Below are 96,521 nucleotides of genomic sequence, written 5' to 3' on the forward strand. Positions count from 1 at the left end.
GCAGCGCTTCGCGACCGACTGGATGTGGACTTACAATCACGACCGCCCGAACATGGCCCTGGGCGGATTTACGCCGAAGCAGCGGCTGGCCATGGCCGCTTAGTTTCTACTTCTGAACCCCGTGGAAAACGGGGGGATTACCGTTCTACCACATCATACCCGGCGTATTGAGGGAGCAACGAGCGGCACCATCGCGCGGTGGGATCGAAGGGGCCACGCCGTGTGCGGCAATGGTGGCATGACGCGGTTTAGTGCCGTAGACCCCGTCGCTTCGAGTTCGACGCGTATGGTCGGCGGATCTGGAAGCTCAATGGCAGTTATCCCCGGTCCGGACGTTGTGGGAATCTATACTGACGGTAGCGCCGCTGTAGTGCCACCGGCACAAGAACAGGGATTATGGAATGCCAAATGAGATTTTGAATAGTATCGATTCGGAGATATCCAAGCCGGGATTTTTCGATTTTTTTATTGGCCTGGATTTCGATGACCTACTTGACAAAAGGAACGCCGCATCATTCGACGATCTCTGGATGCAGGCGTTTAACGAGGTCGATGGACTCGACCTCGTAGCCGAAGACAAGAAATTCTTGGATTTTATTAGAGAGAAGGCATTCAAGCTCTCGTTTCGAGCCTCGGGAAATTCCGACATCGCGGGAAGAGTTTCAGACGACGTCGAACTGATCGCAAAGAGCATGTTGGCCGGGAAACCGGATAGTTGGCCAGTTAAGGCTTTGTGGAGCGGCTATAAAAAAGGGGGATTCCCTGCTGAATGAGGGCGATGGATAGGCCCACGCTCAGCACAAGTGGGATCCACAAGCGCGCGCTCAAAAGCCTTGCATTGGCTACACAAGTATCGAGCCCAGCGCATATCGTCGGGTCCGAACTCGTGGAAGTGTTTCAAATCGTCACGTTCGGATTAATCGTGTTCCGAATAGATGGCGCAGGCGTCGACTTGCTCGCCATTACCGTCAACACGCGCAATAACCAGAAAGGTGACCAAGCCGCATACCTATACCCAATGGCTAACGTACGCTCAAATGCGTGCCAATGATGGTTTAATGAGCAATGTCCAACTGATGATGATCGTGTTGCCTGCAGTGCGCGCGAACGGAAGTGCCACACGCGCTGATCCTCTACCGAAGCATCGTTTCCACCGATTCACCAACAAAGGAGGAATCCGAACTATAAAAACGCCGCGGTAAACGAGCGCGGGCCGCAAGTGCTACCAACACTCACGACCCGCTAACCACAGTCAACTAAGAGAGAGTTGCCCATGGCTAAGCCGAATCATAAAGCACGACCACCGAAGACGGAACGTTTCGTCACGATCCAGGAAATGTGGGGTACCCCGAAGACCATGGATCCGAGGCCGGAGACGTTTTATCCGTACATGAAGATCGGTGGAATGTGGCTGATCAACGATGCGTGTTTTGTTCCGGGCCGCAAGGCGCGGATCGATATTGAGCCGGGCAGGCTGATCATCACGCAGCTGTAAGCGCAACGCCGCGGGATGCGGCCGCGCTGTGCGACGTCGCGCAGCGCGCCGGACAGGGTAGAGCAGCCGCAAGCGGCAGCCGCCCAAAACCACGCATCACCAAGCGATATCGCAAGACGACCGCGACGTCCCCGCACCGCCGGTAGCCGTGCATTTCGTCCCCGATCCGTTGTCGTAGAACGTCCGCGTCTCCGGCTGCGGCACCGACGGATCGAACGGATTCGGCGCCCCGTGCGGACCACGTGGCGCATCGTACGGCCGCTGCGGCGCATACGAGCCGACACTACCAGCCGGCCGAGAGCCATTCGCGCGCAGGTATTCATTCCAGTTCTGCTCGCGCTGCTCATATCCAGGCACTGCGCGGCCAAAACTATCGCTCCCGCCCGCGCCAAGCGCGACGCGGTTCGGAGCCGAGACAAAATCGGGTTCGTGTTTAAAAGAAGGCGGCGATGCCACGAGCGCATCGCTTGTCACCCGCACCGGCCGCGTATCAGGCGTATCGAACGGGCTCCGTTCGTCAGGCGCAGCGAACTGCACCCGTCGACGGCCCACACGTGCCGCATGTCCATCATCCCGAGCAGCCGCACGCCGTTCCGAGCGAAACACATTGGCACCGGCCGACCGATCGGTCAGCGCATCGCGTCCTGAAGCATGGGAAGCAGAAACAGAAAGCGCGCAAGCGATCGCGGCGGCGGCGGAAGACAAGCGAACAGGGCAATTCATGGGCGATCCGAAGCAGGTGATGTGCATTGAACAAAACGGCAGATCACTGGCTGGCGGCTGGGCGACGAGGGGGCGTCGAAGCGGCCCTGAAGCGACTGCAAGGCGCGGCGGGGGCGACTTGCAGGGGAGGCTGGCTGGATTGCAGAAGCGAGCCCGTATTATTTCATGGAAATCTCAAAAACCTTTCAATCGCACTAGCTTGGTTTGCAAACAGAAAGATTTTCCGTCTCATCGAGCGCCCCGTCCTGGTGCGCGTTCGCACAATCGTCAGTTGATTGATTTTCCCCAAGCAGCCCCTCGGTAGCCCGAAAAATACGAAACCGAGAACCGCCCCTCGCCAAACACCAAGCCCAGCAAGGAACACACCCGATCCCCCCACCGAATAGCAACCCGATTGCACCCAAAACAACCGCCCCAGCCTCCCGGAAGTTGCACCCTCATCGCCACCCACCCATCTCAAAAACCTACGTGTTTTCCCTCAATCGACAGGCATTTTTGACAGACGATTGAAAAACGCCCATATAATTTCGGCTGCCTTGCCAATGGCTGTCGGACCATCCCTCCGAACGAGCGATTTGGCAAGCGGGGCAGGCGAAACGCTTGCGCAATGCAAGACGCATCACGATGTCTTTCCGAACCAGACGTCCCCTTCGGGGACTGCAAGAGCCGGGCCCCGCTACGCAACATTCCGCTGGAGTTCCGTCTTCTATGTGTCTCGGGCGTGTCCTCTGTCCTCGCCCCGGGTGCTGTTCGATTGCGCAAGTCATGCCGCCTTTGCCCGTATGACTAAACAACATCGAGGAGCTCCCAGATGACGCTGTCCCGTCTTACGTCCATTTCCGTCGCCGCCGTGCTGTTCGCCGCCGGCGCCGCCGCCGCGCAAGCGGAAACCGTGAAGATCGCCATCGCCGGTCCGATGAGCGGCTCGGTCGCCCAATACGGCGACATGGTGAAGGCCGGCGCGCTGACCGCGATCGAACAGATCAATGCAGCCGGCGGTGCGGGCGGCAACAAGTTCGAAGTCGTGCTGATGGACGACGCGTGCGAACCGAAGCAAGCCGTCGCCGTCGCCAACAAGATCGTCAGCCAGAAGATCAAGTACGTGATCGGCCACGTGTGCTCGGGTTCGACGATTCCCGCGTCGGACATCTACGAGAACGAAGGCATCGTGATGGTCACGCCGTCGGCCACCGCGCCGCAGCTGACGGAAGGCAAGAAGCGTCACTTCATCTTCCGCACGATCGGCCGTGACGACCAGCAAGGCCCGGCTGCCGCGCACTACATCATCAACAACGTGAAGCCGAAGAAGGTCGCGGTCCTGCACGACAAGCAGTCGTACGGCCAGGGCATCGCGTCGTCGGTGAAGAAGGACCTCGAAGCCGCGAAGATCCCGGTTGTGCTGTTCGAAGGCGTCAACGCCGGCGATTCGGACTACTCGGCGATCATCACGAAGCTGAAGTCGCAAGGCGTCGATTTCGTCTACTTCGGCGGCTACCACCCGGAAATGGGCCTGCTGATGCGCCAGGCGCGCGAGCAGGGCGTGAAGGCGACGTTCATGGGGCCTGAAGGCGTGGGCAACAAGGACGTGACGGCGATCGCCGGCCCGGCTTCGGAAGGCATGCTCGTGACGCTGCCGGCCGACTTCTCGGCCGATCCGGCCAACGCGGCGCTCGTGAAGGCATTCGCGGACAAGAAGCGCGACGCGAACGGCCCGTTCCAGATGCCGGCGTACGCAGCGGTGAAGATCATCGCCGACTCGATCGCGGGCGCGAAGACGACCGACCCGACGAAGGTCGCCGCGTACATGCACAAGACGACGTTCGACACGCCGATCGGCAAGGTCGCGTATGACGCACAGGGCGACCTGAAGGCGTTCAAGTTCGTCGTCTACACGTGGCACAAGGACGCGACGAAGACCGCCGCCAAGTAATACGGAGTACCCGCCCGCGCACCCGCCCTGTCCGAAACCCGGACGGGGCGGGTGCGTATTGGTCGCGCCTCTGACCCGTGCGCGCCAAAGGGCGGCCCGAGACGACACCGTGCGTTGCGCGCGGCCGACCGCCGTGATCCGGCGGCGGCACGCGACGCAATGCCAACGGGAGCTTCCCGCACATGACTGACTTCCTTCCTCAATTCGCCCAGCAGCTGGTCAACGGCCTGACGCTGGGTGCGATCTATGCGTTGATCGCCATCGGCTATTCGATGGTCTACGGCATCATCGGCATGATCAACTTCGCCCACGGCGAGATCTACATGATCGGCGCGTACGTGGGCCTCGTGACCCTCACGGCGATCGGCATCTCCGCCGGCTATCCGCTGCCGCTCGTGCTCGGCGCCGCGCTGATCGTGTCGGTGATCGTCACCGGCCTGTACGGCTTCGCGGTCGAGCGCGTCGCGTATCGTCCGCTGCGCGGCGGCCCGCGCCTCGTGCCGCTGATCTCCGCGATCGGCATGTCGATCTTCCTGCAGAACTACGTGCAGATCGGCCAGGGCGCGCGCGACGTGTCCGTGCCCGTGCTGATCTCCGGCGCGTTCGAGATCCATCTCGGCGGCGACTTCGACGTGACGATTCCGTATGCGCGCCTGTTGATCGTCTGCGTGACGCTGGTGCTGATGATCGCGCTCACGCTGTTCATCTCGCATTCCCGGATGGGCCGGGCGTGCCGCGCGTGCGCCGAGGACATGAAGATGGCGAACCTGCTCGGCATCGACACGAACCGCGTGATCTCGTTCACGTTCGTGCTCGGCGCGATGCTGGCGGCCGTCGGCGGCGTGCTGATCGGGCTGACGATCGGCAAGCTGAATCCGTATATCGGCTTCGTCGCGGGCATCAAGGCGTTCACCGCCGCGGTGCTCGGCGGGATCGGCAGCATCCCGGGCGCGATGCTCGGCGGCGTGCTGCTGGGTCTGGCCGAAACCTTCGCCGCAGGCTACATGCCGGCCGAGTACAAGGACGTGGTCGCGTTCGGCCTGCTCGTGCTGATCCTGCTCTTCCGCCCGACCGGCCTGCTCGGTAAGTCGGACATCGAAAAGGTCTAAGGGAGACGCAGATGAGTCAAGTCATTTCCGTTCGCCGCCCGGCCGCCGACGCATCGGTCGGCCAGGCGCTGAAGAATGCGGTGGCCGCCGCGATCCTGACGGCGATCCTCACGATTCCGGTGCTCGGGCTGCAGTTGAAGCTCGAAGGCTATCAGGTCGTGCTGACGCCGCACTGGCGCCCGGTATGGATCGCGGTCGCGGCCGTGTTCCTGTTCCAGTTGTTCAAGCCGTGGCTCGTGCGCGCGAAATCGGCGGTGAAGCTGCCGGCGATGCCCGCGATGGGCGCGCAGCAGCAGCGCGCGATCATCTGGGTGCTGCTCGCCGTTGGCCTCGTGTGGCCGTTCTTCGGTTCGCGCGGCGCGGTGGACGTCGCGACGCTCGCGCTGATCTACGTGATCCTCGGCCTCGGGCTGAACATCGTGGTCGGTTTCGCGGGGCTGCTGGATCTCGGCTATGTCGGGTTCTACGCGGTCGGCGGCTATACGTATGCGATGCTGAACCAGTATTTCGGATTGTCGTTCTGGGAATGCCTGCCGATCGCGGCGATCGCCGCGGCGACGTTCGGCTTCCTGCTCGGCTTCCCGGTGCTGCGTCTGCGCGGCGACTATCTGGCGATCGTCACGCTCGGCTTCGGCGAAATCATCCGCCTGCTCGCGAACAACCTGACGAGCCTCACCGGCGGCCCGGACGGCATCTCGAGCATTCCGAAGCCGACGGTGTTCGGCTTCGAGATGGCGCGCAGCGCGAGCGTCGAAGGCGCGAAGACCTTCCATGAACTGATCGGGCTGGAATACAGCGGCGAGCACATGGTGATCTTCCTGTACCTGATCGCGCTGGTGCTGGTCGGCTTCACGCTGTTCGTGACGAGCCGCCTGATCCGCATGCCGATGGGCCGCGCGTGGGAAGCGCTGCGCGACGACGAGATCGCATGCCGGTCGCTGGGCCTGAACCCGACGCGGATCAAGCTGTCGGCGTTCACGCTCGGCGCGGCGTTCGCGGGGATCGGCGGCGCGTTCTTCGCGGCGCGTCAGGGCCTCGTGAATCCCGAATCGTTCACCTTCATCGAATCGGCGCTGATCCTCGCGATCGTCGTGCTCGGCGGGATGGGCTCGCAGCTCGGCGTGATTCTCGCGGCGATCCTGCTGACCGTGCTGCCGGAAGTCGCGCGCGGGTTCGCCGAATACCGGATGCTGATCTTCGGTCTCGTGATGGTGTTGATGATGATGTGGCGTCCGCAGGGCCTCTTGCCCGCGAGCCGTCCCCACGTGGAGCTGCCGCAATGAGCGCGAATACGGAACTGTTGAAGGTCGCCGGGCTGCAGATGCGCTTCGGCGGGTTGCTCGCGGTGGACGGCATCGATTTCGACGTGCGCCGCGACGAGGTGTTCGCGATCATCGGGCCGAACGGCGCGGGCAAGACCACTGTGTTCAACTGCGTCGGCGGCTTCTACAAGCCGACCGGCGGCGACGTCGTGCTCGACGGTCACGCGATCGCGGGCCTGCCGAGCCATCAGATCGCGTTGAAGGGCCTGGTGCGCACGTTCCAGAACATCCGCCTGTTCAAGTCGCTGACCGTCGTCGAGAACCTGCTCGTCGCGCAGCATCGCAAGGTGAAGGCCGGGTTGCTGCACGGCCTGTTCGCGACGCCTGCGTATCGTCATGCCGAGAAGGAAGCGCTCGAACGCGCGGCCGTGTGGCTCGACCGGATGGGGCTGACGGCGGTCGCCAACCGGCCGGCCGGCACGCTGTCGTACGGGCATCAGCGGCGTCTGGAGATCGCGCGCTGCATGATCACCGAGCCGCGCCTGCTGATGCTCGATGAGCCGGCGGCCGGCCTCAACCCGCAGGAAAAGATCGAGCTGCAGCACCTGATCGACACGCTTCGCCGCGAATTCGGCGTATCGGTGCTGCTGATCGAACACGACATGAGCCTCGTGATGGGCGTGTCCGACCGCATCCTCGTGATGGAGCACGGCCGGCCGATCGTGATCGGCACGCCGGAAGCGGTCCGCAACGACCCGCGCGTGATCAAGGCGTATCTGGGGGAAGAGTGATGCTGAAGCTGGAACAGGTCCATACGCACTACGGCGCGGTCGAGGCGCTCGCGGGCGTGTCGATCGAGGTGAACAAGGGCGAGATCGTCACGCTGATCGGCAGCAACGGCGCGGGCAAGACGACGCTGATGATGACGGTATGCGGCACGCCGCGCGCGTCGTCGGGCCGCGTGCTGTTCGAGGGCAACGACATCACCGCGATGTCGACGCACCAGATCATGCGGCAGGGGATGGCGATCTCGCCGGAAGGGCGGCGCGTGTTCCCGAGCCTGACGGTGCTCGAGAACCTGAAGATGGGCGGCTTCTTCGCGAGCCGTCACGAGATCGACGACGGCATCGAGCACGTGTTCAAGCTGTTTCCGCGCCTGAAGGAGCGCGCGGCGCAGCGGGCCGGCACGATGTCGGGCGGCGAGCAGCAGATGCTGGCGATCGGCCGCGCGCTGATGAGCAAGCCGCGGTTGCTGCTGCTCGACGAACCCACGCTCGGCCTCGCGCCGCTCGTGATCGCGCAGATCTTCGACATCATCCGGACGATCCGCGACGAAGGCGTCACGGTGTTCCTCGTCGAACAGAACGCGAACAAGGCGCTCGGCGTGGCCGATCGCGGCTACGTGCTCGAAACGGGGCGCGTGGTGCTGGCCGACACGGGCGCGAACCTGCTCGCGAACGACCGGATCAAGCAGGCGTATCTCGGCGGTTGATCGACGGGACGCCGCCGGCCTGCAACGGGCCGGCGGCGCAGCCGTCGTCTTGCAGGGAACATGTGGCCGGATTGGCTTCGTTCGCTGCAAATTCGGCTACATGGGCCCAAACGCGGATCGAACGAAAGCGGCGAGGTTGCCCGACCCGCTTACGCATGCAACGCCAGCCCTTTCACCGCCTTGTCGACGGCCTTCTTCGGCCCGTGCAACGCCAGGCCGACCAGATCGGGATTGTCCGCATCCTCGGCGCGAAACGCTTCGCGGTTGGCCGTATCGTGCCCGGTCGAGAACATCGCGCGCACGTAGGGCACGATCATTAGCTCGCGCGACAGCGCCTGCCGGTGCGCGGCCTGCAACCCGTTCAGGTCCGCCGCGAACACCATCATCGGCTGGCCGAGCATCCGGCCATAGCGGCGCCCGGCGGCATCCTCGTAAGGCTCGCCGAGTGCGTCCGGCGCACCGGCCGCGACACCCGTCGCGAGAAACGCGACCACGTTGAGTTTCTGCCACGCGGCGAGATCGTCGCGCACGATCAGCGCTACTTTGGTATCGAACATGCTTGCTCCTGGTTGGAGCGCTCATGATCGGACGTCGTGCGCGATCAGTCTGGAACGTTTGTGCAGAGTTGCCGGTATGCGGCCGGCGTGATCCGGTACGCGCGGCGGAACCAGCGGCCGAGGTGGCTCTGGTCCGCGAAACCGACGTCGGCGGCCGCCTGCGCGGGCGTGCGGCCGGCGGCCAGCAGCCTGCGCGCGGCGCGCAGCCGCAAGCGCACGAGGTACGCGTGCGGCGACGTGCCGAACGCGCGCTGGAACATCCGCGTGAGCCGGAACCGGTCGATGCCGGCGACGCTCGCGAGTTCGTCGAGGCCGATGTTGTCGTCCATGTGTTCGTGCAGCAGGTCGCGCACGCGGACGATCGCGGGCGGCACGACGCCGCTTTCCAGCGCGGGCGGGCGGCCTAGCTGGCTGCCGAGCCGCATCAGCAGGCGGTCGAGCGTCTGGTCGCGCGCGAGCCGGCCTTCGTTGTCGTGGAGCGCGAAGAACGCATTCCGGATCGCGTCGACGAGGCCGCGATCGTCGACGAGCGTATGGCCGAACGTGGCTTCGACGCTGCCCAGGCCCGGCAGGTCGAGCCGGCGCGCGGCGCGCTCGACCCACGTTTGCGGCAGGTACAGCATCCCGTACGTGAAGCCGCCGGCTTCGGGCGCGTGGCCGTCGTGCATCGCGCCCGGCTCGATCAGGATCGCGCGGCCCGGCACGCTCGTATGCAGCGAACGATGGCACTGGAAGCGCTGCACGCCCTGTTCGGTGAAGCCGACGAGCATGTCGTCGTGATCGTGCGCATCGTACGCATGGCCGTTGAAATGCGCGTGCAGGCTTTCGATGCCGGTCTCCGCGTCGCGACGCGCGACGAGCCAGTGGTCGGTCGTGCCGGCGGCCTTGGCGTCTGTCGTCATCGGGGGCCTCGACCGTCGTCGCGGCGTGACGCAACGGGGTTGCAGGTGGCGGAACAGAGAGGGCGGGTGCGGTTCATGATTCGCTCACCGTCGCCTGTTCGTCGCGCGCATATTGCGCGGGCGGCCGGCCGACGTGCCGCGCGAACGCGACGCTGAAGGTGCTTGCCGAGCTGTAGCCGACGCGCGCCGCGATTTCGGCGATGCGGCCTTCGTTGCGGCGGAGCAGATCCTTCGCGAGCGCCATGCGCCACGTCAGCAGGTATTCCATCGGCGCGACGCCGACCGCGCGGCTGAAGCGTTCGAAGAACGTCGAGCGCGACAGCGCGGCTTCCTTCGCGAGTTCGACGATCGTCCACGGGTGCGCGGGGCGTTCGTGCATCCGCCGGAGCGCGGCGGCGAGGCGACTGTCGGCGAGCCCGCGCACGAGCCCGGGCGACGCGTGCGTGCCGGTCGTGAACCGCATCGCCTCGATCAGCAGCACTTCCAGCAGACGCGCCAGCACGATCTCGCGGGCCGGCCGTTGCGCGCGCGATTCGTCGCGCACCAGTTGCACGAGGGTAGTCAGCCGCGGCTCGCCGCGTACGTGCACGAAGCGCGGCAGCAGCGACACCAGCAGTGCCGCATCGGGCGAACCGAAGCTGCAGTTGCCGGCCATCATCCGCGTGTCGACCGGGTTCGCGGGGTCGCCGATCCGGTATTCGCCGGGCTCGATCATGACGGGCGGCGCGGTCTCGACACCCGGCGGCGGCGGTTCGAGGCTCGACATCGCGACGCCGTAGGCGGCCGGAATCAGCATGAAATCGCCGGCCAGCAACTCGATCGGCGCGTGCCCGTCGATCGCGATCCGGCAGCCGCCGTCGAGGACCGCGCAATAGAACGGCTCGCCGGCGACCGTGCGGTTGATCGCCCACGGGCTCGCGCCGCGCACGTACTTCGCGTACCGCGCGCCCGGTTGCAGCAGCGTCACGACTTCGGTCAGCGGGTCGATCATCGCCGGACTCTCGCAAAAGAAAAGCGGATTGTCGATTGTAGCGAATACGGCGCCGGCCCTCTATCGTACGAACACATGCTCAACACACCCGAGGAGTTCGCATGAAAACCGCATTGATTACCGGCTGTTCTTCCGGCTTCGGCCTCGAAATCGCCCGCCATTTTCTCGCGCGCGACTGGCAGGTCGTCGCGACGATGCGCACGCCGAGCGACGACGTGCTGCCGCCGGCGGAGCGCCTGCGCGTGCTGCCGCTCGACGTGACGAACGCGGACAGCATTCGCTCCGCGGTCGACGCTGCCGGCCCGATCGACGTGCTCGTCAACAACGCGGGCTTCGGCGCGGCCGCGCCGGCCGAACTCACGCCGCTCGACACGGTGCGCGCGCTGTTCGACACCAACACGATCGGCACGATCGCGGTGACGCAGGCCGTGCTGCCGCAGTTTCGCGCGCGCGGTGCCGGCGTGGTCGTGAACGTCACGTCGAGCGTGACGCTGAAGGCGCTGCCGCTGGTCAGCGCGTACCGGGCGAGCAAGGCGGCGGTCAACGCCTATACCGAATCGATGGCGGTCGAACTCGAGCCATTCGGCGTGCGCACGCATCTCGTGCTGCCGGGCCGCGCGCCCGATACGCGTTTCGCGGACAACGCACGGGGCAACATGCACGGCTTCGAGCACGAAGCGTATGCAGACTTCGTCGGCAAGGCCGTCGCGCGAATGCTCGATGCGTCGGGGCCGATCACCCATGCGCAGGACGTCGCCGAAGCCGTGTGGCGCGCGGCGACCGATCCGTCGAGCCCGATGCGCATTCCGGCTGGCGCCGACGCACAAGCGTGGGCGGCGGAAGCGGGTTGAACGATCGGAACCCGTCGCGCCGGCAGGTTGAGCCGGTGCGACGGACCGAGTGAGGCGGTGAAGAACGTTAAAGCGCGCGCGTGATCGCCTGCTCCAGCAGCGACAGGCCGAGGTCGATCTCGTCTTCGCTGACGGTCAGCGGCGGTGCGATCCGGAACACGCCGCCCATGCCGGGCAACTGCACGATGTTCATGCTGAGCCCGAGCTTCATGCACTCGCGCGTGATCTTCGCGCCGAGGCCGTCCGCCGGCTCCTTCGTGCGGCGATCCTTGACGATCTCGACGCCGAGCAGCAGCCCGCGCCCGCGCACGTCGCCGATGCAGTCGAAGCGCTCCATCAGGTCGAGCAGCCCGCGCCGCAGCCGCTCGCCCATCGTGTTCGCGCGCGCGACGAGGCCGTCGCGCTGCACGACGTCGAGCACGCGCAGGCCGACGGCGGCCGGCAGCGGGTCGGACACGTGCGTCGTGTAGAACAGGTAGCCGAGTTCGTGCGCGCGTTCCTCGATGGCCGCGGACGTGACCATCGCCGCGAGCGGCAGCCCGGCGCCGAGCGTCTTCGACAGCGTCAGGATGTCGGGTGTCACGCCGTCGCGCTGGCACGCGAACATCGTGCCGGTGCGGCCGACGCCCGTTTGTGCTTCGTCGAGGATCAGCAGCATCCCGCGTGCGTCGCACTTGCGCTTGAGCGCGGCCATATAGCCTTCCGGCAGCTCGATGATCCCGCCCGAACTGAGAATCGGCTCCGCGATGAACGCGGCGAGGTTGCCGCTCGACTGACGGTCGATCAGGTCGAACGCGTAGTCGAGTTCGGCGAGCGGGTCGTACGCGCCGTTGCGCTCGAAGCGCGGCCGGTACGCGAACGGTGCCGGAATCGCGAACGAGCCGACCGACGCCGGTCCGACGCCCTTGCGGCCGGCGCTGTACGTGGCCGACGCGGCGGCGCCCGTCATCCCGTGCCACGACTGCGCGAAGCCGACGATCTCGTACTTGCCGGTGACGAGCTTCGCCATCCGGATCGCCGCCTCGTTCGATTCCGCGCCGGTGCTGAGCAGCAGTGCGCGGTCGAGTCCGGCGGGCGTGATATCGGCGAGGCGCGTCGCGAGATCGACGACCGGCCGCGACAGCATCCCGCTGAACAGGTGATCGAGCTTGCCCGCGTATTCGCCGATCACGGACACGATCTCCGGATGGCTGTGGCCGAGTACCGCGCTCATCTGGCCCGACGTGAAATCGAGGATCGCGCGGCCGTCGGCGTCGTACACGAAGCTGCCTTTCGCGCGCTCGACGATCATCGGCTCGAACGTGCCGCCGTAGCGGACCAGATGCTGCCTGGCGTTGCGCCAGAAGGTTGCGTCGTCGTTCAGGGACATGGGCGTCTCCGGGCAAAAGGGCAGGGATCGCTTGCAGTCTAGGCGCGCGTCTGGTTTGATGGAAACGAATAGTTCTAATGCAAGCTAGAAAAGGGGCTAATACCTTGGCGCTTTCGCTCGAAATCGACCTGCTGCGCTCGTTCGTCGTGATCGCCGAGGTGCGCGCGTTGAGCCGCGCGGCCGCGCGCGTCGGCCGCACGCAATCCGCGCTCAGCCAGCAGATGAAGCGGCTCGAGGAAGTGGTCGACCAGCCGCTGTTCCAGCGCACCGGCCGTGGCGTGGTGCTCACGCATCCGGGCGAGCGGCTGCTCGTGCATGCGCAACGCATCCTGCGGCTGCACGACGAGGCGATGGCCGATCTGTGCGGCACGGGGCTGTCGGGGACGATCCGGTTCGGCTGCCCGGACGATTACGCGCAAGTGTGGCTGCCGTCGCTGCTGCGGCAGTTTTCGAGCCAGCATCCGCAGGCGATCGTCGAAGTGGTCTGCGGGCCGACGCCGCGGCTCGTCGAACAGCTGGAGAAGCGCGCGGTCGATCTGGCGATGATTTCCGTGCCGGACGACGGTGCGACCGGCGACATCATTCGCCGCGAGCAACTGGTCTGGATAGGCTATCCGGGGCTCGATCCCGCGCATTTCGATCCGCTGCCGCTGGCGCTGTCCGATCGCGATACGCTCGATCACGTTGCCGCGTGCGACGCGTTGAACCGCGCCGGCCGCGACTATCGCGTCGCGTATGCGAGCAGCAGCCTCGCCGGGCTGATCGCGCTGGTGCGTTCGGGGCAGGCGTTCGCGGTGATGACACAGACGGCCGTGCCGGCCGACGTCGCGATCGTCAACGGCGATCCGCATTTGCCGCCGTTGCCGGCGGTGGGCATTACGCTGCGGTTCGACCGGAAGCGACCGTCGCACCTGACCGCCGCATTCGCCGACCATATCCGGCAAACGCTGCCATTGCTTTGACGGTCGACGCGGATCAGTCGACCATCGACGAGGCCGACATCTGCGTGCGGCCACGCGTCTGCGCGGCCGCATCGCGCACGCGGATTGCCGCCTGCATGCCCGATAGCTTCAGTTCGGTTTCCTGATATTCGTTGCCCGGCTCGGACTCGGCGACGATGCCGCAGCCCGCGAACAGCGCCGAGCGCGATCGTCGTCGGGCGTCGCATCAAGCACGGCTCAACCGCCGCGCGGCCAGCAATGCGACGGCGAGCAGCACCGCGACATACGCGGCGACGCTCGTCCACGCGCCGCGTTGCCAGAATGCGCCGCCGACCGAGCCGAGCACGCTCGACCCGACATAGTAGGCGAGCAGATACAGCGACGCCGCATGCCCTTTCGCGGCGCCCGCGAGCGCGCCGACCCAGCCGCTCGCGACCGAGTGCGCGACGAAGAAGCCGATCGTCACGAGCACGATGCCGACGACGATCGCGACGAGCGAGTGCGACAGCGTCAGCGCGAGGCCCGCCGCGAACACGACGATGCCGCTGACGAGGACCGGCGCCCGCCCGAGACGATCGGCGAGCGCGCCGGCGCTCGACGACGACACCATCCCGAACAGATAGGCCCCGAAGATCAGCCCGCAGGCGGTCGGGCTCAGGTTGAACGGCGCCGCCATGAGCCGGAACCCGGCGTAGTTGTAGATCGTCACGAACGCGCCCATCACGAGGAAGCCGATCGCGAACACGAACGGCAGGCGTGCGTGACGCAATTGCGCGTGCCACAGCCGCAGGTGGTGACGCAGCGTCAGGTCGGTGCGCTTCACGAAGCGTCGCGACGCCGGCAGCAGCATCACGAACGCGAGCGCCGCGAGCAGATCGACGACGCCGATCGACAGCATCGCCGTGCGCCACGAGAAGTGCTCCTCGAGCGCGCTCATCCCGATCCGTCCGATCATGCCGCCGAACGCGGTTCCGCCGACATAGAGCCCCATCGAGAAGCCGAGCCCGTCCGCGGCGATTTCTTCCGCGAGATAGGCCATCGCCACCGCCGGCACGCCGCCCAGCGCGAAGCCTTCGAGCGCACGGCAGACGAGCAGCAGGTGCCAGTTCGGCGACAGCGCGGCGAGCAGATTGAACAGCGCGGCCAGCGTCATCGACACGAACATCAGCCCGCGCCGCCCGACCCGTTCGGATAGCGCGCCGGCGCACAGGATCGACACCGCGAGCATCCCGGTCGACAGCGATAGCGACAGCGAACTCGACGCCGCGCCGACGTTGAATTCGCGGGCGAACGCGGGAAGCAGCGGCTGCACGCAGTACAGCAGCGAGAAGGTAGAAAAGCCGGCGAGGAACAGCGCGAACGCGATGCGCTTGTACGCGGCCGAGCGCGGGGACACGCCGGCCGGCAGCGCATCGGGCGCGGACGGTTGCGTACCGGGCATGGAGCGGGAAATCGAAGCGGAGGACATGGGGCACTCGATGTGCGACGGAATACACGAATTCTTGCGCACGGTCATGTATATGTCCAATATATGAAATGAACCGCAGTACTATGTTTTAACACTGGCTCACGCGCCAACCCGACTCACACCGCGAGGTCACGTCACGCATGGAACTCCGGCATCTCCGCTACTTTCTGGCCGTCGCGGCCGCATCGAATTTCACGAAGGCCGCCGAAACGCTCGGCATCGGCCAGCCGCCATTGAGCCAGCAGATCAAGGCGCTGGAGAACGAGCTCGGCGTGGAGCTGTTCAAGCGGACCGCGCGCGGCGCCGAGTTGACGCTGGCGGGAGAGGTTTTCGCGGAAGAGGCGCGACGCGTGCTCGACGATGCCGAGCGCGCGGCACGGGCGGCGAGACGCGCCGCGCGCGGGGAAACCGGCCATTTGCGGGTTGGCTTCACCGGGACGGCCGCGTTCAATCCGAAGGTGTCGGATCTGATTCGCCGCTTTCGCGAGGCGTTTCCGGATGCGGAGCTGACGTTGCAGGAAGCGACGTCGGGTGTGCTGCTGGAGGCGCTGGAGGCCGGGCGCCTCGACGTCGCGATCGTGCGGCCCGAGCGCCGCGTGGCCGCGACGCTGCGGGTAGCCGACTGGGACGAGGAGCCGATGTTCGTCGCGCTGCCCGTCGCGCATCGGCTGGCGCAGCGCCGGCGCATCGAGCTGGCGGAGCTGGCCGACGAGTCGTTCGTGCAGGTGCCGCGCGCGGCCGGCGGCGCGCTGTTCGACGATATCGTCGCCGCGTGCAAGGCCGCCGGGTTCGAGCCGCGTATGGCGCAACCGGCGCCGCAGATCGCGTCCGCGGTGACGCTGGTGGCGGCGGGCCTCGGCGTGTCGGTCGTGCCGAAGGCAATTACGCAGGTGCAGGTTCCCGGGGTCGTATACCGGCCGTTCGCGGGCAACCGGTTTCGCGCGAGGCTGGCCATTGCGTCGCGCTGCGACGAGCCGTCCGCGGTGGTGCGGAATTTTCTGCTGCTCGCGTAGCGGGCAACAAAAAACCCGCGAAGCCATCTGCTGTCGCGGGTTTCTGAAATGCGGGAATGCGAGGAAAACGCATCTGGTGCCGACGGCGAGACTCGAACTCGCACAGCTTTCGCCACTACCCCCTCAAGATAGCGTGTCTACCAATTTCACCACGTCGGCACTGCAAGGGGCGCAATTCTAACGTCACATTTCGCATTTGTGAAGGGGGGGATGACAAGGTCGTGTAAGGGCACCTCGTCGATCCCGGTAGAATTCGTCCGATCGACCCGACGGGTCCCCGCAACCGCCCCCCGTTTTCTCCCCGTGACCCACACCCTCGAACAACTGCAGGCCGGCCAACTGTCGGGCGCGCGGCAACTGAAGCTCGCGTGCGGACTGACCGAATTCCCGCGCGAGATCTTCGAGCTGGCCGACACGCTCGAAGTGCTCGACCTGACCGGCAATGTGCTGTCCGCGTTGCCCGACGATCTGCCGCGGCTGCATCGCCTGCGCATCCTGTTCGCGTCGGGCAACCGCTTCACCGCGTTCCCCGACGTGCTCGGCGCGTGCGAACGACTCGACATGATCGGCTTCAAGGCGAACCGGATCCGCACGGTGCCGCGCGGCGCGCTGCCGCGTGCGCTGCGCTGGCTGATCCTGACCGACAACGCGATCGACGAACTGCCGGCCGACATCGGCGACTGCGCGCGGTTGCAGAAGCTCATGCTGGCCGGCAATCGGCTGCGGGCGCTGCCCGCGGAAATGGCCGCGTGCCGCGCGCTGGAGCTGGTGCGCCTGTCGGCGAACCGGCTGCCCACGTTGCCCGACTGGCTGCTGCGCCTGCCGCGTCTTGCGTGGCTCGCCGTGGCCGGCAACCCGTTCGGCGCGGCGCCGGAGGCCGCGGCGTCCGCCGGGCCGGACGTCGCGGAGATCGACTGGGCCGCGCTGTCATGTGAACGGAAACTGGGCGAGGGCGCGTCGGGTGTCATTTATCGCGCGCAATGGCGGGCGGACGGCCATCCGCCGCGGACGGTCGCGCTCAAGCTGTTCAAGGGCGCGGTGACGAGCGACGGCCTGCCCGATTGCGAAATGGCCGCATGCCTGCATGCCGGCCGCCACCCGTATCTGATCCCGGTGATCGGCAAGGTGCGCGGGCATCCGGACGGCACGCACGGCCTCGTGATGGAGCAGGTCGATCCCGCGCTGACGAACCTCGCCGGGCCACCGAGCTTCGCGTCCTGCACGCGCGACGTCTATGTCGCCGATACCAAATTCGATCCGGCGCACGCGTTGCGGATCGCGCACGGCATCGCGTCGGTCGCCGCCCATCTGCATGCGCGCGGCATCATGCATGGCGACCTGTATGCGCACAACGTCCTGCACGACGGCGCAGGCGGCGCGTTGCTCGGCGATTTCGGGGCGGCGTCGCTGTACGACGTGAACGAGCGCACGCGCGGCGCGAGGTTCGAGCGGCTCGAAGTGCGCGCGTTCGGCTATCTGCTCGGCGAATTGCTCGAGCGCTGCGAACCGCACGCCGGCGCGCTCGATGCGCTGGCGGCGGCGTGCATGAACGAGGACGTCGACGCGCGGCCGTCGTTCGACGAGATCACGGCCGCGCTGGCCGCTCGCATGGGCTGATGGGGGCGGCTTACGCCTGCCGCGCGGTCAGCAGCTTGATACCGAGCCCGACGAACAGCAACCCGCTCGCACGCTTGAGCGCGCGCACCGCGCGGCTCATGCCGACGCCGCGATGCAGGCAGCGCACGCCGGCCGAATAGACGCTGTGAACGACCACGACCGTGCACGCGATCGTCGCGTACATCACGACGAACTGCAGCGCGAGCGGGCGATCGTGCACGACGAACTGCGGCATGAACGCGGACAGGAAGATCATCGTCTTCGGATTGCTGCCCGACACGAACAGCGCTTCGCGGAACAGCTTCCGGCGATCGGGCACGGCGAGTTCCGCCGCGCCGCTCGATGCGACGCCGGCCTGGCGGTCGCCGCGCAACTGCCGGACCCCCAGAACCATCAGGTACGCTGCGCCGATCACCTTCATCGCGACGAACAGCGGCGGCATCGCCGCCAGCACCGCGCCGACGCCGAGCGCGACCAGCAGCACGACCACGCCCTGCGCGACGAGGTTGCCGGCGATCGTCGCGGCGGTGCCGTGCGCGCCGTAGCGCACCGTGTTGCGAATCACGAGCAGCACGTTGGGGCCCGGCGACAGCGTCGTGGCGAGATAGGCTGCGGCAAACAGCATCCAGGTCTGAACGGACATGCGGCGCTCCGAAAGGCGGTTCCGGCGGTCGGGATGAAGCGATGATCGCACGCCAATAATGGCGCGGGCCGCTACCGCCGGAACCGTGCGGTCGCCGCGCGTCAGCGCGCGTCGCGCATGCAGTACGCGGGAATCGACGGCGGCGTATCGATGGCGGCAGGCCGTGTCATCCACGCGATCCACGCGGCCCATAATCCGCAGGCGATCAGCACCGCGACGTTCAGCGGGGTCCGGTAGCGGACGATCAGGTCGGCCAGCGGCAGGCGGTTTTTCATGTGCCTCTCCTTCGGTCGTGAGGTCGGCGGCGTTACTGGCCGGCGTAGGTCGGCGCCTTCGCGTCGCAGGTCACGGACACGGTCGAGCCGTCCGCGAAGTGCAGCCGAAGCGGCACCTTCGCGCCGGGCGCGACGGCCTGGCGCGGTTCCTCCAGCATCACGTGATAGCTCTTCGGCTTGAACGTCAGCGTGCCGTGCGCCGGCACGACGACCGAGTCGACGTGCACCATCTTCGCGGTGCTGCCGCTCGTCTGCGTTTCATGCACCATCGCCATCCCGTAGGCGGGCGTGTCGATACCGGTCAGCGTCGCGGGCGCGTCGCCGCCGTTCTTCAGCGTGAAGTAGCCGGACGACGGCACCGTCGCCGGCATCGTGCGGATCCAGCACGCATCGGCCTGGATGGCGGGTGCGGCGAAGGTGGCGGACGCGTGCAGCGCCAGTGCCATGGGCAGGGCAGTCGGAAGAGGGCGTTTCATCATTTGTTCTCCTTATCGGGTGCGATGCCGACGGCATCGATGCGAATGCGGTCGGCATGGGGCGCCGATGCGCATCGCGTGCGTGACATGCGTTACTTCAACGTGAATACATAGCGGCCGTGCGTGCGATGGCCGTCGCTGGCCACCGCGATCCACGCGACGGTATAGGCGCCGGGCTTCAGGCTCGCCAGTGCGACGTGCATCCGCTTCCGGTTGCCGGCGTCGACGGCCGACTTCCCGTCGACGACCGATTGCCCTTGGCTGTCGGTCACGGCGATCGAGCTGAACGCGGGCTCGAGCGCTTCGCCGAAATCGATCGTGACTGCGTGCGGCGCGCTCGACAGCGTGGCGTTGGGCGCCGGGTCCTGCATTTTCGGGAGCGCGTGCGCATGCGCGGCGTGGAGGGCGACGAAGCCGAGTGCGGCGAGTGCGCCGCGAACGAAAGTAGCGGTTTTCATGGCTGGGTGTGCGAGTAACGAATCGGATGGAAAAAGACGGATTCGACGGACGGCTGCGCGAGCGGCATCGATGTCGGCGGCGCTTAGCGCGGACGTGCGAGGGCGCGCATTCGCATGCGGGCGAATGCAGGCACGGCAATCCGAACCGGTGGCGGCCAACCGCGCACCCGGCACGACGCCGCGCGCAGCAGGGTGAGACATGATCGTCCTTCGAAACGTGACATGTCGCGCACGCGGGCGGCGTGCGCGGGCGACGCGATGCACGACGGCATCACGCGCAATGGCGACGGATCAGGACGTGAACGGCGGCGCGCGCGGTTGCGCGGCCGTGAGCGGCAGCGCGCGGCGCAGGCTTTCGAAGCGGGTTGCCGCGCGATGCTCGATCGCGTGCACGCGGGCCGCGAACGTCAGTTCGGGAGCGGGCAGCGCGGGCGTATGGGCAAGCAGGCTGCAGTAGCCGCATGCCTGCAGATGGGCCTGCAGGCTTTTCGTCGACGCATCGGCGGAGCGGTCGCCGGCGGCCGGCGCGGCCGAACAGTAGCCGGCCAGCAGCGCGTCGATGCGCCCCTGCGTGGTCAGCGCCTGCGAGATTGTCGGCGCGAGCGCCGTCATCAGGATGGCGAACATCCCGATCAGACTGCCGATCTTCCGGAGGCGACGACTCAGCATGCGATGCACGGCGGCGGGTGGACTGACGATGCGGGCGATTATGCCACGCACGTCGGTTCGCCGGTCGGCACCCACCTGCGGCATCGCGGCGCGCTATGCGTGCAGCGCCAGATACTTCGCGATCAGTGTCATCTGCGCGGCCCAGCCCTGGTCGTTCATGTCGCGTGCCGTCGCGCGACGCGCTTCGATCAACTGGTCGAAACCCGTTTCGGTGACCGTGAGCAGCGTGCCGCCGGCTTGTGCCGCGAGCGTGAACGTGACGAGCGTCATCGGTTCCGACGCGTAATCGACATTCGGATCGATCGCGAACGGATGCCAGCGAAACGAGAACAGTTGCTTGGGTTCGATACGGTCGACGACGATTTCGAACACGGTGCCCGCATAGGGCTCCTGCGCCTTGGCGACGTCGTCGTCGACGCGGGTCGGCGTGATGCGACCGAACAGCGACTGGCCGGCCTCGAACGGGCCGTCGAACGACACGCCGAACCACTGGCCGAATTCGCCGGAGTTGCTGACGGCTGCCCACACGCGGTCGGGCGACGCGGCGAGCAGCGCCTGTTTTTCGATGCGATCGGTTTGCTGGACCATCATGTTCTCCATGCAGGATCGAGCGTTGCAGAACGACGCGCGCGGCCGCGCGCCGCGTCTAGTCGAGCATGGCTGCGTCGGGCACGTCGAGCACGAGGTCCGACGTCGCGACGGCCACGCACGGCAGCGTATAGCCGTCGGCTTTTTCGTCGCGGGAGAGCCCCGGCCATTCGATCGTGTAGCGTACGCTGCCGCTGACGATCCGGCAAAGGCAGCTTCGGCACGTGCCGTTGCGGCACGAGCGCGGCAGCGACACGCGTGCGAACGCGGCGGCTTCGAGCACGGTCAGCGTATCGGGTGCGTCGAAGCTTGCGCCGAGCGGCTCGATGCGCACGACGGGCGGATGTTCTGGATCGGTCATGAGTGAAGCGGGCGGCGGTTCGGCGGCAACGCGCCAAGCATACCCGAAGCCGCCGGCGGCCGACGGCCGCCAGCCGCGTGCGTCAGTGCCGCCGCAGATACCGGTACACGGTGTTGCGGGCGAGGCCGAGCTCGCGCGCGGCCGCCGATACGTTGCCGCCATGCCGCGCGAGCACCGCATCGATCATCGCGGCCTGGTGGCTGTGCAGCGTCGTGCCTTCGCGTTTGCCGACCGATGGGATCGATGCGACCGGTATGGCTGCCGCCGACGTAGTGGCCGCATCCTCGCAGTCGAGCCAGAAATCGTCGGGCAAATGCGCGAGCGTGATCTCGGCTTCGTCTTCGGCGAGCATGCCGGCCGTGCGTAGCACGTTGGTCATCTGCCGCAGGTTGCCGGGCCAGCGGTGGCGCGCGAACGCGTCGAGCACGTCGGCCGCGAGGCGGCGCGGCATCGGCTCGCTGCGCGCGAGCCGCGCGAGGATCCGCTCGACGAGCGCCGGCAGGTCGGTGCGTGCGGCGAGCGCCGGCAGCGTGACCGCGAGCCCGTTGATCCGGTAGAACAGATCCTCGCGGAACGTGCCGTCCGCGATCATCGCGCGCAGGTCGCGGTGGGTCGCGCATACCACGCGCACGTCGACCGGCACCGCGCGTGCGCCGCCGAGCGGCATCACCGCGCGTTCCTGCAGCACGCGCATCAGCCGAACCTGCTGCGCGAGCGGCATGTCGCCGATTTCGTCGAGAAACAGCGTGCCGCCGTCGGCCTGCGCGATCTTGCCGGGGCTGCCGCGCTTGCGCGCGCCGGTGAACGCGCCGTCCTCATAGCCGAACAGTTCGGCCTCGATCAGCGAATCGGGCAGCGCCGCGCAGTTGACCGCGACGAACGGGCCGTCCGCGCGCGGCGACGCCTGGTGCAGCGCGCGGGCGAGCCATTCCTTGCCGGTGCCGGTCTGGCCGAGGATCAGCAGCGGCAGGTCGCGCCCGCGGATCTTCGCGACGCGTTCGAGCACGGCGGCCATGCGCGCGTCGCCGGTGTCGAGCGTCGCGAACGTGATCGCATCGGGGTCCGGCGCCCGCACGCGTGCGGCCGGTGCCGACGGGGTGACGGCGACGGTCGTTTTCTGCGCTTCAGGGAATTCGCAGCGGGCGAGCACGCGCACGCCGGTCGACAGCGTGAGACGGAACGTGGCGCCCGGCGCGCGCGCGGCCTGCTGCGCGAGCTGGGCGAAGCGCATGCCGAACAACGCGTCGCTGGCCTGATGCTGCAGCGCGTCGAACGACGCGCCGAGCTGGAACTGGGCGCTGCGGTTCGCGGCGATCAGCCCGCCGTCGGGGCCGAACGCGACGAGCCCGGCGAACAGCGAATCGACGCAATCCTCGTGGGCGTGAAAGCGCAGCCGCAGCGCTTCGCCGCACTGGTTCGCGAACAGGTGGTTCTCGATCAGCTGCGCGGACATCCGCACGAGCGCGAGCGTATGCGGGCTGGAGCCGCGCGGGTCGCCGCTCACGTCCAGCGTGCCGAGCGTGCGGCCGAACGGATCGACGATCGGCGCGCACGCGCAGGTGAGGATGTGGTTCGCGCGCAGGAAGTGTTCGGCACCGTGCACGACGACGGCCTGGCCCGACGCGAGCGCGGTGCCGATCGCGTTGGTGCCGCGTGCGCCTTCGGCCCACGACACGCCGTTGCACAGCGCGACGCGGTTGGCTTTCTCGATGAAGTCGGCATCGCCGATGCTGTGCAGGATCACGCCGTCGGCGTCGGTCAGCAGCACGAGGCTTTGGGTCTCGGCGATCTGCGCATGGAGATCCTCCATCACCGGGCGGGCGTGCGAGAACAGCGTGTGGTTCGTGTCGAGCAGTTCGCGCAGCGCGACGCGCGACAGCGGCGCGAAATCGGGACGCTCGTGCGCGCGCAGGCCGACCGCGGTCGAACGCGCATGCGCCTGCGCGAGCAGGTCGGTACGCCCCGCGGTGGCGGGCAGCACGAAGGGTTGCGGCATGATGTGTCTCCTGTTCCCCGGAGCCGCCGGGGCCGACCGGATCGGAAGCGGCGGCGGAGTGCGTCTCCGCTCGCGGCGCACCATGGGGCGCGACAGCCGTTCGTCCGGGTACGCATCATCATACAAGCGCCACGTGCGATGCGCGACTGCCGATAAAATCCCCTTGCTTTCAAGCGCCCGCCTGCAATGATGGAAATGGAGCACGCACGCGCCGTGTTCCGCACTGCAACATGCATGCGACGCGACATGCATCCGTTCGGGAGACGCATCATGGTTCGGACGGAACTGAGAGTCGTGCTGGCGGCCATTGCCACCTTCATCATGCTGGGCGGCATTGCCGTGGCGATCCACGGATTGCTGTTCGATCTGACCGATGCGGTGAGATACGGGGCGGCCGCGATTGCGGTGGGCGTCACGACCGCCGCGATCGCGCTCAACATCTGGCCGACCGATCCGCACTGACGCCGTTTTCCGAAACGGTGCCGGATGCCGCGCAGATCAGACGAAATGCGCATCGGAACGACGCACACCGAAATTTTTGTGTCCCGCGCGAAACCGTCTAAAGTGGAATTCAACCGGCATGCAGCGACCGCGCCACACTCCGCGGTCGGGGCCTCCGCCGGCGAGCCCGCGTACATTTCGTCCGGCCGGTAGCGGACGACGGACGCGGTCATTCGTTTTCTACCGGTCGAGGCGGCTCCCATGCAGATCCATTTCACGAACGAGAAGCCGGAGTATTCGGGGCGTGACCTGATGCTGGGGTTCACGGCGCTGGTCAATGGCGAGCGGGTCCAATGCCAGATCACCGCCGAGGCGCTGGAAGACCACTTCGGCGCGGCATCGCCGCGCTTCGAGGACATGGTCGGCGCATTCGACCAGCACCGCGAGCGTATCGAGGCGGCCGCACGGCGCCTGCTGTCGGAAACGCGCGCGCAATGCGTGACGCTGCGCAGCGGCTACGTGCGTTTCTACGAGGCGAACTGGCGCTGACGGCACGACGCCCGTCTCGCGGCGCGCCCGGGCGCGGCGCACGCGAAGACGCCGCCTTTCACGCAATGCCGTTCGGTGGGGCCGGGCGGCATTTTCGTATGCGGGCGGCACCGGTCGACCGGGCGCACGCACGACGCAGCGCGGCGCGGCGCGGCGCGGCGCGGCGATTCTCGGGATCGCAGAAAAAATCGCGAGGAAACAGAAACGCCACCCGAGGTGGCGTTTTTTCATCATGCCGCGCTGCGATGCGCTTCGCTTACTCGCTGCCGAGATAGAAGAAGCGGAACAGGAACACGGCCGCGATGATCCACACGATCGGCTTGACCGTGCGCGCCTGGCCCGTCAGCAGCTTGAGGCCGCCGTATGCGATGAAGCCGAACGCGACGCCGTTCGCGATCGAGTACGTGAACGGCATCAGCAGCGCGGTCAGCGCGGCCGGCACGGCTTCCGTCGCATCGTCCCACGGTACTTCGACCATCTCGCGCAGCATCAGGCACGACACGTACAGCAGCGCCGGCGCCGTTGCGTAGGCCGGCACGACGCCGGCGAGCGGGGCGATGAACAGGCACGCGAGGAAGAGCACCGCGACGGTGATCGCCGTCACGCCCGTGCGGCCGCCGGCCTGCACGCCCGACGCGCTTTCGATATACGCGGTGGTCGACGACGTGCCGAGCACCGAGCCCGCGACGATTGCCGTGCTGTCGGCGAGCAGCGCCTTGTTCAGGCGGTTCATCTTGCCCTCGACGAGCAGGCCCGCGCGGTTCGCGACGCCCATCAGCGTACCCGTCGCATCGAACAGCTCGACGAGGAAGAACACGAGGATCACGTTGATGATGCCGGTCGACAGCGCGGCGCCGATGTCGAGCTTGAACAGCGTTGCATCGATCGACGGCGGCGCGGAGAACACGCCGTGGAACTGGTTGTCGCCGAAGAAGAACGACAGCACCGTGACGCCGATGATGCCGATCAGGATCGCGCCGCGCACGCGCAGGTGGTCGAGCGTGACGATCGTGAAGAAGCCGACGATCGCGAGGATCGTCGTGGGCTTGTGCAGATCGCCGAGCGTGACGAGCGTGGCCGGGTTGCCGACGATCACGCCCGACGTCTTCAGCGAGATGATGCCGAGGAACAGGCCGATACCGGCGGTGATCGAGATCCGCAGCGATTTCGGAATGCCGTTGACGATCGCCTCGCGCACGCGGAACAGCGTGACGAGCAGGAACAGGCAGCCGGAGATGAACACCGCGCCGAGCGCGGCCTGCCACGTGAAGCCCATCCCCTTGACGACCGTGTACGCGAAATACGCGTTCAGGCCCATGCCGGGCGCGCAGGCGATCGGGTAGTTCGCGTACAGCCCCATGATGATCGACGCCAGCGCCGCGACGAGGCAGGTCGCGACGAACACGGATTCCTTCGGCATGCCGGCATCGCCGAGGATCGCGGGGTTGACGAAGATGATGTAGGCCATCGTCAGGAACGTGGTGACGCCCGCGAGTATTTCGGTGCGGAAGTCGGTGCCGGCTTCAGCGAAGCCGAAATACCGCTTGATGGATTCCATGAAGGCGTTTCTCCGGTCGGATCGTGTTGATTGTTGTGCCGAATTGTTCTACAGGCAGCGCGCGGCGGGCTTAATGTAACCAGCCACTATTGCGCGGCTATCGGCGGATTGTAATAGCGCGGATAGCTCGGACGATATAGTTGGAGGGCACGATCGGTTGCCTGCGCGCGAACGGTCTGGCAGCCCGGCCGCGCGACGAAGGCGCGCATTTTACCGGTTCGCGCGGCGCGGACCGGCAGAAATGGCGGAAACGGGCGAAACGAAGGAAGCGGAAGCAGGAGGAATGCGGAAAACCGGCCGATGCGTGCGCAACGGCACGGCGGCCGCGTCGCGCATGGCGAGTGTGCGACGGCTTGCGACTGAAACCGCGCGCCCGCACGAGCGCGCGGCCGGTACGAATGCCCGGCAGCGGCGTGCAGCAGCCATTCGTCAGCCCAGGTGGCTGCAGATATCGGGCTATCCTGCGCCGAAGCCGTCCCGTCCGCAACTGTCATTTCGCGATGCGGGCGCGACTGTGGTTTCTGTGTAAAAGATTGCAAGACCCCATCGCATAAACCGGCAAGTCTTTCTAGGATAGATACACCGCGCATGCACACGCCGGCCGGTAATTGCCGACGCGGGGGAGTCGCAGTCCGTGCAGGCCAGGCGGTGAATGGCGGTCAAGGCCGTTGCGCGTTTGGGCAGGCACGGCCGGTCAGGCACGGCCGGTCAGGCGCGGCAGATTGCGATTGCCCGATGCGGGTTCGTCCGTAAATCACGGAGGTCAGCATGTTGAACTGGATCAGCCGTTGGGCGATGCGACACGCCCCCACGCCGGAAAAAACCGCTGCATCGATGCTCGTGACGGCGCGCATGGAACTGTTCGCAGCCGAACAGCGCGTCATCGATGCGAAATTACAAGCGGATTACTGGCGTACACGAGTGTCATTCCTCGAAGAGGTGCAGAAGCAGGGCATCGATCCGTGGGTGACCTCGCAGGCAGCGCAACGTCCCGACCTCGATTCCACTCCACGGAGCACGGGCCCGCGCCTCGCCGCCAGCACCTGATGCGCACACTGCATCCGGTCGTTGCGCACGGCGTGCGATCGCTCGCGGCACGCACTGGTGTGCCGCGGCATTCGATGCGCACCTGCGGCGTGCTGCGCCGCGGGTGCGTCCGTTTCCGGTCGCGGCCGTTCCGCGTCTCGCGTGCTTGACGGCACGTCGCTCATCCGCTGCTTCTCCCTATCCCGACGAGCAAACGTTGCACTTGCGCGAGCGCGCGCCTGAAGCGCTCGCCGCGGCGCACGTACGCGGTCGTGATCGTCGCTTCGGCCGATCGGTCGGCGTCGGTGCCGATCCAGATGCGCTCGCCGCGCGCGATGCGCAGCACGTCGCCGGGCCGCACCCAGTCGTCGTCGACGCTCGGCGGGCGCGTGACCCACAGCGCCGCGCCATGCGCGCGGAGCTCCGCATCCTGCGGCGCGCGCCAGGTCATCGTCGTGCGCGGCGCGATCGCGAAACGGATCACGACAGTCGGTAGTGCGATCGTGCCGGTGCGGCGCCGATCGGGACGATCAAACAGCTGGCTTGCCTGGTCCATCGTCTTCTCCATTCAGTGAGCCGGACGGATGACGCGCACCAGAACAAAAAGGCCTCATCCGTTTCCGGCGAGGCCTTGTGTGACATGCGGTACTGCTCGATTGCTAACGCACAAGCGCCTCCCGTGAATCATTCTTTCGAATGTTCATCGAGCAATGAATCGCGACGGCGATGAGCTTGAACGTAGGCATGCGATCGATTTTGTTGTCGGGCCGCAGTGTTGTCAACGACTATTTTCGGGAGAGGCGCGGGCGATACGTTGCCGCGCGCGTGCTGCGTTTCACGAGGTCGCTGCGCGCGCGGATCGAGCGCGCAGCGATGCACGATGCGTCGCTCGGGACATCATCGACATCGTTCGCCCAGCATGATGCGCAACTGCGCGAGCGCGCGCGCAAGCCACGCGTCGCGCTTCATCACGTACACGGTCGTGATCGAGGCTGCGGCGGGCCGCTCGGCGTCGGTGCTGATCCAGATGCGATCGCCGCGCTGCACGCGCAGCACGTCGCCGGTTCGAATCCAGTAATCGTCGACGCTGCCCAGCCGCGTGATCCACAGCGTCGCATCGTGCACACGGATCTCGGCGTCGTGCCGGGCACGCCACGCCAGCGTCCTGCGCGGCGCGACCGTGAAATGCAGCTCGACGCTCGGCAATGCGATTGCGTCGGTGCGGCACCGATCGCGACAAACAACCAGCCGGCTTGCTTGGTCGATCGTCATCTCCATCCGTTGAGCCGGGCGGGATGACGCGCACCAAAACAAAAGGCCTCATCCGTTTCCGGCGAGGCCTCGTGACATGCGCAACTGAATCTCGATGCTAACGCACAAGCGCCCCCGGTGATCGCCACGCATGGGCGTTCACTCGTGTTTTATGCGCGATGGCGTTGGGCTTGAGCATAGGCATGCGAACGAGTGTGTCGTGGCAGCGCGGCGCTGTCAACGGCAATTTCGAGATACGTGGCGGTTACGCGTCGCGTTGTGCAAGGCCGTTCACGAGCAGCTCGGACAGCAGGCCCGTCATCGATGCGAAATTACAGGCGGATTACTGGCGCACACGGGTGTCATTTCTCGAGGAGGTGCAAAAGCAAGGCATCGACCCGTGGGCGATTTCGCAGGCGGCGCAACGCCCCGACCTCGATTCCACTCCTCGGAGCACCGGCCCGCGTCTCGCCGCCAGCACCTGATGCGCGCATTTCTTCGAGCAGGTTCAGTCGTTCAGCAACGTTTCGATGGCGGGTGCGGAAACCGCACCGGACATCATGCGGCCGTTCGCGTTGAACAGCGTCGGCGTGCCGCGCAGGCCCAACGCAAGGCCGAGCGAGCGGATCTGCGCGAGCGGTGCGGCACACGTGCCGGCGGCAGGTTGCGCGTTGTCGATCATCCACGCTTTCCACGCCGCATTCCGGTCATTCGCGCACCAGACGCCACGCGCATGCACGGCGGCCTGCGGATGGAGTCCCTCGAGCGGATAGAGGAAGGTTTGAATGGTGACGTTGTCGATCCGTTCAAGCGTGCGCTCCAGTCTTTTGCAATGGGAACAATCCGGATCGGAGAAGACATAGAGCGTGCGCTTGCCGTTGCCGCGAACCGTCTTGATCGCGTGGTCGCGCGCCATCGACGCGAGAACCCGGCCGGTGTCGCGCTCCGCAATGCGGGTGCCGGAGGGCAGCGCGATCGCGCCGGAAGACGCCGCAGGCGCGCCGTGACTTGCCGGTGCGGGCGCCGCGTTCAGGATGGAGGGGAGGCTTGCGAGCAGGCTCGCAAGCACGGTCAACTGGAGCAGTGTTCGTTTGGTCATATTGATACGGTATGCGAATAATGTGGAAGGTCCGCACACCAGATGACAAACGAGTGCGAGCCCGGTTCAGTGCATGCCGTGAACGAGTCGGCGATGCCCGGGCGACCGGGCATCGTGCCGGCTTGCTCGGGCAACGCGCGCGGCGCTCAGCGGCTGGCTGTTTCCTCCGTGCTCGCCTGGTCGCTGGTCTGTTGCTGGGCAGCGGGCGCGTCGTGGTCAGGATCGTCGCAGGCCACGGCGTTGCCGCTGACGGCGAATGCTGCGGCGAGAGCAAGTATCACTCGGGATGCGTTCATCAGATAATCTCCGGTTTCGATGGGTGGGAACGCCTTTTGGGGTGACACAAGGCGTTCGGGATTCGTATTGTGTCCACGCGGCATCGATGCGACCAACTTCCTGAAAAGAATCTCAATACGCGAGTGCTTTCGGTCCCTTGTTCCCGCTGGCGCGCAAGCTCGAAAAAAAGGCCTCGGCCGTTTCCGGCGAGGCCTTGTGCGAGGGGCGGCGGTACTGATCGGCGCGCTCACGCACCAGCGCCACCGATGACGCGCCGATTCGTGCATGTGCCCGGCGATGGAGCGCGATGGCGATGAGCGCGAACACCGGCACGCGAGCGAGCGCGTCGCCGCGCAGCGGCGGCGTCAACGACAGTTTTCGATGCGGGCGCGGGTTACGCGTCGCGTTGCGCGAGGCCGTTCACGAGCAGCTCGGACAGCAGGCCCGTCATCCCTGCCGGGTGCGTGGCCGCGCGGGCCTTCAGTTGTTCGACCAGCTCGGCGTTGAGCTTGCACGCGAACGGCACGAGGCCCTGTTCCTGGTCGAGCTTGCGCTGCGCGCGACGGTCCAGCTTGGCCGCTTCGTCGGCGCCCTTGCCGAAACGCGCGGAGCTCGACTGTTTCATCGCATGCGTCAGCTTGAGCGCCTTGTTCTTTTCGAGATCGGTTTTCTTCATGGCCATCGCGGCACCTCCGGGAAATTGAAGCCGCGATTGTACGCATTTCGGCGGGCGCCGCCCCCGAACCGGCCGGAAGCCCGCTTATGCGCCTTTCGTCGTGCCCCAGTTGCCGCCGTGCGCGGCCGCCTGCGCGGCCGGCGAGCGCGCGAGGTACGCGAGCGCCTGCTCGGTCGAGCCTTCGCGGTGCGGCGTATAGCCCGGCTTGAAATAGCGCAGCGCCGCGCCGATCACCTTCCAGAACGACGGCAGGTGCCCGCGCCGCGAACCCTGCCACCACGCGAGCACGAAGCCCGGGTAGCGGCCGGCGTCCGGGTCGCGCCGGTACATGAATTTCGCCCCGGTCGTGATGTAGTAGAGCAGCAGCAGGATCACGAACGCCATGTGCACGCAGCGCTCCGGATAGGTGCCGCCGAGGTGCCGGTAGATGTCGAACGCGACGGTGCGGTGCTCGACTTCCTCGGCACCGTGCCAGCGCAGCAGGTCGACCATCGTCGGGTCCGCACGGCCTTCGTCGAGCCCGTGCGCGTTCAGCACCCAGTTGCCGAGATAGCCGAAGAAATGCTCGAGCGACGCGATCACCGCGAGTTGTTGCCGCAGCCAGAAGCGCGTATGGCCGATCTTCAGCCCGAGCGGGGCTTCGCCGAGCACGCGCGTGAACAGCCGGTTGAGCTTCTGCGTGAACGGCTTCGTGTCGATGCCGTGGCGGTCGTAGTAGTGCTTCAGTACGCCGCCGTGCGAGCGCGAATGCACGGCTTCCTGCCGCAGGAAGCCTTCGGCTTCGTCGCGCAGGCGTGCATCGGCGATCAGCGGCAGCGCCTTGTTGTACACGCGGCAGAACCACAGCTCGCCTTCCGGGAACAGCAGGTTCAGCGTGTTGATGATGTGCGTGCTGCCCGGATCGTTCGGCACCCAGGTGACCGGCGTGTCGCTGAAGTCGAACTTCACGTGCCGGGCCTTGATCTTGTGATAGTCGGCGGTATCGGTCATGTTGTCCCCCTGTCCTTGTGCGGCGTCGTGCGCCGTCAATGCGATGCCATGCTGATGCGCGCGATCATCCGGCCCAGCCACGGCATGAAGCGGCCGACGAAGCGCAGCGCGTGCGCTTCGCCGCCGACCGCGACGACGGGGCGGTTGCGCAGCACGCCGTCGACCATCGCCTGCGCGACAGTTTCGGGTTTCAGGCCGCGCATCTGGTACAGCCTGGTCGCGCGCTTGCGCAGCCGCGCTTCGTCCTGCGCGTCGGCGCCCGCGTAGTGCGTCGACGCCATGATTCCCGTCTCCGCGAAACCGGGGCACACGGCCGTCACGCCGATGCCTTTGTCCGCGAGCTCCGCGCGCATGCATTCGCTGAGCATCAGCACCGCGGCCTTCGTCGTCGCATACGCGGGCAGGTCGCGCGACGGCCCGAACGCGGCGGCCGATGCGGTATTGACGATGTGCCCGCCGGTGCCGCGCGCGGCCATCTGCTGCGCGAACAACCGCGAGCCGTGGATCACGCCCCACAGATTCACGTGCAGGATGCGCTCCCAGTGCCGCGTGCTCGTGTCGAGGATGCCGCCGGCCATGCCGATGCCCGCGTTGTTGATCACGACGTCCGCGCCGCCGAGTTCGCTGCCGACCCATGCCGCGAGCGTTTCCATTTCGTCGGCGGACCCGACGTCGACGCGCTTCGCATGCGCGTGCGCGCCGGTCAGCCCGATGAGCAGCGCGGTGCGTTCGGCGCTCGCGAAATCGATGTCGCATGCGACGACCGTCGCGCCTTCGCGGGCGAAGGCCAGCGCCGCGCAGCGGCCGATCCCGCTGCCCGCGCCGGTGACGACCGCGACCTTGCCGCCGAAGCGCCCGCTGGTGGCGCGGCGGCGCGCGTTCGCGAGCGCGGGCGGTTCGTTGCCGGATTCGACCGCGTCGATCAATTGCCCGGCGAGATCCGCGAAGCGCGCGGGATCGGCGAGCGGCAGCCAGTGGCCGGCCGCGACTTCGCGGCGGTAGTACTGCGGCACCCAGCGCGACAGGTTTTCGGACAGCGCGGGGCTCACGTATTTGTCGCCGAGCGGCACGATCGTCTGCACCGGTGCGTGCGCATAGCGTTCGCGCGGCGCGAACAGGCAGCGGATGAAGTTCGCGCGATACAGGCGCACGCCGCGCGCGCCGTCGTCGGCCTGGGTCGGGCGCGGCGCGACAGGCGTTTTCTCGAGCCGGCGCAGCAGGCCCGGCCACGCGCGGCCCAGCCACAGCCGCCAGCCGAGTTCGGGAAGAAACGGCAGGTGGAACAGATACACGTACCACGAGCGCACGAGCTGGCCGCCGAGCCTGGCGAGCGATGCGGGCGTCGGGTGCAGCACGCGTTCGCGCAGCCAGAAGCCGACGTGGTCGAGGCACGGCCCCGAGCACGACGTATACGACGCGATACGGCCGGCCAGGCGCGGATCGGTGACGAATTCCCAGCCCTGGATCGACCCCCAGTCGTGTGCGACCAGGTGCACGGCCCGGCCGGGGCAGAGCGCATCGATCACCGCGACGAAATCGTCGGTCAGCTTCGCGAGATGGTAGTCGGCCGTGCGCGTCGGCACGCCGGACAGGCCCGCGCCGCGCACGTCGTACGCGATCACGTAGTGTCGGCGCGCGAGCAGCGGCGCGACGTGCTGCCAGACGCTGCTGTCGTCGGGATAGCCGTGCACGAGCACGACCGGCGAGCGGGCCGGGTCGCCCCAGGTCCGGACCGCGAGCGTCAGGTCGCCGGAGGCGACCGCCGTTTCGCCGTGAACCGATTCGAACAGGGCCAGCGGCGCTTCGTCGGAAAGAGGCTGCATCGTGTGTCCGTCGTTCAGGGAGTCGAGGGAGAGGTGCGGGCGCGTCAGGCGGCGGCCGGAACGTTCGCCGCGGCCTGCGCGCGTTCAGCCTGGCGGCGCTGCCAGCGGCGCACGTGCGGCAGGTCGTCGTCGAGCCAGTACGCGTCGTCGTCGGTGATCACGAGCAGTTCCTCGAATTTCGCGCCGACGCCGGCGAAGCCGAGATGCGGCTCGACGGCCCACAGGCCCGGCACCGGCGCATGCTCGGAGCGGCGGTCGATCGACCACAGCGGCGACCAGCCCTGCCGTTTCGCCGCGCGGCCCTGGTCGAGCAGCAGGTTGCGCGTCGCATTCAGCCCGAAGCGCGCGACGAAGCGCGGCTTCGACAGCTTGTGGATCTTCGCGACGCGATGCGCGAGCACTTTGAACGGATAGGCCTTGTGGCGCGGCTCGACGCCCTGGCGGCGGCACAGCGCGTCGACTTCCTGTGCGACTTCCGCCATTGGCCGGCGCGCCTTCACGAGCCGCACGATCAGGTCGCGATGGTCCATCAGGTCGCCCTGCAACTGCTCGAGGATCGGGTTGCGGCCGAGACAGTGCGCGTAGCCGACGTCGGCGACGATGCCGTCGAGCACCGGCGCGACGTCGAGGATTACCGGCATGTCGGTTTCGAGCTGGCGGTTGCTCGGGAAGAACGCGAGATTGAAGCCTCCCATGTGCTTGAGGCCGGAGAAGCCGTCGAACGCGGTGCGGTCGCCGAACCATGCGAACGGCTTATGCAGCCAGTCGTGCACGCCGTGATCCTGCAGCCATTCGGTCAGCAGGCGCGCGGCTTCCTTTTCGGTGATGCCCGGATAGAGCATCGCGCCGACGGTCTCGACGCAGCGGTAGGCAAGCTGCTGAACCGCGCGGAATTGCGGCAGTTCGTCGAGGTGGACTTCCGGCAGCGGATGGTGGGCGGTCATGATGCGTCTCCATGTGTCGGCCCGCGTTTGCGTCTCGGCGCGACGCGGGTCCAGTGCGAGGCTGGGGCGCTGATCCGGAACGCCTCCGCCGATGATCCCGAGCGGATTATTCAGTCAGCACTTAATGTGCCATTGTTCGATGTAAAAATCATAGCCGGTTTGGTCTCATACGCCAGCCCTTGGGGATGAGGGCTTCTCCTAATGAACGGTCGAAATGGAGGGGAAGCTCTAGGTTTGCGGCGGTCGGGGCCGGAGGGTTGGTGCGTGCTCACGCGTCCTAGGCGGGGGAGCCGGCCGGGAGCCCCCCGCGAGGCTCCGGCGCCCGCCCGGCATGTCGCGCCGGATCAACTCCCCGTCGCGTCGCGGCACGACGCTGTCAAATTGCCGAAATAATTTCGTCACATCATCCGCCCCGATTCGAAGCCTTTTCGGCTTCGCGAGGCCGGTGTGCCGCGCGTCGCGCGGGGCAGCGACCGAGCCGATTCGACATTTCCACGGAGAGAGACCATGCAACGCCGCCGGTTCATGAACACCCTTGCCGCGGCGACCGCCGCGACGCCGCTGATGCTCAAGGCCGGCATCGCCGGCGCGAAGAGCGCCACCGCGCCGGACGCGCTGGACCCGGGCCGCTGGTCGCCGTTCAACGCCGCGCGCCTGCAGGCGGTGCTCGACCGGCATGGCGTCAAGAGCGCGCGCTACGACGCCAAGCGCCGCCCGTATGCGGTGTTCGACTGGGACAACACGTGCATCATGAACGACTGCGAAGAAGCGCTGCTGATGTACCAGATCAACCATCTGCAGTACAAGCTGACGCCGGACGAGTTCGTCGCCGTGATGTGGAAGGACGTGCCGAAGGGCGCGTTCATGAAGGACTACACGACCGTCGACGGCAAGCCGGTGACGATGGAGGACCTCGCCGCCGACGTGGAGTCCGACTACCGCTGGCTCCATGCGAATTACAAGGGCCTCGGCGGCGACAAGAGCCTCGACGAGATTCGCGAGACCGATCCGTTCAAGGATTTCCGCGCGAAGCTGTACTTCATGTACGACGCGATCTGCGACACGCACCCGCTCGAAGTCGGCTACAAGTGGATCATCTACTTCTACAAGAACATGACGACCGCTGAATTGCAGGCGATGGCGGAAGCGTCGAACAACTACGGGATCGGCGACGCGCTGCGCAAGGTCCGCTACGAAAGCCCGAAAGCGCTGCCGGGCAAGGCAGGCGTGGTGGCCGATACGCATTTCCACGGCATCCGCATTCACGAGGAAATCCGCGCGGTGATGCATACGCTGCGTGCGAACGGCATCGACGTGTACGTGAGCACCGCGTCGCTCGACGACGTCGTGCGCGTATTCGCCGGCAATCCGAACTACGGCTACGGCGTGCCGCCCGAGAACGTGATCGGCCTGCGTCTCGACATGCAGGACGGCAAGTACACGAGCACCTATCCGGCCGGCTGGCATTTCAACTGGGGGCCGGGCAAGACGGTGGGCATTCGCAACGTGCTCGCGTCGAAGAAGGGCTACGGCCCGCTGCTGGTGTTCGGCGACAGCGACGGCGACGCGTGGATGCTGCGCGATTTCAAGGACACCGCGGCCGGCGTGATCGTCAACCGGATGAAGAAGGGCGAGATCGGCGCGGACAGCAAGCTCGCGGCCGAACAGATCGGCAACCCGGACGCGCGCTTCCTGCTGCAGGGCCGCGACGAGCACACGGGGCTGATGATCCCGGACGAGAAGTCGATCAAGTACGGCAAGGCCGAACGCAAGCTGCTGGCCTGACGCGGGCGGGGCGGCGCAGCCCACGCGCGTCTCAAGGCTCGCGCTTCGTCCCCAACCGATCCAGCAACGCGCCCAGCAGATCGACCGGCAGCGGAAACACGATTGTCGAATTCTTGTCCGCCGCGATCGTCGTCAGCGTCTGCAGATAGCGCAGCTGCATCGCCTGCGGCTGCAGCGCGAGCCGTTGCGCGGCCTGCAGCAGCTTCTCCGACGCCTGCAATTCGCCTTCCGCATGAATCACCTTCGCGCGCCGCTCGCGCTCGGCTTCGGCCTGCCGTGCGATCGCGCGGATCATCGTCTCGTTCAGGTCGACGTGCTTGATCTCGACCGTCGACACCTTGATCCCCCACGCATCGGTCTGCGCGTCGAGCGTCTTCTGGATGTCGGCGTTCAGTTGTTCGCGCTCGGCGAGCAGCGCGTCGAGTTCGTGCTTGCCGAGCACCGCGCGCAGCGTCGTCTGCGCGAGCTGGCTCGTCGCCTCGAAGAAGCGCGCGACCTGGATCACGGCCTTTTCGGGATCGACGACGCGGAAATACACGACCGCATTGACCTTCACCGACACGTTGTCGCGCGTGATCACGTCCTGCGCCGGCACGTCGAACACGACGGTGCGCAGGTCGATCCGCACGACCTGCTGGACGATCGGGATGATCAGCACGAGCCCCGGCCCCTTCACCTTCCAGAACCGGCCGAGCATGAACACGACACCGCGCTCGTACTCGCGAAAGATGCGGATCGACGACGCGACGAGCACCACGACGAAGACGACCAGGACGCTGCTGAAGCCGAACGTGTAACCGATCATGAAGGTTCTCCCTGGGGATGGGCGGGGCCGGGCACGTCGTAGAGCGGCGCGACCGTCAGCGTCAGCCCGTGGCGGCCGGTCACGCGCACGCGGCAGCCGGCTGCCAGCGGCGTGCTGCTCGCCACGCGCCAGCGCTCGCCGTGCACGCGCGCCCAGCCGGCGGCCGACGGTGGCGTGCCGGCCGCGCCCTGCGGCTGGTCCGGCTGCAGGCCGTCGTCGAGCACTTCGCCGATGCTGCCGAGCATCGCCTCGGCGCCGGTCACGACCGGGCGGCGCCGCGCGCGCAGCGCGACGCTCGACACGCCCGCGACGAGCAGCGCGCCGCCGAGCGCGAGGCTCGCGATCACGGGCCACGGAATCCCGTAGCCGGGCACGTCGGTATCGATCAGCATCAGTGCGCCGATCGTGAACGCGACGATTCCACCGAACCCGAGCACGCCGAAGGTCGGCAGGAACGCCTCGGCGACGAGGCAGCCGAGCCCGAGCAATACGAGGCCGAGGCCCGCATAGCTGACCGGCAGCAACTGCATCGCGAACAGGCCGACCAGCAGGCAGATCGTGCCGGCGACGCCCGGCAGCACGAAGCCCGGGTTCGCGAATTCGAAGAAGAGCCCGTAGATGCCGATCGTCAGCAGGATCAGCGCGACGTTCGGATCGGCGATGATCGCCAGGAAGCGGCTGCGCCAGTCGGGCGCGAGCACGACGAGCGGCGCGTGCGCGCTCGCGAGATGCAGCGTGCCGGCGGTCGTCGTCACCGTGCGGCCGTCGAGCTGGCGCGCGAGGTCGGCCGGGTCCTGCGCGATCAGGTCGACGACGTGCTGCGCGCGCGCTTCGTTCGCCGACAGGCTCACGGCCTCGCGCACCGCGCGCTCGGCCCATTCGGCATTGCGTCCGCGCAATTGCGCGAGGCCGCGGATGTATGCGGAAGCGTCCTGGATCGCCTTGCGGATCTCGGTCGATTGCGTATCAGTCGGCAGCACGGCAGCCGCGTCCGACACACCGGACGCGCCCGATGCACCGGTCGGTCGCGGCGCGGCGGGATTCGCACCCGGCGGCGCGGCGCCGCCGATGCCGAACTGCACGGGCGACGCCGCGCCGAGGTTGGTGCCCGGCGCCATCGCCGCGAAGTGGCTCGCATAGACGATGTAGGTGCCCGCGCTCGCCGCCCGCGCACCGCCCGGCGCGACGAACGCGGCGACCGGCACTGGCGAGCCGAGGATGGCCTTGATGATCTGCCGCATCGACGTATCGAGGCCGCCGGGCGTGTCGAGCTGGAGGATCGCGAGCGGCGCGCGCTCGCGGGCCGCGCGGTCGAGCGAACGCACGATGAAATCGGCGCTGGCCGGGCCGATCGCGCCGTTGACGGGAATCACGACGACCGGATGCGCGGCGGGCGCGTCGGCCGATGGCGGCGCGGCGACCGCGGCGCATACGACGAGCAGCGCCGCGAACAGCGCGGCGCGCGCGACCCGCGCGGACAGCGGGTGACGGGAGCGGCCGGCCGGCGCGGCAGGCGCCGGCGGCGGCTCATGACGGTGAAAACGCATCGGGGCGTCCGGGCGGTGCACGGCCGCGTGCCGTCCGGCTCGCGAAAAGGGCGTGGGCCCGATGCTTGAAGATTAGGCGGTTTCGGCCGAAAGCGCGAAGGTGCGGCCGCACCGGCCGGCGTCAGCTTGCGCCGCCGCCGCGCGCGAGCACTTCGTCGCGATAGTCGGCCGGGCTGCGCCCGCTCCATTTACGGAACGCGCGGTAGAACGCGCTCGGCTCCGCGAACCCGGTCGCGGCCGCGACGTCGGCAATCGTGCGGGCCGGGTCGGCCAGCGCCTCGAACGCGAGATCGCGCCGCAGCGTGTCCTTGATCGACTGGTACGCGTGGCCTTCCTGGTGCAGCTTGCGGCGCAGCGTGGCCTCGGCCACGTGCAGCCGCGCGGCCATCCCGCCCGCGCAGGGCCACGCGGCGGGCGGCATCCCGCGCAGCACCGCGCGCACGCGCTGCGCGAGCGCGTTCGGGTTGCGGTACTTGACGATGAAGCTGGCCGGCGCGTTGCGCAGAAACGTTTTCAGCGTCTTCGCGTTCTGCACGACCGGCAGCGTCGCGAATTCGGGATCGAAATCGACATACGAATCGGGCTCGTTGAACCGCATGTCGTCGCAGAACATCGACGGGTATTCGTGGTCGGCGGGCGGCGTGTCGCAGCGGAAGCTCGCATGCAGCAGCGGAATGCGCCGGCCGATCAGCCAGCAGGTGAGCCCGTACACGATGATGAAATAGGTCGCGTACGTGAACATCGCGGGCGTCGCGCCGTTGTTGCGGTGCACGAAACGCAGCCGCACGCGCTGCGGATTCGCGTCGAGTTCCGCATGCAGGTCGTCGAGCACGCAGTGCATGAAGTTCACGGCGCGCGCCATCGCGTGCAGCCCGTCGCGCGCGGACAGCGCGGCCTGGCTCATCGCGATGAAGCTGCCGCTGCGCATCGGGTGGCGATCCTGCCCGAAAAACTCGTCGTCGAGCGTGCGTGCGATCGCGTTCCACAGTGCGCCGTATTGCTGCGCGGACACGCGGGCGCGCGGCTGCGCGAGCAGCGCCGGCGCGATGCCGGCCTGCGCGAGCAGCGGCTCGGCCGCGACGCCGCGCCGCGTGGCCAGCGCGACGCTGTACGCGACGAGGCTGATCGCGACGGTTCCCTTGTCTTCCTGCTTCATCGGTGTCGCCGGTGTGGCAAAAACGCTCAGTGTAAATGAGCGACGCGAGCATCGAACAGTCGCGCGCGCTTGCCTACACTTGTTGCATCGAAACGCAAGGACGGTCGCGCCCGGCGGCCGCGGGAGACAGCAGCACCATGGACGAGCTTTACACCGAAGACCAGCGGATGATCCGCGACGCCGCGCGTGCTTTCGCCACCGAGAGGCTGGCGCCGAACGCCGCGCAGTGGGACCACGACGCGCACCTGCCCGACGCGATTGTCGCGCAGCTCGGCGAGCTCGGCCTGCTCGGGATGATCGTGCCGCAGGAACTGGGCGGCTCGTATACGGACTACGTTGCCTACGCGCTCGCGATGGAGGAAGTCGCGGCCGGCGACGCCGCGTGCGCGACGATGATGAGCGTGCACAACTCGGTCGGCTGCGGGCCGATCCTCGGCTTCGGCACGCCTGCCCAGAAGGATCGCTGGCTGGCCGACATGGCGGCCGGCCGCGTGATCGGCGCATTCTGCCTGACCGAGCCGCATGCCGGTTCCGAGGCGAACAACCTGCGCACGCGGGCCGAACTGCGCGACGGCAAGTGGGTGCTGAACGGCGCGAAGCAGTTCGTGACCAACGGCCAGCGCGCGGGTGTCGCGATCGTTTTTGCCATGACGGACCCGGAAGCCGGCAAGCGCGGCATTTCCGCGTTCCTGGTGCCGACCGACACGCCGGGCTTCATCGTCGGCAAGCCCGAGAAGAAGATGGGCATCCGCGCGTCGGACACGTGCCCGATCACGTTCGAAAACTGCGCGATTCCGGAAGAAAACCTGCTCGGCAATCGCGGCGAAGGGCTGAAGATCGCGCTGTCGAACCTCGAGGGCGGGCGCATCGGCATCGCCGCGCAGGCGCTCGGCATCGCGCGCGCCGCGTTCGACAAGGCGCGCCGCTATGCGGGCGAGCGCGTGCAGTTCGGCAAACCGATCGCCGAGCACCAGGCGATCCAGCAGAAGCTCGCCGACATGGCCGTGCAGATCAACGCCGCGCGCCTGCTCGTGCATCACGCGGCGAAACTGCGCACGGCCGGGCTGCCGTGCCTGTCGGAAGCGTCGCAGGCGAAGCTGTTCGCGTCCGAGATGGCCGAGCGCGTCTGCTCGGATGCGATCCAGATTCATGGCGGCTACGGCTACCTGGTCGATTACGAAGTCGAGCGTCACTATCGCGACGCACGTATCACGCAGATTTACGAAGGCACCAGCGAAGTGCAGCGGATGGTGATCGCGCGGCAGCTTTGAGCCGCGGCGCTCCGATCCGGCATCACGCAATCGAACGAGCAGGCGCACGACGCAGGCACGAGGGCAGCGCGGCGAACGCGGCACGCAACGACGTGACCGTGCGCCGTGCAACACGGAACGGTTCAGGTGCCGCGGCACCTGCGCCGGTTGACCGCTGGGCATGGAGACTGGACGGAGACGACACATGACGGTACAGGCATTCCTGGACGCACGCGACTTCCTGCTGCGCCATCGCACCGACTACGACACCGCGTACCGCGATTTCGCATGGCCGGTGCTCGATGCGTTCAACTGGGCGCTCGACTACTTCGACCCGATGGCGCGCGGCAACGACCAGCCCGCGCTGTGGATCGTCGACGCGGCGACCGGCACCGGCGATCCGTACTCGTTCGCGCAAATGTCCGAGCGTTCGTCGCGGATCGCGAACTGGCTGCGTTCGATCGGCGTCGTGCGCGGCGATCGCATTCTGCTGATGCTGCCGAACCGGGTCGAGCTGTGGGACGCGATGCTGGCCGCGATGAAGCTCGGCGCGATCGTGCTGCCCGCCACCACGCAACTGTCGCCCGACGACGTGCGCGATCGCGTGCAGATCGGCGGCGCGACCTACGCGATCGTCGACGAAAACGAAACCGCGAAGTTCGAGCAGGCCGGCCTCGGCCTGAAGCAGAAGATCGTCGCCGGCGCGCCGCGCGCGGGCTGGCTCGCGATGAACGACGGCTATGCGGCGAGCGCCGAATTCAAGCCGGACGCCGTCACGCACGCGAACGATCCGATGCTGCTGTACTTCACGTCGGGCACGACGTCGAAGCCGAAGCTCGTCGAGCACACGCACCGCACCTACCCGGTCGGCCATCTGTCGACGATGTACTGGGTCGGCCTGCAGCCGGGCGACATCCACTGGAACATCAGCTCGCCGGGCTGGGCGAAGCACGCGTGGAGCTGCTTCTTCGCGCCGTGGAATGCGCAGGCGTGCGTGTTCGCGTTCAACTATGCGCGCTTCGAGCCGAAGGTCGTGCTCGATGCGCTCGTCAAATACCGGGTGACGACGCTATGCGCGCCGCCGACCGTGTGGCGCATGCTGGTGCAGCAGCCGCTCGCGTCGTTCGACGTGAAGCTGCGCGAGATCGTCGGTGCGGGCGAGCCGCTGAATCCCGAGATCATCGAGCGCGTGAAGAAGGCATGGAACATCTCGATTCGCGACGGCTACGGCCAGACCGAGACGACCTGCCTGATCGGCAACTCGCCGGGCCAGCCGGTGGTCGCGGGCTCGATGGGCCGGCCGCTGCCCGGCTACCGGATCGCGCTGCTCGACCCGGACGGCGCGCCGGTGACCGAAGGCGAAGTCGCGCTGCCGATCGGCGACGGCGTCACGCGCCCGGTCGGGCTGATGACTGGCTATGCGAACAATCCCGACGCGACGGCCCACGCGATGCGCGACGGCCACTACCGCACGTCGGACATCGCGATGCGTCGCGACGACGGCTATTACGTGTACATCGGCCGCGCGGACGACGTGTTCAAGTCGTCCGACTACCGGCTGAGCCCGTTCGAACTCGAAAGCGTGCTGATCGAGCACCCGGCGATCGCCGAGGCGGCCGTCGTGCCGAGCCCGGACCCGGTGCGGCTGTCGGTGCCGAAGACGTTCATCACGCTGCGCCAGGGCTATGAAGAAAGCCCCGCGCTCGCGCTGGAGATTTTCCGTTTCTCGCGCGAGAAGCTCGCGCCGTACAAGCGCATCCGCCGGCTGCAATTCGCGGAGCTGCCGAAGACGATCTCGGGGAAGATCCGCCGCGTCGAGCTGCGCCGCCGCGAGATCGAGCGCGGCGACGATGCAACCGCGCGCATGCCCGGCGAATACTGGGAAGAAGATTTCGCCAACGAACTGAAATGACCGGAAACGGGCCGAGCGCGTCGCATTTCAGGGCGCGCCGCCCGCAGCCTGACTGAACCGAACCGGCCGCGTGTCGCCTGACGCCACGCGGCTCACTGCAAGGAGAGTGCACTGATGAACGCGAATCCGACGCCCCGTACGGGGCAAGACGTGCCGACGGTCAAGCTGCTGATCGACGGCGCTTTCGTCGAGTCCGCCACCCACGAGTGGCGCGACGTCGTCAACCCGGCGACGCAGCAGGTACTCGCGCGCGTGCCGTTCGCGACCGTCGCGGAAGTCGACGCGGCGGTGCGGGCCGCGCACGCCGCGTATGCGACGTGGAAGAACACGCCGATTTCCGCACGCATGCGCATCATGCTGAAGTTCCAGGATCGGGTGCGCGCGAACCAGCAGCGCATCGCGAAGACGCTGACGGCCGAGCAGGGCAAGACGCTTCCCGATGCCGAAGGCGACATCTTCCGCGGCCTCGAGGTGGTCGAGCACGCGTGTTCGATCGGCACGCTGCAGCTCGGCGAATTCGCGGAGAACGTCGCGGGCGGCGTCGACACCTACACGCTGCGCCAGCCCATCGGCGTGTGCGCCGGCATCACGCCGTTCAATTTCCCCGCGATGATTCCGCTGTGGATGTTCCCGATGGCGATCGTGTGCGGCAACACGTTCGTGCTGAAGCCGTCCGAGCAGGACCCGATGTCGACGATGGAACTCGTCGAGCTCGCGCTCGAGGCCGGCGTACCGAAGGGTGTGCTGAACGTCGTGCACGGCGGCAAGGAAGTCGTCGACGCGATCTGCACGCATCCGCTCGTGAAGGCGATCTCGTTCGTCGGATCGACGGCCGTCGGCACCCACGTGTACAACCTCGGCAGCCAGCACGGCAAGCGCGTGCAGTCGATGATGGGCGCGAAGAACCACGCGATCGTGCTGCCCGACGCGAACCGCGAGCAGGCGATCAACGCGCTGGTCGGCGCGGGCTTCGGCGCGGCCGGCCAGCGCTGCATGGCGACGTCCGTCGCGGTGCTCGTCGGCAGCGCGCGCGAATGGCTGCCCGATCTCGTCGCGAAGGCGAGGACGCTGAAGGTCAACGCGGGCTCGGAAGCGGGCACCGACGTCGGGCCGGTCGTATCGCGCGGCGCGAAGGCGCGGATTCTGTCGCTGATCGACATGGGTATCAAGGAAGGCGCGACGCTCGAACTCGACGGCCGCGACGTGAAGGTCGCGGGCTTCGAGGACGGCAACTTCATCGGCCCGACGATCTTTTCCGGCGTGAAAACCGACATGTCGATCTACACGCATGAAATCTTCGGGCCGGTGCTGGTCGTGATGGAGGTCGACACGCTCGACGACGCGATCGCGCTGGTCAACGCGAACCCGATGGGCAACGGCGTGGGCATCTTCACGCAGAGCGGCGCGGCCGCACGCAAGTTCCAGAGCGAGATCGACGTCGGCCAGGTCGGCATCAACATCCCGATCCCGGTGCCCGTGCCGTTCTTCAGCTTCACCGGCTCGCGCGGCTCGAAGCTCGGCGATCTGGGCCCGTACGGCAAGCAGGTCGTGCAGTTCTACACGCAGACGAAGACGGTCACCGCGCGCTGGTTCGACGACGACACGACGGCCGGCCCGGTGAACACGACGATCCGGCTGCATTGAGCGGCAAAGGAAACGAACATGAAAATCGGATTTATCGGCCTCGGCCACATGGGCGCGCCGATGGCGCTGAACCTGCTGAAAGCCGGCCATGACGTGCATGCGTTCGACCTGAGCGCCGACGCGTTGCGCGCATTGCAGGACGCCGGCGCGCAAGTGGCCGCGTCGCCGCGCGATGCGGCATCGGGCGCGACGTTCGTGATCACGATGCTGCCGGCCGCGCCGCACGTGCGCTCGGTGCTCGCCGGCGAGAACGGCGTGCTGGCCGGCCTCGGCGCGGGCGCGACCGTGATCGATTCGAGCACGATCGACCCGGCGAGCGCGCAGGCGTTCGGCGCGCTGGTGCGCGAGCACGGCGGCGCGTTCGTCGATGCGCCGGTGTCGGGCGGCACCGGCGGCGCGGCGGCCGGCACCTTGACCTTCATGGTCGGCGGCAGCGACGCGGACTTCGAGCGCGTGAAGCCGGTGCTCGCCGGGATGGGCAAGAACATCGTCCACTGCGGCGCGACGGGAATGGGGCAGGTCGCGAAGGTCTGCAACAACCTCGTGCTCGGCATCTCGATGGCGGCGGTGTCGGAGGCGATGTCGCTCGGCGTCGCGCTCGGCATCGACCCGAAGGTGCTGGCCGGCATCGTCAACACGTCGACGGGCCGCTGCTGGAGTTCGGATACCTACAACCCGTATCCGGGCGTGATCGACACCGCGCCGTCGTCGCGCGGCTACACGGGCGGCTTCGGCACCGACCTGATGCTGAAGGATCTCGGCCTCGCGAACGATGCGGCGAAGCAGGCGCGCCAGCCCGTCTATCTCGGTGCGCTCGCGCAGCAGCTGTACCAGACGATGAGCAGCCGCGGCGACGGCCAGCTCGATTTCTCGGCGGTAATCCGCCTGTACCAACCGGTCACGAAGAAGGACGCCTCATGATCGAACTCGACTTCGTCGACGACGGCGCGATCGCGTGCGCGACGCTCAAGCGTCCGCCCGCGAACGCCTTTACAGCCGACGGGCTGCAGCAATTGCAGCAAACCGTTGCCGAACTGAATGCGAACCCGCACGTGCGCGCGCTGGTGATCACCGGCGACGGCCCGAAGTTCTTCAGCGCGGGCGCCGACCTCAACACGTTCGCCGACGGCGATCGCGCGGTCGCGCGCGCGATGGCGGCGCGCTTCGGCGCGGCGTTCGAGGCGCTGCACGACGCGCGCGTCGTGACGATCGCGGCGATCAACGGCTATGCGATGGGCGGCGGCCTCGAATGCGCGCTCGCGTGCGATCTGCGGATCGCCGAAACGCATGCGCAGATGGCGCTGCCCGAGCCGTCGGTTGGCCTGCTGCCGTGCGGGCTTGGCACGCAGACGCTGCCCTGGCTCGTCGGCGAAGGCTGGGCGAAGAAGATCATCCTGACCGGCGCGCGCGTCGATGCGGCCACCGCGCTGCGGATCGGCCTCGTCGAGGACGTGGTGGAAAGCGGCGCGGCGCGCGATGCGGCGCTCGCGCTGGCGCGCAACGTCGCGCGGCAAAGCCCGCATGCGGTCGCCTACAGCAAGGAGCTGATCGGCCTCGCGCGTCGCGGCGTGCCGCGCAGCGCGGCGCTCGCGGTCGAGCGCGAACGCTTCGTCGACCTGTTCGACACGGCCGATCCGCGCGAAGGCGTGGCGGCGTTCCTGGGCAAGCGCGCGCCGCAATGGCATACCGATGGAGAGCCGCAACGATGAGCACGCCGGTGACGAATCACGACGCATTCGCGGAGCATGCGCCCGAGGTGTTGTTTCGCGTGGTGAACCGCGTGGCGCTGATCACGCTGAACCGGCCGGCCGCGCTCAACGCGCTGTCGTACGCGATGATCGGCGAACTCGCGGCGCTGTTCGAGCGCTGCCGCCACGACGACCAGATCGTCGCGGTCGTGCTGCGCGGCGCGGGCGAGAAGGGCTTCTGCGCGGGCGGCGACGTGCGTGCGTTGTACAGGATGGTCGCGCAGCGCGAAACCTGGCTGCCGTTCTTCGTCGACGAATACCGGCTCGACTACGCGATCCACACGTTCCCGAAGCCGGTGGTCGCGCTGATGGACGGCGTGACGATGGGCGGCGGCATGGGCCTCGCGCAGGGCGCGGCGCTGCGCGTCGCGACCGAGCGCAGCAAGATCGCGATGCCGGAAACGCGCATCGGCCTCGTGCCCGACGTGGGCGCGACGCATTTCCTGTCGCGCATGCCGGTCGAACTCGAACTGTACGTGGGGCTGACCGGCGCGATGCTGTCGGGCGCCGACGCGCTGAGCGCGAAGCTCGCGGACCTGTGCGTGCCGTCCGCGTGGCTCGACACGTTCGAGACGCGGATCGAAAGCGTCAAGTGGGACGGCGACGCGCTGCCGTTGCTGCGCAAGGTGTTCGAGCCGCCGTGCAACGTGGTGCCGCATGCGGCGCTCGACAGCCAGATGCCGTGGATCGTCCGCCACTTCGACAAGCGTTCGACCGTCGAGCGGATCGTCGCGACGCTCACGCAGGATCTGGCGCGCGACGAACTCGCGCGCGAGCACCGCCAATGGCTGCAGGCGACGCTCGATGCGCTCGCGAGCCATTCGCCGACGATGCTCGCCGTGACGCGCGAGGCATTGCTGCGCGGCCGGCAGATGACGCTCGCGGAATCGTTCCGGATGGAGCTCGGCATCGTCGCGCGCGCGATCGAGGAAGGCGATTTCTGCGAAGGCGTGCGCGCGCATCTCGTCGACAAGGATCGCAAGCCGCGCTGGGCGCCCGCGTCGCTCGTCGAGCTGCGCGCTGAGCGCGTGCGGCATTTCCTGACGTCGCCGTGGAAGCTGTTCGCGCATCCGCTCGCCGATCTCGGCGCGGCGTGATCGCTGCGTGAGGGCCCGACGCGCCGCACGGCGCGTCGGCTTCCACTCATCTCAGCGCGCGTCATCCGGGCGCTCGATCATCGGCGGAATCGCCTGCGCGAGCGCGTCGATCACGCAGCGCGTCTTGCGCGGCAGGTAGCGCGTCTTCGGCCAGATCGCGTGAATGTCGCCTTCGCAGACGAAGCAGCGATCGAGCACGACCACCATCTCCCCGCGCTTCACGTAATGGTCGAGCAGCCAGCTCGGCACCCACGCGATCCCGAACCCCGACGCACCGGCCGCGGCGATCGCCTGCACGTCGTCGAAACTCAGTTGATGCGGCATGTCGATCCGCACTGTCGAGCCGTCCGGCGCGCGCAAATCCCACGGCTGCACCACGCCCGAACGCGAATACGCGATCGTCCGGTGGTGCTTCAGGTCGTCGAGCGTCTTCGGTGTCCCGTAGCGCGCGAGATACGACGGCGCCGCGCCGAGGCTGCCGTATTGCGTGCCGAGCCGCCGCACCGCGAGGCTCGTGCTGTCCGCGAGCGTGCCGATCCGGACCGCGAGATCGATTCCTTCCTCGACGAGATCGACGAAGCGGTCGGTGATCGACACGTCGATCCGCAGATGCGGATATTGGCGCGCGAGGTCGAGCACGATCGGCGTCACGCAGTGGTGCCCGAACGCGAGCGGCACGCTCAATCGTAGCTTGCCGCGCGCCTCGTGGCGGCCGCAGTCGAGATCGGCTTCCGCCGCTTCCAGCTCCGCCAGCGCGCGCACGCAGCGGTCGTAGTACGCCTGGCCGTCGTCGGTCAAGCTCTGGCTGCGCGTCGTGCGCTGCAGCAGCCGTGCGCCGAGCCGCTTCTCGAGCCGCGCGATCGCCTTGCCGACCGCCGAGCGCGTGATGGCGAGCCGCTCCGCGGCCAGCGCGAAGCTGCCCGATTCCACGACCTGGACGAAGGTCGTGACGCCGTCGAGTCTGTCGGTCATCGTGGGTGAGGTGTTGCGTCGATTGGGTCCTGATATTCCCCAGTGCATGGAAAGGCGTGCGTCAATGGGGAGATGAATTCTCACTATAGTACCGATTCCCGCTCAGCGTGCGTTGCCGGCCGCACGCGGCGAATCCTACTGACCTGGAGGCGCGCGGCCTGTCGCCGGGCCGCCGCGCAATACGCATGACGCTATCCGACTCCCGCAGGAATGCGGTCGCGCTCGCGGCCGTCTGTCTCACGTCGCTGATGTTCGGCCTCGAGATATCGAGCGTGCCGGTGATCCTGCCGACGCTCGAACACGTGCTGCATGGCGATTTCAACGGCATGCAGTGGATCATGAACGCGTACACGATCGCCTGTACGACCGTGCTGATGGCGGCCGGCACGCTCGCGGACCGGTTCGGCCGCAAGCGCGTGTACGTAATCGGCACCGTGCTGTTCGGCGCGACGTCACTGCTGTGCGGGCTCGCGCCGAACGTGCCGGTGCTCGTCGCAGGCCGGCTGCTGCAGGGCGCGAGCGGCGGCGCGATGCTGATCTGCCAAATCGCCGTGCTGTCGCACCAGTTTCGCGAAGGGCGCGAGCGCGGCCGCGCGTTCGGGATCTGGGGGATCGTGTTCGGCATCGGGCTCGGGTTCGGGCCGATCGTCGGCGGCGCGATCGTCGCGCTCGCGAGCTGGCCGTGGGTGTTCCTCGTCCATGCGCCGCTCGCGGCCGTCGCGCTCGTGCTGATCGGCGGCGCGGTGCGGGAATCGCGCGATCCGCATGCGGGCACGCTCGACGTCGCGGGCATCGTCACGCTGTCGCTCGCGGTGCTCGGCCTTGCGTTTTACATCACCCAAAGCGCCGAACTCGGGCTGACGAGCGCGGCCGGCCTCGGCGTGCTCGGTGCGACCATGCTCGCGCTGGCCGGTTTCGTCATCGCGGAGCGCGCCAGCGCGCGGCCGATGTTCGACTTCTCGGTGTTTCGGATCCGCGCGTTCACCGGCGCGATCTTCGGGTCGATGGGGATGAACTTCAGCTTCTGGCCGTTCATGATCTACTTGCCGATCTGGTTCCAGGTCGCGCTCGGCTACGACAGCGTGACGGCTGGCCTCGCGTTGCTCGCGTACACGCTGCCGACGCTGATCGTGCCGCCGGTCGGGGAACGGCTCGCGCTGCGCTACGGGCCGGGCGTCGTGATTCCCGCCGGCCTGTTCACGATCGCGGCCGGCTTCGTGCTGATGCGGCTCGGCAGCGCGGCCGATCACGCGAGCTGGCTGACGATGCTGCCGGGCTGCGTGATCGCCGGCGTCGGGCTCGGCTTGACCAACACGCCGGTTACCAACACGACGACGGGCGCGGTGCCGAGTGCGCGGGCCGGGATGGCGTCGGGTATCGACATGAGCGCGCGGATGATCTCGCTCGCGCTGAACATCGCGACGATGGGCTTCGTGCTGGTGGCGGGGATCGTCGCGAGCCTGAAGGGCGGCCCGGCAGGCGCGATTGGCGACGCGGCGCTGCGCCGGCTCGCGCAGCAGATCGCATCGGGCCGCACCGACGGGCTGCAGGCGCTTGCGCCGGCGCTCGCGCAGGCCGACCCGAGCGGCGCGGCGCTGCACGCGGCGCTCGTGCATGGCTTCGGCTGGGTGATGGTGTATGGCGCGGCGGGCGTGGCCGTGCTCGCGACCGCGAGCGCGGTGGCGTTCGCGCCGGCGCGGCGCGGGGCGACCGTGTGCGAGTGACGCGGCCGGCGCTTGGCGCGTGGCGTGCGACGGCCGGTCAGGAAGTCCCGCCGCCGAGCGCGCGGTACAGCTTCATCTGGTTGTTGAGCCGGTTCAGGCGTGTCAGTTCGTCGGCGCTTTGCGCACTCCTCAGCACCTGCTGCTGGTCGAGCCACGGCTGCACGGCGGTCGCGCCGGCCACGAAGCGCGCGGCGGCCAGCCGTTCGGCGCGCTGCGCCTGCGCGAGCGACAGCGCGCGCTGTTCGGCTTCGCGTTCGAGCTGCACGCGCGCCGACAGCGCGTTCTCCACTTCCGCGAGCGCCGTGTAGAGCCGCTGGCGGAACCCGACCACCGCCTCCTCGTACTGCGACTTCGACACCCTGATCTGCAACTGCATCGTGTTCCACTGGATGAACGGCAGCGCGAGGCCGAGCCCGAGCGTGCCGACCGGGTTCGTCAGCACGCGCTCGAGGCTCGTGCTCGTCGTGCCGGCGCTGCCGGTCAGCGTGAAGGTCGGATAGAAGCTCGTGCGCGTCGCATCGACCTGCGCGAGCGACTCGCGCAACCGGAATTCCGCCGCCCGCAGGTCGGGGCGCCGGCCGAGCAGGCTGGCCGGCAAGCCGGCCGCCACGTCGGGCGGTGCCGCGTCGGGCAGCGCCGCCGGTTCGGCCGCGCGCTGCTGCGGCGGCCGGTCGAACAGGATCGCGAGCGCGTGGCGGTTCTCGGTGCGCTGCTGGATCAACTGCGTTTGCGCGGCGCGCTGCGCGGCGAGGCTCTGTTCGGCCTGCGCGAGGTCGAGCCCCGACACGGCGCCAGCCGTGTGCCGCGACCGGACCAGCGCGAGCGTATGCTCCGCATACGCGATGTTCGCGTCGCCGAGCGCGATCTGCCGGTTCAGATAGCCGAGCTGCCAGTACAGCGCCGCGGTCGTGCCGATCAGCGACAGCCGCGCGGCCTCGAGATCGGCGGCCGTCGCGTCGGCTTCCCAGTGCGCGGCATCGCGCAGCGCGGCCAGCCGGCCCCACAGGTCGATTTCGTAGCTAAGCGAACCATTGACGCCGCTCGAGCGGCTCATCCGATGCGTATCGAGCGTACGCGACACGGCGCCGTTCGCGCCGAGCGTCACGTTGGGCGTCAGGTTCGTATCGGCGAGCCCGGCCTGCAACTGCGCGCGATACACGCGGATCGCCGCGATCGCGAGGTCGCTGTTGGCGCGCAGCGCGTTGTCGATCAACGCGTCGAGTTGCGGATCGCCGAAACTGCGCCACCAGTCGCGCGTGGCGGCCGGCGCGTCGGACGCGACTGGCGCGGCCCAGTTCGCCGGCATCGCGACGGCCGGCAGCGGATCGTGGCGCGCGCCCGCGCAGCCGGCGAGCAGCGCGGCCGCGCACGCGAATGCGCCGAGACGGTGAAGCGGGGAGGAATGCGTGAGGGCCATGTTTCGTCAGTCGCGCGCGAGCGCATCGATCGGATCGAGCCGCGACGCGTTGCGCGCGGGCATGAACCCGAAAATCACACCGGTGAGCGTCGAGCACACGAACGCGGTCACGATCGCGCCGACCGAGAACACCATCTTCCACTGCGCGACGAACATCGAGAACAGCGCGCCGAGCCCGAACGACAGCGCGATGCCGATCGTGCCGCCGAGCAGGCATACGAGCACGGCCTCGACGAGGAACTGCTGCAGGATGTCGGACTGGCGCGCGCCGACCGCCATCCGGATGCCGATCTCGCGCGTGCGCTCGGTGACCGACACCAGCATGATGTTCATCACGCCGATCCCGCCGACCACGAGCGAGATCACCGCGATCAGCGACAGCAGCAACGTCAGCGACTGGCCGGTTTTCTCGACGGTCTTGACCACGCTGTCCATGTTGTACGTGAAGAAATCCTTGCGGCCGTGGCGCTGGATCATCAGCTTCTCGAGGCTTTTCTCGGCCGCGGCGCTCGGCTGCCCGTCGCGCACGCGCACGGTGATGCTGTCGAGATGGCGCTGGCCGAACAGGCGCCCGCTCGCGGTCGTGTACGGCACCCATACGTTCAGGCTCTTCACGCTGCCGAATGCGCTTTTCTTGTCGGCGGTCACGCCGATCACCACGCACGGCACGTTGTCGACCAGGATCGCCTCGCCGACCGGATTGCGCGTCGCGCCGAACAGCTTGCGGCGCGTGTTCTGGTCGATCACCGCGACCTGTGCCTGGCGGCGCACCGCATCGTCGTCGAACGGGACGCCGAGCGCGAAACGCATCCCGCGCGTCTGGAAGTAGCTGTCGCCGACGCCGCTCACGAGCGCGTGGACGTCGACGTTGCGGTAGCGCAGCAGCAGCGTGCGCGACGTTTCGGGCGTCGCGCTGTCGACGTACGGCTGCTCGGCGAGCGCGGCGACGTCGGCGGGCACGAGCGTCTGGATCGTGTCCGCGCGGCTGTCGCCCCAGTCGGTACCCGGATAGAGGCTGATCGTATTGGTGCCGATGCTGCCGATCTCTTCGAGCATGTAGCGCTTCGCGCCTTCGCCGACCGCGACGATCGACACGACCGACGTAATGCCGATGATGATGCCGAGCATCGTCAGCAGCGTGCGCAGCCGGTGCGATACGAGCGCGATCCACGCCATCCGGCACGCTTCGGCGAAGCGGCCGGTGCCGGCGGCGAAGCGGCGGGTGCGCGGGGCGATGTCGGTGTCAGCGCTGGCGGGCGGCGGTGCATCTTCGGAAGGCGGTGCGGGCGGCGTGTCGGTTACCGTTTCGGGCGTCGCTGCCGTTGCGTCCGCGCCGACGCTAGATTCCGCGAGCGCTTCCGCGTAGTGGCGGTTCGGCCGGTCGGCGACGATCTCGCCGTCGCTGATCTCGATGATGCGCCGCGCATGGCGCGCCACGGCCTTGTCGTGCGTGACGATCACGATCGTATGGCCGAGCGCGTTCAGCTCGTGCAGGATGCGGATCACGTCCTGGCCGCTTTTCGTGTCGAGCGCGCCGGTCGGTTCGTCCGCGAGGATCACCTGGCCGCCGTTCATCAGTGCGCGCGCGATGCTCACGCGCTGCTGCTGGCCGCCGGACAGTTGCCCGGGCCGGTGATGCGCGCGATCCGCGAGGCCGAGGCGCGCGAGCAGCGCGCGGGCGCGGGCGTGCCGCTCGGCGCGCGGGGTGCCCGCATAGATCGCCGGCATTTCGAGGTTCGCGACCGCGTCGACGTGCGGCAGCAGGTGATAGCGCTGGAACACGAAGCCGAAGTGCTCGCGGCGCAGCTGCGCGAGCTCGTCGCTGTCGAGCATGTGCGTGTCGCGTCCGCCGACCGTGTACGTGCCTTCGCTCGGATGATCGAGGCAGCCGAGGATGTTCATCAGCGTCGACTTGCCGGACCCCGACGCGCCGACGATCGCGACGATCTCGCCCGCATCGATCGACAGGTTGACGTTGTTCAGCACGACGACGTCCTTGTCGCCAGCCGGAAAGCGACGCGTGACGGCAGCGAGTTTGAGCAGGGGCTGGCGCATCGTTACACCACGTCCGACAGCGGTACGCGTTCGTCCGCCGATGCTTCGCCGATCACCACGCGCTCGCCGTCCTTCAGGCCGGCCAGCACTTCGACGCGCACGTTGTTGTTGATGCCGATGCGGACATGGCGCGTTTCCGTGCTGCCGTCGGCGCGCAGCACGCGTACCGCGACGGTGCCGTCCTTGCGCTTCTCGCCGAGCGCGGCGGCCGGAATGATCAGCGCGTTGCGCGCGTCGCCGAGCACGATGTTGACCTGCGCGGTCATCGCGATGCGCAGCCGGTGCTCGGGATTCGGCACGTCGAACAGCGCGTTGTAGAACACCGCGGCGTTCGGCTTCGCGCCGCCGCCGCCGAGCGGGCTTTGCGCGTCGGCGTAGTTCTGCGGCGCCGGTTCGATCGCGCGCAGCTTGCCGTAGTGCCGCTTGTCCGGTTCGCCGAGGCTCGTGAAATACGCGGTCTGGCCGGCGCTCACGCGAATCACGTCGGCTTCCGACACCTGCGCCTTCACGGTCATCGTGTCGAGATTCGCGAGCTTCAGGATCACCGGCGCCTGCTGCTGCGCGATCACGGTCTGGCCTTCCTGCGTGACGATCGCGACGACCTGGCCGTCGATCGGCGCGACGATGCGCGTGTAGCCGAGGTTGGCCTGCGCGGTCTCGATCTGGATGCGCGCCGAACGGATCTGTGCGGCGAGCGACGCAACGGTGGCTCGCTGCACGTCGAGCGTCGCCTTCGCGGCCTCGAACGATTCGCGCGACGTCGCGTCGTCGGGCAGCATCGCCTGCTGGCGGCGGAATGCGAGTTCGGCCTGCGTCAACTGCGCGGCCGCCGATTGCTGCTGCGCGCGCAGGCTTTCTTCGCTGGCGCGCGCCTGGCGCAGCGCGTTTTCCGAGATCACGGGATCGATCTCGGCAAGCCACTGGCCTTTCGTGACCTTGTCGCCGAGCTTGACCTTCAGCGTCTTCAACTGCCCCGACACCTGCGCGCCGACGTCGACCTGCCTGAACGCCTGCAGCGCGCCGGTCGCGAGCACCGCGTTTTCGAGATCGCCGCGCGTGACGGGCGCGGACAGGTATTGCGGGTGCTTGGCGGGCGCGCAGGCCTTCAGCGTGACGCCGGCGGCGATCGCGACGACGGCAAGGGTAGCCAGCACGATGCGCCGGCGGCGATGGGTCTTCTGGGTCATGAGCATGCAGCGAGGATGAGGCAGGCGCCGGCGATGCGTGCGGCCGAACGGAACGATCCGGTCGGCGTCGCATGTCGGGCGTGTTGCCCGCGACGGAAGCCGCGTACGCATCGCGCGGGCATGCCGAATCGAATCAGGCGCTCATGGTAAGCGAGGAATTCGCGCCGTATCGTGTGGGAATTGTGCTGAATTGTGCGGACGCCGTCCCCATGCGGTCGGCCAGACCGCGTAATTGTTGCGATCTGTGAAAAGGCGGCGCCGGGCGCTACCGCTGCGCGGCGACGATCGCCATCATCGGCCGGTCGCGTTCGTCATCGAGCGTGTGCAGCGCGTCGACCTGTTCGGGCGTCGACGCCCATTCGTCCCGGTGCGCGGGCGTGAAAGCCGCGACCTTACGCGCGGCCTCCACCCGCATCGATCCTGCGCTGCGTATCGGCATCGACGATCTCGCGGATCGCACGGAACAACGGTGTAGCGTCGGTGTAGCGCCGGCCGTAGCCGAGGTTGAACGCGTAGTCGAAATCGGGCGGATTGCTGCCCTGGTTGTGCTGCAGGATCGTTTCGAGCTTGTCGAGCGCCTTCGCCGCGCGGGCTTCCGGCGACGCGGCCGCCTCGTATTCGTCCCACAGCGCGACGATCTCGTCGCGCAGCGTGCGGTCGAGCGACGCGGTCAGCGTCAGCAGATCGTCGCGTTCGTGTGCGCTCTTGTCAGGGTGCGCGGCCTGCTCGATCGCGGGGATGTCGCCGTGCAGCGCCTCGCCGAGGTCGTGGACGACGCACAGCTTCAGCAGCTTCACCGTGTCGACGCCGGGCAACGCGTCGGCGAACACGAACGCCATCAGGCCCAGCCGCCAGCTGTGCTCGGCCGTGCTTTCCGCGCGTCCGGCGGATGTGTAGCCACTGCGCAGCACGTTCTTCAGGCGTTCGGCTTCGCGCACGAAATCGAGCCGTGCGTGGATCGTGTCGGGATTCATGGTCGGCGTCTTTGCGATGAGCCACCAAGCGTAAGCGGGCCGGCCACGCTGCGTCCACGCATGAAATATGCGCGGCGCGTCAGCCGGCGTCGAGCGTTTCCACGAGCCGCACGGCCGAGCCGTCCGACAGCGTCATCCGCGTCCACCGGCAGCGGCTGCCGCGAATCGGCACGACGCGCGACGCATTCGCGCCGGTATCGAACTCGACGCTCGGCGGCCCCGCGCGATCGTGCCAGCCGAGCGGGTCGAGCGCGGCTTCCATGCGGACGATTTCCGGCGTCGCGTAGCGCCACAGCGACGTGCCGAGCAGCATCGAAAGCGGCTGCGAGAATTCGGCCGCGCGCGCCGGCGAACTGGCCAGCAGCCGGTGCGTGAGATCGCAGACGAGATGCATGCGGCCCGTGCTGCCGGCGATCAGCCGCGCGAGCGCGCGGTCGCCCGCCGAATCGATGCGCGCGGCGAGCAGCCGTTCGGCCGTCGCGCGCTCGTCGGGCGACATCTGCTGGAGGCCCGCCTCCCAGCGCGAAATCGTCGATTGCGCGACGCCGAACAGTTCGGCCGCGTGACTTTGCTTCACGCGGTGCAGCGCGCGCCAGCGCTTCAGTGGCGGGCCGAGCGAGAACGAATGAAGCGGTGAGGCGGTCATGGCAATGCTCCTGTTGCGGTCGTGCCAGGCGCGTGGTTACCGCACCGTTACATGATCCGGATGCCGCCGCTTGCCTGGATCGCGATGGCCGCGAACGGCACGAGCACGATGCCGCCCAGCACGAGTACGCCGTCGGCGGCCACCGTGATCGGCGTCGCGAGAATCCGCAGACCCATGCCGACGGCGGACGGCGATTCCACGATGTAGACCGAGTACGGGCGGTTGAAGGGTTGCGCGGCCGCGTTGTCCTTCTGGACGAAGCCTTCCGTCGAGTAGCGCTTGCCGTCGATGTCGCCTTCGAGCACGAGGCCGGCCGGCTCGCTGACGAAGCCGTCGGCGGAGGCGGCCCGTCGATCGTCGTCCGATGCGTCTTTCGGCAGCACGATCCGGTAATGCCCGGTGACGCTGCCGCCGCTCGCATGAAAGTCCGCGAACGTCGTGCGTACCGATTTGCGGTAGCCGGACAGCAGGACGGGCCGCAAGCGGGCCGGCAGATCGAAGATGTAATGGTAGCGCGTGCCGAGGACGACCAGTTTCTTGCCGTCTTCGGTCATCATGAACGCGGATACGTGTTCGCTGTACGCGTCGTTCTTGTACAGCTTCGGCGTGAAACACCCCGACAGCGCAACGCTGCTCGCGGCGACGCCGGCGGCCAGCAGGCGCCGGCGCGTGATGGATAGGCTCATTTCTTGTTGTCCCGTCTGGGCGGTTCGGTTCAGTTCAGTGGCTTTCGCCCTCGGAAGCCGGATTCTCGCGTATCCACCGCACGTTGTCGAACCGGAAATCCGCTGTGGCAGCGGGCCGCCGTGCGCATCCGCGCCATCGACAACGTTTTCGCGACGCTTTCAACCTATCCCGCCATATCTTATTATTCGGCCAGAGCGGCGCGTGCCGGCCGCCATCGATCATGTCGACGACATGATGCGCCGGCAACGATGACCGTCTTCCGGCCGGCGCGTCGCCCGATGCGCGGTCGACACGACAGGGCGCGCGAGGCCGCGCGTGTCCCGAAAAAGATACGAGGGCGCGATGGTACGACTGGTGTTGCTGCTGCTGGGCATCGAATATCTGCGGACCCGCTGGCGCGGGCTGACCGTGCTCGGCTGGCTGTGGGTCGTCGCGGGCGTCGGCATTTTCGTCGACGCGCTCGACGGCGCGCTGCATTTCCCGATCGAGCTGTTCGCGTGGCTGTTCCTGATCGAAGGGCTCGCGACGCTCGCGGTGGCCGGCAGCGGGGTCGGCGGGCAGCGCATCCTGCGCTACGTGAAGGGCATCGCGGTCGTGGTGGCCGCGGGGCTCGTGTTTGCCGGCCATCATCACGGCCATTTCCTGCTGTCGATGATCTTCGGCACGCTGTTTCTCGTCGACGGGCTGCTGCAGTGCACATCCGCATGGATGGTGCGCTATCGCCGCTGGTACGTCGCGTTTTCGTGGGGCGTCGTCGAGATCCTGCTGGCGATCTTCTTCTTCCAGCCGTACCCGACGCACTACGCGGGCACCGTGCCGTACTGCCTGGGCCTGCTGCTGATGTTCGGCGGCATGCACCTGCTGAGCCTCGCCGCACGCGTGCGGCGGCTGACGCGCAACCCGGCGTTCGCGACGTCGCCCGCGCCGGCGCTCGCGCCGGATCTCGACGATGCGCAGGGCCTGCCGCAGTTCGCGCAATCCGAATGGGACGGCCCGCCGGCCGACGGCGAGCGGGCGCTCACCGTGCACGTATGGACACCGACCGGCACGTCGAAGGCCGAGGCGCAGCGCTATCCGCTGATCGACCGCTATATCGCGGCGGTGGACGTCAACGGCGTGATCTCGACCGGGCATGCGGCGCTGGAATCGCCGGAGGGCATCTACATCAGCCTGTATCCGGGCGTCGAAATCGATCGCTCTCCGGACGAATTCACGCGCATCCTGCGCGCAACGCGCGAGAACGACGTGCCCGGCCTGTTCCAGCCCGACTACGCGACCGAGTCGAAAGCGTGGTGCCCGTCGACCGTGCGCGTGCGTATCCGCAACTACGATCCGGCCAAGCTCGATGCGTTCTGGTCGTCGTACCGGCAGAACACGACGTACAACCTCACGCACCGCAACTGCTCGAGCACCGTGTCGAATGCGCTCGAGGCCGCGCTCGACGGCGCCGTGTGGCGGCTGAAGGGCGCGCGGGCCGGGTGGGGCGCGTTCGTGCGGCTGCTGCTCACGCCCGAGCTGTGGGTGGCCGCCCAGATCCGCAAGCGCGCGGTGACGATGGCGTGGACGCCCGGGCTCACGCTCGACTATGCGCGCGCGCTCAGCATGCTCGCCGATCCGCGTCCGTTCGCGTGGTGGAAGGTCGCACGCTCGGCGGTGAGCGCGATCATGGCGTCGCGCCGCGCGTGGCGCGAGCAGGACAGTGCGGCGCTGTCGCCCGGCGGATCGGAGGCGGCGTCGATGAAGTGAACGCGTGGCGCCGGATGAGGGCCCGGCATCACAAGGGGCGCCACCGTGCGGCCCGGCGAGATTGCCCGCGATAAAAACCCACGGACGACAACGATGAACGAGACGAGAGCGTTGCGCATCCAGACTCCCGCCGCGCTGACGCTGGTGCTAGGGCTGGCGCTGGCGAGTGCCGGCCTCGCGCAGGCAGACACGGACGAAGTGCCGCGCATGAGCAACGACGTGTACCGGATGTCGGTGTCGTTCTGCTCGAACGTCGCGGCCGCCGAAAAGATCGCGTGCCAGGGCGACATGATCGCCGCCGGCAGCCGGATCGTCGCAGCGATCGGCGGCCTGCCGCCGGCTTCCGCCACGGCGATCGACGAAGGCGCGCGCAACAAGCTGCCGCCGGCGGAGCGCGACGGGCTCGCGCCCGTCGAGCCGGCCGCGATCGACAAGGACGATACGCTGGCCGGCCTCGCCGGCATGGTGCGTCTGTGCGACGTGTACGAACCGGAGCCGGCGGCGCGGGCGCGGCACCACGCGGCGCTGAAGCAGAAGGCGCCCGACGCCGCGCCGCGTGTCGAGGCGTTGCTGGCCGATCCGTCGATGGCGGCGCGCCGGCGCGTCAGCGTCGGCGTGTGGCAGATTCTCTCGCTCGAGGGCCCCGAAGCGTCGGCGCGCGCGTGCACGCAGCTCGGCACCTGAGCGAACCGCGCATTCTTTCGTGCACCTTCACATTCGTGCCATGTTGCGGCAGCAACAATCGCGGGCAGACATTCGACAATCTTGCGGCGCATCCCGCGACCGCAAGCCTTTTCCGAGGAAACACGCCATGCTCGAGACGCTCGCCCGCGCCGCTGCCGCACTCGCCGTCGCTTCCGTTTCACTGCACGCCGCCGCGCAGACCAGCTACGACTACCTGTTGCTCGCCGCGTCGTGGGAGCCCGGCTTCTGCGCGTCGCACGACACGCCGGAATGCACGAACCTCGCCGGCTCGTATGCGGCGACGAGCCTGTCGCTGCACGGGCTGTGGCCGAACCGCTACGACGGGAACCAGCCGTTCTACTGCGGCGTGCCGCAGAACGACATCGACCTCGACAACGCGCACCAGTGGTGCAGCATGGACGCGTACCCGATCAGCAGCGCAACGCGCAATACGCTGTCGACATACATGCCTGGCGTCGCATCGTGTCTCGACAAGCACGAGTGGTTCAAGCACGGCACCTGTTCGAATTCGGCGACGCCCGATGCGTACTGGAACCAGGCGTCGGGCATGATCAGCCGGTTGGGCAACACGTCGTTCAACGCATTCCTGCAGGCGAACGCGGGCAAGACGGTCACGCGTAACCAGTTGCTGTCGGCGTTCGAGGGCGCATTCGGCAGCAACACGCGCAGCGCGGTGTCGCTGAAATGCACGAAGACGAACGGCGTGAGCTACTTCACCGAAGCATGGATCGCGGTGAAGACGAATGCGACCGCGCAGTTTCCGAGCGCCGCGTCGCTCGTGACGGACGGCAATACGCAGGGTACGTGCCCGACGTCGGGGGTGTTGATCGCGAAGTGAGGGGCGCGGCCGGCGTGCGCGATATCGCGCACGTCGCGGGCGGTGGGCATTCGAGGATGTCGGGCGCGCCGTTGCTGGCGCCCATGCACGTTTGGCGCTCGGCGACACACATCCGCTTCCTGCGTTGGGCGGCTGCGCTCAATGTGCCGCGCAAGGCGCGCCGAACCATCGCGTGACCGCCTGCGTGGCGGCGTCGATGTCCACGTCCGCATCGTCATCGCAGGCCCACGCGACGAAACCGTCCGGACGCACGAGCATCGCACGCAATCCGAGCCGGTCCTTCGCGTCGCTCGCGATATAGGCGAGGCGGTCGCGCCAGCGGCCTGCCACGGCCTGAAGCGGCCGATCCGCATCGAAGTCCAGCAGCACGCCCTTGCCGTGCCTGACGTGTTCGCCGAGCCGCGTGCCGTCGGCCAGTTCGAAGTCCGGAACGCTACGGCCCACCAGCGGATGGCCGCTGCCGGGATCGTACGCGAGCGATACGCCCCACAGGCGTTCGGCGAAGTACGTCGCGCCGTCGCGCGTGTCGACGAGATCGCGCATGATCGCCGCGAGCGCGCGCGAACCCGGCGAGGGCCGCATCAGCGCGACCTGCGCACGCGACCAGTCGAGCACGCGCGCGCCCACCGGATGCCGTTCGTCCGTGTAGCTGTCGAGCAGCCCGGCCGGTGCGTCGCCGCGGATCGTCGCGGCCAGCTTCCAGCCGAGATTCATCGCATCGCCGAGCCCGAGATTGAGCCCCTGGCCGCCGAGCGGCGAGTGGATGTGCGCGGCATCGCCCGCGAGCAGCACGCGGCCGTCGCGGTACGTCGATGCCTGGTACGCGCGATCGGTCCACGTGGCGGCGAGCCGGAGCGCGGTCACCGTGACGCCGACGCCGGACACGCGGCGCAGCACGGCCTGCGCGTGCTCGAGCGTCACCGGGCCGCTCCGGTGGAACGTGCCGCCGTCGAACTCGACGAGCGCGACGGTCCCGGGCGGCGTGTACGTGTACGTGCCGGCCGGCGTGTAGTGACGGCCCGGCAGCAGCGCGCCCGGATCGGCGAACTCGGCTTCGATCGAGTAGCCGGTGAATTCGGCGTCGGTGCCGGCGAACGCGAAGCCGCCGGCCTTGCGGACCGCGCTGCGGCCGCCGTCGCAGCCGACGAGCCAGCGTGCGTGGAATGTCTCGCCGCCTGCGTACAGCGTGACCGCATCGTCCGACTGATCGAAGCCTTCGGCAGCAAGACCGCGCCGAATCTCGACGCCCGTCGCGTGCGCACGGGCGGTCAGCACGGATTCGACGCGCGCCATGTCGGTCGCCATGTGCGTGCCGGCCGGGCCGGGCAGATGGTACGGCCACTGCGACGCATCGATGTCGTCGTGGAAGAACTGGATGCCGGCGAAATGACCGGCCGGACGACGCGCTTGCTGCATCCAGTGCGCGGTGTCCGTGGCGCGGCCCGGCAGCGCGATGCCGTCGAGCAGGTCGCGGCGGTAGAGCGCGTCGATCGTCGGCGCGGACAGGCCGCGCATGCCGAACGGGAGATGCTTCAGCGGGGATTCCGGATCGTCCGCCTGCTCGACCACCAGCACGGATGCACCGGCGAGGCGCAGCTCGCAGGCGAGAAACAGGCCGACAGGGCCGGCTCCGGCAATCACGACATCATGGGTAACGGGCAGATTCATCGGTGGCTCGGTTTCGGGCCAAGGCAGCCCGGTGTGATCGAGAGGGCGGTACGCGCCGGCATTGCGCATGCGTCAGGAAACTGGTGGAACGTTGTTCCATCGGCGCGATATTGGAACGCTGTTCCAGATGTGTCAAGCTAGCGCGCATGAAAACCAGCAAACGGACCGAGCGGCGCGCGGACGCGCTGTCGAAAGAGCGGATCGTCGAGGCCGCGATCGGAATCCTCGACCATGCCGGCGAGGGCGCGCTGACGTTTCGCGCGCTCGCCGCACATCTGGCGACCGGAAGCGGCGCGATCTACTGGCACGTCGCCGACAAGCACGATCTGCTCGCGGCGGCCGCGGATCACGTGATCGCGGCTGCGCTGACGGACGTGCCGACGCAGCGTGACGGCGATGCGGCGCAAGCGCTCCGGCGCATCGCGCTGCGCCTGTTCGACGCGTTCAGCGCGCATCCGTGGGTCGGTGCGCAGTTGTTCCGGGCGCCGTGGCAGCAGGCGGTGCTGCGGATCCTGGAGCGCGTCGGCGGGCAGCTTCAGGCGCTGGGCGTGCCCGAGCCCGCGCAATTCAACGCGGCGTCGGCGCTGATGCATTACATCTTCGGGCTGGCCGGCCAGTACGCCGCGGGTGCGCGGCTGCATCCGCGCGAGACGGGGCAGTCGGAGGTCGTCGCGGTCGTGGCCGAGCGGTGGGCGCAGCTCGAACCGGCGCAGTATCCGTTCGTGCGCAAGGTGGCCGGGCAACTGGCCGCGCACGACGAGCGTGCGCAGTTCCTGGCCGGCATCGATCTGATTTTGGCGGGGATTGGGGCGGCGACCCGGTAGGCCCGCCGTCGGATGCATGGTTTCGAACGGCGGTGCGACGAGTCCGTTGTCACGCCAGCAGCCGCAGCGCATCCGCCAGCGACAGCACCGTCGTGCGCGATTCGAACGCGGTGGCGAACAGATGCTCGTGGACGATCGGGTCCGGGTCGTAGCAACAATCCTTGACCGTGTAGAGGCGGAAATCGGCGTCGCTCGCGTGGGCTATCGACGACAGCATCACGCCGGTCGACGCGATGCCGACCATGATCAGCGTATCGACACCTTGTGCGATGAGCCGCGCCTGCAGATCGGTGCCGAAGAATACGCTCGCGCGGTGGGCCAGGATCAGCGGTTCGTCGGGCCGCCTGGCGAGTTCAGGGCACGGGGCATCGTCGATGAACAGGCCGAGTTGCTTGATGCCCTGGCCGTTCTTGTTGAGCGGGCTGACCTCCGGATAGCCGGGGCTGAACCTCAGATTCGCGAACCAGACGCCGACGCCGGCAGCGCGTGCCGCAGCGCAGAGACGGCGCGTATTCGAGAGCAATTCAGGCGCGACCGACGGAAAGAGGCCGAGGATGTCGGTCTGGTAATGCATGACGAGCAGCGCGGTTTTGGATGGCGCGATGGGCGGGATCGGCGAGGAGGAATTGCTGCCCGCGCGCGCGGGGGCTGACGTTGTGACTTCTGATGCGTTGTCCCGATTCATGCGTTGCGTTCTCCAGTCATCGCTGCGAAATGTCGGAAAATTGGTCGTTCGATACGTCGTCAATCACGTCGGCGCCGGCGTGCCCACGCGTCGCGAAATCTTCGCCGGATTGGGTTCGGGGTATCCACGAGTCGAGCGATTTCCTGCGTGTTTGACAGCAGAGGATCACGGCGTTTCGTCCATACGCTTGCCGTAATTGCATCGCGCGGTGACGGCGATCTATCGCACCCGTACCGTTCTTACGCAAGCCGGACCCAATGGCTCACCGTTATCGCTGAATGCTCTATAGGGGGCTACCTCCACAGAGATCTCCTGACGCCAGAAGATCTCGGAGATCCGGCGGCCGTGTTCGCCGTACCGAGTACGATGATTGAACCCCAAGGATTCCAGTGCTGCCGTGAATTGCGCGAAGTTCGGCTCGCATGCCGTCAGCGGCGCAGCCTGCATTCCGGGAATCGGATCGAAGCCCAGTTCCACCTGTGTCCCCCTTCCCGGGACCACGAACCTTTCGATACCGAACGCCCAGTTGCCAGGCAAGCGCTGGCCGTAGCCGAAGCTGTCTTTGGCGGTCGCTTTGGTCTGCACACCAAAGCTGCGGTGCATCGCGTCGGGCGTCATGTCGGTAACCTGATTGCTGACCCGTATCAGCGCCAGCATGCCTTGCAGCGCTTGCGTGACGGTCAGGCTTGCCTCGGTTCGAGATTCGACCTGCGACGCCCCCGTGCTGTTGGGCGGGGCGTCTGCCGGCTGCCCATGTGCGCCGCCAAACGGGAGGCACAAACTCAATGCCGCCATGACCGTCACGGGGCGGAAGAATCCGCGCCGGGTACGGCCGGTCGAAGCGACGTGATTTCCGTTCTTGACCTGCATCACGCTGGATCCTTGTAGCGGTGGTCGTAGCGCCAAGCAAAGATGTTCATTCGAGGTGTCCGGACGACCGGGTGCGCCACTGAGACGCCTCAAAAAATCGACCTTCCCGAATAAGTCGTCAACCACTCCAGCGCCAGCGTGCTGGCACTCCGGCAATATAAACCGACTGTGTCATTTCGGCGCTGACCAAGCGGGCAAGTGCCGCGCTGTTTTCGACGACACGTTTCAGCCAGCTCCAGTTGCTAGCCGTCACCGGCGTTTGTTCATTCGAGCAGGGGTTAAGGTTTGGGCAAGAGACATTTAGATGGCCGAGTGCCGGGCGGTAGAAATCACTCGCTTTTGACCTTGTGGTGCTCGCGGCGCATATGCAGTCGATCTTTGCGACCTACTATATCGTACTCGATCAGCTCCCCAGTACAGCTAGAGACGCCCACGTTCGTCATGGCACTACGTGATGCCCGCGAGCAGATTAGGGAACACAGTGCGGTGGCGGCTGCCGCCGCCACGAAACTAGGAACCCTTGCGTTGGCATCAATTCAATTTATTTCTTAACATATCGACTAGCCCGTTGAAGTCACCATTAAATTTCGCACAAACTGTTGCTGATAATCGATCGAGGCATTGCTGCTTTGAAAGGGCAACATTTTTGCTAATTTCATAGAATTCGCTATGTTTGCCTGCCTGCAGGCCATATTCGAGGATGCCTTTTACCTCCTCGGGCTCTACAGAAAGAGCGGCAGCCGCCGCATCGCTAACCTCAGTCGCCTTCTGAATAATCCACGCTTCCGGCCACGTCTCGCCTGGCAAATATGCAACGCGATCCTCAAACCATTTTTGAAATTCGGCATCTGTTTTTTCTGCCATGCTCTTCGCATGTTTGAAATTTTCTTTTTCCAGGGCACGTTGATCACCATCAAAAATGGCAAGCGTGGGCTTTTCATCCTTTCGAACATAAAGCGCAGCAAGCTGTCTAGCAATCGACGTTGCCGAGCCAATTACCTTGATGGTCACCCTAGTGCGGATAGCAGCTGGAAGGATTGCCTGCAATAATGATTGGGCTACTTCATCTTCGACGAAGATATCCAATTCATTGCCACCCGGCGCACCCATCTTGGCGAACGCAAAATCTGGGGAAATTCCCGCGATTAACTTTGTCTTATCACTCACCGTTTCAACATAAAACCTCGCATCGTCTGGCAAGCACTCGAAAATCTCTTTAGAATGTGTTGTGCAAATGACCTGGGTTTTCATCTCTAAACAGATTTCCTTGAGCTTCGTCATAAAAAGCCTTTGAGCTTTTGCGTGTAAACCCAGTTCAATCTCATCCATGACCAGCAGTGTGCCCTCTCCCGCGGAGTATATGGTCGAGAATATCTCAAATAGGGCATTTTCCCCGGCGCCCATATTGAAGCCGGAATATGTGATCGCTCCAACTTTCACTATTGGAAGGCTATAGCGAGAATGTTCGAGATATCGAAAGTCGTCATATTTCTTTCCCAGAATATAACCAACTGTATCTCGCACTTTTTTCTCCCATCCTTTTGGCTTAACGTTCGCAAATGCCTTGGAATAAGACCGAGACTGGCTTCGTTCGCTGTGAGGAACGATGCGTTCAATACCCAGGAAAACTACAGTTCGATTGACTCGCGAGTCATAGTCGTTCCATTTTCCCCCCTTATTTTTTCTTCTCGTTTGATAGCCAAGCCCCTTCCCATCTGGCACTCTTTCTGAGGGCACCCATCCGTTGTGAGCAATTAAGTACCATATTACGATGCCGTCGGGGGTCTTCTCTTCTTTGTGCTGGATAAAAAAATCTGAAAAAGTGTAATATGGATATCTTCTTCGGGGTAGTTTGTAAGTGGTTTTGTCACCATGAAACGCGCAACAAGCAATCGCTAGAATCGTCGACTTTCCTGCGCCATTCACTCCCGCAAACGCCGTTATTGGGTAATTGAACTCAACATGAAGAGAACCGATTCCTCTCAAGGCACCTTTTGTGATTTCAATTTCCCGAAGCAATACTTTCGAAAAATCGTTGACAAACCATTGCCTTAGCTCTTTATCTATTTTGCTTTCTTTGTATTTCATGCTGTCTCACTCGCAGTTTTTATTGGTATTGTCGCACGATGGCCCCATCAATCGGTCATTGCAATTACATGCATTGACAACACGCGCCCACAAGGGCGGGGCGCGACTCTCGTCGACTAAGGAGGTTCTGATGCTTGGTGTCCACAGAATTTTTACGCATGATGCTGAATGATGGTAACACTCGCGAAGCAATGCTGTTGGTTAGAGGCAGCTGGACTGGACCAATTTTATACCAAGGCCAATCTACTGGATACGCTGCGAGGACAATGATCAAGAAGCGTAGTCCATTTACGCTAGCCCCTTGAGCGCCTCAAGACGGGAAGCGCTAGAGGGACCGCTTTCAGGCCAATCTGAAAAGGGAAACAGCATCGCGTGAACTCATGCCGATATATCGGGTCGACATACTTTGGTGCTTTGCAGGCAGTGATCATATTCATCTCCGACCGCGCGCGTCTCAATCTGGCTTGTCAGCAGACCTTCTTCAGCTCTCTGAAGAACGACGCGTTCGGGTCGATTGCTGCCGATGGCCGAATCCCTCATTGACCGCGCCGGCGCGCCGATATGAGTCCACCGCCGTTGCGCCAGATGAGTCGCGCTCAACTTTGCCTCTTCAAAAGATCGACCGACCCGAATACGTCGTCAACCACTCCAGCGCCAGTGTCCCCGCCAACGAGTTCCCGTTCGCATCCAACCCCGGCGCCCACACGCACACGGCCATCTCCCCCGGCAGCACCGCGACGATCCCGCCGCCGACGCCGCTCTTCGCCGGCAGCCCCACCCGATACACGAAATCACCGGCCGCATCATAGGTCCCGCAGGTCAGCATCAGCGCCGACAGCCGCTTCGCGGAACTCGAATCGACGATCCGCTCGCCTGTCGCCGGCGCGACACCGCCGTTCGCAAGAAACAGCGCGGCGCTGGCCAGCTCGACGCAATTCATCTCGATCGCACACTGCCGGCAATACGCGTCGATTACCGTATCAGGCGGCATCTGCATGTTGCCGAAGCTCGCCATGAAATGCGCCATCGCGCGGTTGCGCTCCGCATGCTGCAACTCCGACGTCGCGACGCGCGAATCGTAGTCGATGTCGTTCGCGCCGATCAGCCGCCGCACGAATTCGACGAGCGCCGTCTCGGCCTTCACGAAGCGGCGGCACAGCACGTCGGTGACGACCAGCGCGCCCGCATTGATGAACGGATTGCGCGGCTTGCCGCGCTCGCTTTCGAGCTGGACCAGCGAATTGAACGCGGTGCCGGACGGCTCGCGGCCGACCCGTTCCCACAGCTCGTCGCCCAGCAGTTGAAACGCGAGCGTGCACGCGAACAGCTTCGAGATGCTCTGGATCGAGAAGCGCTCGTGCGCATCGCCGACCGTGTAAACGTTTCCGTCGAGCGTCACGACGGCCATCCCGAACTTGTCGGCGGGCACTTTCGCGAGTTCGGGAATGTAGTCGGCGACCCGGCCCTGGCCGATCCAGGGGGCGAGTTCGGTGTGGATGCGTTCAAGAATCGTCTGGTAATTCATCACGTCAGGCAGGGTAGAAGCAGAGCCGGGATTCCGGCGAGCCCGTATGGAACCGTCCCGGCGTCGATTCGTCAAGCGCGGCCGGAATCCCGCCCTTATTTTCAAGACCGCCAAACAGGTGAGCGGCGGGCGCAGTATCATGCGGTACGTTTCGGCCGAGGGCCGGCGTCCGGCACCCGCCGGCGCCCCCCGCGGCTTCCTCGATGATCCGACCGCCGCCCATGTCTTTTCGCATCCTGCTCGTCGAAGACGACACCCGCTTGTCCACGCTGATCGCCGGCTACCTGCGCAAGAACGACTATGAAGTCGACACCGTGCTGCATGGTGACGCCGCGGTGCCGGCGATCCTGTCCATTCGTCCCGATCTCGTCATCCTCGACGTGAACCTGCCGGGCAAGGACGGCTTCGAAATCTGCCGCGAGGCGCGCAAGCAGTACGACGGCGTGATCATCATGGTGACGGCGCGCGACGAGCCCTTCGACGAGCTGCTCGGCCTCGAATTCGGCGCGGACGACTACGTGCACAAGCCGGTCGAGCCGCGCATCCTGCTCGCGCGGATCAAGGCACAACTGCGCCGCGCGCCCGCGCGCGCGGCCGAGAGCACCGCGCCGCAGCCGGAGCGCTACGCGTTCGGCAAGTTCTCGATCGACCGCACCGACCGCACCGTCGTGCTGCCCGACGGCAGCACGCCCGATCTGACGTCGGCCGAATTCGACCTGCTGTGGGCGCTCGTGTGTCATGCGGGCGAAGTCGTCAGCCGCGACGATCTGATGCTGCAGTTGCGCGGCGTCGAATTCGACGGCCTCGACCGCACGATCGACGGGCGCATCTCGAAGCTGCGCCGCAAGCTGCGCGATGACGCGAGCAACCCGCAGCGGATCAAGACGATCCGCAGCAAGGGTTATCAATTCAGCAAGCACGCGTGGGAATGACGCCGCGCTCGCGCGACGCCGTCACGTTCCGCGCGGGCATTCCGCCCGCCGGCCGGGAGCCGCGATGATTCGACGAACCCGTTCGCACCCCGATGCACCGCCGTTGCCGACGCTGCGCTACGTCAAATGGCGCTGGCTGCATTTCCGCCGCGCGTGGACCGACACGCGCGCCGACCGCATTCCGAGCTGGTCGCGCCTGTACGTGCGCACCTACCTGCATCTGCTCGGCCTCGTGTTGCTCACCGCGCTGGTGCCCGCGCTCGCGCTGTGCGTCGTGTTGTCGCCGCAGGTCGTGTGGCACGCGTTCGACGCGTTGCCGGGCGACATCTGGATCGTGCTGGCGTTCGTGTTCACCGCGCCCGCGCTTGCCGCGTACCGGTGGATGCGGCCGGTCTGGTCGGATCTCGTGATGGTGCGCGAGCGTGCGATCGACTTCACCGGCGGGCGTTTCAACACGCGCGCCCGCGAATCGCACAGCGTGATCATCGGCCCGCTCGCGCGCACGCTGAATGCGCTCGCGATGCGGATGGAGCGGCTGATCGCCGCGCAGCGCGATCTGACGAACGGGATCTCGCACGAACTGCGCACGCCGCTCGCGCGCGTGCGCTTTGCACTCGAAATGCTGCGCGAACCCGGTTCGGCGGCCGAATACCAGGGTGCGCTCGAGAGCATCGCGCAGGACGTGACCGAGCTCGAGGAGCTGATCGACATGAGCCTGACGTACGCGCGGCTCGAATACAGCTCGCTGCAGTCGAACCTCGAGATGACCGCGCCGGTCGCGTGGTTCGAGCACCAGGTGAACGACGCGCAACTGCTGTATCCGGACCGGACGATCGAGGCCCGCGTCGCGATCGGATCGGATCTCCGCGTGAAGATGGACCGGCGGCTGATGTCGTATGCGATGCGCAACCTGCTGCGCAACGCGAGCAAGTACGCGAACGCGCGGATCGTCGTCGGGATCGCGCTCGTGCACGGCAACATCGGGATCTTCGTCGAGGACGACGGCCCGGGCGTGCCCGAAAGCGAGCGCGAACGGATCTTCGACGCGTTCGTGCGTCTCGACCGTCGCACCGGCGGCTACGGGCTCGGCCTGTCGATCACGCGGCAGGTGCTCCACGCGCACAACGGCCGGATCGCGGTCGTCGATCCGGTCGAGCTCGGCGGCGCGCGGTTCGAGATCAGCTGGCCGGTCTAGCGCGACGTCGCGCGATGCTCGGCACGCGGTAATCGTGAAGGCGCAGGCTGCCGGCGAGCGCGCAGGGCGCGACGCCGCCACGGACGCCGCCGAAGCGGCATCCGCGCAGGCTCAGTAGGTGCGGCCGAGCTGCAGGTAGAAGTTGCGTCGGCCGCCCGGCGCGAGCGCCACGCCGATATAGACGGGCCCGAACGCGGTCGACAGGCTCGTGAAGAACGTATAGCTCTGCTTGAGCGCGCCGCCGCCGATCTGCTGGCCGCTCGACCACACGTTGCCGACTTCCGCGCTGGCGCCCACCGACAGCGCCTTGATCGGCGACGCGTTGAACGTCATCAACTGGTTCATGTACGTGATCTGTCCGTACGCGAGCTCGTTGCCGTTCAGCTGATCGGCCGCATAGGCGGACAGATGCTGGAAGCCGCCGAGCGTGAAGTTGAACGCGTTGATCAGGTTGGTGCCGCCGATGCTCTTGCCGCCTTCGATCGTCGCGCTGACGCTGTGCCGGCCGAACTGCTGCGCGATCATCGCCTTGCCGTAGATCTCGGTATAAGGCGCGTTGCTGATCCCGTCGGCGAATTCCTGCGCCGAGCCGCCGTTGCGCGACACGAGCGAGCGGTCGACCCGCAGTTCGCCGAAATAACCCTTGCGCGGGAACATCGGATCGTCGAGCTGATCGATGACGAGCCGCGCCCGCGCGACCAGCGCCTGGGACGTGAAGCTCGGCCACAGCAGGCTCTGGCCGCTGCCGTCGTCGAACGGCAGGTTGTAGGTCGGCGAGCCGTGCCCGGTCACGTAACCGAGGCCGACGCGGAAATCGCCGAGCCGCGCGATCGGCAGGCCGAGGTCGATCCCGGCGCGCGCCGTCTGCATCAGGTACTGCGTGATCTTCACGTCGCCGGAGTCGTCGTACAGGTTCGCGTAGCGACGCTGGTATTCCGCGTACGGCGACAGGTACACGCCGTACGCGGTCGACAGCGGCTGGCGCAATTCGACGCGCGCCGACTGCAGGTCGCTGCCGATCGTCGTGTCCGCGCGGAATTCCAGCCCCGACTCCGTGAGCCACGGCCGCCGGTAGCCGACGTGCAGGCGGAAGCCGCCCTCGTCGGTCGAACTGCTCGACATGCCGAGCCCGAACAGCAGGAAGTTGGGCCCCCAGTACTTCTCGCGCGCGTCGATCTCGAGCACGTTGTCGTCGCCGCGGCTCACGATCTGCTGCGTGACGCTCTCGAAGTTGCCGCCCGTCGTGAGTCCGAGCAGATCCTGGCTGACGGTCTTCGGATCGTAGATGTCGCCGGGTTTCACGTGCAGCGCGTTGCTGACGACGCGCTTCGGCACGCCGCCGCTGGTCTTGATGTCGATGCGCGTGATGCGGATCGGCGGCGGCAGCGGCTGCGCGTGCGCGGACCGGTAGGCCGCGTACTGTTCCGGCGTGAGCGCGAAGCGCCGCAGCTTCGGCAGCGCCGCGGTCGCGGCGATCTCGCCGGCGGCGATCGCCTGCTTCGCGTTCTGGAAATCGGTGAACGCGAGCGCGCCGAGGTCCGGCGTGAGCAGCACGTCCTGCGCGTCGAGCTGCTTGCGCTGCGCGGTCACGTTCTGGCGGATCAGGATGCCGACCATCTGCTGCATCACGTCGGCCGGCGACGCGAGCGCGTCGAGCGGGCGCAGTTGCGAGCCGATGTCGACGGCGATCACGACGCTTGCGCCCATCTGCCGCGCGGTGTCGACGGGCAGGTTGCTGACGAGCCCGCCGTCCACGAGCGCGCGCCCGTTGATCTCGGCCGGCGCGAACAGGCCCGGCATCGCCATGCTCGCGCGAATCGCGAGCGGCAGCGAGCCGTGGTCGAGCACGACCATCTGGCCCGTCTGCAGGTCGGTCGCGACCGCGCGGTACGGGATCGGCAGCTGGTCGAACGGCTGGTTGGTCGGCACGGCGGCCGTCCAGTTCGCGAGCAGCGCCTGCAGCCGGTTGCCCTGTACGAGGCCGACCGGCGCCTTGACGCCTTTCTTGCCGAAGCCGAGCGTCAGCCCGTTGATGTACAGGCGTTCGTCTTCGCGGCTGGTTTGAGGCAGGTCCGCGCGGTCCGTCACGTCGAACGCGATATCCGCCAGGTTGACCTCCGACAGCCGCTTCTGCATCTCGTCGGCCGCCATCCCGCTCGCGTACAGGCCGCCGACCACGGCGCCCATGCTGGTGCCCGCGATGCAGTCGATCGGAATCCGGTTGTCCTCCAGTACTTTCAGGACACCGAGGTGTGCGTAGCCGCGCGCGCCCCCGCCGGACAGCACGAGGCCGATCGACGGCCGGCCGGCCGGGCCGCCGTCGGCCGCGCAGGTGTGCGCCGCCGCAGCGGGTGCGGCGGGCGCGGGCGCAGCCGGCGCGTTGACGGCAGCGGTCTGGGCGGCGGCGGGTCCGGCGGCCGGCAGCGGTTGCGCGGAGACCGTGCAGCACCAGAAGGCAACGAGCGTCGTGCAGAGCGGGCGCACCGGCGCCCAGCGGAAGGAAACGGTCGCTGTCATGGTGAACATACCTGGCGTGATCGTGCGTCTGAGGCCTGCCGGGAGCAGGCAAGACCGAGAGATTACCGTGTTTTACAGGCCCGACGCGAGCGGCCGTTGCGTGGCCGGACGTGCCCGAAACGCCCCATCCGGCCATTCCGTCGCGAAAAAATCATCGGAATTGCCTAAAGTATCGGAACGATTTGCCGCTAAGCTCGTGATGGGGCGGCATGGACGCGCGGCAAAATGTGCGGCGCGGCTGTCCCGGCCCGTTCCCTCACAAAGGTTTGATATGTCGACACCGCTGTTCGGAAAGTTGTTTGCGCAACCCGTTGCGATCGACCCGGGAACGGCGAGTACGCGGATCTATACGCACGAACGCGGCGTGGTGCTGAACCAGCCGTCGGTCGTCTGCTTCCGCAAGGGCGGCGCGAGCGACGCGCGGCCGACGCTCGAGGCCGTCGGCGAGCTCGCGAAGGCGCTGCTCGGCCGCGAACCGGGGCATCTCGAAGCCGTGCGGCCGATGCGGCACGGCGTGATCGCGGACGCGCACGCGGCCGAGCAGATGATCCGCAGCTTCATCGACATGTCGCGCACCCGTTCGCGCTTCAGCCGCCGGGTCGAGGTCACGTTGTGCGTGCCGTCCGACGCGACGGCCGTCGAGCGCCGCGCGATCCGCGAGGCCGCGTTCGCGGCCGGCGTATCGGAGGTCGAACTGATCGAGGAATCGCTGGCGGCCGCGCTCGGCGCGGGTTTGCCGGTGACCGAGCCGGTCGGCTCGATGGTCATCGACATCGGCGGCGGCACGACCGAAGTCGCGGTCGTCGCACTCGGCGGCATCGTCTACCGCGAGGCGATCCGCGTCGGCGGCAGCCAGTTCGACGCGGCGATCGTCAACCACGTCCGCAACCTGTACGGCGTGCTGCTCGGCGAACAGACGGCCGAGCACGTGAAGAAGACGATCGGCTCGGCCACCAGCGCGGTGCCGCGCACGTCGACCCGCGCCGTCGGCCGCAGCATCGGCGACGGCCTGCCGCGCTCGGTCGAGCTGTCCAATCACGACGTCGCGGACGCGCTGGCCGCACCGCTCAAGCAGGTGATCGGCGCGGTGAAGTCGGTGCTGGAAAACGCGCCGGCCGAACTCGTGACCGACATCGCGAATCGCGGCGTGGTGCTGACCGGCGGCGGCGCTTTGCTCGCCGATCTCGAACGCCTGCTGTACGACGAGACCGGGCTGGTCGCGCGGATCGCCGACGAGCCGGCCACCTGCGCGGTGCGCGGCGCCGGCGAGGCGATGGGGCGGCTCGCGATGTGCCCGGCCGATTGAGCCGGGCGGTGCTGCCGGCCGCGGCCCGGCGCACGCCTTCACCTTCTTTCGATCTCCCAATGGCCGGCCCGCTCGGCCGGCATCGGTCCATCGCATGGACAGGCGCGGGCGCGCCGTGCTAGCGTGACGCGCCCGTTCGGGGCCGGGCCGGCCGACGCGCCCGACGACACCTGAGAGACCGAATACCTTGAAATATCGAACCAAACGGGGCTTCGCGGCCCGGGCCGGCCGCGTGCTGGCCGTCGTCGCGTGCGTCTGGGTCGCGGCGGCCGCCGCGATCGTCGTCCATGGCATGCGGATGCCGAGCGACCCGGCGGACGTCGCCGTGATCTTCGGCAACGCGCTCGACGCAACCGGCGCGCCGAAGCCCGTGCTCGCGGCCCGGCTCGATGTCGGCGTGCGTTGTTACCGCGCGGGGCACTGCCCGGCGTTTCTGGTCAGCGGCGCGATCGACGGGCCCGGGCTGAACGAGGCGACGGCCATGCGCGACTACCTCGTCGCGCGCGGCGTGCCGGCGGCCCGGATCGCCGTCGACGACCAGGGCGACAACACGCTCGCGACCGCGCAGCACACGCTGGCCTACCTGCGCGCACATCGCCTGTCGCGCGTGCTGATCGTCAGCCAGTATTACCACCTCGCGCGGGCGCGCCTCGCGTTCGAGCGCGTCGGCATTGCGCGGTCGAACATCTCCGCCGCGTATCCGCGCCGCTTCCAGTGGCGCGACGTCTATTCGAGCTGGCGCGAGGTGCCGGCCTACGCGGTGTATGCGGTACGGTTGTGGATCAATCCCGATGCGCGGCCGGTGTCGTTTCGACCGATGCTTTATCTGATGAGCCTGTTTTCGTGACGGGGCGGCCCGGAAGCGCGCGCTTCCGGTGCGGGCGGTTTCGTCGTTACTCCGGTTTCCTGTCGTCTCGCGCCGGCCGCGCGAGTGTCACAGGCACCGAATAAATAATAACGATTCGCGTTTCAGATGCCTTGCGAGGCTGAAAATCAAAACAATTTCGCCGACAGTTCCATAATCCAGATCCGATCGATTTATTAAGCGGATGTTGGTTATCTAAATGGATCATTCATCGCGGTGAAAATATTGCACCGCAAAATCCCCGTGTGTTGAATCAGGGCGATATATCGGTGTTTCCACCGATGCGGCACAGCTATTGTCTTTGCGAAAAATCAAGGCAAGCCGGCGAACAGTGTGTCGCGTGTTATTGCTGCGCGTCTGTCAGAAAGTAAAAAAAATACATAATCGTCGGCCATTGATCCGATGGGAAAATATCGACTGGAAAACGGTTTGACTTTGATATAGCCTAGTCTGACGAAAGCGCGTAGTAATCAAATCAACCAGAAAGTCGCTGCAGAAACCAGGGGCCGCCATCATGTCATTCGACTAGTTCCGCAGCTGCATTCCCGGGCCGATCAAAAAACTCATCACGAATAAACCGACAGCGCATCGCGATTGCCGGGGAGGACGCTTTTATCCGCGATTTTCTGCCGCGTGCCGGCCGTTGCGGCCGCAATACCAATACCAAAGCCGAAATCAATAAAGAGGGAAAGCATGAACCCTGTCCGTCCGAAAAAAGCGAGTGAGCCGTTTCCGAGACTGCTGTTGCCCACCGGCGTGTTTCTGGCGCTGTCGGGCGCGGGTATCGTCCCCGCCTATGCGACCTGCAGCACGGCGGGCACCACGGTGACCTGTTCCGGCGTCGCGAATCCGTTGGCGCCCAGTTATTCGAACAGCGCCAACAACGTGAACGCGACGGTCAATCCCGGTGCAAGCGTCGGCGTGCTGCTCGGTGTCGGCGGCACGGCGATGTCGTTGACCGGCAGTAACGTCACGCTGACCAACAACGGCACGATCGACCCGTCGGCGCTCGGCTCGGGGCTCGGCGTGCTGTCGAGCGGTACGGTGATCGGCAACGCGGCGGCGAGCACCACCACCGTGACCAACAACGGCACGATGATGGGCTCGACCGGCGTCGCGATCAGCGGCGTGACGGGCATGGCGCTGTCGGTTCAAAACGGCACGGGCGGCACGTCGACGATTACGAACACGGGTACGATCGGCTCCTCCCCGCTGGTCGGCGCGACCCTCGTCGGCGCCGATGCGCCGGTGGTCGCCGCGTACGGCGGCGGCACGGTCAACATGACGAACAGCGGGACGATCACCGGTCGCGTGTCGCTGGGTTCGAGCGGCACACCGGGACAGGGCAATACGTTCACCAACTCGGGCACGATCAACGGCGGCGTGTCGATGGGGGCGAACAGCACGAATACGTTCAATGCCGTGACGGGCTCGTCGGTCAATACGGCCGGCGGCACCGGCGGCGCGTTCAACATCACGGTCGGCCCGGTCACGCTCGGCGTGGCGGCAACCGGCGTCGTCGACGGCGGCGCGGGCGGCAACAATACGCTCAACCTGCAGCAAGGCGTCGCGGCGAACGGCACGATCGCGGTCAACAACTACATCAACTTCAATCACCTCGACGTCACGAGCGGCAACTGGACGATCAACGGCGCGTCCACCGCGCAGGACGCGACGCTGACGGGCGGCGTGGCGATCATCAACGACAACGCGTCGCTCGGCACCGGTACCGTCACGGGCAGCGGCGGTGCGTTGCAGGCGGGCACGGCGGGGCTCGACGTGTCCAACAACGTGTCGCTCGGCGTGGGCGGCCTGACGGTGCAGGGCGCGACCGGGCTGACGCTGTCCGGCACGGTGTCGGGTGGCGGCGCGCTGACGAAGAACGACGGCGGCACGCTGACGCTGTCCGGCGCGAACAGCTACACGGGCGGCACGAACCTGAACGCCGGCGGCCTGGTGGTCGGCAACAATTCGGCGCTCGGCACCGGCGTGCTGAACGTCAACGCGTCGGCGTCGCTCGACACGAGCACGAACGTGACGCTCGCCAACACGGTCAATCTCGCGACCGGCTCGACGCTGACGCTCGGCGGCAGCAACGATCTCGGGCTGACCGGCACGATCAGCGGAAGCGGCGGCCTCACGAAGAATGGCGCGGCAACCACGACGCTGACCGGCGCGAACACGTATACGGGCGACACGACCATCAACAGCGGCACGCTCGCGCTGAGCGGGGCCGGCAGTCTGTCGGCGACCGGCACGGTCAACCTGACCGGTGCGGGCGCAACGTTCGACCTGAGCACTGCGGCGGGCGGGCGGACGATCGGTGCGCTGGCCGGCGCGGCCGGCACGAACGTGGACCTCGGCGCCAATTCGCTGACGCTCGGCGGCAGCGTCAATGCCACCTATGCCGGCACGATCGGCGGGTCCGGCAGCTTGACGCTGTCGGGTACCGGCACGCAATCGCTGACGGGCGCGAACACGTACACGGGCGGCACGAACCTGAACGGCGGCAACCTCGTCGTCGGCAGCAATACGTCGCTCGGCCTCGGCGCGGTGAACGTCAACGGGTCGTCGACGCTCGATGGGACGGCCAACGTGTCGTTGGCCAACGACGTCAACATCGCGACGGGCACGACGCTGACGCTTGGCGGCAGCACCGATCTCGGCCTGGGTGGCGTGGTCGCGGGTGGCGGCGGTCTCGTGAAGAACGGCGCGGCGACCTTGACGCTGTCCGGCGCGAACACCTACGCCGGCGGCACGACGCTGAATGCAGGCGGGCTGGTGCTCGGCAACAATGCGGCGCTCGGCACGGGTGCGTTGACCGTCGGCGGCGCGGCAACGCTCGATACGAGCGCGAGCCTGTCGGTCAACAACGCGATCGGCCTCGCTACCGGTTCCGCGCTGACACTGGGCGGCAGCAACGCGCTGACGCTGAGCGGCGGCATCACTGGCGCGGGCAGTCTGGTGAAGGACGGCGCGGCGACGACGACGTTGACCGCCGCAAACACCTACACGGGCGGCACGACGATCAATGCCGGCACGCTGGCGATCGGCGGAGGCGGCAGCCTGTCGGCAACCGGCAGCGTGAACCTGGCAGGCGCGGGTGCGGTGCTCGACGTGAGCGGCGCGACCGGCGCGCAGTCGATCGGGGCGCTGTCGGGTGTCGCCGGGACGAACGTGACGCTGGGCGGCAACGCGCTCACGCTGGGCGGGACGGCGAGCGGCACGTTCAGCGGGGCGATCGGCGGCACCGGCAGCCTGACGCTGGCCGGCTCCGGCACGCAGACGCTGAACGGCGCGAGCACCTACTCGGGCGGCACGAACCTCAATAGCGGCAGCCTTGTGCTCGGCAACGGCGGTGCGCTCGGTTCCGGCGCGCTGACCGTCGGCGGCGCGGCGACGCTCGATACGAATGCCGCGTTGTCGGTCGGCAACGCGGTCAATCTCGGCACGGGCGCCGCGCTGACGCTGGGGGGCAGCAACAGCCTCACGCTGGGCGGGGCGATTTCCGGCGCCGGGAGTCTCGTGAAGGGCGGGGCGGCGACCACGACGCTGACCGGCGCGAACACCTATACGGGCGGTACGACGATCAACGCGGGGACGCTGGCGATCGGCGCGGGCGGCAGCCTGGCATCGACCGGCACGATGAACCTTGCCGGCACGGGCGCGGCACTGGACCTGAGCGGCGCGACAGGCGGTCAAACGCTCGGCGCGCTGTCGGGCGTCGCGGGAACGAACGTCAACCTGGGCGGCAACGCATTGACGCTCGGCGGCACAGCCAGCGGCACGTTCGGCGGGGTGATCGGCGGTACGGGCAGCTTGACGCTGGCGGGCACCGGCACGCAGACGCTGACCGGCACAAATGTCTACACCGGCGGCACGAACCTCAATAGCGGCAGCCTCGTGCTCGGCAACGGCGGCGCGCTCGGTTCCGGTGCGCTGACCGTCGGCGGCGCGGCGACGCTCGATACGAACGCCGCGTTGTCGGTCGGCAATGCGGTCAATCTCGGCACGGGCGCCGCGCTGACACTGGGGGGCAGCAACAGCCTCACGCTGGGCGGTGCGATTTCCGGCGCGGGCAGCCTCGTGAAGGACGGGGCGGCGACCACGACGCTGACCGGCGCGAACACCTATACGGGCGGCACGACGATCAACGCGGGGACGCTGGCGCTCGGCGCGGGCGGCAGCCTGGCATCGACCGGCACGATGAACCTTGCCGGCGCGGGCGCGGCACTGGACCTGAGCGGCGCGACAGGCGGTCAAACGCTCGGCGCGCTGTCAGGCGTCGCGGGAACCAACGTCAACCTGGGCGGCAACGCACTGACGCTCGGCGGCACGGCCAGCGGCACGTTCGGCGGGGTGATCGGCGGCACCGGCAGTCTCACGTTGTCGGGTACCGGCACGCAGACGCTGACCGGCGCGAACACCTATACGGGCGGCACGACGATCGGCGCCGGCAGCACGCTGGCGCTCGGCGCGGGCGGCAGCCTTGCGTCCGGCAGCACGCTGGACCTCGCGGGCGCGGGGGCGACGTTCGACTTGAGCGGCGCGACGGCCGTGCAGACGCTCGGCACGCTGACCGGCGCGGTCGGCACGAACGTGAACCTCGGCGGCAACGGGCTGACGCTGAACGGCAACGGCAGCAGCACGTTCGGCGGCGCGATCGGCGGCACCGGCGGCCTGACGCTGGCCGGCAGCGGCACGCAGACGCTGACGGGCGCCAACACGTATACGGGCGGCACGACGATCAGCGGCGGCGGCACGCTCGCAGTCGGCGCGGGCGGCAGCCTCGCATCGACCGGCGCGGTGGACCTCGCCAGCGCCGGTGCGACGCTCAATCTGAGCGGCGCGACCGGCGCGCAGACGATCGGCACGCTGACCGGTGCGGCCGGCACGAACGTCGACCTCGGCACGAATGCGCTGACGCTGAATGGCGGCACCAACGGTACGTTCGGCGGCACGATCGGCGGGACGGGCGGTGTAACCGTCGCCGGCACGGGCACGCAAACGCTGACGGGCGCGAACACGTATACCGGCGGCACGACGATCAACGGTGGCAGCACATTGGCGCTCGGTGCCGGCGGCAGCCTCGCGTCGGGCAGTGCGGTGAACCTCGCCGGCGCGGGCGCGACGTTCGACGTGAGCGGCGCGACGGCCGCGCAGACGCTCGGGACGCTGAGCGGCGCGGCCGGCACGAACGTGAATCTCGGCGCGAATGCGCTGACGCTGAACGGCAGCGGCAACGGTACGTTCGGCGGCGCGATCGGCGGGACGGGCGGCGTGACGTTTGCTGGCACGGGCACGCAGACGCTGACGGGCGCGAACACGTACACGGGCGGCACCACGATCAACGGCGGCAGTACGCTGGCACTCGGCGCGGGCGGCAGCCTGGCGTCGGGTAGCGCCGTGAATCTGGCCGGCACGGGCGCGACGTTCGACGTGAGCGGCGCATCGGGCGCGCAGACGATCGGTGCGCTGAGCGGAAGCGCCGGCACGAACGTGAATCTCGGCGCGAATGCGCTGACGCTGAACGGCAGTACCAACAGCACGTTCGGCGGCGCGATCGGCGGCACCGGCGGCGTGACGTTCGCCGGCACGGGCACGCAGACGCTGACGGGCGCGAATACGTACACGGGCGGCACCACGATCAACGGCGGCAGTACGCTGGCGCTCGGGGCGGGCGGCAGCCTCGCGTCGACGGGCGCGGTGAATCTCGCGGGCACGGGCGCGACGTTCGACGTGAGCGGTGCGACCGGCGCGCAAACGATCGGCGGGCTGTCGGGCGCGGCCGGCACGAACGTGAATCTCGGTGCGAACGCGCTGGCGCTGAACGGCAGCGGCAGCAGCACGTTCGGCGGCACGATCGGCGGCTCGGGCGGCGTGACGGTGGCGAGCGGCACGCAGGTGCTGACCGGCGGCAACACGTACACGGGCGGCACCACGATCGCAGCCGGCGGCACGCTGCAGCTCGGCAACGGCGGCACGTCGGGCAGCGTGGCCGGCGACGTCGTCGACAACGGTGCGCTGGTCGTCAATCAATCGGGCAACGTGACGATCGCGAGCGTGCTGTCCGGCACCGGCTCGCTGACGCAGGCCGGCAGCGGGCAACTGACGCTGACCGGCACGAGCACGCTGAGCGGCCCGACCACGGTCAGCGCGGGCACGCTTGCCGTCAACGGTTCGCTCGGCCAGTCGACCGTCACCGTGCAGAACGGCGCGACGGTGACGGGCACCGGCACGATCGGCGGCCTCGTGGTGCAGGGCGGCGCGACGGCGGCCGCCACGCAGCCGGGCGCGGCGCTGAACGTGGGCGGCAACGTCACGTTCCAGCCGGGTTCGACGTTCCAGGTCGCCGCCACGCCGCAGCAAAGCGGCAGCCTCGCGGCGAGCGGCACGGCGACGCTGAACGGCGGCACCGTGCAGGTGCTCGCGAACCAGAGCACCTATCAGCCGGGCACGACGTACACGATCCTCAGCGCGTCGTCGGGCGTGCAGGGCGCGTTCGCCCAGGTGAGCGCGAACTATGCGTTCCTGACGCCGACCCTCAGCTACGATCCGGGTCACGTGTATCTGCAACTGGCTCAGAACGGCACCGCGCTGCCCGACGTCGCGACGACGCCGAACCAGCGCTCGGTCGCGACCGCGGTGGCCGCGCTCGGCGCCGGCAATCCGCTGTACGACACGGTGCTGACGACCGACGCGCCGACCGCACGCCGCGCGTACGGGCTGCTCGGCGGCGAACTGCAGGCGAGCCTGAAGAGCATGCTGCTGCTCGACAGCCGCTATGTGCGCGACGCGGTGACCGATCGCGTCCGTCAGGGCCTCGCGCCCGGATCGGGCCCGCTCGCGGCCCTGTCGTCGGGCGGCGCCGCGCTGTGCGGCGACAACACGGCCGGCGTGGCCGATCCGACGCTGCCGCCGGAACGCCGGATCGGTTCGCGCGCCGGGTGCTACGGCGGGACGCCCTATCAGCCCGTCGTCTGGGGGCAGGCGTTCGGCGGCCGCAGCCGGCTCGGAGGCGACGGCAACGCATCGTCGATCAACCGCAGCATGACGGGCTTCATCGCCGGCGCCGACATGGCGCTCAACGACAAGTGGCGCGCGGGCCTGGCCGCGGGCGTCACGCACAGCTCGCTCGACAACGACCAGAGTTCGTCGGCGGCGGTGAACAGCTACTACGTGTCGCTGTACGGCGGCGCGCAGTATGGCGCGCTCGGCGTGCGCGGCGGCGCGTCGTACACGTGGTATCGCATCAACAGCGACCGCTATCCGGGCTTCGCGGGCTTCTCCGATCACGATTCGGCCGGCTACAACGCGCATTCGGCGCAGGTGTTCGGCGAAGTCGGCTACGCGCTGCCGGTCGGGCCGGTCGCGATCGAACCGTTCGCGGGCCTCGCGTATGTGAACCTGCATACCGACGGCTATACGGAAACCGGCGGCGCGGCCGCATTGCGCGCCGGCGGCGAGACGACCCACGTCGGCTTCTCGACGCTCGGCGTGCGTGCGGCGTCGCAGCTCGGCTCGATCGCGAGCGGCACGTTCACCGCGCGCGGGACGGTCGGCTGGCGGCATGCGTTCGGCAACGTGCGGCCGTCGTCGGCGTTCACGTTCGCGAACGGCGGCACGTCGTTCCAGGTGTCGGGCGTGCCGATTGCGCGCGACAGCGCGGTGCTCGAGGCCGGCATCGACGCGAACATCACGAAGCGCCTGACGCTCGGCCTCACGTACAGCGGCCAATACGGCAGCGGCGTGCGCGACAACGCGATCCTCGGCAACATCCTGTGGAAATTCTGACCGGCAACTGACGTGCCCGTACGCGGCGCGAGGCGACGAAGCAACGTCGCCTCGCGCCGCGGCCGTTTCGTCGCTGCGCACGTTCGCCGTTCTGGCCTATCCTGTGCGAAACACGCGACGCGCACCGCGCGTTGCGCCTCGACACAGGAGCATCGATGCCGAATCACGCCGAAGCCACGACGACGCAGGCGCCGCAAGTCGCGCCGATTGCCCCGACCATCGCGTCGGGTCCCGCCTTCATCGCGCCCGAAGCCGATCAGCAGGTCCTCGCGCGCAACAACCAGTACGTGCTGAAATCCGGCGACGCGTTCGTGGTCAGCGATGCGCTCGGCGACATCGGCGGGCATGACGACGGCCTGTTCGTCGACGACATGCGCGTGCTGTCGAAATGGCGCCTGACGTTCGGCGGCCGCGCGCCGTCGCTGCTGTCGGGCGCGACGAGCGCCGACAACGCGTCGTTCACCGCGCACCTGACGAACCGCCCGCTGCCGCCGCTCGGCGGCAAGGAGACGCCCGAGGGCGTGATCCATATCGAGCGCACGCGCGTGCTGGCGGGCGACGTGCTGTACGAAGCGCTGACGCTGACGAACTACGGCGCGAGCGAAGCCGAGGTGCCGCTGTCGCTGTCGTTCGCGGCCGATTTCAAGGACATGTTCGAAGTGCGCGGCACGCAGCGGCCGAAGCGCGGCACGGTGGGCGCGCCGCGCGTCGACGCGGGCGCGGTGCGGCTGCGCTACGACGGCCTCGACAGCGTGGAGCGCAACGTGACCGTGCATTTCTCGCCGGCGCCCGACGCGCTGTCGGTCGATCGCGCCGACTACACGCTGACGATTGCGGCGCAGGCGTGCGTGTCGATCTACCTGACCGTCGATGCGACGCTCGGGCCCGTGCAGGCCGAAGGGCCCGGATGCGGCCGCGTCGCGCTGCGCACCGCGCTGGTCGGCGTGCATCGCGAGATGCGGGCACGGCGCGAGTCGATGGCGCGCGTGAACACCGGCAATCCGCTGTTCGACGCATGGCTCGATCGTTCGCTCGCGGATCTCGGGCTGCTCACGACGCAGCTCGACACGGGGCCGTACCCGTATGCGGGCATTCCGTGGTTCTCGACGCCGTTCGGCCGCGACGCGATCATCACGTCGCTGCAGATGCTGTGGCTGCAGCCGTCGCTCGCGCGCGGCGTGCTGCGTTTTCTCGCCGAACATCAGGCGCGCGAGACCTCCGCGTTCCGCGACGCGGAGCCCGGCAAGATCATGCACGAGTTCCGCCGCAGCGAGATGGCCGCGACGGGCGAGGTGCCGTTCGCGCTGTACTACGGCGGCGTCGATACGACTCCGCTGTTCATCGTGCTCGCGGGCGCCTATCTCGAACGCACCGGCGACGATGCGCTGATCGACGAGCTGTGGCCCGCGCTCGAGCGCGCCGCGCAATGGGTGATCGACAAGTGCGACCGCAACCCGTACGGGTTGCTCGATTATCAGCGCACGTCGGAGCGCGGCCTCGCGAACCAGGGCTGGAAGGACAGCCACGATTCGGTGTTCCACGCGGATGGCCGTTTCCCGGACGGGCCGATCGCGCTCGTCGAAGTGCAGGCCTATGCGTGCGCGGCGCTCGACGCGATGTCGGCGTGCTCGCGTCGGCGCGGCCATGCGGCCGACGCGACGCGCTACGCGTTGCGCGCGAAGACGCTGCGCGACCAGGTCGATGCGCTGTTCTGGATGCCGGAAGGCGATTTCTACGGGATCGCGCTCGACGGTCATGGCGAGCTGTGCCGCGTGTTCGCGTCGAACGCGGGCCACCTGCTGGCATTCGGGCTGCCCGACGCCGAGCGCGGCGCGGCGGTCGCCGGCGTGCTCGGCTCGGCGCTGTTCCAGACGGGCTGGGGCATCCGCACGCTGGCGGCCGGCCAGCCGCGCTTCAATCCGATGGCCTATCACAACGGGTCGGTGTGGCCGCACGACAATGCGCTGATCGCGCGTGGCCTGGCGCGCTACGGCGACAAGACGGCCGCGGTGAATCTGCTGCGTGCGCTGTTCGAGGCGGCGGTGAGCTTCGAGATGCGCCTGCCGGAGCTGTTCTGCGGGTTCCCGCGCCGGCGCGGCGAACCGCCGACCGCGTATCCGGTGGCCTGCCTGCCGCAGGCGTGGGCGGCCGGTGCGCCGTTCATGATGCTGCAGGCGTGCCTCGGCGTGAGCATCGACGCGTCGCGCCACGAGGTGCGCGTCGAGCGCCCGGCATTGCCGGAAGGCGTCGACTGGCTGCGGATCGATGCACTGCGCGTCGGCGACGAAACCGTGTCGCTGACGTTCCGCCGCGTCGACGGCCAGGTCATCGCCGCGGCGGAGCAGCCGGGCCGCGTGCAGGTGGTCGCGGTGCTGTAGCGCGGTGTCGCGCGAACGTTGCGCGATGTCGCGCCACGTTCGCGCGCAGCGGCATAGAATCGTGACATGACCCTTGAACGATGGCGGAGGTAGACGATGACGACCGACAACCGGCCCGACGACGGCGAGCACAAGCTCGAGAATCTCGAAGCGGCGGTCGACCACCTGCACAAGTCGATCGAATCGCAGAGCATCGCGGTCGGCGCGGCGAAGGGCATCCTGTTCAGCCTGATCGAAACGCTCGGCGCACTGATCGGCGATCCCGATCTGCCCGAGCATGCGCGTTCCGGCTACGAAGCGCTGCGCGACAAGGCGAGCGAATTGCGCGGCGGCCTCGACCGTCACTGATGCACGGGCGGCGCACGCGCTGCCCGATTCGGTGGACGCGGCACAAAACCCCGTGCGCTCAATCAGTTAGGTGCCCGATACGCAGGATATCCACAAGCTTGCCAACACAATCTGTGGAGAACCGCCCGGCCTTGGGCCGGGCGCGCCGCGCGTGCACGGCGTGCGATTCGACGACCATTCCGGTGCCACACCATTGACCGGTCAAGGTCCGTGGATCGAATCCCCTTGTGTATCAAGATGTTACGCGTCCGATTGGACGGATATCCACAGGCTTGCCAACAAAATCTGTGGACAACTTGCAATCGATTGCGTCGCAATGGTTGACGATCCGGTCGGCAGGGGCTGCGTGCACGAAGCCCGCACGCAAAGGCTGCCCGCTCCATGTATCGGCACACTAATGCGTGCGCGATCAAGGGCTTAGGCGCCGGGTACCCAGGATATCCACATCCTTGCCAACACTTTCTGTGGACAAGCGAGGCCGCGTTACCCGGCCGGCGCCGTGCCGGCCGCTTCCGCGACGATCCAGTCGTGAAAGAGCGTCATCGCGGGCGTCAGCGGTTTCGATTTCAGCGACGTGAGCCAGTAGCCGCCCGCGCGCACGTCGATGTCGAGCGGCCGCGCGAGCTGGCCGAGCTGCAGTTCGCGCGCGAACATGCAGGCCGGCGCGAGCGCGACGCCCGCGCCCTGCATCGCGGCCTCGACCATCAGCCGCGACGAATCGAACACGGGACCGTTGACGGCCCACGGTTCGAGCTGCGCGGCGTCGAACCAGCCGAGCCACTCGTCGGTGCGGTACGAGCGCAGCAGCGTTTCGTTCGCGAGATCGGCCGGCTGCGCGATGCGCCGCGCAATGTCCGGCGCGCACAGCGCGGTGAGCGGCGCATCGAGCAGCCGCTCGTTGCGCGTCGCCGGCCAGTTGCCTTCACCGAAGCGGATCGCGAAATCGAGGCCCTCGCCGGCGAGATCGACGATGTTGTTGTTGGTCCGCAGCCGCAGCTCGACGAACGGGTGCGTGTCGCCGAACTGCTTCAGCCGCGGCATTAGCCAGCCTAGGGCAAAGGTGCCGACGACGCCGAGCGTCAACACCTCGTGGAAGCGTCCGCCGTCGAACTGCTTGAGCACCGTCTCGATGCGGCTGAACGCGTCGCTCAGCACCGGCAGCAGCGCGCGGCCCTCGTCGGTCAGCCCGAGACCGCGCGGCAGCCGCGTGAACAGAGCGCAGCCGAGCCGCTCCTCGAGCGAGCGCACCTGCTGGCTGACGGCGGCCTGGGTCACGCTCAGCTCGAGGCCGGCGCGCGTGAAGTTCAGATGGCGCGCCGACGATTCGAACGCGCGCAACGCATTGAGCGGAAGATGAGGGCGGAGCTTCGTCATAAGAATTTCTTTTGTCAGCGCTCAATTATCGTTGCTTGTCAGGCAACCGTAAAGTCTCGATAGTGCTGTCTCGGCGGCTGGCCGTTTTCAACGCGTCAACCACGTTGCGCCGCCATTCCACCATGAGACAACCGACATGACCTACTCATCGAAACGTCGAACCCTGTTGCTGGCCGCCGCGACGGCGCCGCTCGTTCTTACCGTCACCGCGTGCGCGTCGCGACAGGCCGCCGCGCCGGACGAAGCCACGGCGGCAGCGGCGGCTGCCGCGGATGTGATTGCGCCGGCCGCGGCGGCGGCGACGCTTGCCGACCTCGAGCGCGACGCGGGCGGCCGTCTCGGCGTGTGCGCGATCGACACGGCGAGCGGCCGGGTCATCGAGCATCGCGCGGCCGAGCGCTTCCCGTTCTGCAGCACGTTCAAGGCGATGCTGAGCGCGGCGGTGCTCGCGCGGAGCGTCGAGCGTCCGGGCTTGCTGCAACAGCGCGTGACGTATACGAAGGCCGACCTCGTCAACTATTCGCCGGTGTCGGAGAAGCATGTCGGCGCGGGCATGACGGTCGCCGCGCTGTGCGAGGCCACGATCCAGTACAGCGACAACTCGGCCGCGAACCTGCTGATGAAGCTGATCGGCGGCCCGTCGGCGGTGACCGCCTACGCGCGCTCGATCGGCGACGACACGTTCCGGCTCGATCGATGGGAGACCGAACTGAATACCGCGCTGCCGGGCGACCCGCGCGACACGACGACGCCTGCCGCGATGGCCGCCAGCTTGCGCGTGCTGACGCTCGGCGACGCATTGCCGGCCGCGCAGCGTGCGCAGCTCGTCGCGTGGCTGCGCGGCAACAAGGTCGGCGACAAGCGGATTCGTGCGGGCGTGCCGGCCGGGTGGACGGTCGGCGACAAGACCGGTACCGGCGACTACGGGACGACGAACGACGCGGGCGTCATCTGGCCGACGTCGCGCGCGCCGATCGTGCTGGCCGTGTACTACACGCAGGCTCGCGCCGATGCGCGGGCGAAGGACGACGTGATCGCGTCGGTCGCGCGGATCGTCGCGCAGACGTTCGGTTGAGCGGCACGGCACGGCACGCGTGGCGAGATCCGCGGGCGCGCCGTGCCGCAGTCGTGACCCGCGCGCTCAAACGTTGTGCGATCAACGACTTAGGTCGCGCATGCTCAGGATATCCACATGCTTGCCAACAAAAATTGTGGACAAGCTCGCGCGCGGCGGCGTCCGGCGTGCCGTACGTCACCGTGCCGCGTTTGAAGCAGCACGCACAATGTCTTTCGGATCAAGCGCTTGGCCGCGGTATGCGCAGGCTATCCACACGCTTGCCAACAAAAATTGTGGACAAGCAGGGTAGCCGGCGTGGCAGGCGGCGCGTCACGTGCCGACGCGGTACACAACCGCGCTTGCGCGGCCGTGTGCCGCTTTCGAAGCAGCGCGAACAAAGTCTTTCGGATCAAGCGCTTGGTCGCGGTATGCGCAGGCTATCCACATGCTTGCCAACACAATCTGTGGACAAGCCCGGCCGTCGCCGCGACGGTCAGGGCTGCCGATCGTCGACCGTGGGCCAGCGCACGAATGCGAACACCCACAACATGACGAAGTTCAGGATCGGCACGAACATCGTCAGGATCCACCAGCCCGAATGCCCGGTGCGCCGAACGATGCGCACGTACGGATAGATGACGACGGCGACGAGCACGAGTGAGACGACCAACTGCCACGCGGTGAAGTGTTCCATGGTCTTCCTCGGATTGGAATGTCGTCATGCGGTGCCGACGCAATGGCCGGCCCGGGGCGCCGACGCGCGTCGCCGGCGATGCGCGGCCGCGTGCGGCTTGCGTGATCTTGATGCGCGACGGGCGCGGGCGTCAAGGCATCGGCGGCGCGCTGCGATCGCATTGAAGCGTCCGTGTTCGCGCAGGCCGAATCCGCGCGCTGCCGAAACGGTGACACGCGACACGAACCATAGGCCGATCAACGAGTTAGCGCAGGCTTGCGCAGGATATCCACAAGCTTGCCAACACAATCTGTGGGTAAGTAGCGCATCGTCGTGGCATCGTGATGCGAAGTGCGGCGAAGCGGTGTGCGCGACGGCCATGACGCGCGCCGCGTCTGCATCACGCGTGCCAAAGTCCATCGGATCAAGGGTTTAGCGTCGCGGTGCGCAGGATATCCACAAGCTTGCCAACATTTTCTGTGGACAACTTTGACGGTGGCAGCGAACCCTTGTCAGGCGGGCAAGATAGACGATGCGGCGAAACGGGCGGGCTGCTTCAGGTCACTCCCCCACGATCCACCATCCCGCATGACGAATTGACATGCAACCCCGCTGGAGTTGCCCCTGTCATACCGGACGCGGCATTACAGTAAGGATTGCTGAATCCATCGAACGCCGGAACTCGCGAGGCGAGCGATGTTTCAGCGCGCTATGGGGATGCTTCTCGTTGTAATGCTCGAACGCGATGGCCAAATTGCGGGCAGCAGTCGCTGCGTCCGGCGTCGGCATGAAGGCGACGTAGTCGCGTTTCATCGCCTTCACGAAGCGCTCGGCCGTCCCGTTACTTTGCGGGCTGCACACCGGCGTGGTCAATGGCTTCAGGCCGATGGCCACTCCGAACCGGCGCGTGTCGTCAGCCGTGTAGCCCGAACCGTTGTCGCTCAGCCACTCGATTTCGGGCGGGGTATGTGTGTCTTGTTATCTCAAGAAGTCAGGATACCTATTGATATGGGTGGGATTTATCTCGACTTGTCGTGTGGTTGATGCGGTCTGCTGGTTGTTGTTCTGCTGGTGTGAATTTGCTTCGGCGGACGGCGCAAGCCATATGACGGACGAGCGTCCAGAAGGCTGCAATATGTCCGAGCCGCCCGATTGGGTTCGCGTGAGGCAGCAAGTCACTTGCCGTTGTTCGCTTGAGCCAGCCGCGGTTGTGCAGAAGTTGTGCATGCAACTTATATGCGGGGCATGTCCATTGTCGCGACAAAAGAAATCACACCCTGTGATTTTTGCTAGGTTTTTTTCAATTTCGGACGTGTCTTATGTGATTTTCTCCGAGTGCTCGGTAAATTCGACGCAGGAGAAATTCCGTTCGATGGAGATGAAACGTGCAGGACGATACCTCAGGCAAGGATGTCGCTCGCTTTGGCGATTCAACGGATCACGACGGCACGGTCATTCACGTCGCGGACAACGTTATGCGCGGGGGATTTCGGGCGTTGTCGAGTGGTGATGAATGCGGCAGTGGGGCAGTATTTGGCCTGCTTGGATCATCAGCGTCCCTTCGTGGCAGCGAGGCCCTTCGCGAGCTCGATGACAATAACGTTGCTGTGGAGGACGCAAATATTATTGCGTCACTGTACAGTCAATACCTCAGATTTCTCGATGATCCGCTTTCATTGGCCGAGTGGGCAATCTCTTATACACCGGAAGCCACGCCATCTGAGTTGCCCGTGCAGGCTGAACCGGGATTGGGTTTGCTCACTATGGTGGAGTTGCCGCCGCAACCGGTTAAGCCGGTTGCCAAGCTCCAGGGGATCATGGAGCTACTCAGGCCTCCGGTCAAACTTGAACAGCTGTTCGGCGACCTCAGTGGGGCACCGGACCTCTGTGAACCGGAGCAATGGAACGACGTGCTGAGTCTGTTCGCGCCTGCCGAATTCCTCGCAGCCGCATCACGCCATGCTGCCCAGCGGCCACCCGAACTGACGCGACGCGAACATCATATGGTCGCAATGGATAGCCCCGTGTCCCTGCCGGTCGGGTTGTTGCCTGATAGCGAAACGTCCTGACGAGTCAGTCTGCATACGCTCGCCGAGTAGCCCGATACGATCCATCTTATTGTCGGAATCACCATGTCCAACGCGTTTGACGTTCAGAAGCTATATCCCGTCATGCAGAAATTCAGCCGGCCCCGAACGCTCTCTATCAGTGGGGCGGCCGTTCCGTTATCGCACAATGGCGAACCTGTATTGCAATTGGTTGCGATCGAAGGCGAGGAAGAACTTTCCAAAATCTACACCTACGATTTGGAGGTTAAAACCTCGCTCGATGCGGGATTGAGTGACGAAGAGGCGGCGAATCTCAATACGCTCGACATGATTGGGAAGGAACTGACCGTCACCATCCAGCTTGACGGGATGGGCACTTTTGTCCCTGGAATGCCAGGGGCGACCGGTGCAGCAAACGTCGGACGCGGGTTACGCGAAATCAGCGGGATTATCACGGCAGTGAGTTTTTCCGGTCAGTCAAATCGACAGAGTAGATATCGACTCAAATTGCAACCGTGGATCGCGCTAGCTGAGAAACGCTCGGATTACAGGATTTTCCAGAATAAGTCTGTTATTGAAATCATTCACGAAGTGCTGAGCGACCACTACCTCTACTCGTGGGACATGCGGCTAAGCGAGTCCTATCCGAAGCTGGTCTATCAGGTCCAGTATGGCGAAACCGACTTTCATTTTATCCAGCGTCTAATGGAAGAAAACGGGATTTACTGGTTTTTCGAGCATTCAGATACCGTGCATCGCATGGTCCTGGTGGACCAGTTGGGGGCGCACAAGCCGGTTGACAGTGAAGCCTATCAGACGCTGTCGTACTATCCGCCAGGCCGCAGGGTTGATATGGAGCACATCGACAACTTCGATACGACTGCGCGTATCCAGTCAGGTCAGTGGACCACGAACGATTTCGACTTTACGCGGCCAAGGGCAAATCTGGAGGCACAGATTCAGTTGCCGCAGGACACCTCGCACAATACGCTTGAACGCTACGAGTGGCCCGGCGACTACACCGAGCGGGAGGCGGGGGAGCAGTTTGCACGGATACGCATGCAGGAAATGCGTGCCCTGGGTGAGCGGGGCACTGGCGGTGGGCATGTGCGGAACGTTGTGTGCGGGACGACTTTTACGTTGGCGGGCTTTCCGCAAGCCGGTGCAAACCGCGAATACCTTGTTATCCGGGCTCGGCTGGATGCGGCTGAACTCGACGGGGCAACCGATACCGGCGAATACCGGATTCGGACACGGTTTGAAGTGCAGCCGGCCACGACCGTTTTCCGTCCACCGCGCACGGTCAGCAAGCCACGCACAACCGGCCCGCAGACGGCCATTGTCACGGGGGCCGACGGGAGCGAAATCTACACGGACCAGTACGGCCGGGTGAAGGTGAAGTTCCACTGGGACCGCTCGCCAGTACATGATCAGACATCATCCTGCTGGCTGCGGGTCTCCTATCCGTGGGCAGGCAACAACTACGGGACCATCAGCGTTCCGCGGGTCGGATCGGAAGTGGTAGTGGACTTCGAGAACGGCGACCCTGACCGGCCATTTGTGACGGGGCGGCACTACAACGCGCACAACATGCCGCCGTGGGAGTTGCCCGCCAATGCGACCCAGAGCGGCACGCTGACGCGCTCCACCGATGAAGGCGGCTACGAAACCGCCAACGCGCTGCGGTTCGAGGACAGGAAAGGCAGGGAGGAAATATGGCTCCACGCCGAAAGGGATATGCGAACCGAAGTTGAAAACGATGAATCGCATACGGTTGGGCATGATCGCGCGAAGACAGTCGGACATGATGAATCGGTGACGATTGACAACGATCGTACGGAAAAAGTCGGCCGCGGCGAACAGGTCGAGATTGGTGTAGATCGTCGTCACACCATTGGCCAGGATGCGTTCCTTTCGGTTGGGCGCGATCACCGCATCCAGATCGGCAAGGATCGAATCGAGGAAACGGGCAACAATCGCAAGGACACCATTGCGGCCAACTTCCTGGTCACGACTGGCGGCAACGCGGAACACAAGGTGCAGGGGCGTCACCAGATCGAGGCGGGGCAGGCTATTGAGCGCAAGACCCGTATCTACCAGCTACAGGCGAGCGACAAGGCTGAAATCATCGGCCCAGCCGGAAAGATCACGCTCGACGGTGAGGGCGTCACGATTGAAGGAGTCCGGATCAAGCTGAAGGGGCCGGTCCAGACCGAGACCGGCTGGGTCAAGAATGCCCTGGACATGCGCTCAGACGTGAACAAGGGCGATCCGTTCACACCGGACTACTTCCCGTTTTCAGGCTGACGCCTGCCGTTCATTCCATCAAGGAACCGTGTCTCGTGATTGTGACTTTCCCGTTTGAAGACGATCCTTATTACAGCGCCCCGCAGCCAGCGTCTTACCCGCAGTCAGCCAGTGCCGCGCTGAGTACGCCAGCGCTTGTCCGCAAATATATTGATCTCGCGAAGCACGTCGCGGGAGGTGTATTCCCGGTAGGGCGCAACCGCTTCTGGCACGGCGGCGTACACCTGAGCGGAAAAAAGCCGGTGCGCGCGGTCGCGGACGGCACCATCGTCGCGTTCCGACTCGATCGGGACTATATTGACAGCGAACTCGACCGGCAGATCAAGGCGGCCGCACCCGTGAAGGCGTCAGCGTCGAAAGCCAAGCCACAGCCGTCACCGCCCCGACAGTTCAGCAGTAGCTTTGTACTGATTCGGCACGAGTGCGAGGTCGATAGAGGCGGCGGTGAAATGCAGCCCGTGGAGGGCGTTTCGCAGGGTGTCAGCGCGAGCATCCCCAGATACATCGGGGCACACTTCTACTCGCTCTACGCGAATCTGCTGCCGCAGAAGCAGTTGCAGAACAAGGCAGTCCTGCCGCCGTTTCTCACGACCACCAATACAATTGTTCCGGTTGCCGCGTTGCGCGGGGACGAAGTAACGGTAAGCGCGGTGATCGATGACGGGCACCACATGGTAAAGATCAGGATTACTGACATCAATACCCGCAACAGTGGCGAGGGATGGATCGAGCGCATGTATCTGGACGTGGAGCCAGGCGCTCCACTGAGGCCCGAGCAGAAAATCCGGCTGGGCTACCCCATTTCATTCATGTATTGCTGCCATCCTACGGAAAAGCGGTGGATGCCGTTGGACTGCACCTTCTCATTGGAGTATCCGGTCAGGGCCGGACAGGTGATCGGTTACGCCGGGATAACGGACGGTGATCTTGGCTCGGTGGCGGACAGCTTTCACTTCGAAATTTTTACGGGCGAGAACAAGTTGGTGAAGCAGATGAAGCCGCTTGTTCCGCTGAACATTAGCGACCCAAGTTCGTCGTACCAGGAATATGCGGATGGGCAGAAAAGCGATGGTATGGGGAAGGTGTGGTTGACGCGGAATGCAACGCTGGCAAAAGATGTTTTTTCAAGGGAAGGCAGATTATCCGCATCAAGCATGCAAGTGTTTCCAGCCGGCTCCTGCTTCTTTGGAGCGATACCCTGTGGGGTAGATGGAATGAAGCCTGATGTGGTTGGAAAACTTATATGTTTCAAGCTATTTGGCATGAATGGGAGTGCCTATTACGCGTACGCCGATCAAGCGAGGGCCGCATCCGATGGGCGGGAATTTGTCCGCGACGCGTGGGTGACGTTGACTACTGACAGTGACTGGGTAGCGCGGGGGTGGCAGACCTATAAGGATAACGAACTGAATACGACAGACGACGGCTTCGTTGAGGACGACGATGCGGTCATGCAGAAAATCCTGTCTGCCGCGCACAAGTCTTCTGCGAGCCTGAGTCTTGATGATCTTCATGCTGATGGCGTTGACGCGATCTTGCGCACCGCTGCTGTCCGGTTTCACACCGAATGGGACAGCAGTAACAACAGCAAGCGCTATGGCAAACTTCAGCAAGGCGGCCATCCGCCGCTTCCGCAATTATCCGACAGCCATTTCAAGACGTTCTTGCAGGATATTCAGCATCAGCAGTTCTGGAGCAACGCGAAGGTACAGCAGGACGGTGTGAACAATGCCATGAAGCCGCTATCCACGCCGATGGATGCGAAGAACTGGCATTTCCATCCAGTGGGCTTTCTGGCCCAGATGCGGGAATGTCTCGCAACGGACGCAACGCTGTCCGAGGAGGCGTTCGAACTGGAAATCCGGCAGAGCTGGATAACCTGCCTGAGGCTGATCGAGAAGCGCCTCAAACAACTCGCACCCTGGGCGGACGCCAACGCCGCCATGCCTGATGCGCCCTCGGCGCGGGCGCCAGTCGTCAGGGAATATGCGACTCTGCAAACGATTCACAATGTTGCTCATCACGATCTCTGGTCGAACTTCGAATACTGGTTTGGCGTAACGCCCAATGACATCGCTGCCCCGGAGACGTTGCACGGACAGCTTGCAGCCAAGCCTGCCGGGCATCACGTCCATAACTACCTGAAAGGCATGCGGGAGTTCTTCCGCCATATATCCATGCAGCGGGTGGTCAAGGGCGCACTGGGTTTTGAAGCAGGTGCCTATGTGCATCCGGGGGTGTATCCGGCAAAGGCACTCAAGCCTGCCCAATCAGGCTTCCGGATGGAATACGTCAATATCGCTTGCCAGTATGGTCCGTTCTTTCGAAGCTTTAATAACAGGGATCCGGTCGATCAGAACCGTATGGAAATCCAGTTGCACGAGGTGGCGCATTTGCAGAATACCGCTCATGCCAAGGACCAGAAGATCGACGTTAACGGGGCAGATGACCCTGACAAATACAACGGAAAGACCGCCTACGGGGCACGCGCGGCACGGGTACTCGCCGAGTTCACGCCCAACAGGGCGTTAGCTAATGCCGAAAGTATTGCATTTTTTATCGAGAGCGCAAAGGATGAAACCTGACCGTCTGACAATGAACGGCGTCCGCACCATTATTTCGATTGGAGGGATGGTGGCGCTGCTCGGCTGCTCGTCCCTTGCGGAACAGCAAGCGGCGCCGCCTTCGAACCAAACTACGAAAAGTTCTATGACCGACAAGCAAAGTGGAAACCAGACGGGCGTCGTGCCGAATGAGCGGGTAACGTGGGTCAAGAACCCGCTGATCACGCAGATCAGGTTTCATGACGGAAAGCTTGGCAGCAACTATGTCGAAATACGGTACTACACCACATACATAAATCCGAGCGATGGGGACGTTAAGACAACGGGCAAGCCCACGCCGGATGGTCCTGCAATGCGGTTGTATTCGGGAGGCAAGGAGATTAAGCCTGCCCCGCCTAAGTACAGTGGTATTGAGCCTTATGTCGCGGCTCCCCGGGACGAAGATATAAAGCGATCTACCTATGTGATGAAGGCAAAGGAGAAATGGGTAGGCGAGGTTGCAGACGAATTTGTGATCTTGAATACCCAGTTTCTTACTGGCACACACATTTATGAAGTCGTCTACTGGCATACGCAACTCGACTGGATCGACGTGCGCGAGGTTCTGGACCGTACCGATACGGGCAAGGGCAGGATGATGTATCCGATCACGGACAACGCACCGTCAAACCGCCTCTATTTCAAGGTCTACAAGCCGACCGATGAAGAAGCGCGTGAGGGGCGGCACATTGAATTCCTCGGCGAAGTGGATGCCCGTACGCAGGTCCCGGCGCTGCCGTACGCCCGTCCGGGTGACTACGCGCCAAAGACCGGCTATTGGGCCGCGACGGGCAAGAGCATCGAACGGCTCGGCGGCTATCACGAAGTGTTCGTGAAGGAAGGGGATTCACTGCCGAACCTGCCGGGGGACCGGGGTGTGGACCCCTTCAGCTTCCAGTGGAAGTATGTGGGCGAACAGAGTGCCGCCGCTGGAAAGTAACGGGTACTCGCCGAGTTCACGCCCAACAGGGCGTTAGCTAATTGCCGAAAGTATTGCTTTTTTATCGAGAGCGCGAAGGATGAAACCTGACCGTCTGACAATGAACGGCGTTCGCACCATTATTTCGATTGGAGGGATGGTGGCGCTGCTCGGCTGCTCGTCCCTTGCAGAACAGCAAGCGGCGCCGCCTTCGAACCAAACTACGAAAAGTTCTATGACCGACAAGCAAAGTGGAAACCAGACGGGTGTCGTGCCGAATGAGCGGGTAACCTGGGTCAAGAATCCGTTGATCACGCAGATCAGGTTCCATGACGCAATCGTACGTGACGACAGCATTAAAATACGGTACTACCTTTCCTATATCAATCCAAGTAAGCAGGACGTTAAATGGACCGGTAAGCCGACTCCTGACGCCCCCGAAATACGGCTGTATTCAGAGGGGCAGGAAATTCAACTTGCGCCTCCACGCAAGTCGAATGGCATTGAGCCATATGTGGCGTCTCCGCGAGATGAGGACATTAGATTGTATTCCTACGTTTTAAAGGCAGAGGAGAAATGGACGACAGATGGGCCAACCCAATTTGTAATCGAAAATACCCAGTTCATTACGGGCACACACATTTACGAAGTCGTCTACTGGCAAACCCAGCTCGACTGGATTGACGTGCGCGAAGTTCTGGACCGTACCGATACGGGCAAGGGCAGGATGATGTATCCGATCACGGACAACGCACCGTCGAACCGCCTCTATTTCAGGGTCTACAAGCCGACCGATGAAGAAGCGCGTGAGGGGCGGCACATTGAATTCCT

Annotated in this window: 84 protein-coding genes, 1 tRNA gene and 4 pseudogenes; 41 read left to right on the forward strand and 48 right to left on the reverse strand. The window is 66.5% G+C overall.

What is annotated here, in order from left to right; genetic code table 11:
• Nucleotides 1-103 (forward strand): annotated as a pseudogene (locus J8I33_RS28175) (IS3 family transposase); the annotation flags it as partial.
• A gap of 54 nt (nucleotides 104-157) precedes the next feature.
• Here the strand turns inward: J8I33_RS28175 and J8I33_RS34615 are convergent.
• Nucleotides 158-268 (reverse strand): annotated as a pseudogene (locus J8I33_RS34615) (IS5/IS1182 family transposase); the annotation flags it as partial.
• 133 nt (nucleotides 269-401) lie between these two features.
• Between J8I33_RS34615 and J8I33_RS28180 the strand changes: the two are divergent.
• Together J8I33_RS28180 and J8I33_RS28185 are read left to right on the forward strand one after the other, a co-directional pair.
• Nucleotides 402-773, forward strand: coding sequence for a hypothetical protein (locus J8I33_RS28180; RefSeq protein ID WP_209927095.1), 372 nt, complete (start codon nucleotides 402-404; stop codon nucleotides 771-773).
• A gap of 500 nt (nucleotides 774-1,273) precedes the next feature.
• Nucleotides 1,274-1,495: a hypothetical protein gene (locus J8I33_RS28185; protein ID WP_059721886.1), complete on the forward strand. Its 222-nt coding sequence runs from the start codon at nucleotides 1,274-1,276 to the stop codon at nucleotides 1,493-1,495.
• 96 nt (nucleotides 1,496-1,591) lie between these two features.
• Here the strand turns inward: J8I33_RS28185 and J8I33_RS28190 are convergent, their stop codons facing one another.
• Entirely contained in the window at nucleotides 1,592-2,245 is a 654-nt protein-coding gene (locus J8I33_RS28190) for a hypothetical protein (RefSeq protein ID WP_209939522.1), read from the reverse strand.
• Nucleotides 2,246-3,029: 784 nt separating this feature from the next.
• Here J8I33_RS28190 and J8I33_RS28195 point away from each other — a divergent pair.
• The 5 genes from J8I33_RS28195 to J8I33_RS28215 all read left to right on the forward strand — a co-directional run bounded on the left by J8I33_RS28195 (nucleotide 3,030) and on the right by J8I33_RS28215 (nucleotide 8,011).
• A complete protein-coding gene (locus tag J8I33_RS28195) occupies nucleotides 3,030-4,148 on the forward strand; it encodes a branched-chain amino acid ABC transporter substrate-binding protein (protein WP_050012348.1) in 1,119 nt (372 codons plus the stop codon).
• A 182-nt stretch (nucleotides 4,149-4,330) separates the two neighbouring features.
• Nucleotides 4,331-5,257 carry a high-affinity branched-chain amino acid ABC transporter permease LivH gene (livH, locus tag J8I33_RS28200; RefSeq protein ID WP_175873899.1) on the forward strand — a complete coding sequence of 309 codons (927 nt, stop codon included), beginning with the start codon at nucleotides 4,331-4,333 and terminating at the stop codon, nucleotides 5,255-5,257.
• Nucleotides 5,258-5,268: 11 nt separating this feature from the next.
• A complete protein-coding gene (locus J8I33_RS28205) occupies nucleotides 5,269-6,540 on the forward strand; it encodes a high-affinity branched-chain amino acid ABC transporter permease LivM (protein WP_209939523.1) in 1,272 nt (423 codons plus the stop codon).
• A complete protein-coding gene (gene livG, locus J8I33_RS28210) occupies nucleotides 6,537-7,310 on the forward strand; it encodes a high-affinity branched-chain amino acid ABC transporter ATP-binding protein LivG (protein ID WP_089489613.1) in 774 nt (257 codons plus the stop codon). The genes J8I33_RS28205 and livG overlap by 4 nt, the downstream gene beginning before the upstream one ends.
• Complete coding sequence (locus J8I33_RS28215; RefSeq protein ID WP_006484776.1) at nucleotides 7,310-8,011, forward strand: ABC transporter ATP-binding protein; 702 nt, start codon at nucleotides 7,310-7,312, stop codon at nucleotides 8,009-8,011. Before livG ends, J8I33_RS28215 begins: the two co-directional genes overlap by 1 nt.
• Before the next feature lie 149 nt (nucleotides 8,012-8,160).
• Here the strand turns inward: J8I33_RS28215 and J8I33_RS28220 are convergent, their stop codons facing one another.
• The 3 genes from J8I33_RS28220 to J8I33_RS28230 all read right to left on the reverse strand — a co-directional run bounded on the left by J8I33_RS28220 (nucleotide 8,161) and on the right by J8I33_RS28230 (nucleotide 10,461).
• Nucleotides 8,161-8,568 (reverse strand): DUF2000 domain-containing protein, encoded by a 408-nt coding sequence (locus tag J8I33_RS28220; RefSeq protein ID WP_050012351.1) that lies wholly within the window; start codon nucleotides 8,566-8,568, stop codon nucleotides 8,161-8,163.
• A gap of 44 nt (nucleotides 8,569-8,612) precedes the next feature.
• Entirely contained in the window at nucleotides 8,613-9,470 is an 858-nt protein-coding gene (locus J8I33_RS28225; protein WP_209939524.1) for an AraC family transcriptional regulator, read from the reverse strand.
• A 73-nt stretch (nucleotides 9,471-9,543) separates the two neighbouring features.
• Complete coding sequence (locus tag J8I33_RS28230) at nucleotides 9,544-10,461, reverse strand: AraC family transcriptional regulator (RefSeq protein ID WP_124555575.1); 918 nt, start codon at nucleotides 10,459-10,461, stop codon at nucleotides 9,544-9,546.
• Between the two features lie 101 nt (nucleotides 10,462-10,562).
• Between J8I33_RS28230 and J8I33_RS28235 the strand changes: the two genes are divergently transcribed.
• Nucleotides 10,563-11,312 carry an SDR family oxidoreductase gene (locus J8I33_RS28235; RefSeq protein ID WP_209939525.1) on the forward strand — a complete coding sequence of 250 codons (750 nt, stop codon included), beginning with the start codon at nucleotides 10,563-10,565 and terminating at the stop codon, nucleotides 11,310-11,312.
• 67 nt (nucleotides 11,313-11,379) lie between these two features.
• Here the strand turns inward: J8I33_RS28235 and J8I33_RS28240 are convergent, their stop codons facing one another.
• On the reverse strand, nucleotides 11,380-12,681 hold the full coding sequence (locus J8I33_RS28240) for an aspartate aminotransferase family protein (protein WP_050012355.1): 1,302 nt from the start codon (nucleotides 12,679-12,681) through the stop codon (nucleotides 11,380-11,382).
• Between the two features lie 77 nt (nucleotides 12,682-12,758).
• Between J8I33_RS28240 and J8I33_RS28245 the strand changes: the two genes are divergently transcribed.
• Nucleotides 12,759-13,643: a LysR family transcriptional regulator gene (locus J8I33_RS28245; protein WP_204384420.1), complete on the forward strand. Its 885-nt coding sequence runs from the start codon at nucleotides 12,759-12,761 to the stop codon at nucleotides 13,641-13,643.
• A 13-nt stretch (nucleotides 13,644-13,656) separates the two neighbouring features.
• Here the strand turns inward: J8I33_RS28245 and J8I33_RS28250 are convergent.
• A pseudogene (locus J8I33_RS28250) lies at nucleotides 13,657-13,818 on the reverse strand (salicylate biosynthesis isochorismate synthase); the annotation flags it as partial.
• Nucleotides 13,819-13,848: 30 nt separating this feature from the next.
• A complete protein-coding gene (locus tag J8I33_RS28255) occupies nucleotides 13,849-15,090 on the reverse strand; it encodes an MFS transporter (RefSeq protein ID WP_050012371.1) in 1,242 nt (413 codons plus the stop codon).
• Nucleotides 15,091-15,230: 140 nt separating this feature from the next.
• On the opposite strand from J8I33_RS28255, the gene J8I33_RS28260 reads away from it, so the two are divergent.
• Entirely contained in the window at nucleotides 15,231-16,103 is an 873-nt protein-coding gene (locus tag J8I33_RS28260; protein ID WP_050012372.1) for a LysR family transcriptional regulator, read from the forward strand.
• Nucleotides 16,104-16,177: 74 nt separating this feature from the next.
• Here J8I33_RS28260 and J8I33_RS28265 read toward each other — a convergent pair.
• Nucleotides 16,178-16,262, reverse strand: a tRNA-Leu gene (locus tag J8I33_RS28265).
• Between the two features lie 144 nt (nucleotides 16,263-16,406).
• Between J8I33_RS28265 and J8I33_RS28270 the strand changes: the two genes are divergently transcribed.
• The gene (locus J8I33_RS28270; RefSeq protein ID WP_209939526.1) at nucleotides 16,407-17,720 is read left to right on the forward strand and encodes a leucine-rich repeat-containing protein kinase family protein; all 1,314 of its coding nucleotides are present in this window, start codon (nucleotides 16,407-16,409) and stop codon (nucleotides 17,718-17,720) included.
• Nucleotides 17,721-17,730: 10 nt separating this feature from the next.
• Here the strand turns inward: J8I33_RS28270 and J8I33_RS28275 are convergent, their stop codons facing one another.
• The 8 genes from J8I33_RS28275 to J8I33_RS28310 all read right to left on the reverse strand — a co-directional run bounded on the left by J8I33_RS28275 (nucleotide 17,731) and on the right by J8I33_RS28310 (nucleotide 23,186).
• A complete protein-coding gene (locus tag J8I33_RS28275) occupies nucleotides 17,731-18,363 on the reverse strand; it encodes a LysE family translocator (RefSeq protein ID WP_209939527.1) in 633 nt (210 codons plus the stop codon).
• 101 nt (nucleotides 18,364-18,464) lie between these two features.
• Nucleotides 18,465-18,638 (reverse strand): hypothetical protein, encoded by a 174-nt coding sequence (locus J8I33_RS28280; RefSeq protein WP_165948044.1) that lies wholly within the window; start codon nucleotides 18,636-18,638, stop codon nucleotides 18,465-18,467.
• Between the two features lie 32 nt (nucleotides 18,639-18,670).
• A complete protein-coding gene (locus J8I33_RS28285) occupies nucleotides 18,671-19,114 on the reverse strand; it encodes a copper chaperone PCu(A)C (protein WP_209939528.1) in 444 nt (147 codons plus the stop codon).
• A 92-nt stretch (nucleotides 19,115-19,206) separates the two neighbouring features.
• On the reverse strand, nucleotides 19,207-19,572 hold the full coding sequence (locus tag J8I33_RS28290) for a copper resistance CopC family protein (RefSeq protein WP_124639159.1): 366 nt from the start codon (nucleotides 19,570-19,572) through the stop codon (nucleotides 19,207-19,209).
• A gap of 291 nt (nucleotides 19,573-19,863) precedes the next feature.
• Nucleotides 19,864-20,241, reverse strand: a complete 378-nt coding sequence (locus J8I33_RS28295; RefSeq protein WP_124594976.1) for a DUF2946 domain-containing protein — start codon at nucleotides 20,239-20,241, stop codon at nucleotides 19,864-19,866.
• 93 nt (nucleotides 20,242-20,334) lie between these two features.
• On the reverse strand, nucleotides 20,335-20,829 hold the full coding sequence (locus J8I33_RS28300) for an SRPBCC family protein (RefSeq protein ID WP_209939529.1): 495 nt from the start codon (nucleotides 20,827-20,829) through the stop codon (nucleotides 20,335-20,337).
• A 58-nt stretch (nucleotides 20,830-20,887) separates the two neighbouring features.
• On the reverse strand, nucleotides 20,888-21,190 hold the full coding sequence (locus tag J8I33_RS28305) for a 2Fe-2S iron-sulfur cluster-binding protein (protein ID WP_050012376.1): 303 nt from the start codon (nucleotides 21,188-21,190) through the stop codon (nucleotides 20,888-20,890).
• Between the two features lie 82 nt (nucleotides 21,191-21,272).
• Entirely contained in the window at nucleotides 21,273-23,186 is a 1,914-nt protein-coding gene (locus tag J8I33_RS28310) for a sigma-54-dependent Fis family transcriptional regulator (protein WP_209927115.1), read from the reverse strand.
• A gap of 186 nt (nucleotides 23,187-23,372) precedes the next feature.
• Here J8I33_RS28310 and J8I33_RS28315 point away from each other — a divergent pair, with 186 nt between their 5' ends.
• Nucleotides 23,373-23,648 carry a DUF2964 family protein gene (locus J8I33_RS28315; protein WP_235356163.1) on the forward strand — a complete coding sequence of 92 codons (276 nt, stop codon included), beginning with the start codon at nucleotides 23,373-23,375 and terminating at the stop codon, nucleotides 23,646-23,648.
• A gap of 240 nt (nucleotides 23,649-23,888) precedes the next feature.
• On the forward strand, nucleotides 23,889-24,176 hold the full coding sequence (locus J8I33_RS28320) for a DUF1488 domain-containing protein (RefSeq protein ID WP_006486743.1): 288 nt from the start codon (nucleotides 23,889-23,891) through the stop codon (nucleotides 24,174-24,176).
• Nucleotides 24,177-24,432: 256 nt separating this feature from the next.
• Here the strand turns inward: J8I33_RS28320 and J8I33_RS28325 are convergent, their stop codons facing one another.
• A complete protein-coding gene (locus tag J8I33_RS28325; protein ID WP_050012378.1) occupies nucleotides 24,433-25,734 on the reverse strand; it encodes an NCS2 family permease in 1,302 nt (433 codons plus the stop codon).
• Between the two features lie 768 nt (nucleotides 25,735-26,502).
• On the opposite strand from J8I33_RS28325, the gene J8I33_RS28330 reads away from it, so the two are divergent.
• The gene (locus tag J8I33_RS28330) at nucleotides 26,503-26,781 is read left to right on the forward strand and encodes a hypothetical protein (RefSeq protein ID WP_006480752.1); all 279 of its coding nucleotides are present in this window, start codon (nucleotides 26,503-26,505) and stop codon (nucleotides 26,779-26,781) included.
• A gap of 160 nt (nucleotides 26,782-26,941) precedes the next feature.
• On the opposite strand, the gene J8I33_RS28335 is transcribed toward J8I33_RS28330, so the two are convergent.
• Nucleotides 26,942-27,316: a DUF2917 domain-containing protein gene (locus tag J8I33_RS28335; protein WP_050012379.1), complete on the reverse strand. Its 375-nt coding sequence runs from the start codon at nucleotides 27,314-27,316 to the stop codon at nucleotides 26,942-26,944.
• Nucleotides 27,317-27,657: 341 nt separating this feature from the next.
• The gene (locus tag J8I33_RS28340; RefSeq protein WP_209939530.1) at nucleotides 27,658-28,038 is read right to left on the reverse strand and encodes a DUF2917 domain-containing protein; all 381 of its coding nucleotides are present in this window, start codon (nucleotides 28,036-28,038) and stop codon (nucleotides 27,658-27,660) included.
• A 176-nt stretch (nucleotides 28,039-28,214) separates the two neighbouring features.
• On the opposite strand from J8I33_RS28340, the gene J8I33_RS28345 reads away from it, so the two are divergent.
• Nucleotides 28,215-28,496: a hypothetical protein gene (locus J8I33_RS28345; protein WP_124594979.1), complete on the forward strand. Its 282-nt coding sequence runs from the start codon at nucleotides 28,215-28,217 to the stop codon at nucleotides 28,494-28,496.
• 23 nt (nucleotides 28,497-28,519) lie between these two features.
• Here J8I33_RS28345 and J8I33_RS28350 read toward each other — a convergent pair whose 3' ends face one another.
• From J8I33_RS28350 to J8I33_RS28380, 7 genes are all read right to left on the reverse strand, one after another.
• Entirely contained in the window at nucleotides 28,520-29,110 is a 591-nt protein-coding gene (locus J8I33_RS28350; protein WP_209927426.1) for a DsbC family protein, read from the reverse strand.
• 146 nt (nucleotides 29,111-29,256) lie between these two features.
• The gene (locus J8I33_RS28355) at nucleotides 29,257-29,406 is read right to left on the reverse strand and encodes a hypothetical protein (RefSeq protein WP_209939531.1); all 150 of its coding nucleotides are present in this window, start codon (nucleotides 29,404-29,406) and stop codon (nucleotides 29,257-29,259) included.
• A gap of 112 nt (nucleotides 29,407-29,518) precedes the next feature.
• Complete coding sequence (locus J8I33_RS28360; RefSeq protein WP_124594981.1) at nucleotides 29,519-29,755, reverse strand: hypothetical protein; 237 nt, start codon at nucleotides 29,753-29,755, stop codon at nucleotides 29,519-29,521.
• A gap of 25 nt (nucleotides 29,756-29,780) precedes the next feature.
• Nucleotides 29,781-30,068: a hypothetical protein gene (locus J8I33_RS28365; protein ID WP_050012383.1), complete on the reverse strand. Its 288-nt coding sequence runs from the start codon at nucleotides 30,066-30,068 to the stop codon at nucleotides 29,781-29,783.
• A 78-nt stretch (nucleotides 30,069-30,146) separates the two neighbouring features.
• Complete coding sequence (locus J8I33_RS28370) at nucleotides 30,147-31,052, reverse strand: metal-dependent hydrolase (protein ID WP_050012384.1); 906 nt, start codon at nucleotides 31,050-31,052, stop codon at nucleotides 30,147-30,149.
• A 35-nt stretch (nucleotides 31,053-31,087) separates the two neighbouring features.
• Nucleotides 31,088-32,875, reverse strand: a complete 1,788-nt coding sequence (locus J8I33_RS28375; RefSeq protein WP_209939532.1) for an SDR family oxidoreductase — start codon at nucleotides 32,873-32,875, stop codon at nucleotides 31,088-31,090.
• Nucleotides 32,876-32,919: 44 nt separating this feature from the next.
• Nucleotides 32,920-33,819, reverse strand: coding sequence for a M24 family metallopeptidase (locus J8I33_RS28380; protein WP_209939533.1), 900 nt, complete (start codon nucleotides 33,817-33,819; stop codon nucleotides 32,920-32,922).
• Nucleotides 33,820-34,326: 507 nt separating this feature from the next.
• Here J8I33_RS28380 and J8I33_RS28385 point away from each other — a divergent pair.
• Nucleotides 34,327-35,604: a haloacid dehalogenase-like hydrolase gene (locus J8I33_RS28385; RefSeq protein WP_124594984.1), complete on the forward strand. Its 1,278-nt coding sequence runs from the start codon at nucleotides 34,327-34,329 to the stop codon at nucleotides 35,602-35,604.
• 31 nt (nucleotides 35,605-35,635) lie between these two features.
• Here the strand turns inward: J8I33_RS28385 and J8I33_RS28390 are convergent, their stop codons facing one another.
• The 3 genes from J8I33_RS28390 to J8I33_RS28400 form a co-directional block, all read right to left on the reverse strand.
• Complete coding sequence (locus J8I33_RS28390) at nucleotides 35,636-36,409, reverse strand: slipin family protein (protein ID WP_050012388.1); 774 nt, start codon at nucleotides 36,407-36,409, stop codon at nucleotides 35,636-35,638.
• Nucleotides 36,406-37,956, reverse strand: coding sequence for a nodulation protein NfeD (locus tag J8I33_RS28395; RefSeq protein WP_209927429.1), 1,551 nt, complete (start codon nucleotides 37,954-37,956; stop codon nucleotides 36,406-36,408). The genes J8I33_RS28390 and J8I33_RS28395 overlap by 4 nt, the downstream gene beginning before the upstream one ends.
• Nucleotides 37,957-38,077: 121 nt before the next feature.
• Nucleotides 38,078-39,112, reverse strand: a complete 1,035-nt coding sequence (locus tag J8I33_RS28400; RefSeq protein WP_209927430.1) for an AraC family transcriptional regulator — start codon at nucleotides 39,110-39,112, stop codon at nucleotides 38,078-38,080.
• Between the two features lie 137 nt (nucleotides 39,113-39,249).
• Here J8I33_RS28400 and J8I33_RS28405 point away from each other — a divergent pair, with 137 nt between their 5' ends.
• From J8I33_RS28405 to J8I33_RS28430, 6 genes are all read left to right on the forward strand, one after another.
• Nucleotides 39,250-40,383: an acyl-CoA dehydrogenase family protein gene (locus J8I33_RS28405; protein ID WP_126368935.1), complete on the forward strand. Its 1,134-nt coding sequence runs from the start codon at nucleotides 39,250-39,252 to the stop codon at nucleotides 40,381-40,383.
• A 184-nt stretch (nucleotides 40,384-40,567) separates the two neighbouring features.
• A complete protein-coding gene (locus J8I33_RS28410; RefSeq protein WP_209927431.1) occupies nucleotides 40,568-42,274 on the forward strand; it encodes an AMP-binding protein in 1,707 nt (568 codons plus the stop codon).
• A 114-nt stretch (nucleotides 42,275-42,388) separates the two neighbouring features.
• Complete coding sequence (locus J8I33_RS28415) at nucleotides 42,389-43,918, forward strand: CoA-acylating methylmalonate-semialdehyde dehydrogenase (RefSeq protein WP_124631604.1); 1,530 nt, start codon at nucleotides 42,389-42,391, stop codon at nucleotides 43,916-43,918.
• Between the two features lie 18 nt (nucleotides 43,919-43,936).
• A complete protein-coding gene (mmsB, locus tag J8I33_RS28420; RefSeq protein ID WP_050012393.1) occupies nucleotides 43,937-44,839 on the forward strand; it encodes a 3-hydroxyisobutyrate dehydrogenase in 903 nt (300 codons plus the stop codon).
• Nucleotides 44,836-45,627, forward strand: coding sequence for an enoyl-CoA hydratase (locus tag J8I33_RS28425; protein WP_124555603.1), 792 nt, complete (start codon nucleotides 44,836-44,838; stop codon nucleotides 45,625-45,627). The genes mmsB and J8I33_RS28425 overlap by 4 nt, the downstream gene beginning before the upstream one ends.
• The gene (locus J8I33_RS28430; protein WP_050012395.1) at nucleotides 45,624-46,763 is read left to right on the forward strand and encodes an enoyl-CoA hydratase/isomerase family protein; all 1,140 of its coding nucleotides are present in this window, start codon (nucleotides 45,624-45,626) and stop codon (nucleotides 46,761-46,763) included. Before J8I33_RS28425 ends, J8I33_RS28430 begins: the two co-directional genes overlap by 4 nt.
• A 51-nt stretch (nucleotides 46,764-46,814) precedes the next feature.
• Here the strand turns inward: J8I33_RS28430 and J8I33_RS28435 are convergent, their stop codons facing one another.
• Nucleotides 46,815-47,735 (reverse strand): LysR family transcriptional regulator, encoded by a 921-nt coding sequence (locus tag J8I33_RS28435; protein WP_209939534.1) that lies wholly within the window; start codon nucleotides 47,733-47,735, stop codon nucleotides 46,815-46,817.
• A 185-nt stretch (nucleotides 47,736-47,920) separates the two neighbouring features.
• Between J8I33_RS28435 and J8I33_RS28440 the strand changes: the two genes are divergently transcribed.
• The gene (locus J8I33_RS28440) at nucleotides 47,921-49,459 is read left to right on the forward strand and encodes an MFS transporter (RefSeq protein WP_209927434.1); all 1,539 of its coding nucleotides are present in this window, start codon (nucleotides 47,921-47,923) and stop codon (nucleotides 49,457-49,459) included.
• A gap of 37 nt (nucleotides 49,460-49,496) precedes the next feature.
• Here the strand turns inward: J8I33_RS28440 and J8I33_RS28445 are convergent, their stop codons facing one another.
• The 7 genes from J8I33_RS28445 to J8I33_RS28475 form a co-directional block, all read right to left on the reverse strand.
• Nucleotides 49,497-50,876, reverse strand: a complete 1,380-nt coding sequence (locus tag J8I33_RS28445) for an efflux transporter outer membrane subunit (RefSeq protein ID WP_209939535.1) — start codon at nucleotides 50,874-50,876, stop codon at nucleotides 49,497-49,499.
• Between the two features lie 6 nt (nucleotides 50,877-50,882).
• On the reverse strand, nucleotides 50,883-52,931 hold the full coding sequence (locus tag J8I33_RS28450) for a MacB family efflux pump subunit (protein ID WP_124639168.1): 2,049 nt from the start codon (nucleotides 52,929-52,931) through the stop codon (nucleotides 50,883-50,885).
• Between the two features lie 2 nt (nucleotides 52,932-52,933).
• Entirely contained in the window at nucleotides 52,934-54,118 is a 1,185-nt protein-coding gene (macA, locus tag J8I33_RS28455) for a macrolide transporter subunit MacA (RefSeq protein ID WP_209939536.1), read from the reverse strand.
• A 265-nt stretch (nucleotides 54,119-54,383) separates the two neighbouring features.
• Complete coding sequence (locus J8I33_RS28460; protein ID WP_245172500.1) at nucleotides 54,384-54,527, reverse strand: hypothetical protein; 144 nt, start codon at nucleotides 54,525-54,527, stop codon at nucleotides 54,384-54,386.
• The gene (locus J8I33_RS28465; RefSeq protein ID WP_209939537.1) at nucleotides 54,511-55,092 is read right to left on the reverse strand and encodes an HD domain-containing protein; all 582 of its coding nucleotides are present in this window, start codon (nucleotides 55,090-55,092) and stop codon (nucleotides 54,511-54,513) included. The genes J8I33_RS28460 and J8I33_RS28465 overlap by 17 nt, the downstream gene beginning before the upstream one ends.
• A 79-nt stretch (nucleotides 55,093-55,171) precedes the next feature.
• Nucleotides 55,172-55,738 carry a helix-turn-helix transcriptional regulator gene (locus J8I33_RS28470; protein ID WP_209927439.1) on the reverse strand — a complete coding sequence of 189 codons (567 nt, stop codon included), beginning with the start codon at nucleotides 55,736-55,738 and terminating at the stop codon, nucleotides 55,172-55,174.
• A 47-nt stretch (nucleotides 55,739-55,785) separates the two neighbouring features.
• The gene (locus J8I33_RS28475; protein WP_209939538.1) at nucleotides 55,786-56,424 is read right to left on the reverse strand and encodes a hypothetical protein; all 639 of its coding nucleotides are present in this window, start codon (nucleotides 56,422-56,424) and stop codon (nucleotides 55,786-55,788) included.
• Between the two features lie 343 nt (nucleotides 56,425-56,767).
• Between J8I33_RS28475 and J8I33_RS28480 the strand changes: the two genes are divergently transcribed.
• From J8I33_RS28480 to J8I33_RS28490, 3 genes are all read left to right on the forward strand, one after another.
• The gene (locus tag J8I33_RS28480) at nucleotides 56,768-58,171 is read left to right on the forward strand and encodes a DUF308 domain-containing protein (RefSeq protein ID WP_209939539.1); all 1,404 of its coding nucleotides are present in this window, start codon (nucleotides 56,768-56,770) and stop codon (nucleotides 58,169-58,171) included.
• A 93-nt stretch (nucleotides 58,172-58,264) separates the two neighbouring features.
• The gene (locus J8I33_RS28485) at nucleotides 58,265-58,855 is read left to right on the forward strand and encodes a hypothetical protein (RefSeq protein ID WP_124653004.1); all 591 of its coding nucleotides are present in this window, start codon (nucleotides 58,265-58,267) and stop codon (nucleotides 58,853-58,855) included.
• Between the two features lie 127 nt (nucleotides 58,856-58,982).
• The gene (locus J8I33_RS28490) at nucleotides 58,983-59,714 is read left to right on the forward strand and encodes a ribonuclease T2 (protein ID WP_050012407.1); all 732 of its coding nucleotides are present in this window, start codon (nucleotides 58,983-58,985) and stop codon (nucleotides 59,712-59,714) included.
• A gap of 138 nt (nucleotides 59,715-59,852) precedes the next feature.
• On the opposite strand, the gene J8I33_RS28495 is transcribed toward J8I33_RS28490, so the two are convergent.
• Nucleotides 59,853-61,382, reverse strand: coding sequence for an FAD-dependent monooxygenase (locus J8I33_RS28495; RefSeq protein ID WP_209939540.1), 1,530 nt, complete (start codon nucleotides 61,380-61,382; stop codon nucleotides 59,853-59,855).
• Nucleotides 61,383-61,528: 146 nt separating this feature from the next.
• On the opposite strand from J8I33_RS28495, the gene J8I33_RS28500 reads away from it, so the two are divergent.
• On the forward strand, nucleotides 61,529-62,206 hold the full coding sequence (locus J8I33_RS28500) for a TetR/AcrR family transcriptional regulator C-terminal domain-containing protein (protein ID WP_209927449.1): 678 nt from the start codon (nucleotides 61,529-61,531) through the stop codon (nucleotides 62,204-62,206).
• A 49-nt stretch (nucleotides 62,207-62,255) separates the two neighbouring features.
• On the opposite strand, the gene J8I33_RS28505 is transcribed toward J8I33_RS28500, so the two are convergent.
• From J8I33_RS28505 to J8I33_RS28520, 4 genes are all read right to left on the reverse strand, one after another.
• Nucleotides 62,256-62,891, reverse strand: a complete 636-nt coding sequence (locus J8I33_RS28505) for an isochorismatase family cysteine hydrolase (RefSeq protein WP_209927451.1) — start codon at nucleotides 62,889-62,891, stop codon at nucleotides 62,256-62,258.
• Nucleotides 62,892-63,110: 219 nt separating this feature from the next.
• The gene (locus J8I33_RS28510; protein WP_089489781.1) at nucleotides 63,111-63,761 is read right to left on the reverse strand and encodes a hypothetical protein; all 651 of its coding nucleotides are present in this window, start codon (nucleotides 63,759-63,761) and stop codon (nucleotides 63,111-63,113) included.
• 531 nt (nucleotides 63,762-64,292) lie between these two features.
• On the reverse strand, nucleotides 64,293-65,849 hold the full coding sequence (locus J8I33_RS28515) for an AAA family ATPase (RefSeq protein ID WP_209939541.1): 1,557 nt from the start codon (nucleotides 65,847-65,849) through the stop codon (nucleotides 64,293-64,295).
• Between the two features lie 610 nt (nucleotides 65,850-66,459).
• The gene (locus J8I33_RS28520; RefSeq protein ID WP_124555615.1) at nucleotides 66,460-67,374 is read right to left on the reverse strand and encodes a glutaminase; all 915 of its coding nucleotides are present in this window, start codon (nucleotides 67,372-67,374) and stop codon (nucleotides 66,460-66,462) included.
• 221 nt (nucleotides 67,375-67,595) lie between these two features.
• Between J8I33_RS28520 and J8I33_RS28525 the strand changes: the two genes are divergently transcribed.
• A complete protein-coding gene (locus J8I33_RS28525; protein ID WP_006498855.1) occupies nucleotides 67,596-68,306 on the forward strand; it encodes a response regulator in 711 nt (236 codons plus the stop codon).
• Nucleotides 68,307-68,370: 64 nt separating this feature from the next.
• Nucleotides 68,371-69,501: an ATP-binding protein gene (locus tag J8I33_RS28530; RefSeq protein ID WP_050018221.1), complete on the forward strand. Its 1,131-nt coding sequence runs from the start codon at nucleotides 68,371-68,373 to the stop codon at nucleotides 69,499-69,501.
• A gap of 111 nt (nucleotides 69,502-69,612) precedes the next feature.
• Here the strand turns inward: J8I33_RS28530 and J8I33_RS28535 are convergent, their stop codons facing one another.
• On the reverse strand, nucleotides 69,613-72,018 hold the full coding sequence (locus J8I33_RS28535; protein WP_209927453.1) for a patatin-like phospholipase family protein: 2,406 nt from the start codon (nucleotides 72,016-72,018) through the stop codon (nucleotides 69,613-69,615).
• Between the two features lie 271 nt (nucleotides 72,019-72,289).
• Here J8I33_RS28535 and J8I33_RS28540 point away from each other — a divergent pair, with 271 nt between their 5' ends.
• Nucleotides 72,290-73,324 carry a rod shape-determining protein gene (locus J8I33_RS28540; protein WP_050018222.1) on the forward strand — a complete coding sequence of 345 codons (1,035 nt, stop codon included), beginning with the start codon at nucleotides 72,290-72,292 and terminating at the stop codon, nucleotides 73,322-73,324.
• Nucleotides 73,325-73,511: 187 nt separating this feature from the next.
• Nucleotides 73,512-74,171 (forward strand): YdcF family protein, encoded by a 660-nt coding sequence (locus tag J8I33_RS28545; protein ID WP_209939542.1) that lies wholly within the window; start codon nucleotides 73,512-73,514, stop codon nucleotides 74,169-74,171.
• Between the two features lie 584 nt (nucleotides 74,172-74,755).
• On the opposite strand, the gene J8I33_RS34790 is transcribed toward J8I33_RS28545, so the two are convergent.
• On the reverse strand, nucleotides 74,756-74,884 hold the full coding sequence (locus tag J8I33_RS34790; protein WP_260429568.1) for a hypothetical protein: 129 nt from the start codon (nucleotides 74,882-74,884) through the stop codon (nucleotides 74,756-74,758).
• Between J8I33_RS34790 and J8I33_RS28550 the strand changes: the two genes are divergently transcribed.
• The 3 genes from J8I33_RS28550 (at nucleotide 74,883) to J8I33_RS28560 (ending at nucleotide 84,709) form a co-directional block, all read left to right on the forward strand.
• Nucleotides 74,883-81,983, forward strand: a complete 7,101-nt coding sequence (locus J8I33_RS28550) for an autotransporter-associated beta strand repeat-containing protein (protein ID WP_245172509.1) — start codon at nucleotides 74,883-74,885, stop codon at nucleotides 81,981-81,983. The two genes, J8I33_RS34790 and J8I33_RS28550, sit on opposite strands and share 2 nt — an antisense overlap.
• A gap of 155 nt (nucleotides 81,984-82,138) precedes the next feature.
• On the forward strand, nucleotides 82,139-84,361 hold the full coding sequence (locus J8I33_RS28555) for an amylo-alpha-1,6-glucosidase (RefSeq protein WP_209927460.1): 2,223 nt from the start codon (nucleotides 82,139-82,141) through the stop codon (nucleotides 84,359-84,361).
• 96 nt (nucleotides 84,362-84,457) lie between these two features.
• A complete protein-coding gene (locus tag J8I33_RS28560) occupies nucleotides 84,458-84,709 on the forward strand; it encodes a hypothetical protein (RefSeq protein ID WP_006482135.1) in 252 nt (83 codons plus the stop codon).
• A gap of 483 nt (nucleotides 84,710-85,192) precedes the next feature.
• Here the strand turns inward: J8I33_RS28560 and penR are convergent, their stop codons facing one another.
• Nucleotides 85,193-86,083 carry a beta-lactamase transcriptional regulator PenR gene (gene penR / locus J8I33_RS28565; RefSeq protein WP_209939543.1) on the reverse strand — a complete coding sequence of 297 codons (891 nt, stop codon included), beginning with the start codon at nucleotides 86,081-86,083 and terminating at the stop codon, nucleotides 85,193-85,195.
• A 136-nt stretch (nucleotides 86,084-86,219) separates the two neighbouring features.
• Between penR and blaPEN-B the strand changes: the two genes are divergently transcribed.
• Complete coding sequence (blaPEN-B, locus tag J8I33_RS28570) at nucleotides 86,220-87,158, forward strand: PEN-B family class A beta-lactamase (RefSeq protein ID WP_124640429.1); 939 nt, start codon at nucleotides 86,220-86,222, stop codon at nucleotides 87,156-87,158.
• A gap of 475 nt (nucleotides 87,159-87,633) precedes the next feature.
• Here blaPEN-B and J8I33_RS28575 read toward each other — a convergent pair whose 3' ends face one another.
• Together J8I33_RS28575 and J8I33_RS28580 are read right to left on the reverse strand one after the other, a co-directional pair.
• The gene (locus J8I33_RS28575) at nucleotides 87,634-87,834 is read right to left on the reverse strand and encodes a hypothetical protein (RefSeq protein ID WP_174971856.1); all 201 of its coding nucleotides are present in this window, start codon (nucleotides 87,832-87,834) and stop codon (nucleotides 87,634-87,636) included.
• 606 nt (nucleotides 87,835-88,440) lie between these two features.
• Nucleotides 88,441-88,782, reverse strand: a pseudogene (locus J8I33_RS28580) (integrase core domain-containing protein); the annotation flags it as partial.
• 416 nt (nucleotides 88,783-89,198) lie between these two features.
• Here J8I33_RS28580 and J8I33_RS28585 point away from each other — a divergent pair.
• The 5 genes from J8I33_RS28585 to J8I33_RS28605 all read left to right on the forward strand — a co-directional run.
• On the forward strand, nucleotides 89,199-89,882 hold the full coding sequence (locus J8I33_RS28585; RefSeq protein ID WP_209939544.1) for a TagK domain-containing protein: 684 nt from the start codon (nucleotides 89,199-89,201) through the stop codon (nucleotides 89,880-89,882).
• A 63-nt stretch (nucleotides 89,883-89,945) separates the two neighbouring features.
• Entirely contained in the window at nucleotides 89,946-92,168 is a 2,223-nt protein-coding gene (gene tssI, locus J8I33_RS28590; RefSeq protein WP_245172516.1) for a type VI secretion system tip protein TssI/VgrG, read from the forward strand.
• Between the two features lie 35 nt (nucleotides 92,169-92,203).
• Nucleotides 92,204-94,753 carry a hypothetical protein gene (locus J8I33_RS28595; protein WP_209939545.1) on the forward strand — a complete coding sequence of 850 codons (2,550 nt, stop codon included), beginning with the start codon at nucleotides 92,204-92,206 and terminating at the stop codon, nucleotides 94,751-94,753.
• Nucleotides 94,743-95,711 carry a hypothetical protein gene (locus J8I33_RS28600; protein WP_245172518.1) on the forward strand — a complete coding sequence of 323 codons (969 nt, stop codon included), beginning with the start codon at nucleotides 94,743-94,745 and terminating at the stop codon, nucleotides 95,709-95,711. The genes J8I33_RS28595 and J8I33_RS28600 overlap by 11 nt, the downstream gene beginning before the upstream one ends.
• A gap of 79 nt (nucleotides 95,712-95,790) precedes the next feature.
• A partial coding sequence (locus J8I33_RS28605; protein ID WP_209939546.1) for a hypothetical protein occupies nucleotides 95,791-96,521 on the forward strand: 731 nt, incomplete at its 3' end.

Origin of the sequence: Burkholderia sp. AcTa6-5, from assembly GCF_017815075.1 — a bacterium.
GTDB classification, from domain to species: domain Bacteria; phylum Pseudomonadota; class Gammaproteobacteria; order Burkholderiales; family Burkholderiaceae; genus Burkholderia; species Burkholderia sola.

Coding starts and splice junctions, on each gene's coding strand:
- J8I33_RS28480 (WP_209939539.1), top strand. CDS start 56,768: ATGGTACGACTGGTGTTGCTGCTGCTGGGCATCGAATATCTGCGGACC.
- J8I33_RS28275 (WP_209939527.1), bottom strand. CDS start 18,363: ATGTCCGTTCAGACCTGGATGCTGTTTGCCGCAGCCTATCTCGCCACG.
- J8I33_RS28180 (WP_209927095.1), top strand. CDS start 402: ATGCCAAATGAGATTTTGAATAGTATCGATTCGGAGATATCCAAGCCG.
- J8I33_RS28355 (WP_209939531.1), bottom strand. CDS start 29,406: ATGAACGCATCCCGAGTGATACTTGCTCTCGCCGCAGCATTCGCCGTC.
- J8I33_RS28380 (WP_209939533.1), bottom strand. CDS start 33,819: ATGACCGCCCACCATCCGCTGCCGGAAGTCCACCTCGACGAACTGCCG.
- J8I33_RS28540 (WP_050018222.1), top strand. CDS start 72,290: ATGTCGACACCGCTGTTCGGAAAGTTGTTTGCGCAACCCGTTGCGATC.
- J8I33_RS28440 (WP_209927434.1), top strand. CDS start 47,921: ATGACGCTATCCGACTCCCGCAGGAATGCGGTCGCGCTCGCGGCCGTC.
- penR (WP_209939543.1), bottom strand. CDS start 86,083: ATGACGAAGCTCCGCCCTCATCTTCCGCTCAATGCGTTGCGCGCGTTC.
- J8I33_RS28260 (WP_050012372.1), top strand. CDS start 15,231: ATGGAACTCCGGCATCTCCGCTACTTTCTGGCCGTCGCGGCCGCATCG.
- J8I33_RS28320 (WP_006486743.1), top strand. CDS start 23,889: ATGCAGATCCATTTCACGAACGAGAAGCCGGAGTATTCGGGGCGTGAC.
- J8I33_RS28330 (WP_006480752.1), top strand. CDS start 26,503: ATGTTGAACTGGATCAGCCGTTGGGCGATGCGACACGCCCCCACGCCG.
- J8I33_RS28295 (WP_124594976.1), bottom strand. CDS start 20,241: ATGCTGAGTCGTCGCCTCCGGAAGATCGGCAGTCTGATCGGGATGTTC.
- J8I33_RS28405 (WP_126368935.1), top strand. CDS start 39,250: ATGGACGAGCTTTACACCGAAGACCAGCGGATGATCCGCGACGCCGCG.
- J8I33_RS28445 (WP_209939535.1), bottom strand. CDS start 50,876: ATGGCCCTCACGCATTCCTCCCCGCTTCACCGTCTCGGCGCATTCGCG.
- J8I33_RS28290 (WP_124639159.1), bottom strand. CDS start 19,572: ATGAAAACCGCTACTTTCGTTCGCGGCGCACTCGCCGCACTCGGCTTC.
- blaPEN-B (WP_124640429.1), top strand. CDS start 86,220: ATGACCTACTCATCGAAACGTCGAACCCTGTTGCTGGCCGCCGCGACG.
- J8I33_RS28555 (WP_209927460.1), top strand. CDS start 82,139: ATGCCGAATCACGCCGAAGCCACGACGACGCAGGCGCCGCAAGTCGCG.
- J8I33_RS28195 (WP_050012348.1), top strand. CDS start 3,030: ATGACGCTGTCCCGTCTTACGTCCATTTCCGTCGCCGCCGTGCTGTTC.
- J8I33_RS28345 (WP_124594979.1), top strand. CDS start 28,215: ATGCGAACGAGTGTGTCGTGGCAGCGCGGCGCTGTCAACGGCAATTTC.
- J8I33_RS28315 (WP_235356163.1), top strand. CDS start 23,373: ATGATGGAAATGGAGCACGCACGCGCCGTGTTCCGCACTGCAACATGC.
- J8I33_RS28450 (WP_124639168.1), bottom strand. CDS start 52,931: ATGCGCCAGCCCCTGCTCAAACTCGCTGCCGTCACGCGTCGCTTTCCG.
- J8I33_RS28395 (WP_209927429.1), bottom strand. CDS start 37,956: ATGCGTTTTCACCGTCATGAGCCGCCGCCGGCGCCTGCCGCGCCGGCC.
- J8I33_RS28485 (WP_124653004.1), top strand. CDS start 58,265: ATGAACGAGACGAGAGCGTTGCGCATCCAGACTCCCGCCGCGCTGACG.
- J8I33_RS28435 (WP_209939534.1), bottom strand. CDS start 47,735: ATGACCGACAGACTCGACGGCGTCACGACCTTCGTCCAGGTCGTGGAA.
- J8I33_RS28535 (WP_209927453.1), bottom strand. CDS start 72,018: ATGACAGCGACCGTTTCCTTCCGCTGGGCGCCGGTGCGCCCGCTCTGC.
- J8I33_RS28505 (WP_209927451.1), bottom strand. CDS start 62,891: ATGAATCGGGACAACGCATCAGAAGTCACAACGTCAGCCCCCGCGCGC.
- J8I33_RS28285 (WP_209939528.1), bottom strand. CDS start 19,114: ATGAAACGCCCTCTTCCGACTGCCCTGCCCATGGCACTGGCGCTGCAC.
- J8I33_RS28185 (WP_059721886.1), top strand. CDS start 1,274: ATGGCTAAGCCGAATCATAAAGCACGACCACCGAAGACGGAACGTTTC.
- J8I33_RS28305 (WP_050012376.1), bottom strand. CDS start 21,190: ATGACCGATCCAGAACATCCGCCCGTCGTGCGCATCGAGCCGCTCGGC.
- J8I33_RS28415 (WP_124631604.1), top strand. CDS start 42,389: ATGAACGCGAATCCGACGCCCCGTACGGGGCAAGACGTGCCGACGGTC.
- J8I33_RS28470 (WP_209927439.1), bottom strand. CDS start 55,738: ATGACCGCCTCACCGCTTCATTCGTTCTCGCTCGGCCCGCCACTGAAG.
- J8I33_RS28225 (WP_209939524.1), bottom strand. CDS start 9,470: ATGACGACAGACGCCAAGGCCGCCGGCACGACCGACCACTGGCTCGTC.
- macA (WP_209939536.1), bottom strand. CDS start 54,118: ATGACCCAGAAGACCCATCGCCGCCGGCGCATCGTGCTGGCTACCCTT.
- J8I33_RS28530 (WP_050018221.1), top strand. CDS start 68,371: ATGATTCGACGAACCCGTTCGCACCCCGATGCACCGCCGTTGCCGACG.
- J8I33_RS28235 (WP_209939525.1), top strand. CDS start 10,563: ATGAAAACCGCATTGATTACCGGCTGTTCTTCCGGCTTCGGCCTCGAA.
- J8I33_RS28325 (WP_050012378.1), bottom strand. CDS start 25,734: ATGGAATCCATCAAGCGGTATTTCGGCTTCGCTGAAGCCGGCACCGAC.
- J8I33_RS28390 (WP_050012388.1), bottom strand. CDS start 36,409: ATGATCGGTTACACGTTCGGCTTCAGCAGCGTCCTGGTCGTCTTCGTC.
- livG (WP_089489613.1), top strand. CDS start 6,537: ATGAGCGCGAATACGGAACTGTTGAAGGTCGCCGGGCTGCAGATGCGC.
- J8I33_RS28205 (WP_209939523.1), top strand. CDS start 5,269: ATGAGTCAAGTCATTTCCGTTCGCCGCCCGGCCGCCGACGCATCGGTC.
- J8I33_RS28400 (WP_209927430.1), bottom strand. CDS start 39,112: ATGAAGCAGGAAGACAAGGGAACCGTCGCGATCAGCCTCGTCGCGTAC.
- J8I33_RS28490 (WP_050012407.1), top strand. CDS start 58,983: ATGCTCGAGACGCTCGCCCGCGCCGCTGCCGCACTCGCCGTCGCTTCC.
- J8I33_RS28550 (WP_245172509.1), top strand. CDS start 74,883: ATGAACCCTGTCCGTCCGAAAAAAGCGAGTGAGCCGTTTCCGAGACTG.
- J8I33_RS28365 (WP_050012383.1), bottom strand. CDS start 30,068: ATGGCCATGAAGAAAACCGATCTCGAAAAGAACAAGGCGCTCAAGCTG.
- J8I33_RS28190 (WP_209939522.1), bottom strand. CDS start 2,245: ATGCACATCACCTGCTTCGGATCGCCCATGAATTGCCCTGTTCGCTTG.
- tssI (WP_245172516.1), top strand. CDS start 89,946: ATGTCCAACGCGTTTGACGTTCAGAAGCTATATCCCGTCATGCAGAAA.
- J8I33_RS28560 (WP_006482135.1), top strand. CDS start 84,458: ATGACGACCGACAACCGGCCCGACGACGGCGAGCACAAGCTCGAGAAT.
- J8I33_RS28500 (WP_209927449.1), top strand. CDS start 61,529: ATGAAAACCAGCAAACGGACCGAGCGGCGCGCGGACGCGCTGTCGAAA.
- J8I33_RS28465 (WP_209939537.1), bottom strand. CDS start 55,092: ATGAATCCCGACACGATCCACGCACGGCTCGATTTCGTGCGCGAAGCC.
- J8I33_RS28575 (WP_174971856.1), bottom strand. CDS start 87,834: ATGGAACACTTCACCGCGTGGCAGTTGGTCGTCTCACTCGTGCTCGTC.
- J8I33_RS28340 (WP_209939530.1), bottom strand. CDS start 28,038: ATGGAGATGACGATCGACCAAGCAAGCCGGCTGGTTGTTTGTCGCGAT.
- J8I33_RS28350 (WP_209927426.1), bottom strand. CDS start 29,110: ATGACCAAACGAACACTGCTCCAGTTGACCGTGCTTGCGAGCCTGCTC.
- J8I33_RS28310 (WP_209927115.1), bottom strand. CDS start 23,186: ATGCCGCAACCCTTCGTGCTGCCCGCCACCGCGGGGCGTACCGACCTG.
- livH (WP_175873899.1), top strand. CDS start 4,331: ATGACTGACTTCCTTCCTCAATTCGCCCAGCAGCTGGTCAACGGCCTG.
- J8I33_RS28370 (WP_050012384.1), bottom strand. CDS start 31,052: ATGACCGATACCGCCGACTATCACAAGATCAAGGCCCGGCACGTGAAG.
- J8I33_RS28215 (WP_006484776.1), top strand. CDS start 7,310: ATGCTGAAGCTGGAACAGGTCCATACGCACTACGGCGCGGTCGAGGCG.
- J8I33_RS28410 (WP_209927431.1), top strand. CDS start 40,568: ATGACGGTACAGGCATTCCTGGACGCACGCGACTTCCTGCTGCGCCAT.
- J8I33_RS28520 (WP_124555615.1), bottom strand. CDS start 67,374: ATGAATTACCAGACGATTCTTGAACGCATCCACACCGAACTCGCCCCC.
- J8I33_RS28425 (WP_124555603.1), top strand. CDS start 44,836: ATGATCGAACTCGACTTCGTCGACGACGGCGCGATCGCGTGCGCGACG.
- J8I33_RS28230 (WP_124555575.1), bottom strand. CDS start 10,461: ATGATCGACCCGCTGACCGAAGTCGTGACGCTGCTGCAACCGGGCGCG.
- J8I33_RS28510 (WP_089489781.1), bottom strand. CDS start 63,761: ATGCAGGTCAAGAACGGAAATCACGTCGCTTCGACCGGCCGTACCCGG.
- mmsB (WP_050012393.1), top strand. CDS start 43,937: ATGAAAATCGGATTTATCGGCCTCGGCCACATGGGCGCGCCGATGGCG.
- J8I33_RS28255 (WP_050012371.1), bottom strand. CDS start 15,090: ATGTCCTCCGCTTCGATTTCCCGCTCCATGCCCGGTACGCAACCGTCC.
- J8I33_RS28475 (WP_209939538.1), bottom strand. CDS start 56,424: ATGAGCCTATCCATCACGCGCCGGCGCCTGCTGGCCGCCGGCGTCGCC.
- J8I33_RS28300 (WP_209939529.1), bottom strand. CDS start 20,829: ATGGTCCAGCAAACCGATCGCATCGAAAAACAGGCGCTGCTCGCCGCG.
- J8I33_RS28245 (WP_204384420.1), top strand. CDS start 12,759: ATGCAAGCTAGAAAAGGGGCTAATACCTTGGCGCTTTCGCTCGAAATC.
- J8I33_RS28430 (WP_050012395.1), top strand. CDS start 45,624: ATGAGCACGCCGGTGACGAATCACGACGCATTCGCGGAGCATGCGCCC.
- J8I33_RS28375 (WP_209939532.1), bottom strand. CDS start 32,875: ATGCAGCCTCTTTCCGACGAAGCGCCGCTGGCCCTGTTCGAATCGGTT.
- J8I33_RS28240 (WP_050012355.1), bottom strand. CDS start 12,681: ATGTCCCTGAACGACGACGCAACCTTCTGGCGCAACGCCAGGCAGCAT.
- J8I33_RS28495 (WP_209939540.1), bottom strand. CDS start 61,382: ATGAATCTGCCCGTTACCCATGATGTCGTGATTGCCGGAGCCGGCCCT.
- J8I33_RS28280 (WP_165948044.1), bottom strand. CDS start 18,638: ATGAAAAACCGCCTGCCGCTGGCCGACCTGATCGTCCGCTACCGGACC.
- J8I33_RS34790 (WP_260429568.1), bottom strand. CDS start 74,884: ATGCTTTCCCTCTTTATTGATTTCGGCTTTGGTATTGGTATTGCGGCC.
- J8I33_RS28335 (WP_050012379.1), bottom strand. CDS start 27,316: ATGGACCAGGCAAGCCAGCTGTTTGATCGTCCCGATCGGCGCCGCACC.
- J8I33_RS28525 (WP_006498855.1), top strand. CDS start 67,596: ATGTCTTTTCGCATCCTGCTCGTCGAAGACGACACCCGCTTGTCCACG.
- J8I33_RS28385 (WP_124594984.1), top strand. CDS start 34,327: ATGCAACGCCGCCGGTTCATGAACACCCTTGCCGCGGCGACCGCCGCG.
- J8I33_RS28220 (WP_050012351.1), bottom strand. CDS start 8,568: ATGTTCGATACCAAAGTAGCGCTGATCGTGCGCGACGATCTCGCCGCG.
- J8I33_RS28515 (WP_209939541.1), bottom strand. CDS start 65,849: ATGAAATACAAAGAAAGCAAAATAGATAAAGAGCTAAGGCAATGGTTT.
- J8I33_RS28600 (WP_245172518.1), top strand. CDS start 94,743: ATGAAACCTGACCGTCTGACAATGAACGGCGTCCGCACCATTATTTCG.